This window comes from Trinickia dinghuensis, assembly GCF_003367175.1.
In the GTDB taxonomy this organism is placed as follows: Bacteria; Pseudomonadota; Gammaproteobacteria; order Burkholderiales; family Burkholderiaceae; genus Trinickia; species Trinickia dinghuensis.
In genome coordinates this window covers 518331-633673 of record NZ_QRGA01000001.1, presented here as the reverse complement: position 1 = coordinate 633673, position 115343 = coordinate 518331, and the positions used below count along the sequence as shown (strand labels likewise).

The following is a 115343-nucleotide window of genomic DNA, read 5'->3' as shown; positions in this document are numbered from 1 at the left end:
CGCTCGTGCCGACGGTCGTGATTCCCGTTGCGTTGATGGGCGCGTTCGCGGCGATGCATGTGTTCGGGCTCTCCATCAACGTCTTCACGCTGTTCGGGCTCGTGCTCGCGATCGGCATCCTGGTGGACGATGCGATCGTTGTCGTCGAGAACATCGAGCGCATCATGCGCGACGAAGGGCTTTCGCCGAGAGATGCCACCCGCAAAGCGATGTCGCAGATCGGCGGCGCGATCGTCGGCGTCACGGCCGTACTGACGGCCGTGTTCGTCCCGATGGCGTTCTTCAGCGGCGGCGTGGGCGGCATCTATCGGCAGTTCTCGATCGCGATGATCGCGGCGATTCTCGTGTCGGCCTTCATGGCGCTATCTCTGGCGCCCGCGCTTTGCGCGAATCTGCTCAAGGCTCCCACGGACGACGAGCACCCGGGATCGGGGCTCGCGGGGCGGTTCCTGGCGGGCTTCGAGCATGCTTCTCACGGCTATCGGGGTTTCGTTTCGAGATTGCTTCGGTCTCCTAAGCGGGTATTCGCCGTGCATGTCGCGCTGATCGGCGCGGGGGCGCTGATGTATGCCTCGCTGCCAGGCGGCTTCTTACCCACCGAAGACCAAGGGCAGCTTCAGGTCATGGTGCAGTTGCCGCCCGGCGCGTCGCAGCAGCGCACGTATGCCGTGGTGCGCCAGGTCGAAGACATCCTGCACAAGGAAAGCGCGATCGCGAACGTGACGACCGTGATCGGCTGGAGCTTTGCGGGCAGCGGCCAGAACGTCGGGATGGCGTTCATCGATTTGAAGGATTGGTCGCATCGGAGCATGGGCGCGCTGGCGTTGCGCGACAAGCTCAATGCATCGTTCGGGAAGATTCGCGACGGCGAAGTGATCGCCCAATTGCCGCCCTCGGTACCGGGCCTGGGCCACGCCGAAGGGTTTACGTTCCACCTGGAGAATCGCGGCGGCATGAGCCGGGCGGACTTCAATGCGGCGCGCGAACGCTTACTGGAAATGGCAAAGAAGAGCCCGGTGCTGGCCGACGTGCATTCGGAAACGCTGCCCGATGCGCCGCGCGTCGTTCTCGATATCGATCGCGCGAAAGCGTATGCGATGAACGTGTCGTTCGAGGCGATCCAAGCGACGCTCGGCAGCACGTTCGGTACGTCGTATGTCGACGACTATCCCGCGCCGGGACGCATGCTTCGTGTCCTGGTCGCGGCGGATTCGCCCACGCGTATGACCGATGCGGATCTGCTCGAGCTGTCGGTTCCCAATACGCTCGGCAAGATGGTGCCGTTCTCGGCTTTCGCGTCGTTGAAGTGGTCGCGCGGGCCGATCATGCTTTCCCGCTACAACGGCTATCCGTCGCTCGACGTGACGGGGCGTGCCGCGGACGGCTACAGCTCGGGCGCGGCGATGGCGGAGATGGAACGGCTCGCCGCGCAACTGCCGGAGGGGACGTCGTACGACTGGGCCGATGCCGCGCTCGCCGAAACACAGGCGGCCCGACAGACGCCGTTATTGATCGGTTTGTCTCTGCTCGCGGTGTTCATGGCGCTTGCTGCGCTTTATGAAAGCTGGACGATTCCGCTGTCCGTGCTGATCGTCGTGCCGCTGGGCATGATCGGTTCCGTCGCGGCCATGCTCCTGCGCGGGTTGCCGAACGACATCTACTTCAAGATCGGGCTCGTGACAGTCATCGGTCTCGCCGGTAAGAATGCGATTCTGATCGTGCAGTTCGCGCGCGATGCGCAGGCGCGCGGGGCGGGGCTCGTCGATTCGATCGTCCAGGCGTGTGCGATGCGGTTCCGGCCGATCGTCATGACGTCGGCGGCGTTCTTGCTCGGTGTCGTGCCGCTTGTATTCTCGAGCGGCGGCGGCGCGGAAAGCCGTCATTCGATCGGCACCGGCGTATTCGGCGGCGTGATCGCGGCGACGGTGCTGGGGCTCGTCTTCACGCCGGTGGCGTTCTACGTCGTCATGCGTGCGACTCGGCGGCGCTCGGCACGGGGGGCGAAACCCACGGGCGGTGCGGGAGGCGCGAAGGGCGAGCGCGTGGTCGATCCGGAAACGGAGCCTTCGTGAAAGACGCGATGGGACGGCACCGGAAGACTTACGAGCGCGGCGCGTGGCTCGAGGATGAGCGCACGAGTTCGACCGTGCTTGGACCGAAGATTCGGTCGCTTCGGCAGCGGCTGTCGCTGACGCTCGATGAAGTGGCCACGAGCGCCGGCATTTCGGCGCCGTTTCTGTCGCAGGTTGAGCGCGGGCTTGCTCGCCCTTCGGTGACGACGCTGATGGCGATCGCGCGCGTGCTCGGCGTCAAGATTCAATATCTGCTCGATGCGCCGCGCGAAGAGCGGTACGTCGCGCGCGGCGATCGGTTGACGTTCTTCGGTTTCGCCGATGCCGACAACCGGTTTGCGCGTTTGACGCAAGTGACCGAGGGCGGACGGATGGAGGCGCTGCTCGTGCGAATTCCGGCGGGGCAGAAGCTGGACGAGATCGCGGCGCGTGCGGGGGAGCAGTTCTGGTATGTGCTGTCCGGGACGGTGACGCTAACGCTGGAAGGCAAGACGTATGTTTTTCGCGAAGGGGATTCGGCGCACTACGAATCGACCGATGCGCACCATTGGCATAACACGGGTGACCGCGATGCTTTGCTGATGTGGGTGGGGACGCCGAGTTTGTTGTAGGGCGGCTTTTGCGGCTAAGCGCCGTCGACTTAGATGCCCCGCCGTGCGGAGAGGCTGAGCGTTCTACGACACATTGCAACTACAACGGCGGCAGCGGCGAGCGATCCGATCGTAACAATGGACCAAAGCGTCGCCAGCCGAACACCTTCTGCCAGCATGGCACTGCATAGCAGCGGACCCTCCAGCAAGACATGGGCAAATAGAGCGGCATAGAACACGGGCCAGTTCTTGCCCAGCCCCTCGAAGACACCGCTATAGACTAGGAAACAGCAATTCGCTGCGCTGACCGGGACCATGAACCAAAGATAGGTTTCGGCTGACCCCGCAGAGAAATTGTTGCCCGTGAAAGTATTGACTAGAGGCGCGGCCAGCAGTGCCAGCGCAACGGAGATGAGCCCCGCGATCAAGATGGCCCGTACCGCAAATCCTGGTAGGGCTGATTTGATGATCGCGATTCTGCCTGCGCCGGCGAACTGGCCGACTGTGATCGATACGCCGGCGGCAACGCCAAAGTTCACCATGTAGACGAAACCGAATAGCCGGTTGGCTATGCTAAGCCCGTCGCTGACTGCGGCGGAGTGACGTGCGACGATTGTGACAACTGTGGCTTGTTCGAGATTGGCAATCAGCATAACGCCGCCCACCGGTAGACCGATGAGAATCAGATCCGATATCACCGCCTTGTTGATCCCGGATCCGCAGCTTTGACGGATCGCTGCACCATAGCGTCCGCAGAGCAATGCCAGAAAGGCGGTCGCCAGAACAATAGCCTGCGCGAGAACGGTTGCCCAGGCCGCGCCGGCGATACCCAATGCAGGAAATCCCAGGTAGCCGAAGGTCAACGCCGGCACTAGGCAGAAATTGAGCAGGAAGGCGGCAAGCGACAGGCTGGCACCGAGCGCAGCCTGGCCGCTAATGCGCAATGCCGTCATTATGGTCGAATAAATCGGAACGATGATGAGAGACGGCCAGATCACGCAGGCGTAGCCGGTTGCATAGATCTTGACGGTCACATCCTCGAGCCAGTTAAGGCCATAGCGCACATAGAGAATGAACGTCGCGACAAAAAGCAGTCCGAGGACGAGTTTCAGAATGACAATCAACCAGAAGAGCCGGCCGAACTCCCCCAGCTTCCCACGTCCATCTGCCTGGGACATCATGGCCACGGAGCCCACGCCGACGATTTCATTGAGCGCCATCACCACATAGATGATCGCCGTAATCAGAGAAAGCGCCGTGGCTGCCCCCGTGCCGAGCCTTGCCACCCAGAACGTGTCGACCAGTTGAAACGAATAATCGACCGCATAGCTCAGCACTGAAAATAAGCCGATGTGGGCGGCATCTTGCTGGAAGCGCTCCTTAAGAGGCGTGCCCTGCAGGCTATCAAGTGGCGAGGTGAGGTCCTGCACGCTCATTGGAAGGTTTCGATTGGTGGGGGGCTATCCGTAAGTGCGCAGCCATTCTTATTAAACAAAAACCCATTTCATACCTATCGCCCACGCTAGGTAGATGAAAATCTTGCTCTCATTCCAAGGTTGGTGTCGCGCCGTTTGCCTTGGCGTATGCAGCGCGCGTCAGCAAATTGGCCGAGCGGCCGAGCGGCATGCCGGCGAGCGCGCCCCAGACAGCAAACGAAAGGATTATGAAAGAATAATTCGTGCTCCAGGAGGCGTGCACGGCCAGCGCATAGTGCATCACGACCTCGGCAAAGAACGACAGCAGCAGCGTGACCAGCAGGCTCGGATCGCCGGGCAGCCGGATCTTCAACCCGGTCGGGCTCAAATGGAATTGAATCCGCCAACGGCCGGCTTGTTGCCAGCCGAGCACGGCACCGCACGCGAGCGTGGCAAAAGCGACGGCTTGCGCCGACACATTCGCATCGGGGAACAGGCGATGGAGACTCGTCGCGCCGAGTGCGAGGAAGACAAGCGGGAACACGAGCGTGCGTTCCGGGCGAACCGTGCGTGGGAAGCAGCGTCGAGCACCTAGGTAGACTAGTACGCAGGCCGTCACATAGACGTAGGTCGGAATGTAAGACATGGCGGATCGCTCCTTCGGTTTGTCACGCGACTACAGCAACTGCACGATGCAATGGGGTACGCGAGAGACGTCACGCAGTGTATTGATGTGCTACACGCCGATGCGTGGCATGCGACGAGCGGCATTAGGCGGCGATGCGCGGTGTTGAGCGGCGACGAACGAGCGCATTCGGCGGCCCGTGAGCGCGGCCCCCACGAGATCTCGGGGTGATGGATGCGGACGAGAAAATGCGCTGCGGTGCTTTAATGCGGTAGAGGCGGACCAATTACCGAATGCGCCTATCGTCGGGCGAATTCGGGCGCTATACTCTGTGCCGCAATTCGATTGCCCGATAGCCAGCTTCATCTTTCCTCCGCTGATGAATCGGGGGAAATATAAACAGCCCTCATTCGGAATATGGAAAAGAAAGAGCGTGGCCAACTGCGCCGATTGATACCCATGCGCGGGCCGAACGCACCGTACATGCGCATGGCCTTGGTGCCCCTCTCGCTCGCCGTCGTGCTCGCGTGCGGCGGCTGCGCCGTGGGTCCCGATTTCAAATCTCCCGCCGCGCCGCTCGCGAAAAGCCTCACGCCCGAGCCGCTGCCGGATCAGACCCAAGCCACGCCCGTCGCGGGCGGCGCGGCTCAACGCTTCGATCCTGCCGCACAATTGCCGTCGCAATGGTGGACGGCGTATGGATCGGATCGGCTCGATCGGCTCGTGTCGGAAGCATTCGCCAATAGTCCGACGATCGCTTCGGCGCAAGCGGCATTGCGTGTGGCGCAGGAACAAGTCAACGCACAGCGGGGCTCGCTGTTTCCCTCGGTTAGCGGCACCGCCGGCGTTACGCGACAAAAGCTGAATGGCGCGGAGGAAGGTTTCCCGCAGGCAGGGAGTTTTCTCTTTACGCTGTACAACACGTCGGTGAGCTTGTCATACGATTTCGACGTATTCGGCGGCGTTCGGCGCGGTATCGAGGCGCAAGAAGCGGGGCGCGATGCGCAGCGCGAGGAATTGCAGGCGACCTATCAAACGCTGGCGGCCAATGTCGTGACGACGTCCGTGCTCGAAGCATCGCTGCGCGCGCAGATCGAAGCCACGCGCGAACTAGTCGCATCGGCCCAGCACGAAGTTGATCTTAGCCGGCAAGATTTCGAACTGGGCGGCGCGGCGCGTTCCGACGTTTTATCGGCGGAATCGAACCTGGCATCGGTGCAGGCGACGCTGCCGCCGCTGCGGCAACAGCTTGCCGCAGCGCGCAGTCAGCTCGCGGTCTATCTCGGCCAGGCGCCGAGCGAAATCGACGAAGGGCAATTCGATCTCGCTTCGCTGCAATTACCGGTCGACATTCCCCTGATGGTGCCCTCCGATATCGTGCGTCAGCGTCCCGACATCCGGCGCGCGCAGGACCAGTTGCATCAAGCGAGCGCCCAGATCGGCGTCGCGACGGCGGACATGCTGCCGAAGATCGGCCTGACCGGAAATTTCGGCGATTCCTCGGTGTCGCTGAGTTCGCTTTTCTCGAGCAACGTGTTTTCGCTGGCGGGCAATATCACGCAGCCGTTGTTCCAGGGCGGTGCGTTGAATGCGAAACGCCGCGCGGCCATCGCTTCTTACGATCAAGCACTAGCGCAATACCGGCAGACGGTATTGCTCGCGTTCAAGAACGTCTCCGACTCGCTGCGCGCGCTCGACACCGATGCGCAGACGCTGGCCGCGCAGTACCGCGCGCAGACGGCAGCGGCCGATAGCTTGCATCTGATCGAGCAGCGCTTCGGCCTCGGCGGTGCGGATCACCTCGATTTGCTCGTCGCGCAGCAGCAGTATCAGCGCTCGCGCATTGCTTACGTCCAGGCGCTGGCCGCACGCTATCAAGATACGGCCGCGTTGTTCCTTGCATTGGGCGGCGATTGGAAGGAAATTCATTAGATGACGGATAAATCGGAGTTGTTGCGGCAGTTGCGGATCGAACGCGACGAGCGGCCTGCGCAAACGGCGTCTACGCGGCGCTGGTGGTGGCTCGCGGTGCTGCTCGTCTTGCTGATTCTGCTCGCGGCCGGCGCATTCCTGACGCTGCATAAGGCCTTGCCGGCGGTGCAATCCGCGGTGGCCACGCCGGCGGCGACCGGCCCCGGCGCCGAAAGCGACACATCGATCCTCGATGCGTCGGGTTACGTCGTCGCGCGCCGGCAGGCGACGGTGTCCGCGAAGATCACGGGCAAGCTGGATCAGCTGTTCATCGAGGAGGGCGTTCACGTCAAGGAGGGCGACGTCGTCGCGAAGCTCGACGATACGAACGCGTCGGCCGCACTGGTCCAAGCGAAAGCGGGCGTGACGCAGGCGGAAAGCACGGTGACGCAGGCCAAGGAGGCGGCGGCCGACATCACGCCGATTTACGAGCGCGATCGAAAGCTTGCCGCCGCCGGCGTCATCAGCGCGACCGCGCTCGATCAGAGCAAGGCGAGCTACGATCAGAAGCAGACCGACGTCGCTGTGGCGCAAGGCAATTTGGCCGTGCGCCGCGCGGCGCTCGAGGTCGCGCAGCGCGATTTCGACGATACGATCGTGCGCGCGCCGTTCACTGGCGTCGTGACAAGCAAGAATGCGCAGCCCGGTGAAATCGTGTCGCCGTTGTCGGCCGGCGGCGGCTTTACGCGTAGCGGAATCTGCACGCTCGTCGACATGGATTCGCTCGAGGTCGAGATCGACGTCAGCGAAAACTTCATTAGCCGCGTGCAAGCGGGCGAGCCCGCGACCCTCAAGCTCAACGCGTATCCCGACTGGGCGATTCCCGCGTACGTCATCGCGGTGGTGCCGACGGCCGATCGCAGCAAGGCCACGGTCAAAGTGCGCGTGGGCTTCAAGTCACGCGATCCGCGCATCCTGCCCGAGATGGGCGCGCGCGTTTCGTTCCTGAGCCCTGCGCAAAAGGGGAACGGTCCCGCGCACGCGGGTGGCGTCACGCTGCCTTTGGGCGCCGTACAGGCGGACACCGATGCGGCGACGGGTGTCGTTTATGTGCTGCACGACGATACGGTCGAGCGCCGCGAGGTCAAGCTCGGGGCGCGCGGTACCGACACGCAGACCGTGATCGCTGGGGTATCGCCGGGCGAGCACGTGGCCGTCGGCGATCTGGCGAAGCTTTCCGACGGCGCGCATGTGAAGGTCGTCCAACGCTGAATTTATCAATCTATCAATCTTATCGATCTTATTGAGCTTAACGATCTCATTGACCCGATCGGCAACGCCGGACCTGCTACTTGCCACTTGAAAACGAGATCGAACGAGGAGCAACGCAAATGACTGCCATGGTGTCCCTCAAGAATGTCGTCAAGACGTATACGCGCGGCAAGCAAACGGTGGAAGTGCTGCACCATCTCGATCTGCAAGTGGCCGAGGGCGATTTCGTCGCGCTCATGGGGCCGTCGGGATCGGGCAAGACGACGGTCCTCAATCTGATCGGCGGGATCGATCATCCGACGAGCGGCGAGCTCGTGGTTGCCGGCGAGCGGATCGATCAATTGAAAGGCGGTGCGCTCGCGCGGTGGCGCTCGAACAACGTCGGCTTCGTCTTCCAGTTCTATAACTTGATGCCGATGCTCAGCGCCGAGCGCAACGTCGAGCTCCCGCTCCTGCTGACGTCGCTCGGCAAGAGCGAACGGATGAAGCGTGTGCGTGTGGCGCTGACCATCGTTGGGCTGGACGACCGTGCCAAGCACAAGCCGTCGGAACTGTCGGGCGGCCAGGCGCAGCGTGTGGCGATCGCGCGGGCACTCGTTTCCGATCCGAAGCTGCTCGTTTGCGACGAACCCACGGGCGATCTCGACCGCACCACGGCCGACGATATTCTGCACTTGCTGCAAGTGCTCAATCGCGATTACGGCAAGACGATCGTCATGGTGACGCACGATCAGAAGGCGGCCGATTTCGCGACGCATACGCTGCATCTCGACAAGGGCCGCTTCGTCGAAGAGCGGCAACGGACCGAGGCGTGAGGCGAGGGCCTAGACGATGAAATTCATTCCGCTGATATGGGCGATGCTCTGGCGCAAGAAGGTGCGCACGTCGCTGACGCTGCTGTCCATCCTGATCGCGTTCCTGCTGTTCGGCATGCTGCAGGGCGTGAACTCGGCGTTCAAGGAAACGATCGAACGCTCGAACGTCAATCGTCTCGTGGTCACGAACCGGATCTCGATCACGGAAAGCCTGCCGTACGCCTACATGCAGCAGATCGAGGCGTTGCCGGGCGTCGAGCGGGTATCGCACGAATCGTGGTTCGGGCCGTATTACCAGGACCCAAAGAACTTCGTCGCCGCCTTCCCCGTCGAGCCCGAGCGCGAGTTTCCCGCGCATCCCGAGTATCAAGTCCCGAAAGATCAGTTGGCTGCGCTCGAGAACACGCGTGACGGTGCGATCGTGGGCGCCGATCTGGCGAAGAAATACGGCTGGAAGATCGGCGATCACATCCCGCTGCATTCGACGATCTGGGTGAAGGCGGCCGACGGCAATTCCGATTGGGACTTCACCATCGTCGGGCTCTACCAAGACCCGGCCGACCGCTCGCGTGAAGACGCCATGTTCTTTAACTACAAGTATTTCGACGAAGCGCGAAGCTTCGCGAAGGGTACGGTCGGCTGGTACATCGTCGTGGTCAAGGATCCGTCGCAATCGGCTCAGGTAGCGCAGGAAATCGACCGGCATTTCGCCAACTCGCCCGACGAGACGAAGACGCAAACCGAGAAGGAGTTTCAGCAGTCCTTCATGAAGCAGATCGGTGACATCAATCTGATCGTCACGTACATCCTGTTCGCCGTGTTCTTTGCCTTGCTGTTCGCGGTGGGCAGCACCGTCATGCAAGCCGTGCGCGAGCAGGTACCGGAGCTTGCCGTGCTCAAGACGCTTGGCTTCAGCGACACGCGCATGCTGGTGCTGGTGCTAGTGCAATCGCTGACGCTGTGCGTCGTCGCGGCACTGCTGGGTCTGGGGCTTGCCGATTTGCTGTTCCCGGCGCTGCGTAGCACGCTCGGTGTCGTGACGCTGCCCGCGGCCGTGATCGTCGAGGGCGTGCTGATGTCCGCGCTGCTCGCCGTGGCGACCGGCATCGTTCCGGCTTGGCGTGCCAAGCGGCTCGTCATCGTGGAGGCCCTGCGCTCATGATCAAGCAAATCGTTGCAGTGACGTCGATGAATCTGCGCAGCCTGCCGCAGCGGATCAGCACGGCGTGGGTCATCGTGATCGGCATCGCCGTGACGGTGGCCGTCATGGTGTCGGTGCTCGCGATGGCGACCGGTTTTCAGCACACGCTGAAGGGCACGGCGCGTGCCGATCGGGCGATCGTGCTGCGTGCCGGTTCTCAGGCCGAACTCGAGAGCACGATCGACCGCGCGAACGCGCAGACGATCATGGATGCGCCCGGCGTGCGCAAAGACGCAGCGGGGCGGCCGATCGCGTCGGCCGATGCGGTCGTGATCGTTTCGCTGCCGCAGAAGAAGGACGGTGCCGATGCCAATGTCACGCTGCGCGGCGTCGGCCCGAATGCGATGAAGCTGCGGCCGGAGGAGCATCTGATCGCCGGCCGAATGTTCCGTCCCGCCGTGCGCGAGCTAATTGTCGGGAAGTCGGCCGTCGCTCAGTTCAAGGGGCTCGAGCTTGGCAGCCACATTGCGTTCCGTAACTCCGACTGGACCGTCGTTGGCATTTTCGAAAGCGGCGGCGATGCGCATGAATCGGAATTGCAGGGCGACGTGGAGACCGTGCTGTCGGCCTATCGCCGCAACGGCTTTCAGTCCGTGACGGTGATGCTCGATTCGGCCTCCGCGTTCGACCGATTCAAGGGGGCGTTGACGACCGATCCTACGCTGAAGGTGGGGGTGCAGCGCGAGATCGACTATTACGCGGCGCAATCGCGCAATCTCTCGAAGCTGCTCAATCTGCTGGCTTATTTCGTCGGCGGCATCATGGCGTTGGGGGCGTGTTTCGGCGCGCTGAACACGATGTATACGGCGGTTTCGACGCGCACGCGCGAGATTGCCACGCTGAGGGCGATCGGCTTCAGCGGCGCACCGATTGTCATTTCGGTGCTGGTTGAATCGCTGCTGCTGGCGATTGCCGGAAGCTTGATCGGATCGGCTGCCGCTTGGGTGTTCTTCGACGGCAACACGGTCAACACGCTCGGCGCGGGATTCTCGCAGGTCGTGTTCCATTTGACCGTGACGGCTTCGCTGCTCGTATCGGGCGTTTTCGTCGCCTGCACGATCGGCATGCTCGGCGGGCTGCTGCCGGCGATTCGCGCAGCGCGTTTGCCGATCGCGACGGCGTTGCGGGCGCTTTGAAGTAAGCGTCCGCCGCGGTCATGCGAATCAAGGCGCGATTCGGTTGCATCGGTAGCCGCGTGCGGCGTAGCGTTCATCGCGCTCGGGGGCCGTTCGTCGCGAAAGGCGGCCGCTCGTCGCAGGTTTTGTTTGCGCCCGGCGAGACGGTGTAAAGTCCGCGCATCGTCGGTAACCATTTTCGACGCCGCCGAAACACCAGACAATGCGCAGCGAGTTCAATCCATTCATCGAATCGAACGCCAGGCGGTCGCGGCTCCGCCCCCGCGAAGCTAGCCGTGGCGCGAGGATCGCCGGCGGCCTCATTTCGCTGCTTTGGCTCGTCGCTTTTTGCTGCATCGTCAGCGTCGGCCTGTGGACGGCGCGCCGCAACGAGCCGTTGCTCCACTATCTCGTCGTCGGAAACGGCATCGGCCTGAGCGCATCGGGGCTCGGCTGGCTGTTCGATCGGTTAGGAGGAACTCGGTTCGGCCCGTTGCTGAAGATCCCGTTGATCGCCCCGCTGAGCGTCATCATCGGGGTCGAGATTGCGGCCTATACGGTCGGCGGTGTACCGCACCTGATCGGTCGTTCCAGCGTCGACGTCTGGCTCAGCTATGGTCCGTCGTTCGTTATCGCCGGCATTGCGTGCGCGTTTGCCGTCGCCGCGACCCAGGCGCTGCGCATGCGCGCCTCGCTCGAGACGCAGCGCCGCGAGGCGGCCGAGCTGCGGCAGTCGGAGACGGCGGCGCATCTTGCGCTTCTGCAAGCGCAGATCGAGCCGCATTTTCTGTTCAACACGCTGGCGAACGTACAAAGCTTGATCGAGCGCGATCCGAAGCGGGCCGCGTCGATGCTCGACAGCCTCAATCGCTATTTGCGGGGGAGCTTGAAGCGCACGCGCGAGGTTGCGTCGACGATCAAGGACGAATTGGAACTTGTGGAGGCGTTGCTCAATATCGCGGCGATTCGCCTCGGTGACCGGCTGTCCTATACGATCGACGTGCCCGAGCCGCTCCGTCAACTTACGCTCGCTCCGTTGCTGTTGCAGCCGCTTGTAGAAAACGCGTTGCTGCATGGCATCGAGCCGTCGATCGAGGGTGGGCGGATTCGCATCGTCGGTCGCTTGGAGGGCGATACGTTGACGCTCGAGGTGATTGATACGGGCGTTGGCCTCGGCCAAGGTCCGAAGTTGCACGGCGGCGTGGGGCTTGCGAATGTGCGCGGGCGCCTCGCTTCGTTGTACGGCGAACGTGGGCGCGTGTCCGTCGCGGCGAACGCCGACGCCACGCGGGGCGTGACCGCGAGATTGTCGATTCCGATTCGCTGATATGCCCACCGCCCTTATCGCCGACGACGAGCCGAACCTCTCAGCCGAGCTTGCTTCCCGCTTGACGCGCTTCTGGCCGGAACTGCAGATTGTGGCAATGCCGCGCGACGGTGTGGATGCGCTGGCACAGATCAACGAGAGGCGCCCGGATTTTGCGTTTCTCGACATCCGCATGCCCGGAATCGATGGACTCAAAGTCGCGCAACTCGCCAGCGAAGTGCGAGTGGTGTTTGTGACGGCGTACGACGCCCACGCGGTGGAGGCATTTGAAGCGTCGGCCGTCGATTACTTGCTGAAGCCCGTGACCGACGAGCGTCTATTGCGATGCATCGCGCGCTTGCAGCGGCAGGGCATGTCGGCTACCGACGCGGGGACGGTGGTGTCCGCCTTGCAGCGAGAGGCGGCTCCGATTCGATGGCTGACGGTCGGCATCAAAGATACGACGAAGCTTGTTTCGATCGACGACGTGCTGTTTTTTCAAGCCACCGACAAGTACACAGAAGCCGTGACGTCCGAGCATCGCCATCTGATTCGCACGCCGTTGAAGGAACTGCTGTTGCGTCTCGATGGCGAGCGATTCGCGCAGGTGCACCGCGGCGTGATCGTTTCCTACGCCGCGATCGATCGAATCGAGCGCGACCTGCTGGGTCGCATGCGAATCCATTTGATCGGCCATGACGCGGTGCTGCCCGTCAGCCGCGCCTATGCCGGGTTGTTCAAGCAGATGTGAGCGCGCGGGCAAGCGCGCGCCGGGCCATCACATCGTCCGCAGCGCAAACCGTTTGATCTTGCCCGTCTCCGTGCGCGGCAGCGCGTCGATGAACTGAATCACGCGCGGGTACTTGTACGGTGCGACCGTCTGCTTGACGAACGTCTGCAACTGCGCGACGAGCGCATCGTCGGCCACATATCCGGGTTTCACGACGACGAACGCTTTGACTACCTGCCCGCGCTCGTCATCGGGCGCGCCGATGACGCCGCATTCCGCCACCGCCTCGTGCTGCATCAGCACGCTCTCGACCTCGGGCCCCGAGATGTTGTAGCCGGCTGAGACGATCATGTCATCGGCGCGCGCTTGATAGAAGACGTATCCATCCGCATCGACATAGACGGCATCCCCGGGCAGATTCCATCCGTCGCGCACGAACTTCTTCTGCCGTTCGTCCGCGAGATACTTGCATCCGGTCGGCCCGCGAACCGCGAGCTTGCCGACCGTCCCTGCGGGAACGGGGCGCATTTCATCGTCGACCACCGCGATCACATAACCGGGAATCGCTTTGCCGATGGCGTGAGCGCGAACCTCCTCTCCTGCGGATCCGATGAAGATATGGATCATCTCCGTCCCGCCGATCCCATCGATCATTTCGAGGCCGGTTGTCTTGCGCCAAAGCTCGCGTGTCGAATCGGGCAGCGCCTCGCCCGCGGATACGGTGTTGCGCAGGCTGGCAATGTCGAATTTCGGCACGAGTGTCGCCATCTGACGATAGAACGTCGGCGCGGTGAACATCGTCGTGGCGTGGAAGCGCTCCACCGTGCGCAGCAGCGTTTCAGGCGTCAGCTTTTCGATGAGGACCGTCGATGCACCCACGCGCATCGGGAAGCACAGCAACCCGCCGAGCCCGAACGTGAAGGCGAGCGGCGGTGTGCCGCAGAACACATCGGCGGCAGTCGGCTTGAGAATGTGACGCGGGAATAAATCGCACATCGCGAGTACATCGCGATGGAAATGCATGCAGCCCTTCGGCGCACCTGTCGTGCCGCTCGTGAATGCGACGAGACAGACGTCATCGGCCGCCGTATCGCACGCCGCAAACTGCGCGGGCTTTGCCGAAGCCAGCGATTCGATCGAGCCCGGCGCATCGCTATGAAAAACCCGCACCTCGCTAAGCTCGGAACAGAAGAACTCGCCGTCCTTCTCACGGCACCGGTTCAGCTCGTCGATGAGCCGTGCATCACAAAGGGCCGCGCGTATCTCGGCCTTATCGATGATCTGCTTGAGTTCTTTGGCTCGCAGCAGCGGCATCGTCGGCACGACGACGAGCCCGGCCTTCAAACTCGCGAGGAATGCCGCGGCCATCTGCAACGTATTCGGCCCGCGCAGCAGTACACGGTTTCCGGGGAGGAGGCCCATGTCCTCCACCAGCACGCGCGCCCAGCGATCGACGATCTCGCGCAGCTCGTTATACGTCGTGCCTTGCGGCGCGTCGTCCACCTCCGACCAAATCGCTACGCGCTCGCCATGGCCGGCCGCAATCGTGCCGTCGAGCAGCTCCGTCGCGCAGTTGAAACGCTTGGGGTAGGAGACATCGGGATGATCGAGCAGCAAGACAGGCCATTGATCTTGCGGCGGCAGGTTGTCTCGTGCAAACGTATCGACATGGGCAGACGGTTCCATGGCTCGCTCCGGGTCAGTCTGGAATCACGGCGGTGGCTTCGATTTCTACTTTCGCTCGATCTTCGATGAGCGCGGCGACTTGCACCGCGCTCATGGCGATGTCGTAATCGCCGATCAGTTCGCGGAAGGCTTGGCCGATGTCTCGCCCGGCGGCGAGGTATTCGCGCTTGTCGGTCACGTACCAGGTCATGCGCACGATGTGTTCGGGGCGGGCGCCGGCCTCCCTCAACACCGCGACGATGTTCGCCAGCGCTTGACGCGCTTGGTCGGCGAATGCGTCGGAGCGGAATTGCGCCTCTTCGTCCCAGCCGATCTGGCCGGCAACGAAGATTTGCGTGCCGCGCGCGGCGACACCGTTGGCGTAACCGCGCGGCTTCGGCCAGCCGGCCGGCAAAAGCGGACGTTTCATGATGAGGTGCCTTCCTGTTCGATCGTGGAGGGGGATGCGGTGGCCCGCGAGAGCGCCGCGCGTATATCGTTAGGGATGCTGATCGATCCGCCCGTTTCGAGCGACGTGGTGACGAGCACTTGGGTTGCCGAAAAACGCACGCCGTCGGCGCCGTGCCCTTCGATGCGGATCTTGATCGAGCGGCTGCCGATGTCCAGCACCGAGAGCGCGAGCGAGATCGTTTCGCCCATGCGGCTCGGCCGCGAGAATTCGCATTCGAGCTTGACGATAGGCAAGCCGACGCGGCGGTTGCCGATCATGCCGGCATAGTCGATGCCGAGCGCGTCGTTGAACCAGTCTTCGACGAGCCCATTCGTGAGCGTCAAATACTGTGGGAAGAACACGATTCCGGCCGGATCGCAGTGTGCGAACCGGATGCGCACGGGGCGCTCGAACACAATCGGTGCGTGTGCGTGTGCATGATCGTTCATCGAGTGCCTCCCGATTCGTCTGCGTGACCTTCGGCATGCGCCTTGAGCAGATCGCGCCCGATGATCAACTGCTGCACTTCGGTCGCGCCTTCATAGATACGCAAGGCGCGGATCTCGCGATAAAGCATTTCGACCGGCGTGCCGCTGCAAACGCCTTGACCGCCCCACAGCTGCACCGCGGCATCGATGACGCGCTGCGCGCCTTCGCTCGCATGCCACTTCGCCATGGCGGCTTCGCGCGTGACGCGCTTGCCTTGATCGCGCATCCAGGCGGCGCGATAGACGAGCAGGGCAGCGGAATCGATCGTGAGCGCCATCTCCGCGAGCTTCGCCTGCGTCAGTTGAAAATCCCCGAGCGTCTGCCCGAACATGCGGCGCGACGATGCGCGATCGAGGGCTTCATCGAGCGCATGCCGCGCGAAGCCGAGCGATGCGGCCGCTACCGATGTCCGAAAGATGTCGAGCGTGCGCATTGCGATCTTGAAGCCTTCGCCGGCTACGCCGAGCATCTGCGACTTCGGTACGCGAGCCCCATCGAAGCGCAGACGCGCCAGCGGATGCGGGGCGATGACGTCGATGCGTTCGGCGATCGAGAATCCGGGCGTATCGGCATCGACGACGAATGCGCTGATGCCGCGCGCACCGGGCGCCTCGCCGGTGCGCGCGAAGACGACGTAGAAATCGGCGATGCCGCCGTTGGAGATCCAGGTTTTCTCGCCGTCGAGCACATAGGCGTCGCCGTCTTCGCGTGCCGCGAGCGCCATGGCGGCGACGTCGGACCCTGCCTCGGGCTCCGACAGTGCAAATGCTGCGATGGCTTGCCCGCTTGCGACGCGCGGCAAGTAACGCCGCTTCTGTTCGTCGGTGCCGGCAAGCGAGATGGCACCCGATCCGAGGCCCTGCATCGCCAGCGCGAAATCGGCCAGGCCGGAGTGCGAGGCGAGCGTCTCGCGCAAGAGGCAAACAGCACGCGTGTCGATCGTGTCGCCGTGACCGCCGTATGCCGCACCGCCGACGCCGTAGCGCAGCCAGCCGCCTTCGCCGAGCAAGCGGACGAGCCGGCGGCATTGTTCGTCGACGGCAGCACGCCCCTGTGGGCCCGATACGATCGGCTCGGCGTGTTCGAATGCCGCTTTATTCGCGTCGCACCAGGCATCGAGTTCGCGAGCCAATACGCGATGCCGCTCCTCGAAGAACGGCCAGTCGAGCATGTCGTGCCGTTGAGCGCTGGCCATGTCAGTTCCCCTCGAACACGGGGCGCGTCTTGGCGGCAAACGCGTGATATGCGCGCTCGAAGTCGCGCGTCGCCATGCAGATGGCCTGAGCTTGTGCCTCGGACTCGATCGCCTCGTCGACGCTCATGCTCCATTCTTGATGCAGCATCGTCTTCGTTACGCCGTGCGCGAACGTCGGTCCGGCGGCGATCGTTTTAGCGAGTTCGTCCGCGTCGCCAAGCAAGCTTTCGGGGGCGCACAAGCGATTGTAAAAGCCCCAAGCGAAACCTTCTTCGCCGCTCGCAGCCCGGCCCGTGAACAGCAATTCGGAGGCGCGACCTTGACCGATGATGCGCGGAAGGATCGCGCAAGCGCCCATGTCGCAGCCGGCCAGGCCGACACGCGTGAAGAGAAACGCGAGCTTGCTGCGCGCGGTGGCGAGCCGCATGTCGGAGGCCATCGCGATGATGGCACCGGCACCAGCGCAGACGCCATCGATTGCAGCGACGATCGGCTGCGGGCAATGACGCATCGCTTTGACGAGATCGCCCGTCATGCGCGTGAACATTAGCAATTCAGGCATCGGCAGGCCGACGAGCGGGCCGATGATCTCGTGCACGTCGCCGCCCGAGCAGAAGTTCTCTCCGGCGCCGTGGATGACGACGGCTTTTACGTCCGTCGCGTACGCGAGCTGGCGAAACAAGTCGCGCAACTCCGCATACGAATCGAACGTCAGCGGGTTCTTGCGCTCGGGGCGGTTCAACGTGATGGTGGCCACGCCTTGTTCGAGCCGCCATCCGAAGTGGCGTGCCGAATACGAGGCGAGCGTCGTGCGATTGCCCGCGCGCAGCGCGTCGGCGGTAAATGCAGCGTCCGTCATTGCTTGGTTCTCCTATTCATTTGCATCGCGGCGTGTAGCGTGTCGCCGGCTTTGCACGCTTAGGTTCCTGATCTCTCTTAGCTCTTGATGCTGTCGAGCAGATGTTCCTTGAGCATGCCGAGGCGTTCATGCATTTTCGATTTGTCGTCGATGGGCAGGCCGCCGAACAACTCGACGACCCAACGTTCATGCGCTTGCGCCATCTTGTCGAACAGCGTCCGTCCGGCGGGCGTGAGCTTGACCGTGAACGCACGGCGGTCGTTGGGATCGACGTCGCGCGCGACGAGGCCTTCTTTCTCGAGCTGGTCGGTCAACCCGGTGACATTGCCGCCCGTCACCATGAGCCGGCGCGAGATCTCGCTCATCTTCAGCCCTTCGGGGTGACGTTCGAGCTGCGCCATGAAATCGAAGCGCGGCAGCGTTGTGTCGAACTCGGCGCGCAATCGCCGACGCAGCTCGGTTTGCACGAGGTTTGTCGTCGTCAATAGACGCAGCCATAGGCGCAGGCTCATATGGCTGTCGGCGCCCGTGCTCATTTCGAGGTCGACGACGTTTTCCGCGCGCGGCTCGCGCGGCGCGGCTTTTTTCTTTGCCGAAGCGCGAACGGTATCGCTCACATTACTTCTCCACCGGAAATGGAAATCGACTGGCCCGTGATCGAGCGTGACTCCGGCATCAGGAGCCACAGCACCGTGTGGGCGACCTCATCGGGTTCGATGAAGCGTCGTTGAGGGTTGGAGCGCTGTAGCGCTGCACGTGCATCGTCCGCGGAGCGCCCCGTCTTTGCGATGACTTGGTCGAGCGACTCTTGCAGCAACGGCGTTTCCGTATAGCCGGGGCAGACCGCGTTGACGGTCACGCCCGTCGTTGCGATTTCGAGCGCGAGTGCGCGCGTGAGGCCGATGACGCCATGCTTGGCCGCGCAGTACGCCGTGACATAGGGGTATCCGATTTGCCCGGCCGTGCTGGCGACGTTGACGATGCGGCCGAAGCCGCGCTCGATCATCGCCGGCAGGACGGCTTGCGTGCAGAGGAACGTGCCGGTCAGGTTGACGTCGAGCATCCGCTGCCACAGGCCGAGATCGGTTTTGCCGAACGGCGCGGCTTGCGCTTGGCCCGCGTTGTTGATGAGGACGTCGATGGGGCCAAAAGCTGCGCATGCGGAGGCGAAGGCCTTCTCGACTTCATCGGCTTGCGACACATCCGCCGCTGCGCAATGAATCGCGTCCGATCCGCCGAGTTCCTTGCGCTGGGCGTCGAGCTTGACGGCATCGCGGCCGATGATCGTCACGCGGGCACCGGCGTTCACGAGCACGCGCGCGATGGCCGCGCCGATACCGCTACCGCCGCCGGTGACGACGGCGTGCTTACCGTCGAGCGTGTTCGGCGTGTTCGCATTGGCGCTGGTGTTGGTGCTCATCGTGCCGTCTCCGCCGTATGCACTGCGCGCTCGCGCTCCAGATTGCGTTCGAGTTGGGTCTTACCCGCCATGTATTGCTTCGGCCATGTGACGTCGAAGTAGCCGATCTTCGCCGCTTCGGTCAGCGTCCAAGCCGGATTGGCTAGGTGCGGCCGCGCAACGGCGCACAGATCGGCGCGGCCCGCCGCGATGATGCTGTTGACGTGATCGGCTTCGGAGATGGCGCCGACGGCGATCGTCGAAATGCCGGCCTCGTTGCGAATCCGATCGGCGAACGGCGTTTGAAACATACGGCCGTACACGGGCTTTTCCGCTTTGCTGACCTGGCCCGACGAAACGTCGATCATGTCGGCGCTTGCCGCCTTGAATGCGCGTGCGATTTCCACCGCATCGTCGGGCGTGGTGCCGCCGTCGACCCAATCGTGTGCCGAGATGCGAACTGAGATCGGCTTGCCCTGCGGCCAGACTGCGCGAATGGCTTTGAACACTTCCAGCGGATAGCGCAGGCGGTTTTCAAGGCTGCCGCCGTACTCGTCGGTGCGCTGATTCGTGAGCGGGGAAATGAAGCTCGACAGAAAGTACCCGTGCGCGCAGTGCAGTTCGAGCCAATCGAAGCCGGCTTCGTCCGCCATCTGGGCGGACCGCACGAATTGCGCTTCGATCTCGCGCAGCTCATCGTGCGTGGCTGCACTCGACCATTGACTCACGTCCTTGAGGTACTGCTGGCGTGATGCCGAGACGATTGGCCAATTGCCTTCGGGCAGTGGCTGATCGATGCCTTCCCAGCTCACGCGCGTCGATGCCTTCGCGCCGGCATGACCAAGTTGCATGCCGATCTTCGCGTCGCTCATCGCGTGGACGAAATCGACGACCCGTCGCCAAGCCTGCAGATGCTCATCGGCATACATGCCCGGGCATCCCGGGGTAATGCGCGCTTCCGGCGATACGCAGGTCATTTCCGTCATGACGAGGCCGGCGCCGCCCATTGCACGGGCGCCGAGATGCGTCAGATGATAGTCGCCGACGGTGCCGTCGACGGCCGAGTATTGCGCCATCGGCGAAACGATCACGCGGTTCTTGAGCGTGACGTCGCGTACCGAGAACGGGGTGAACATCGGCGGAATCGAGTGCACGTCTTCTCGCACCCGGTTGGCGCCCGATTTTTCGGCGAGCCATTGTTCGAACGAGCGGACATAGCCCGCATCGCGTTCGCGCAGGTTTTCGTGCGAAATGCGCTGCGAGCGCGTGAGCAGCGAGTAAGCGAACTGCTCGGGCTCGAACGACGCGTAGCGGTCCACGTTTTCGAACCATTCCGTCGAATTGCGCGCGGCGTTCTGAATGCGCAGCACGTCGACGCTGCGCGTTTCGGTGTAATGCGTCAAAGCCGCGCGCAGATCGTTCGGATGTGCGTCGATGCTGTCGGCCAGCGCGATCGAATCTTCGAGCGCGAGCTTGGTGCCCGAGCCGATCGAGAAATGCGCCGTGTGCGCGGCGTCGCCCATCAGCACGATGGGCGTCGTGCCGCCATTCGCGCGCGGCCGGTAATGCACCCATTCTCGATTGACGACGCGCGGAAAGCGAATCCATTGCGCCGAGCCGCGCAAATGCGTGGCGTTCGAGATCAGCGGGTGTCCATCGAGGTACTTGGCGAACAGCCGCTCGCAGAACGCGATGCCGTCCTCCTTGCTCATTTCGTCGAGGCCGGCGGCGCGCCAGACGTGCTCGGGCGTTTCGACGATGAAGGTCGACGTGTCTTGGTCGAAGCGATAGGCGTGCGCTTGAAACCAGCCCCATTCGGTCTTCTCGAAGGCGAACGTGAATGCATCGAAGAGCTTGTGCGTGCCGAGCCAGACGAACCGGCAATCGCGCATGTCGATGTCGGGGCGATAGGTATCGGCATATTTCTGGCGGATGGGGCTGTTGGCGCCGTCGCACGCGATGATGAGATCGGCGTCGTAATCTTCGTCGTTCGTGACGTTCGTTTCGAAGACGAGCTTCACGCCGAGCGATTCGCAGCGCGCTTGAAGGATATTGAGCAGACGTTTGCGGCCGATGCCGCAGAAGCCATGGCCCGACGAGCGGATCGTGCTGCCGCCGAAATGGACGTCGATATCGTCCCAGTGATTGAACGCATCGAGAATCATCTCGGCGCTCGGCGCATCGGCGGCACGCAGGTTCTCCAGCGTTTGATCGGAGAAAACGACGCCCCAGCCGAAGGTGTCGTAGGGACGGTTCCGTTCGATGACGGAGACCTCGTGCGCCGGGTTGCGCAGTTTCATCAATAAGCCGAAGTAGAGGCCGGCGGGCCCACCCCCGATGCAGACGATGCGCATGTTCGCTCCTCGCGTGTCGATGGGGGAAATTTAGGTCTAAATAGTTTAGGTGTCAAGTAAATGTTTGGGCGGGTAGAAGAGCAGATCACCGGCGGCCACTCACCAAATCGGGGATAGAACATGGCACCGCATAAGCCCCGCTTGCCGCGCAAGCTGGACTGGGTGGACTCCTAGGCGGACTTCAGTAGTTACCCTCACATACGAGTCAATAATATACAGGCAGACTGACGATCATATAGACAGGGAGACTGATTACTATGAATCCGACGAAATCTCCGCGCCATGAAGCCCACGCGGTAGCGGACGCTTCGCCGCACGCGACGGATGCTGTATCTGGCGTTATGTTGTACGTCATGCACCCGAAGCTGCTTTTCCGCTTGGTGATCGGCCTCGGTATCGTGCTGGGTGGGATGCTTATTCTTGCATTGCACGGCCCGTCCTTTCCATGAGTTCGATACCTGTCCCGAACCTGATACTGAAGTCAGCAGGACCCTTGTATTCCGTTAAGGAGGTTTGTCGTGCCAAAAGTTAGCGTCCTTGCAACGGGAGATGCCATGCTCACCCAGCGCATCTCTCCGAATCCCGATGCGGATTTCCTCGCGCTCGTCGAGATGCTCCGGAAGACGGACGTGACCATCACCAACGTCGAGATGGTCTTTCCCGGCCGCGGCCGGATGGCCTCGACCACCATGCACGGCATTCCATGCGGCGTCGAGCCCGAGCTGCTTTCCGAGTTCGAATGGCTTGGCATCGACATCTACGGGATGGGGCACAACCACGCGACCGACTACGGCGTCTCGGGCTTGGTCGCCTCGATCGAAGCGCTTGAAGCGCGCGGCTTGACCTACGCCGGGGTTGGACGAACGCTTCAAGAGGCTCGTGCTCCCCGCTATTTCGATGCGCCGGGCTGCCGCGTCGCATATATCGCCGCGGGGTCGAGCAACGCTCGCCTTTGTCTCGCGGCGGATCCGAGCGTTGGCGACGTCGGCCGCCCCGGTACCGCTCCTATTCGTGTACAGAAAACTCACTATATTCGGAAGGAGCGCTTCGACGAACTGCGTGAGATTTTGGCCGAGGCGGGCGTCAATGTGGCGGCGACGGGGACGACGGCTCCCGGCATTCATTTTCCCTATCCGGATAAGAACGTCTATGATGCCCCGCCGGCGGGCGGCTTTGCGGTAGAGGGTGTCAATTTTGCTCCGAGCGACGAATCTTGGGTGCAGACCGACGTCCTCGAGCGCGACGTAAAAGCGCTGATTGCGTCCGTAGCCGAAGCGTCGCGACAGGCGGACCTCGTCTTCGTGGGACTTCACTGCCACGAGGGTATTCAGGGGCGCTGGAATACAGAAGTACCGGCGGAGTTTCTGCAGCCGCTCGCGCATCAACTCATCGATGCGGGCGCGCATGGCGTGTTCGCGCACGGGCCGCATATGCTGCGGGGTGTAGAACTTTATGCCGGCCGGCCCATCTGCTATTCGCTCGGAAATTTCATTTTCAATGTAGAAACGTTTTCGTCGTTCCCGCTCGAAGTGTATGAGCAACAGGGCATGCCATTGACGTCCACGCCGGCGGACCTGTTCGACGTGGTGACCGGCTACAAGAAGCAACCGTTGTTTTGGGAGTCGGTGGTTGCGCGATTCACCTATGAAAACGGCGTCCTGGCCGATAGCGAATTTCATCCGATCACACTCGGTCGCGATGAGCCGCGCAGCCGACGGGGTTGCCCTCAACTAGCGTCGGCAGAGGACGGAGCGCGCATTCTTGCAAGGCTAGACGATCTGTCGAAACCGTTTGGTGCCGGCTTGGATATCGTCCGCGAGGGCGAACGGTATGTCGGAAAAATCAAATCCAGGGGCTAACTCCTGACTTGATGCGGCACCGACGTAGACGCGCTCCGACCTTCGCCTTCTGCAGTGGAAGCGGGATAAGCCAGCTGAAACGGGGTTCCAAAAATGTTCAAAATGACTTTGAACCGAAAACTCGGCTCAATGGTAGCTGTGCTATGGATCGGATTGATCCTAATCGCCGCGGCAGGTGTCCTGCAGTATCGCGCGTCCTTGTTGAAGGACCGCCGCAATCAATTGATCTCGCTCGTTCAACAGGGCGAAAGCGTCATGCAGCGCTACAACACGCTGGCGCAGCAAGGCGTCATGAGTGAGGACGAGGCGAAGAAAAAGGCGCTCGAAGTGCTGTCCTACATGCGCTATGGCCAGGATGGGTATCTCACCGTCAACGACTCCCGCCCCGTCATGCTCATGCATCCGTTTGCGCCAGACTTGGTCGGCAAAGACGAATCGGGCTTTGCGGACCCCACTGGGAAGCATCTGTTCAAGGAACTCGTCAAGGTGGGCAGCGAGAATGGCGGCGGGTTCGTCAATTACGTCTGGTACAAGCCTGGAACCGATCGCAAAACGCCGGTAGAGAAGACTTCATATGCCTTGCGATTCGCACCGTGGGATATGTTCATCGTCACCGGCATGTATATGGACGATGTCAACGCCGAATTCATGAGCGCAATTGTCCGGTGGGCGATCGTTACCGGAGTGCTTGGCTTCATCGCCACGGCCGTGATGTTCGTCGTGCTTCGGAGCGTCCGGCGTGGACTAGGCGGCGAACTCGAGGTGGCGATCGAAACCGCGCACCGCATTTCGCATGGCGATCTCACGGGACACATTACGGTGGTTGGCTACAGCGCCAACAGTCTCATGCACGCACTCGCGAAGATGCAAGCGGGGCTCACGGACGCGGTCGAGCGGATCCGTGCCGGCGCCGAGAACATCAACGTCGGCGCCAATGAAATCGCGGCAGGCAATATGGACCTCTCGCAACGGACGGAGGAGCAAGCTGCGGCACTCGTGGAAACGGCTTCCAGCATGGACCAGATGACGGCCAACGTGAAGCTGAACGCCGATAGCGCGGCGCAAGCCGCGAAGCTGGCCGGGCAAGCGGCCGATGTCGCAACACGCGGCAACAGCGTCGTCGACGACGTCGTCAGAACCATGGGCGAAATCACCTCCAGCTCGCAAAAAATCGGCGACATCATCGGCGTCATCGACGGCATCGCATTTCAGACCAACATTCTCGCGCTCAATGCAGCGGTTGAAGCCGCGCGCGCAGGGGAGCAAGGCCGCGGGTTTGCTGTCGTTGCATCGGAGGTGCGCAGCCTTGCGCAACGCTCCGCGATGGCCGCCAAGGAAATCAAGGCGCTGATCGAATCGTCGACGGGCACCGTCGAGCAAGGGGCGGCGCTCGTCGCCAACGCGGGCGAGACGATGGGCGAAATCGTGCTATCCGTGCGCCGCGTCAGCGAGATCTTGGAGGAGATCAGCCACGCATCGCACGAGCAAAGCACAGGCATCGAACAGATCAACCGCGCTGTCGGCGAGATGGACAAAGTGACGCAGCAAAATGCCGCGCTCGTCGAAGAGGCCGCTGCCGCCGCCCAATCGCTGAGGGAACAGGCTCACGTGCTTCGAGAAGCCATCTCGGGTTTTACGCTGGTGCCCTGAGGCCTGTGCCAACGCGCGCCGATTGCTCCGGCTTTCTCCCGCCCGGGGCGTGCCGGAGTTGACATCGAAAAAATATGCAGGCAGACTGATTATATGATCCGGCGAGCCTGCTTCGGCGGGGCTGCATGATAGTGCGGCCAACCGCCATCCATTGCGCGCTGCCGGCTGTGTCCGCACATCGACAGAGTGAATATGGCAATGAACTTCCAGGAACTGACCGGATTGTGCGAAGCGGCCTGGCATCGCAATATCGCCTTCGTCGCGGCCGATTCGCGCAATTGCTCCGCATCGGATGCGGCCGGCATTGCGTCGATCGATCAGATTTCCGACGGCGGCAACGAGCAACCTGGCGGGTCGCCCGATGGCGCACCCCGTGCACGCGGAAGATGGTTTTCATTTCTCGGTGCGGGTGCAATGGTTGCGGTCGGATACATGGACCCGGGCAACTGGGCTACGGCGCTCGGCAGCGGCGCCAAATACGGCTATCAGTTGCTGAGTGTCGTGCTCGCTGCGAGCGTAATGGGGCTGGTGCTGCAGTGGGTGGCATCGAAGCTCGGCGTCGTGACCGGCCGCGATCTCGCGCAGTTATGCCGCGCGCACTACAGCCGCCGCACTACCATCTTTCTCTGGATCACCTGCGAAATCGCGATCATCGCATGTGATGTAGCGGAGGTCGTCGGCAGTGCCGTCGCTTTGCAACTGTTGCTCGGCGTATCCCTCATCGTCGGCGTGTTGATGTCCGCCGTGGGAACATGTGCAATGCTGGCGCTTCAGAGCCGTGGTCAACGTCCCTTGCAGATCGTCATTTCACTGCTGATATTTTTCGTTGGGCTGTGCTTTGTCGTCGAAATCGCGCTTGCCAACCCATCATGGGGCGGCGTGCTCGCTGGCTTCGCACCGTCGCCGGCACTCTTGCGAGACGCCGGGATGGTCTGGTTTGCCGCCGGCATTCTTGGCGCTACCGTCATGCCGCATAACCTCTATTTGCACTCGGCGCTGGTGAAGGAGCACGCACGAGATGGAGATGACAAGTCCATCTCCGACGCCATGAGGGGCGTCAACATCGATACGTTTGGCTCGCTCAGCGTGGCGTTCACGGTCAACGCAGCGCTTTTGATCGTGGCTGCGGCTGTGTTTCATGCCAGCGGGCATGATGACGTAAGCGATCTTGCGGATGCCCATCGCCTGATTGCGCCGCTCGTCGGCAGTAGGTGGGCAAGCATAGTCTTCGCGGCTGCATTGCTTGCTTGCGGGCTGAACGCAACCGTGACCGGCACGCTAGCCGGGCAGGTGGTGATGGAAGGCTTCCTGAAACTGAAGAGCACACGGTGGATGCGTGCGCTTCTGACGCGTGCGCTCGCCATGGGGCCTGCATTACTTGCGGTCGGGGCGTTTGGCGAACATGGATCAAATCAATTGTTGGTAGCAAGCCAAGTGGTGCTGAGCCTGCAGTTGCCGCTTGCAGTCATTCCGCTCATCCGTTTTTCATCGGATGCCGGCCTCATGCGCCATTTTCGTATCGCGCGCATGCCGCTTGCGCTGGCATGGGTGTGCGCCGCAATGATCGTATTGCTAAACGCTGCGCTGATATGGCAGTTGGCGACGGGCGCTTGAGCCCGGCCGATCGTTCCGACTCGTTGCCAACCATTCTTTCTCGGCTAACTACGGCCACCGTGTGGGTTGCGATAGCAGCCTGAACTGGCATATCGATCTCAAGGGTTATTAGATGAGCAAACTATATCTTCGCGAGCCTTCATTGCTCCGCGAACAATGCTATTTGAATGGGGAATGGCACTCAGCCGATAGCGGTGAAACGTTTCCCGTCGAAAATCCCGCAACAGGCGCGGTCATTGCATATGTGCCGAGGATGGGCGTAACGGAAACGCGGCGAGCTATCGATGCGGCCAACGCCGCCTGGCCGGCTTGGCGCAAACTGACTGCCAAGGCCCGCGGGGGCATCCTGCGCGCCTGGTTCAACCTGATGCTCGAGCATCAAGATGACCTCGCAATGATCCTCACTACGGAACAGGGCAAACCGCTGAACGAAGCGAAGGGCGAGATCCAGTATGCGGCGTCGTTCATTGAGTGGTTTGCCGAGGAGGCGAAGCGTGCGTATGGCGACGTCATCCCGACGGTTGCCAACGATCGGCGCATCCTGGTTGTAAAGGAGCCTATCGGAGTTTGCGCGGCGATCACGCCATGGAACTTCCCAGCCGCGATGATCACTCGGAAGGCCGGGCCGGCGCTTGCGGCAGGTTGTCCGATGATCGTCAAACCCGCGGAATCGACGCCGCTCACGGCTTTGGCGCTTGGGGTGCTGGCCGAGCGCGCGGGTGTGCCCGCGGGCGTCTTTCAGGTCATTACCGGCGCGCCGCAACAGATCGGCGATGAGCTCACGGCGAATCCTATCGTCCGCAAGGTTTCCTTCACCGGCTCGACACGCGTAGGCGCACAGCTTATGGCGCAGTGCGCGCCGACCATTAAAAAGCTGTCGTTGGAATTGGGCGGCAATGCGCCATTCATCGTATTCGACGACGCGGATCTCGATGAAGCGGTAGCCGGCGCAATCGCGTCCAAGTTTCGCAACTCAGGACAAACATGCGTGTGCACGAACCGCTTTTATGCGCACAGCGATGTGTACGAGGCGTTTGTCGGCAAGCTGACGGAGGCGGTGGCGAAGTTGAGGGTGGGATTGGGCACGGAAGAAGGCGTGACGCAAGGGCCGCTCATCAACGAAGGTGCCGTAGCAAAAGTCGAATCTCACATCGCAGATGCTTTGTCGCATGGCGGCCGGATTGTGACTGGCGGTAGGCGGCATGCGCTCGGCCACGGCTTTTTCGAACCCACCGTCATTGCCGATGCGACGCCGGAAATGAAGGTTGCGCGCGAGGAGACGTTTGGTCCTTTGGCCTCCGTGTTCCGCTTTCGGTCGGACGATGAAGTTGTGCATCTCGCTAACAACACGGAGTTTGGACTTGCTGCGTACTTCTACAGCCGCGACATCGGTCGCATCTGGCGCGTTGCGGAAGCGCTCGAGTACGGCATGGTAGGGATCAATACCGGTTTGATTTCCAACGAAGTCGCGCCGTTCGGCGGGGTGAAACAGTCCGGGCTCGGCAGAGAGGGCTCGCACTACGGTCTGGACGAGTATTTGGAGACAAAGTACCTCTGTATGGGTGGCGTGTAGCTTCTCGACGTCGATAGAGGCGCAGAGCCATTCTCTGCTTTACCCGTCTTGTGGTGGTACAGCGACATTGCCTTGGTCCGGTTTGGCCCAAGGCATTTTTTTTGTCGCCGCGCTGCTGGACGTCGCTTCCGCTGTGGTGGATTTTCGTCGTATTTGGCAGGCGACCTGCATTCTTTCATCGTCGTTCAGATTCGCTTAAAACGTATGCTGGGTGGGCTTCCATCGGGATTCTCCTTATTCGGCGATGGCTTGACACGTCAAAAATATACAGGCAGACTGATCATTATGGCGACGACACATCGCCGGGAGGAAACATCATGACGACGACATCATTTTGTCGGGAGGAAACACTATGACGACGGCAACACTTGAGCGGCCGGAAGTTCGGGACAACCAACTCGATCACGTTGACATCAAGGTGATCGATACGGATGTCCACGTTGAACCGCGCTCGTTCGAAGAACTGATCCCTTACTTGGATGCTCCATGGCGTGATGTGCCCAATCTCATCGCCAGCGTGCCGTTCAGCCGCCCGACTTATCGGACGCTGGAGGGTGGCGGCCGCAAGGATGCGTATCCTAAAGTTGGCGACATCGGGTCCGATCCGGACATGGTCGGACAGCAGATGTTCGTCGACGACCCGACCGACTACGCCATCTTGCTGCCCTGGAGTTTTCGAGGCTTCACCGTCGACCCGAAACTCGATACGGCGCTGGCGAAGGCGGTGAATAGTTGGTTGGCCGATACCTGGCTCAGCAAGTACAACGCCGAGAATCGTTATGTGGGATCTATTTCCATTTCGATCGACGATCCGGTGGGAGCCGCAAAGGAAATCGACAAGTGGGGCGAGCACCCCGGTTTCCGCCAGGTGGTGATCGGCCATTACGGCCCCCGCCCCTTCGGTCACCCGATGTACGACCCGATTTGGGAAGCGGCGGCCCGGCACAATCTGCCTATCGCCATGCACTTCCGCGGTGGCGCCACGCAGCCGCTCGGATGGACTTCCACGGGCCCGCTGCAATACTTCGTCGAGTACCACTCCCTCATTGCGCCGATGGCATATGGGGCACACCTGGCCAGCTGGATTTGCAACGGTGTTTTCGACCGGCATCCCAACATGAAGGTGCTGTTCATCGAAGGCGGCTTTCTGTGGTATCAGCCGTTCGTGGATCGACTCGAGCGCCATTGGAAGCAGACCGCGCAGGAACTCGGGCTGAAAAAGACGCCGCATCAGTACGTGCGCGACCACATTCGTTTTGCAACCCAGCCGATCGAAGAGAACACGGATCCGCACAAGATCGCGGCCCTTTACGTGGAAGCGAATGCCGAGGAGCTGGTGATGTTCTCCAGCGATTACCCCCACTACGACTACGATCCACCGAGCAAAGCGCTCCCGCGTTCGCTGGACGCCGAGATCAAGAGACGAATCATGTATGAGAATGCCCGAGTGATCTACGATTTGCCGAAAACGCGTCCGGTAGACCGGTTCGATCTGGCTGGAGGTGCGCGATGATCATCGATTGCGCTATCCACCCCGTCCTGGGCAACGTCGAGTTCAATCGTGCGATCGGCTCGCCATGGAATTTTCTCAAGTTGCCGCCGCTTTTCGGCGAGAAGTACCGCGCTCCGTTCGATCAGATGACGGTAGCGCCCGATGAGGCCACGAGCCCCGCGGCGGTTGCCGAGCATCTTCGTCGCGCGGGCGTCGATTACGCCGTGTTGAGCCCGACGACGCGTGGATACTGGCCGAACCCGCAGCAAGCGGCAGCGGTTGCGCGTGCGGCCAACAACTTGCTCTTCAAGAAGTGGCTGGAAGCTTCCGAGGCGGACGGTCGATTCCTCGGCTCGATCCGTATCGCACTGAACGATACCGATACGGCACTGCGTGAGATCGATCGCTGGGCCGACGATGACCGCTTCGTTCAGATCGTCGTGCCGGCGCGCGCGCTGGCGACCTACGGCGAGCAGCGCTTCTTTCCGATCTGGCGTGCCGCGGCCGAGCGAGGCCTCGTCGTATTCGTCCACGACGACTTCTCCACGCTGATCGAGCCGCCGCCCTCGCAAGTCGGTTTCCCGAGCTTCTTTGCCGAAGACCATGCCTTGCGTCCCATGGCGTCGATCGTGCAGCTGACCAGCTTCATCGTTGCCGGTGTCTTCGAGCGATTGCCGCAGTTGCGTGTGGTGTTCGGTGATCTCAGCGTACACGCGGCGCGTTCACTGGCCATTCGCACGGACAAGGATTGGCAATCCGATCGAGTCGAGGTGCCTTGGGTGAGCGACGACCCGACGACGTACTTGGAACGCCACGTCCGCTTCGTGACGCAGTCCGACGACGAAATCTCGCCGCATAGCACGGCAGCAACCGGAACGATCGGCGGGGATAACGCCTCGCTCGTCGTTTTCGGCAGCCGCTACCCCTATTGGGACGGGGCAAATGCGAAGGACGTGTTCCCGACGTGGTCGGAAAAGGACCGGGCTCGTTGTTTCGCCGATAACGCGGCGCAGTTCTATCCGCGTATCGCCTCGCGAGTTTCGGCCGAGCTGAGCTCGTGACCGGCCAAGACTGAACAGGAAACAGGAGACAGAAAATGAAGTTCGTAGTGGGTGCAGTGGACGATCTTCCGCCCGGCGCGTCGACGATTGTCTATCCGGACAAGGTCAAGAGCGGAATCGGCGTATTCAATGTCAACGGCGAGTTCTACGCATTGAAGAATACCTGCCCGCACATGGGCGGCCCGCTTTGCAAGGGCCACGTGCGAGGCACGTCGGAGGCGGCGTTGCCGGCCGATGGTCTGCCGGAAACGCACTGGGTGCGCGACGGCGAGGTCGTATCGTGTCCTTGGCATCATTGGGAGTTCGAGATCAAGACCGGCCGGACGATCTTCAAGTCCAATCAGAAAGTGCGCAGCTACCCTGTGTCGATCGAATCGCCGGAAGAGTTGGAGCGCCTGAAAGCCGGCGTCGAGACGGTGCCGGTTTCGATCGAAGGCGCCGCGGTTGTGCTCGAAATCTGACAGGCCTGTCGGTTGGTCGGATGCACTTTGGCGGACGGGGTACGTTGCAGGGCAACTTTTGCCCCGTCCGCTCATCAAGGAACGGTTATGTCTGAACGCGACTTCGAACTTGTGATCGCCCGTAAAGATGTGGTGGCGGCGGGAGTCGTTCGCCTTACATTCACGCGCAAGGATGGCGCGGAACTTCCCTCCTGGGAGCCTGGCGCTCATATCGATCTCCGGTTTGCCTCGAAGGGGGCGGAATATGTGCGGCAGTACTCCTTGTGTGGCCAGATTGCGGATCGACGTCAATGGCAAGTGGCAGTGCGGCTTGCACCCGACAGCCGCGGAGGCTCGGCTCATATCCACGAAGCATTGGCGGTGGGGGATACGGTCGATGTCACGGGACCTCGCAACAACTTTCCGCTCGTGACGGCACGTCATTACACGTTCATCGCGGGTGGAATCGGCATTACTCCGATTCTGCCGATGATCGTCGATGTCTGCGCATCGGGCGCGGACTGGAGTTTGTTGTACTGCGGCCGCTCGGCAGACTCGATGCCCTTTGCTGAAGAGGTTCTCGCGCTCGGGGCCGGCAAGGTCTCGCTTCATACGAGCGACACTCGAGGTGAAGCGGATTTGCCCGCTCTGATCGCTCGGATGCATCCCGAAACAGTGCTCTATTGTTGCGGGCCGGAGTCGATGTTGCGCACGATCGATGAGCAGTGCTCGACATGGTCGGAAGACCGGGTTCACGTCGAGCGGTTTTCTCGACGAGAGGATCGCGCGGAGGGCGCCGGCACTGCATTCGAAGTCGAGTTCGCGCGCAGCGGCGTGGTCGTGACGGTACCGGCAGATCGCTCGATCTTGGAGATGGCCGAGGAGAACGGCGTAGACATCGACTCGTCGTGCCAGGAAGGGGTGTGCGGTTCATGTGAAACCAAAGTGCTCTCCGGCATACCCGACCACCGATGCTCGGTGCTCAGTGACAAGGAGCGCGCTGCGGGCCAGACGATGATGGTGTGCGTGTCGAGGTCGTGTTCGGGCCGATTGGTTCTCGATGCATAGCGAAACGAAGTGAGCGTTTAGGACCCCGTATTGATCCAAAAGCGCGCGGCATGTCGGTCGGAAGCGCAGATAGATTGACGAACGGTTGGTGTTCGACATGCATGCGCGAATCGGATAAATCATTGAAAGATTAGGAGTGCTAATGATGAACGAAATGGCATCGAAAACCGGCGAATCGTCCGAAGCCGAAGCCCTGCCGCGCCACCGGCAGATTCTGCAGGAGTCGGGGCCGGCAGTAGGCCGGATTGCTGGAATCAACCACCTTGTCATGTTCACGCACGACATGAACGAAGGGGTGCGGTTCTACCGGGACGTGCTCGGAATGCGTGTGGTGCGAACCCAGCGCTTCGCGACCACCGCCAAGGGCTTGCGTTCCGCCGCACATCATTCTACGGGAGCGGGCGCGCGCGACGAGTTCGACAGCTCCCCGATTGCGGTGGATATCACGGTTCGTCAGGTGTTCTTCGAAATGGGCAACGGAGAACTGTTCTCTCTGTACGAGGCGCCCACCGTGTCTGGGCGTCCCGATGCTCCGGTCAGCTCGGTTCTGTGGCCGTCCGCTAGCAAGCAGCGGTGGAGTCGTCCAGTCCAGCCTCAAAAGCTGGACCATCTCTCTTTCGATGTGCGCTCGCATGCCGACGTCCTGTGGTTCAGGGACCATTTGCTCTCGCAGGGTATTCCGGTATCCGAGGTATCCGAACGGCGCGGGGTGAACAACACGCATCGATTCATTTCCTCCATCTACTTCTCGGATCCCAGCGGCAATCCGCTCGAGATTTCGTCGTTCGATGCTTCCGACGCAGCGTGGCAGTCGTACGACTTCTCGGACTGGTTCATCGACGAGAATCCCGTGTCCGCGCTTCTCGACGGTGCGCCGGACGACGCGCACGCGCTTGCGCCTCATTGGGTCCGGAAATCGGCTGAGTGAGGACGGCCATGAACTTCCAAGAGGTCACCGGCTGGGGCGAAGATACTTGGGAGCACGATGTCACTGGCGTTGCGGTCGATTCGCACGATCGCGTTTATGTCCTGCGACGTGGCGACGATCCCGTCACCGTGCTGAATCCCGACGGAGCGGTGCTAAATCGTTGGGGAAACGGTTACTTCTCCAACCGTCCCCACCTCATTTCGATCGGCGACGACGATACGGTCTACGTAGCCGACGATGGCGGCCACCGAATTTTCGTGTTCGAGCCGACCGGGCGCCTTTTGGAAACGATTGGCAGCGGTATTCCATCCGAGACGGGATGTGAAGCCGGAGCGGCCAGCGCAGAGGCCGCGCTTGATCAAATCCGCGGGGGGCAACCCTTTAATCGCCCTACGAAAGCGGTGCCCTGGCGCGATGGCGAGCTATTCGTCAGTGACGGCTACCGGAATTGCCGCGTTCACCGTTTTTCCGCCGAGCGCCAACTCATGCATTCCTGGGGCGGCCCAGGGGCTGGTCTAGGTTGTTTCGTCATACCGCACAGCGTCACGATTGATGCAGATGGCCGTGTTTTCGTGTGCGACCGCGAGAACGATCGGATACAGATCTTCTCCCGCGATGGCGAGTTGCTCGACGTGTGGAACGACGTGCAACGCCCAACGGATGTAGCATTCGATCGACGCGGGTACGTATACGTAAACGAGCTTCCACGCGGTCCGTTGGACCTGAAGTCGTGGCGGCTCGGACGGGCGGAGCGAGCGTTGCCCGGGCGTGTAACGGTCCGATCGCCGGACAGCACCATTGTTGCTCAAGTGATCTGTCCGGGCGTTGAGTTCCTTGCACCGCATGCGATTGCGGTTGATTCCAAGGGCGCCGTCTACGTGTCCGAAGTACCCGAGTCGTTTGCAAATTACACTGGAAAGCCCCATCGGCCGCATCGATGTTTGTGGAAGTTCGAGCCTCGATAATGGGCGTAGCCGGTTGATCGGCTGATCAATTGAACTGTGTGGCAGCACTTATGTTGGAGGAAGCGACCATGATCAAAGTAGGTGACATAGTGCCGGACGAGCGCCTGTTCGAGTTCGTCGAAGTAGCGACCGAAGGCTGTGCGGTGGGACCGAATGCGTTTTCGGTGCGTGAGCGGCTCGCGAGCAAACGCGTGGTGATTTTTGGATTGCCGGGCGCATTCACACCCACGTGTTCCGGTAAGCACGTTCCTGGCTACGTCGACGCGGCGGCGGAATTGTCGGCAGCCGGCATCGACGAACTCTGGTGCGTTTCCGTCAACGACGCATTCGTCATGAGCGCGTGGGGGCGCGATCTTCGAACGGCCGGCAAAGTGAAGATGATCGCGGACGGCAGCGCGGCGTTTACTCAGGCACTCGGGCTGGACCAGGATTTAACTGCGCGCGGCATGGGAATCCGCTCCCAGCGCTACGCAATGGTGGTCGACGACGGGGTGGTCAAGACATTAAATATCGAAGCGCCGGGCAAGTTCGAAGTCAGCGACGCTCGTAGCATTCTGGCAACGTTGCGTTAGGGAAAGCGGGTTTAGCCGAGGGGAGTTGAAAGGGGCCGCTATCGAGATCCGATGAAGCGGCCGGTTAGATCCCCGCGCCCTAGGCGAATTACTCGCGCGTGTTGATGATTTTCTTAATAAGCGTCAAGCCTTGATGCAGGTCTTCGCGTTCCTTTTCGGTGAGCTGTTCAAGGATCACGGAGGTCAGCCAATCTTCCCGCACCGCAAAAATGTTCTCTAGGGTCTTGATGCCCTTGCGTGTCAGTTGGATGAGCACGGCGCGACGGTCGGTCGGGTGCGGTTTGCGCCCGACCAATCCTGCCTTTTCCAGCGCTTGAACCGTCAGCGACATCGACTGAGGGCGGACACGCTCGGCCGCTGCGAGATCGTTGGTGCTCATCGCGCCTTGCCGCTGGAGGTGACCCAGCACGGTTAGCTGCGACAGCGGGGGGCCCGATTCGACCCGGATAAGCCTAGCCCCGCGTCCTAAGGTCTCGCGAAGGTCGAACGCGAGCTCGGCGACGGAAGCGAGTTCGGCAACGGAATTTCGATCAACGTTCATATGTAAAAAGGCTCTACGTCGTAGGTACGGGCTGCTCTGTCAACGTCGTCAATGTAACACAGGGCGCCTGTATACCGGCGACGGCACGCAAGGTTATCGGTTGCGGAGTGATCGATACGAAAACGGATGCAGCATTTGGGCCTTTCATTTCTGATTCAGTCCTTCGTCAGCCGCCGAAATTCGCGCACTCATGGGAACCCGTTTATGACCGAAAGATCGGTGAATATGGATGCTGATAGTTCCAGCTACTGGCAGCGTAATCTTGCGATTTGCCTTTTGGGTTCGTTTGCGACCGTCTTCGCGATGACTGTGGTTTTGCCGTTCTTGCCGATCTATGTCGAGCAGCTCGGCGTCAAGGGCCACGCGGCGATTGTGCAGTGGTCCGGTATCGCTTATGGCGCCAACTTTCTTGCCGCGGGGCTGATCGCACCGCTCTGGGGCCATCTCGGGGATCGTTTCGGCCGCAAGCCGATGCTGATAAGGGCGAGCTTGGGGATGGCGTTGACTATCCCTCTCATGGGGTTTGCGTCAAATATATGGCAGTTCGTCGGGCTGCGATTCTTGGCGGGGATCGCCGGAGGCTACGCGTCCGGCGCCACCATTTTGATCGCCGTCCAGACCCCTAAGCATCGCGTGGGATGGGCGCTTGGGTTGCTTGCATCCGGAGTGATGGCTGGGAATCTGCTCGGCCCCCTGGCGGGCGGGTCGCTGCCGTCATTGATCGGCATTCGGGCAACATTTTGGGCGGCCGGCGCGATGATCTTCATCGCCTTCGTTGCGACAGCCCTCTTCGTGCGAGAAGTGACGGTCAAAGCGGAAGTCGCATCGGAAGCGCGCAGCGGAGGGTGGTCGCAGGTGCCGCATAAGGGCGTCGTGATGGCCATGCTTGCCACTGGCCTGCTTCTCATGATTGCAAATATGTCGATCGAGCCCATCATCACCGTATATGTCGCGACCCTGGTGAAAGGGCCTTTGGTTCTTCACGCCGGCGGTGCCCGGAATAGCGGCCACGTTACCTTCGTTGCCGGTCTCGTCATGGCCGCAACTGCACTCGGGAGCATTGCCTCCGCGTCTCAGCTCGGTAAGGTGGCTGATCGGGCCGGGCATTCGAAGGTGATCATCTTGGCGCTCATGGCGGCGGGTGTGCTGCTGGTGCCACAGGCTTTCGTGACCAGCGCCTGGCAACTGATCGTGCTGCGCTTCCTCATGGGGCTTGCGCTCGGCGGCCTCCTTCCCTGTATTGCCGCTGTGATCCGGCACAACGTACCGGATCACTTCGTTGGCGCCGCCTTGGGCTATTCGTTGTCCTCGCAATTTGCCGGCCAAGTGACGGGGCCGCTGATCGGCGGCTTCGTCGGCGGCCAGATCGGCTTGAAAGCGGTGTTTTTCGGAACCAGCCTTCTTCTGCTCATCGGTGCAGCGTTCAACTGGAAAGCTGTTGGATTTTCCGCGCGCGACCAGGCATCCCTTCTTTCCACCTAACAGAGGTCTCAATGTCACTGCCGCTTTCTATCGATCCCCATACGTCCGCGCTGCTTCTGATGGATTTCCAAAGTTTCGTTCTCGACAATTTCTTGCCGCCAACCGCGGCGAGCGAGGTGGTCAGCAATGCGTCAAAGCTGCTGGGCGCGGCGCGTAAGGTCGACATGCTGACGATCCACGTCACGGTAGGATTTCGCCCCGGGTACCCCGAGATCAGTCCACGCAACAAGCTGTTTTCCGGGCTGAAGAAAAACGGTATGGCGGCTCTCGGTAGCGAAAGCACAAAGATCGATAGCCGTTTGTCGCCTCTCAACTCCGAGCCGGTCGTCGTCAAGCACCGGATTGGCGCCTTCTCTTGTACCGATCTGGAGCGATTGCTGCGCGCGCGGGGGATCGACACGCTCATCCTTGCGGGCGTGACGACCGCCGGCGTGGTGCTTTCCACGGTGCGGCAGGCTTTCGACCTCGACTACGCCCTGGTCGTTGCCAGTGACGGATGTATGGACCCCGACGAACAAGCTCACGCCTTTGTGATCGAGAGGGTGCTGCCGCAGCACGCGAACGTGTTATCGGCGGATGGCATTGTGAGCGCGGTGCGGCCATAACGAAATTTCGCTCCTAAGAGAAACGTCGATCACATGCTTCTGTGTACATCGCGTACGCGCGACAGGAGGCGTTCTTTCGATCGACACACTGCGGCACTTAAGTACATTCCCTTACATACGCTTCGCACATATGCAGGCAGACTGATCACATGATGTACAGGGAGACTGATCATTTGGAGATGCGGTGATGCACTGCATATACCGCGCCTATTGGCCAGCTATTCTGTCTCTCAGATGAGCTTCGACGGGACCGATGCGTTCCTCGTCAAGCATCGCCGCAGTTCGTGCCGATCGTATCCGCGAATCACACGACCCGTTGACCCTTCGAAGGTTCAGTAGTTGATTACAGATGAGGAGACAATTGAAATGAGCGATCCCGCAGCAACCAATCAAAAGCTCGAGTCCGCGCTCGGTGATCCACCCACAGGCCGAGGTCTATCGCGTGCGGGTCTGATCGCAGCGCTGCCTATACTTGCGATCGTGATGGTCGGCATTGCGGGACATGCGACTTCTTCCCTCAAGCCTCTCATCATTCAAGCCTTTGTGCAGTCCGTTGGCTTCGGCAAGGCGACATCCGGATATCTCCTGACAACCGAGATGATCTCGACGAGCGCGGGGAGCATCCTGGCGACGGCGTTTCCGTTTGCACTGCGTCGGCGCCCGTATTTGTTCTTTGCCCTCGCCATGATGATGCTGGCTAATCTGCTCAGCATCTCGTTCAAGGGCGATCCTGGTGTTTTGCTCTACGGATTGCGCTGCCTATCGGGCTTGGGCGCGGGCTTCGGGCTCGGACGTCTGGGGATTCTGATTGCGCTGTCAGGCCGTCCCGGAAAGACCGCGGCGTTGTACTCAACGAGTACGCAGCTTTACGGGGCCGCTGCTGCGTTCGCCATGCCGTTCATCATTCGACTGTGTGGTTCCAATGCCATCTTCGTTATCCTTGCTGGAACGGTTCCGCTCGCCCTGCTGCTGATCGCATGGGTTCCGGAAAGCAACGAGCGGGTGACGAAGGCGAAGGTGATTTCGTCTGAGAAAGTGCAGGCCCTGGGTCTGGGCGAGAAAGTGGTTCTCGCCATAGCATTCGGAGTGTTTTACCTCGGCGTAGGAACCTTCTTTCCCTTCATCTCGGTCCTCGGCGAGACGTCCGGGATTGGGCATACGCAGATGTCCTCCCTGCTGGGTTGGGGAGCCATTGTTAGTGCGGTGGGATCTGCGTCGGCGGTTTTCTCGGGCGACCGTAAGGCATCAGCGCCAATCATCACCCTGTTTTTTGTTGTGCTTTGCCTCTCGGTCGTAATGCAGATCGTCGCCCCACGATCGCTGTTCATTTTCATGGCTTCCGTCCTGCTCTTTTCCTTGGCGTATTGGGTCATCAATCCGATGATCCTCGGCGTGATGTCAAAACTGGATACGACGGGGCAGATGAACGGCGTTTATTACATTGTGGCTGTTGGCGGCATCTCCCTCGGACCGGCTTTAGCTGGCTGGCTCCTTAGTCACGAGAGCGATCAATTCGCGAGCACCCAGTTCCTTAGAGCAATGAGCGTTTCGCTGCTCGCAGTCGCCTCGGCAGTCCAGATCTACTACGCATACCGCGCACGACGCCTGCCGGACTAAACCCGACGGATGTGCAAGTGCGCCCGCTGATAGAACCGCGGCGGACCATTCAGGCGAAGTACGAGTTCAATTTTTTGTGCCTCCGCTTCGCCTTCAAAAATTTAGTAGTACTAAATATTAATGCCATAGGCTGACGGCATCGATATAAAAACCCCCATAACATTTGGAGACCTTTGCAATGAAGAAGTCGCTTCTCGCTCTGGCAACACTCGGTGCCTTTGCCTGTACCGCGCATGCGCAGAGCAGCGTGACCCTATACGGCGTTATCGACGCGGGCATCGCTTATACGAACAACGTGGGTGCCCAGCACAACTTCTTCACAAGCAGCGGAAACCTTCAGGGTAGCCGCTGGGGTCTGCGTGGGGCGGAAGACCTGGGTGGCGGCCTGAAAGCCATCTTCGTGTTGGAAAACGGCTTCAACGTGTTCAATGGCACGCTGGGCCAAGGTGGTGACGAGTTCGGTCGTCAGGCGTACATGGGATTGTCGACGTCCCGGTTTGGCACCGTCACGTTGGGCCGCCAGTACGATTCGGTAGTTGACTACACGGGGCCGCTCGAAGTCGGTAGCCAATGGGGATCGTATTTCGCCGCTCACCCGGCCGATCTCGACAACATGAACAACACGAACCGCGTGAACAACTCGATCAAGTTCACGAGCGCGAACTACGCCGGGTTCACTTTCGGTGGCTTGTATAGCTTCGGCGGACAGGCGGGGCAGTTTAACCGCAACCAAATCTGGTCCATCGGAGCGGGCTATTCGCGTGGTCCGCTGCAGTTGGGCGCAGGCTTTTTGACCGTCAAAGATCCGAACTACTCGTTCTTTGGCGACAATGCGAGTTCGCGCACGGCGACGACAGCCGAGTCTTCGTCGAACTTCCCGAGTAGCCGTGTGATTTCCGGCTTCGCGTCAGCGCATACGCTGCAGGTGATTTCGCTCGCCGGTGCGTATACGTTCGGCGCAGCTACCATCGGTGCGACCTATAGCAACACGCAGTTCAAGGATGTCGGTTCGGAAGCGGGCACGGACAACAGCCTGAATCCGGTCGGCTACACGGGTGGCTCTGGCAAGTTCCACAATGCCGAAATCAACTTCAAGTATCAGTTGACTCCGGCGCTGCTGCTCGGTGCTGCGTATGACTATACGAAGGGCTACGGTTTGAGCGACGCCAAATATAGCCAAGCCATGCTCGGCGCCGATTACTTTTTGTCGAAGAGTACCGACATCTATGTCGATGGCGTCTACCAGCACGCCAGCGGCAAGGATTCGACCCAGCAAGTCGCAGTCGCGGACATCAATCAATTGTCGCCGTCCTCGACGGCGAACCAGGTCGCGGCGTTGATCGGCATTCGTCACAAGTTCTAAGCGCTGTAACGACACGGTATCCACAGGAAGGTGCCTTCGGGCGCCTTTTTGCATTGACGGAGATGGAGACGTCGCGGCCTCGCCTGCCTTCCTTGTCCGTGTCAAGCATCCGATCCTTTTTGGTCGATTGTGAAAAATGGAGCCATGCAGGCCGCAAAAGATGTGCGCGTTCAGGTCGACTACCGCGCGCCTGAAACATTCGACATGGTGGGAATGAGCAAGCTTGTCGATGGCGCGGTCAACCAGCACCCCGCGGGCATCGTCGTGTCGATCCCCGACCCCGATGCGCTTGGCCCCTCGATCAAGCGAGCAGTGGCTGCGGGCATCTCCGTGATCTCCATCAATGCGGGGATCGATGCTGTTCCTCGTCTTGGCATCTCCGTCCACGTCAGGCAGTCGAAAACGCCGCACGACGGACTTTATTCCGCGGCAGGATCGCGGAACCTTGGTTTCGGCGCGTCATGACGGACTTTGCGTCCGAGCACGCCCTTAGCCGAGAGCCTTTCAATTCAATAAGTTGCAGTCTGTCCCTTAGACGGACTTTATTCTCTCGGATCACGGCTGATCCGCAGGAATAAAGTCCGTCTTGGGGCCAGATCGTAGAGGCGTCGCGATGTTTGCCAGCGGGATGACCGCGGGAGGAACAACGCCAGAGCGCGTTCGAGCCGCTCGATTGTGCCCAGCTGCAGAGCCTCGATGCGGCATCCGTTCTTCAGCACGTTGAACAGAATCTCGATTTCCCAGCGAGCCCGATACCAGTCTATGAGTTCGATGGCCTGCTGCAAACTCGTCGCTTCGCGGTTAGTGAGCAAGCGCCATTCGATCGGCTTGACGCCGGCAGGCGCATCGAATTCACGTGCGACCAGGCACGTGGCCGCAACACTTTGGCCTTTGTCCGCCGGCAACTCGATGCGTCCAGTACGCCCAGCGGCAGGCGCTCAGGGGTCACCGCGTAGGTTGGGTGCAAATACATGCCGCGCTGCGCCTCGTACGACAGCGGTCCAAGCCCCGCCGTGCCGCGGCCGTTGAAATCCAGTTCAGTGGTGTCTTGCAGGCACAGCACCACCGGGTGTGCCGCCATGCGCTGCTGCGTTTGCTGCCAATGCGGCTCCAGAATCGTGGCCCATTCAACGTCTTCGTTATCGAAGAACCGGTACGCCGCTATCGTCTCGCTCCAGCCTCGACAGGCTTGGGGCACGCCCGCCGTCGGCTTGGCCGCCAATCGTTCCATCAATGTTCTCGCTCGCTTGTTCAGGCGCGCGTCGCCAAGATCGAGGTGGGCGAATTCCGTTTCCGTCCAGCAAGTCGTGTCCAGGGCTAAGGCGTTCACGCAAAAAGCGAGAGTAAACGCGTTTCGCCGAAAGCTTACAAGTGCTGCGCTATGTCATTGAAGGTAAACATGTTCTTCCGCGCCCCGGGACCGAGCGCGGCGATGTGGATAAGACGATGAGTTAAGGGGTGACTCACCCGGTACTGGAGCGCAATCAGCGTTACTTGTTCCTATATTGCAAGCAAAACAGCGAGGCACTGTCGGCACGCAGTCAACATATGCGGCTGGCGCCCGATGAGGGTGTGGTTCCGGTGGCTGGTGCGTAACCACCGCATCCCGTCGAACCCGGCGGCCGACTTGGACATGCCCCGTGTGGAAAAGCGCCAATCGAAACACGTGCTCAGTGCTGACGAGGCGGAGCGGATCGAGCAGGCGCGGCCGAATCGGCTGCTCGAGCGAGTGTATGGGCAGAAGGAAGTGGGGGCCATCCCGAAGGATGGCACAGGATAATTATTGCAGATACAATAATTCAAATCGAAATCGAGTTCGATCCTGCCAAGGATGCCGGCAACAGGCGGAAGCACGGCGTTTCACTGGCTGTAGCGGCCGAGTTGAATTGGCGCGCGGCTCAAGTTGAGGCGGACGATCGCTTCGACTATGAGGAGGATCGGTTCATTGGTTATGCGCCGCTCGGTGAGCGGGTGTACTGCGTGGCATTCACGTATCGAGGCGACGCCGTCAGGATCATCAGCTTGCGCAAGGCCAACCGTAGAGAGGTTCAACGCTATGAGCAGCAAACGTAAATTCGTCTATCCGACGGACGAGGAAGATGCGGCGATCCAGCGAGGTATTGCTGCAGATCCGGACACGCGGGAGTTGAGCGACGATGAGTTCAAGCGGCTGCGCCCGTTCGGGGAGGTCATGGCTAAGCGTCGTGCTGGTCGTCCGCCTCTGGCGAGCCCGAAAGAGCAAGTCAGCATCCGCTATGACGCGGATATCTTGGAGGCGTTTCGTGCCACGGGTGATGGCTGGCAAACACGCATCAATGCTGCGCTGAGGGTGTACCTGTCGGAACATCCTTTGCGCAAGGCATCCCGATAGAAAGCGGTGCGGGCCATGCGGCCCGAGGGTGTGACGAAGAGAGTCAGTGCGACCCGTTAGGCACTTGCCCAGTCTAGCCCCGCGGCGCCCAAATGACTGGGCACGATGCTGAAACGGCCGACCGTCCTTGGAGGCGATATTCCGATTGAGATCGTCCGGTGGCGCGATATCGAAGACGTTGCGAAGATGGTGCTATCGGTGTGGGCAGGAAGTCACGAAGCGGCGGGTCGGAAGTCCAACCGCATCGCCGCAGCCACCTCGCGCACGGTCGCGAGAAAGAGGGCGAGCACTGGCGAAGCGTCGTCGGCGCGATACCGGGCATGCATCGAGACATCGGGAGACGGCTCCATGAGCGGCCGGAACGCGACCCCGCCCGTCGCAAGCTGACAAGCGGAAGCCGGCAGCAGCGCAACGCCCAAACATTCGCGTACGAGGCACAGCAGTGTGTGTACCTCGACGACTTCCTGTGCGATGTCCGGTGTGAAGCCGGCTTGAACGCAGCACTCGTGCAAATAGCGCGCGAGTTGCGACTCCTCGCGACCGAACGAAATGAACCGCTCGCCGGCTAGATCGCGCAGCGCGAGCTCCGACCGCGCGGCGAGCGGATGCTCCTGCGCCAAAACCGCGACCGCCGGTTCATGCATCACGACTTCCGTGCCGATCTCGGGATCGTCGTGCATCACGCGAAAGAAGCAGACGTCGAGCCGCTTCTCCTTCAGAGCCTGGATCTGAGCGGCGGGCGTCATTTCATGCAGTGTCCAGCGAACCTGCGGGTGGCGCGCGTTGAAGTCGCGCAGCGCGCGTGGCAGCGGCCCCACCATGGCTGAGCTGATGATGCCGATCGCAAGGTTCCCGGCTTCGCCGCGGCCCGTGCAGCGCGTGAGGTCGATCGCACGTTCGAACTGCGCGAAGATCAGAGGCACCTGCTCCTTCAGTGTTTTCCCTGCCTCCGTGAGTTCGACGCGATGCTGCGAGCGCACGAACAGCGCGGTGCCCATCTCTTCCTCGAGGATGCGGATCTGCTGGCTCAGCGGCGGCTGCGAGATATGCAGCCGCGTAGCCGCTCGGCCGAAGTGCAGTTCATCGGCGAGCACGGCGAAGTAGCGCAGCAGACGCATGTCCATATCGGCAACGTATCAAGAAGGGGTTCAAAAAATATTGTACAGAGCCCATTCGTTTTGTGAGACTGCATCGCAAGCAGCAGTGCACATCAGTGTGACACTCGATGCCGGCGAGGGGGAAGCGCAACGGTGCGCTTGATGAAGGGCCGTCATTGATCGCGTTTCGGGTTCGCCCCGATGGGTTCGTCCCACGGGGCCTTCCCGAGATGCGGTCAGGTGGCGCGATGGGCCTGATCGCGACATGGCACCGGCACAACCGGTGCCTCTCCCCGTGTCGGCCAGAGTGAGCGCGCGAGTGCTCGCTCCGGTCCCATGCAACCTGGTTGCTGAGATCGAGCACATGATCATCGATTTGAGCTGTTATCCGACCAATCTGGTCGACCTCGCGTGGCGCCACGACGGCGAACCGTTTTCCGGCGAGCGTCTGATCGAGATGATGGACGGTCCTTACCTCGTCAACGGCAAGCCGCGCCGCATCGACAAGGCGTTCATCCAGCCCCCGCAGGGCAATACCATCTACACGTGGACCGATGGCGAGCTATCCGGGCGCGAGTCGATCGACGCGTACATGGCGTACACGGTCGAACTGACGAAGCGGTATCCGGACCGTCTGATCGGCTGCTTCGTGTACAACCCACGCTGCGGCCCGGAGGCCGGTGCCGAAGCGATCGAGTTCTATGCAAAGGAACACGGCTTCCGGATGGTGCAGCTACAGGCCAATATGCACGCCTATCGTCCCGATCGCGCGCTCGACTGGCTGCGTCCCGCGCTGCGCAAATGCGCCGAGCTGGGCCTGCTGGTCAAGCTGCACACCGGCGACGGCCCCTACAGCATTCCGACCGAATGGTATCCGCTGATCCGCGAGTTTCCGACGGTCAACTTCATCCTCGCGCATTTCGGCGTGCAAACGGGCGGCGTGTACTGCTTCGAGCCCTTTCAAATGGCGCTCGATGCGCCGAACGTGTACTGCGAATCCGGCTGGTGCCTGCAATCGCGAATCGTCGAGTTCGCGAAGGTGCTGCCGAAACACAAGATTCTGTTCGGCTCCGACACGCCGCCAAACGAGCCGGGCATGTGGTTGCGCCTGCTCGAGGTGCTCTGTCACGAGCCGCCGCAAGGCCTCAACCTCGATGAAGACACGCTCGAAGATTATCTCGGCAACAACGTCGCCAAGATGATCGGCCTCGAGCCGACTGCGCCGCCGCGCAGCGCCGAGGAGGCCCGCACTCATCTGCATCTGTTGTCCGGCGCAGCGGCGAAGCGCGAAGGACTTACCGCCACCGCTGGAGCGCGCCGATGATCATCGATACCCACCTGCATCCGACCAATCTCGTGGACGAAGCTTGGCGTCACACGGGCGAGCCATTCACGGGCGAGCGTCTCATCAAGATGATGGACGGTCCGTACATGATCAACGGCAAGCCGCGCCGCATCGACATGGGGTTCATCCAGCCGCCGCCGGGCAATACCGGTTACCGCGACGGCAACCGCCGCGGCCGAGACGGCATTCGCGACTACATGTCGTACATCGCCGAACTCACGCAAAAGTATCCCGACCGCTTCATCGGCAACTTTACGTATAACCCGCGCTGGGGTCCCGAGAACGGGGCGGCCGAACTCGAATTCCACGTGAAGGAGTACGGCTTCAAGATGCTGAAGCTGCACGCGAACATGCACGGATACCGGCCCGACCGCGCGCTCGACTGGCTGCGGCCCGCGATGAAGAAATGCGCGGAGCTGGGCGTCGTCGTTCTGATCCATACCGGCGACGGTCCTTACACGATTCCGACGATGTTCTACCCGATCATTCGCGAATTCCCGATGGTGAATTTCATCATCGGGCACTTCGGGATCCAGACGGGCGGCAACTATTCGTTCGAGGCGTTCTGGATGGCGATGGACACGCCGAATGTGTACTGCGAATCGGGGTGGTGCTTTCAGTCGCGAATCGTCGAGTTTGCCCGCCAATTGCCGCGCGAGAAGATCGTGTTCGGCACCGATTCGCCGCCGAACGAACCGGGCATGTGGCTGCGCGAACTCGAGGTGCTGTGCTCGCCCGCGCCGCAGGGGATGAATCTCGACGAAGACGGCCTCGAGGACTACATGGGTAACAACATCGCCCGGTTGGTCGGCATCGAGCCCACCAAGCCGCCGAAGGACCTGGCAGAAGCGCAGCAGCGGCTCGTGACCAGCTACGTCTAACGGCCGGAGCGTCGTGCGATGCGCCGGAACCCGGCGCATCGCGCAGCCCCGCTTTTGCATACTCTTCCGGAGCTCACCATGACAAAACCGGTTGCGCTCGTATCGCAGGATGTGCACGCGTTCGTCGACGCATACCGCGGCGCCTATCCCCGGGACGTCGTGACGGTGCGTGAGCCGCTGTCCGCCGATCAGGACGTGACGGCGCTCATCGCGGAACTCGCGGCGCGCGGCCGGCATCCGTTACTCGTCTGCGAGAACGTGGAAGGTCTCGGCGTGCCGCTCGTCACGAATCTATTCGCGTCGCGCGAGCGGATCGGCCGGATGTTCGGGGTGTCGCCGGATGCGCTGTTCGACGCCTATCAGCAGCGTGCCAACGCGCCGCTCGCGCCGCGTATCGCAGCGTGTGGACCGGTGCTCGACTGCATCGCCGAAGGCGACGCGGTCGATCTCTCGCAGTTACCGATGATTCGCCACTTCGAGACGGATCGCGGGCCGTATGTGACGAATGCGGTGATCGTCGCCGAAGATCCGGTGACGGGCATCGCGAACCTCAGCTACCACCGCTCGATGCGCCACGCGCGCAACGCACTCGCGACGAGCCTGCATTCGCGCGGCCACTTGTGGCGAATGCTGCAAATAGCGAAGGCGCGCGGCGATGCGCTGCCGGTCGCGATGGTGATCGGCGCGCATCCGCTCTTCATGCTTGCGGCGTCGGCACGCGTGCCGTTCGGCGTCGATGAGCGGAGCATCGCGGGGGGACTGTTCGGCGCGCCGCTCGAGTTGGTGCGCACCCCGCGCCACGGGATCGGCGTGCCCGCGAGCGCGGAGTTCGTGCTGGAGGGTTCGATCGATTCCGCCGCGTGGGCCGAGGAAGGGCCGTTCGGAGAATTCACCGGCTATTCGTCCGACCGCTCGACCAACAACGTATTTCACGTCGAGACGATGATGCGGCGGCGCGATGCGTGGCTCGTCGATGTCGCGGGCGGCCCGTACGCCGAGCATCTTACACTCGCGCGGCTTCCGCGCGAGGCGGAGATGAACGAGAAGCTGAAGGCACGCTTTCCGGCGGTCAAGGCACTGCATTACCCGAACTCCGGCACGCATTTCCACTGCTACGTGTCGCTCGATCAGAGCCGCGACGGCGAGGCGCGCCAGATCATGCTTGCGCTGCTCGGTTGGGACCCATATCTGAAGAACGTCGTCGCGGTCGACGGCGATATCGACATCACCAGCGACGAACAGGTGCTATGGGCGATCGCGACGCACTTCCAGCCGCATCGCGATCTGTTCGTCGTCGACGGTTTGCCGGGCAGTCCGCTCGATCCGTCCTCGACGGCGCAGGGCACGACTTCCCGCATGGGCATCGACGCGACTCGGGGCGCGTCGTTCGACGGCGTGCGCGCGATAGTGGGCGAGGCCGCGCGAGAACGCGCACGCAGGATCTTGCACGAGGCGGTAGGAGAGCCGCGATGACCGTGCGCATGGGCTTTCCACCGCCGAAAATCGTCGTCGGCATCAGCGGCGCGTCGGGTTTCGTCTATGGCGTGCGGCTGTTGCAACTCCTGCGGCAACTGAACGTAGAGACACACCTGACCGTGTCGCGCGGCGCGTTGGTGACGATGGCGCACGAGACAGAGCACCGGCTTGCCGACGTCGCCGCGCTCGCGGATCGCGTGTACCGCTGTGACGACATGGCCGCGCAAATTTCGAGCGGCTCGTGCCGCACGCTGGGCATGATCGTCGCGCCGTGCTCGATGAAGACGCTCGCGGAGATCGCGACGGGCGTGACGTCCACATTGATCTCGCGTGCCGCGGACGTGACGCTAAAGGAACGCCGGCCGCTGGTGCTGCTCGCTCGGGAGACGCCTTTGACACTCACGCACTTGCGCAACATGACCGCGGTGACGGAAATGGGCGCGATCGTCGCGCCGCCGGTGCCCGCGTTCTATGCGCGGCCCGCTACGCTCGACGCCATGATCGACCACACGCTCGGCCGCGTGCTCGACCTGTTCGGCCTAGACGCCGGCACGGCGACACGCTGGGGCGCAACCTTCGCAAACACAGGAGACAGACAATGAACCGGATCCACGAAACCCACCGCGACATCGACAAGATTCCCGTCACGGTGCTGACTGGGTTCCTCGGCGCGGGCAAGACCACGCTGTTGAACTACATCCTGCGCGAAAAACACGGTCGCAAGATCGCGGTGATCGAAAACGAGTTCGGTGAAATCGGCATCGACGGCGGTCTGGTGCTGGAATCGACCGAGGAGATCTACGAGATGACGAACGGCTGCATCTGCTGCGTCGGCGCGGTGCGCGAGGATCTCGTGCGGATCGTGCGCACGCTGCTCGACCGGCCCGACCGGCTCGATCACATCATCGTCGAAACGAGCGGTCTCGCCGATCCCTATCCGGTCGCGCAGACTTTTTTCATCGACGATCCGATCGCGCAACGCGTGACGCTCGACGCGGTCGTGACCATGGTGGATGCGAAGCATGTCGGCCAGCATCTCGACGACGTCGTGCTGGATGGCCGGGATAACCAGGCGGTCGATCAATTGGTCTGCGCCGATCGGGTGGTGATCAACAAGGTCGATCTCGTGACACCCGAGCAGATCGGCGCGCTGACGGACCGGATCCGCGAATTGAACGCCACCGCGCAGATCGTCACGTCGAGCTATGCACGCATCGATCTCGATCGCATTCTCGGGGTGGGCGCGTCGGAGTTTTCGCAGCAACTGGTTGAGTCGGACGCGTCGTATCAGGACGCGCAAGCCGCGAGCGCGCACGACCATCACGACCACCACGAACACGGCCACGACGACCATCAGCACGACGACAGCGTGACCTCGGTCGGCATCGAGATGGAGGCGGACATGGACCTCGGTGCGCTGCAGACTTGGCTCGCCGAACTGCGCGCCGAGGACCAGAGCTCGCTGTTTCGGCTGAAAGGCATTCTCGCCGTGCGGGGGCAGTCGCATCGCTATGTGTTGCAAGGCGTCCACGACGTGATCGAATTGCGCGCGGCGCAGCCATGGGGCAGCGAGCCGCGCACGAGCCGCATCGTCTTCATCGGCCGTGGGCTCGATCGGGCCGCGCTCACCGCGCGCTTTCACACGTGCGTCGCGGCGTGCTTTGCCGCGGGCGCCGTCGCTTGAGTCGCATCGCCTGATCCACCTTATCCCGCCGCGGCCGCGCAACCGCGTAACTGCGCAACCGTAGCCGTACGCTCGAACGATCGCACGATATCCAGGAGACATTCGATGAACACCGCAAGGCATCCCGTCGACCAGGTATTACCGAAGCGGCAGATGATCACGCTCGGCTTGCAGCACATGCTTGTCGCCTATATCGGCGCGATCGCGGTTCCACTGATCGTCGCGTCGGCGCTGAAGCTTTCGCCGGCCGACACGACTATCCTGATCAGCACGGCGCTGTTCTGTTCCGGTGTGTCGACGATGCTTCAGACCGCCGGCGTCTGGCGCTTCGGTGTTCGTCTTCCGATCCTGCAGGGCGTGGCGTTCAGCAGCGTCGGGCCGGTGATCGCGATCGGCACGAGTCCGGGCGTGGGCTTTCGGGGCGTCTGCGGTGCGGTGATAGCGGCCGGTGTATTTACGCTTTTCGCCGCACCGCTCGTCGGCCGTTTGCGGCGGTTCTTCCCGCCGGTCGTCACGGGTTGCATCGTGACGGTCATCGGCCTGCAACTGTTTCCCGTTGCTTACGAGTGGGCGGGTGGCGGCCGCGGGAGCGCACAGTTCGGCGCGTTGCCTTTTTTATCGGTGACGCTGCTCGTCGCGCTCGTCATTCTAGCGATCAACCGCTTCGGCACGCCGTTCGTGCGCAATCTCGCGGTGTTGATCGGCCTCGTCGTCGGCAGCGTGGTGGCGTGCCTGCTCGGGATGGGCAACTTCACGAATGTGAGCCACGCACCGTGGCTGACCGTGCCGTATCCGTTTCACTTCGGCATGCCGGTGTTCTCCTTCGTGCCGATCCTCACCATGATCGTCGTCATGGTCGTGCAGATGGTCGAGTCGATGGGCCTGTTCGTCGCCATCGGCGGCATCGTCGAGAAAGACATCAGCGAGGAAGACGTCATCCGCGGGCTGCGCGCGAACGGGCTAGCCAGCGCGATCGCGGGCATGTTCGCGGCATTTCCGTTCATCGCGTTCATGGAGAACGTCGGCCTCGTGATCCTGACGGGCGTACGCAGCCGCTGGGTCGTGGCGATCAGCGGCCTGCTGATGTGCGTCGTCGCGCTGGTGCCGAAGATCGGAGCGGTCGTCGCGTCGACGCCGGCCGCGGCGCTCGGCGGGGCGGGCATTGCGATGTTCGGCGTCGTGGTCGCGGCGGGTGTGCAGACGCTCGCGAAGGTGGACTTCGAGAATAACCGCTACAACGTGCTGATCGTCGGCTTCACCATGGCAACCGCGCTGATCCCGGTGATGGCACCCCAGGTCTTTAAGCAAATGCCCGAGTGGACCCAGCCATTCCTGCAAAGCGGCGTGGTGCTTGCGTGCCTCGTGTCGGTGGTGTTGAACGCGCTGTTGAACGGCGCGCATGAGGACATCGCGGTCGACACGCATCGGATGGTCCGCGAATGATAAACGCGGCTTCGACTATTACGCCTCGGAGGCATGCAATCGTGAAAGCACAATCAGAAGCGCTGCTGATCCGCGATCCGGTCGCGGTGATGAGCGGGATGCGCGGCGACGCGGCACGGCTCGGCAAGGTCGACGTCCGCATCCGCGATGGCCGCATCGATCAAATCGGAGCGGCGCTCGAGCCGCGCGAAGGCGAGCGGGTAATCGACGCGCGCTCGTGCGTCGTCTACCCGGGGTGGGTCAATACGCACCACCATCTGTTTCAGAACCTGCTCAAGGCAGTCCCTGCCGGCATCAACGCCGATCTGCAGACGTGGCTGGCCGAAGTGCCCTATCCGCGGCTTGCGCGCTTTACGCCGGACATGCTTCGGGCCGCGGCGCGGCTCGGGTTCGCGGAGTTGCTGCTGTCGGGCGTGACCACGTGCGCGGACCACCACTATCTGTATCACGCGAACGGCACGACGGAAACCGGCGATCTCCTGTTCGACGAGGCGGCGGCGTTCGGGATGCGCTTCGTGCTGTGCCGGGGCGGCGCACTGCAGGCGGCGGACGATCATCCGGGATTTTCGAAAGTCGCGCTAAAACCGGAAACGCTCGATCAGATGCTCGGCGATATCGAGCGCCTAAAGGCGCGTTATCACGAACCCGCTCCCGACGCGATGAGACGCGTCGTCGTCGCGCCGACGACACCGACGTTTTCGTTGCCGCCCGAGTTGCTGCCGGAAGTCGCACGTGCGGCGCGCGGCATGGGACTGCGGCTACATACGCACCTTTCGGAGACGACGCATTACGTGGATTTTTGCCGCGAGCGCTTCGGCAAACTGCCTCTCGAATTCGTCGCGGCTCACGAGTGGCTGGGACCCGACGTCTGGTTCGCGCACCTCGTGCATATGACGCCGGAGGAGATCGAGCTGCTCGCGGCGAGCGGCAGCGGATGCTCGCATTGTCCGGTCAGCAACGCTCGCTTGGGCAGCGGGATTGCACCGGCACCGCGCATGGCCGCGGCCGGTGTACCGATGTCGCTCGGGGTGGACGGAGTGGCATCGAACGAGTCGGGCAGTATGACCCACGAGGCGCATTTTGCGTGGCTCGTGCACCGGGCGGCAGGCGGCGCGGCGGCGACGACGGTCGAGGAGACCATCCATTGGGGCACCGCGGGCGGTGCCCGCGTGCTCGGGCTCGATGCGGTCGGCACGCTCGAAGTGGGCAAGGCCGCGGATCTGGTGCTGTACGACACGAACGATGTGCGCTTCGGCGGCTTTCACGACCTTGCGATTGCGCCGGTCGCGGCCGGGGAGCCGACGCGAGTGCGCTACAGCATCATCGGCGGGCGCGTGGCGGTGGAGGAAGGCGAAATCCCAGGGGTGGATCGCGATGCGTTGCTGCGCGAGGCGCGTGTCCTCGTCGGGCGGCTGATCGGGTGAAGCGGGTGTGCGCAGGCGCCCATTCGTTTGATGGCGCCTGCGGCCCTATGCGCGGTTCTATCCGCTGATCGCGCCCAGCACGCTCATGACTTGCTCGGCAAACAGCAGGCTCGCGAGCCCACGCCCCTGTTTTTCGCGGCGAACGAGGGAGAGGGCGTTCCTGCCGAACGCACGGTCGCGAATCTGCCGGTACGTCAGAACCTCCTGACGGTACTCGTCCGCGATGTCGTACTTGCTGAGAAAAGCGATGGCCTCGGTGGCCGACGCGAGGCGCTTCATCGTCTCGATGGAATTGGTTCGAAACGCCGGCTCCACGTCGAGCCCCGCTTCCGCGAAGGTGTCGGCGACGATGCCGTGGATCAGCATGGAGCGATCGGCGAAGATCAGCGGATACGTGGTGCAATGCATGAGCGGGATGGATTCCATGCGTGCCAGCGCATGGTGCGGCGCGATCACCGCACCCAGGCTCGTGTCCATTTCCCAGAGAATTTCCAGTTGCGGCGACGGCGGCAGATTAAATCCCAGCCCGAGATCCGCTTCACCACCCATCAACGCGTCAAGGATTTCGTGCACCGACATCGCGCGGATGGAAACCTTGATGTGCGGATGCTGCGCGCAGAAATTCGCCGCCGCGGTGGATGCGATGCCACTCGCAAGTCCCGTGACGGTGGAGATGATGACCTCACCCTTTTGCAGCGCCTTCAGATTGCGGATCTCGGCTTCCGCCTGCCGGTATTCCGACATCGTCCGGCGCACATGAGCGAGCAGGATCTCGCCCGCCTGCGTTAGCCGCAGCCCGCGTGGCAGGCGTTCGAACAGCGGTTCGCCGATCTCCTCTTCCAGCAACAGCAAATGCTTGTTGATCGCCGATGGCGCGACATGCAACTTCTCGCCCGCCGCGCGAATGGAACCGCAACGTGCAACTTCGTCGATATAGCGAAGCAGTCTTGAATGGAGCATGGATGCCCGCCTCCCCGGGGCGATCCATCGTACTCGAAAAGTGCACGCTCCGTGCGAAAAACACTGCTTTTTAGAAACGCTCAATTCCGTTTTCATTACGTCAGTCGCGCTCGCTGGCGATCGGACTGTTAGCGGTCCGATCGAAACGCCATCGACCGGCTGTGCCGCAACGTTCGCGTCGCGCGATGCTGCCGCAGAGGCTCATCCGTTACGCGAAAAAGCGTGCCCCATCTATTCGACGAAAGCGAGAACAGTCATGTACCAGGAAGTTAGCGAGAGAAATGTCACGACGGTCGGTCAACGCGACCAGGTTCAGGTCAACTACGACCAGGTAAAAGCCATTTTCGACATTCTCAACGGCAAGAAGGAAGCGGATCTTCTTTTGAAGAACCTGCACATCCTCGACGTCCACAGTGAAACGGTCTATCACGGATCGCTCCTCGTCTACGACAAGCGCATCGTCGCATTGAATCCCGATGAAACGGCCATCAAGGTGCGTCAGGTATTCGACGGAGAGGGCCTGTACGCGATTCCGGGTTTGATCGACGCGCACGTCCATTTCGACGCGCAACTCGCACACCCGGCGGCTTTCGGCGAGGCGATCGTCCCGTGCGGCACGACGACCATATTTTCCGAATGCTTGGACTTCGTGAGCGCGGCCGGTCCCGAAGCCGTGCAGGCCACCGAGCAACTGTTCGCGCAGCGCGAGCGGCTGCCCTATCGGGTGTTCGCGTTTGCGCCGGGTAAGAAGACGTCCGTCGAGATGACCGACGCGCTGCTGAAGATGGATCCGATCATCGGCTTGGGCGAACTGGCGCATCTGACCTACAGCGTCGGCAATGACGACGATTTCCGCAAGTCCGCGCTAGGTCGCGCGAAGGGCGGCTTCATGAACACCCACTGGGGCGTCACGACGCTGTCGGACATGATGCTGAACTACATGCCCGCGATCGGCGCGTTCGCGAATCACGATGTCTGGAAGGAAGAAGACATCGAGAAGAGCGTTCGCTATGGCCTGCAAACGCAGGTCAAGTTCGGCGTGGGAAGCAGCGAAGTGATCAAGATCATGCTGCGCGCGATCGTCAAACGCAAATGGCCCGCCGAGAACTTCCAACTCTGCGCGGACAATATCTCGGTCGACCGATTGCTGACCAAAGGCCACATGGACTGGATCGTGTCGCTGTGCGCCGAAATGGGCATCGATCCAATCAAAGCGATCAAGATGGCGACGCTATACACGGCGCGCGCGTTCCGAATGGACAACCGGATCGGCTCGCTCACGCCGGGACGCTTCGCCGATATCGTGCTGACCGACAGTCTGTCGAAGATCAATCCGCGCTTCGTGTTCAAAGACGGCGAGCTTGTCGCGCAAGATCGCAAGTTGCTGAAGCAGGCCGACATCGACTACTCGGGCATGGTGAAGCAGCCGGTGCGGGGACTGGACGATCTGAGTCCCGAGCAACTCGATCTCGTGCCGCTTGAGGTATCGCCCGACGGCAAAGAGGCCAAGGTTTATCTGTTCGACGTCTACGGGCGCGGCCATGAGAAGTTTTTCCAAGAGGTCTGGGTGCCGCTGCGCGACGGCAAGGTCGTGCCCGAATTCGCGGGAAGCCGCTTGAACCGGATCTCGGTCGTGCAGCGCTATGCGAACGGTGCGCGCCATGTCGTCAACGGGCTGTTCAAAGGGGTTAGCGTGGATCGCGGTGCGGTGGCGACCTTCTGGCCGGCGCCTAAAGCCTACTTCGTCGCGGTCGGTCAGGACAGCGACGAGATGTGCCACTGCCTGAAGCAGGTGGACAGCTACGTTGGCGGCTGCGTCGTGACCGAGAACAAGGAGGTGAAGGCGGTGCTGCCGCTCGACATCTACGGCGTCATGGCCAACATGAGCCTGACCGACCTGCTCGCCGCGACCCGTGACATCGACGCCGCGCTGGAAGCGTTGGGCAACCGCAACGAAGGCGAGCCGGTGGTCAACAAGCTGCTGACCTTGTTCATTTCGCTCGACCGCTTCGGTTTCATGGCCTGATCGAGCCTTGTAAGGATCGGAGAACCGGCGAGCGATGTCTGGCTCGCCGGGATGGAACGGACGGAGACACTCCGGTGCAAGCCGGATTTCCCAATAGTGAGCGGTGCCTCATCATGCAAGAGGCGGCCGCCTACATAAAGAAGCGCGACGACCTGGAGACAGCAATGGCGCACCACGCAAGGGAAGCGGAAGTCATCGACACCGGCAGCCTGACACGGCGCTGGATCACCTACATCATCGGCATCGATATTCTGACGCTGGGTATCAGCCTCGCCATTCGCGCGGGCATCGGCATTTCGCCGCAAAGCAGCCTGACTCGGACGATGACGCTCGTGTATCGGCCACTGAGTCAAGGCACGTATAACTTCATGCTCGAGCTGTTCATGTTGTTCCTCACGTTTCTGATTCTGAGGAAGGATTTCAAGCTCAAGCAGTTGGCGTCGCTGATCCCGGCGTTCGTGCTCGCGTCGTGCTTGGACCTGAATCTGATGCTGACGCGGCCGATCGTGGTGGATGAATACTGGCACAAGCTGTCTCTGCTGGCGTGCGCGGATGCATTGCTCGCGTTCGGCCTCTTTTTGATGATCCGCGCCAATCTCGTGCTGATGCCGATCGATATGTTCGTCAACACGCTGTTCAACCGCACGGGCTGGAAGTGGGGAAACATCAAGACGGCTTTCGACTGCACCCTCTTGGTGGTTAGTGCAACCATCGGCTGCTTGTTCCTCGGCAAACCGGAATTCATCCGCGAAGGCACCTTCATGAATGCCATCCTCGTGGGGCAGTACATCAAGCTGTACTTCTATCTGTTCGAGAGACTCAAGGTCGTCACGACCCGGTACACCCGAAGATCGCTCGAGCATCGGCCCAACTAGCGCCGGCTCATCTCGTCCCGTTTTTCCGCGCTCCACGTCAGGTGTCAGGCCGCTATGCCTGACACCTCCGATGCCGTGCGTGTCTCCGTGCGATGCGGCTAGGCCCGATCGCTCGCTGAGCACGCGCGCGTGATTCGACCGATTCAATTGAACAAACATCATGCTGATAAAAGAGATTGGTAGCGTAATAGTTAACCGCCTTTGCCGCTTCGCCGTGACGATCGGAATGGCGTCAATGATGATCCCCGCTCATGCGCAATCGAGTGTCCAGTTATATGGCATCGTGGATGCATGGGCCGGTTATCTGCGTGTACCCGGTGGCACCGGCGCCGCTCAAATGGGCGGCGGCGGTTTGTCCACCTCGTTCTGGGGCATCGGTGGGCACGAAGATTTGGGAGGAGGTTACCGAACCCTGTTTGCCGTGGAAGGCTTTTTCCGGCCACAGAATGGCCAGTACGGCTCGTTCAACGGGGACTCGTTTTTCTCGCGCAATGCTTACGTCGGTGTCGAATCCCGGCATGGCACGCTGACGCTTGGGCAGCAGAGTAGTCTGCTCTATCTGCAGTCGGCGCAGTTCAATCCTTTCTACGCGTCGTTCACTTTTTCTCCGACGATTAACCAGCTTTACGCTGGGCTCGGCACCTACCCGAGCTATCGTACCGCTCAAGGCATTCCAGGCGGGACATCGTGGAGCAACGCGGTTCAGTATGCGACGAGCGATATCGACGGTCTCGTGGGTCGCGTCATGTATGCGTTCGGTAACCGGGCCGGTGACGACGGGGCAAAAAAGCTTTCAGCGCAAGGAACGTTCACGCGAGGGGCGCTGGCTGTCGGGGCGACGTGGCAGTACTTGAATTTCAGTTCCTCGCCTGGCGATTTCGGCAATCTTGTCCCCGGGCTGCGTAGCCAGAGCGCGGCACAGTTAGGGGTGTCCTACGACGCTCAGGTCGTCAAACTGTTTGGTGAGTACACCTATGTCGATAACCAGGTGTCCGCCAGCAGCTATCACGTGAATATGCTGCAGGGCGGCGCGGCAATACCGCTGGGGTTGGGGCGAGTGCTGGTGTCCTACGCGTTTTCGCGGGACAACAGTCCGTTGAACCAGACGCGTCGAACCGCTTCGGTGAGCTACGACTATGCGCTCTCGAAGCGTACGGACGTTTACGCGGGCTATCTGTACGATCGCTTTTCAGGACTCTCGACAGGCAGCACTGCGGGTGTGGGTATCCGTACGCGATTCTGATGCGTGGCTAAGGCCGTCCGACCTCGCGCTCAGTCGGACATTCGAAAGCCGGCTTCGCTCGGCTAAACGGACCGGCGCGTGCCGGCCCGGCCGGCCCGGCCTATCAGGACGCGTGCGCCGACGTCAGATTGAGTGCCAACGCTTGCGCCACTTCGATGCCGTCGATGGCTGCCGAATAGATACCGCCCGCATACCCGGCGCCTTCGCCGGCCGGATACAGACCTTCGACGTTCACGCTCTGGTAATTGTCTTTGCGTCGAACCCGGATCGGTGACGAGGTGCGCGTCTCCACGCCGGTGAGCACGGCATCGTGCATCGCGAAGCCTGCAATCTTCCTGTCGATCTGCGGTAGCGCTTCACGGATCGCTTCGATCACGTAGTCAGGGAGCGCAGTGCTGAGATCGGTCGGGCGCACGCCCGGCTTGTACGAGGGCACCACGGAGCCAAGCGACGTTGACGGCCGGCCGGCGATGAAATCCCCGACCAGTTGACCCGGTGCGTGGTAATCGCCGCCGCCGAGTTCGAATGCGCGCTCTTCCCATTTGCGCTGGAATGCAATACCCGCCAGCGGGCCGCCGGGATAGTCTTCCGGAGTGATGCCGACGACGATGCCCGCATTCGCATTGCGCTCGGCTCGGGAATACTGGCTCATGCCGTTGGTGACCACACGGCCCGGCTCGGAGGTCGCCGCGACCACCGTCCCTCCAGGGCACATGCAAAAGCTGTAGACTGCCCGGCCATTGCTGCAGTGGTGGACCACCTTGTAGTCGGCCGCACCGAGCTGTTTGTGGCCCGCAAACTTGCCGAAACGGCTGCGATCGATCAGCCCTTGCGGATGTTCGATGCGAAAGCCCAGCGAAAACGGCTTGGCTTCAATATAGACACCGCGATCGTGCAGCATCTGGAAGGTGTCGCGCGCACTGTGGCCCACGGCCAGCACGACATGGTCGCACCGCAGCGTTTCCCCGTTCGAGAGCTTCAGCGACCGCACCTTGCCCTGATCGATTTCGATGTCGTCAACCCGCGTTTCGAAGCGCACTTCACCGCCCAGTTCGTGGATGGTGGCGCGCATTTTTTCCACCATGCTGACGAGGCGGAACGTGCCGATGTGCGGCCGGCTCAGATACAGGATATCGTCCGGTGCGCCCGCCTTGACGAATTCGTCCAACACCTTTCGGCCATAGTGGTTGGGATCCTTGATCTGGCTGTATAGCTTGCCGTCGGAAAACGTCCCGGCCCCGCCTTCGCCGAACTGCACGTTGGATTCAGCGTTGAGCACGCCCTTGCGCCACAGGCCGAAGGTATCCTTGGTGCGCTCGCGCACGGCTTTGCCACGTTCGAGGATGATGGGCCGGAACCCCATCTGCGCGAGAAGAAGTCCTGCGAACAGGCCGCACGGCCCCATGCCGATCACAACCGGGCGCAGGGAAGCACTGTGCTCGGGGGCCTTCGCCACAAATCGGTAGGCCATGTCGGGCGTCAAGCCGCAATGCGGGTGGCCGGCGAGTCGCGTACGCGCGGCCGCTTCGTCCTTGACTTCGACATCGACGATATAGGTCAGCTTGATGTCGGAACGCTTGCGTGCATCGTGCGCGCGGCGGAACACCGTGTAACGGAGGAGCCCGTCTGCCGCCACGCCCAGATCTGCGAGGCGTGCGCGAATCGCGGCTTCGAGATCGCTTTCGGCATGGTCGAGGGGGAGTTTGACTTCACTTAGACGTAACATGAGTATCGCAATGCGGTCGGTCACCACGGTATTGTGGCGGTGTCGAGACTGGCAGGGGCCGGCATGCTGGTGGCGGCGTTGTTCGCCACTCAGGCGTGTCGGGTGCAAACCTGCCGGGTTCGTGAGTGTGGGTCGATGGGACGTCGTTCTCGGCTTTGATCAGCGCTCGTGAAAGGGGCTCAACTTGCCGGAGAGACTTGGATGCATCAGTTTGCGAATCGCCTTGCTTTCGATCTGACGGATCCGCTCGCGGGTGACGTTGAACTGCTTGCCGACCTCATCAAGCGTGTGATCGGAGGTCGTATCGAGCCCGAAACGCAACCGCAGGACCTTGGCCTCGCGCGGTGACAACCCGTCGAGCGCCTCATCGATCGCGGCGCGCATGTTTGCGTGGATCGCGGCGTCTGCCGGTGAACTCGCGGAGACATCCTCAATCATGTCGCCGAGTGTCGCGTCGGCATCGTCGCCCACAGGGCTCTCGAGCGACACAGGTTGCCTCGCGATCCTGAGGATGCCGCGCACTTTTTCCTCGGACATCTCCATACGCTCCGCGAGTACGGCGGGATGCGCTTCCTGTCCCGTCTTTTGCAGGAGTTCGCGCGAGATCCGGTTCAGCTTGTTGATTGCCTCGATCATGTGCACCGGCACACGAATGGTCCGCGCCTGATCGGCGCACGCACGCGTGACAGCCTGCCGGACCCACCAGGTGGCGTACGTCGAAAACTTCCATCCGCGCCGGTATTCGAACTTGTCCACCGCCTTCATCAGGCCGATGTTGCCTTCCTGAATCAGGTCCAGGAACTGCATGCCGCGGTTCACGTATTTCTTGGCAATGGAAATGACAAGACGAAGATTCGCTTCGATCATCTCTCGCTTAGCCTGCCGCATTTTCGACTCCGCGGCACTCATCGTGCGGTTGATTTCCTTGAGCTGCTGCAGCGGCAGCGCGGCCCTGGTTTCGATGTCGGCGAGTTTCTGCTGCCCGGCCTGAATGGCCGGCAGATGCCGCTCGAGCGCCGCACCACCCCCACGCAGAGTCGCGGCCATGCGGCGGGTCCATCCAAGGTCGGTCTCGTGGCCCCGGAACGACTCGATAAACGACTCGCGTGGCATGCCGCAACGGTCGACGGCGATCTCCAGGATGCTGCGTTCGATCGCACGAACCTCCGTAATTTGTTCGTGCACGCTGGCACAAAGACGATCGATAGCTCGGGCCGTAAAGCGGATCGGCGCCAGTTCGCGCTGGATCTTCGAGCGCACTCGCGCAACGACCGCGGAACGCGCCTTGCCGGTTACAGGCCTATCAGGCAACTGCTCGAACAGCGCACGCACGCGCGCGAAAACGGCGAGACTGTCGCTCGTGAGTTGTTTGAGGTGCGCTGCGTTCGCTTTCTCCGGATCCGCTTCGTCCATTTCAATGTCGTCACGGTCCGGGTCATCGACGGCGGCGTCTGCTTCCGCTTCCGCATCATCTCCTTCAGACTCCGCCGTCATTTCACTTTCGTTCACGTTGTTGCTGATGCCGGCGACTAGTTCGTCGATACGCAGTTCGCTCGCAACGATGCGGTCCACATCGGCAAGAATTGTGGACACGACCGACGGACACACGGCGATCGCCTGAATCATGTCGTGCAGGCCGCCCTCGATGCGTTTCGCAATCTCGATTTCGTCGGTGCGAGTAAGCAGTTCGCGGGCACCCATTTCACGCATATACATCCGGACCGGATCAGTAGTGCGGCCGAACTCGGAATCGACCGTTGACAGGGTGGCTTCCGCTTCCTCGTCCGCCTGATCGTCCGATGCCACTGGAGGCGCTGCGTCGTTCAGCAGGAGCGTCACGGCGTCCGGCGCCTGCTCGTACACGGCCACGCCCATGTCGCCGAACGTGCTGACGATGGTCTCCATCGCCGCGGTTTCCGTAAAATTGTCGAACAGGTGATCGTGGATGTCTGCGTGAGTGACATAGCCTCGCTCGCGTCCAAGTGCGATCAACCCGCGCATCTGCTGTTGACGCTCCTCGTCCCTCCGCGCCAGCGATGCGATGTCCAGTGGCGTTGCGGCGGCCTTGGTTTTTCCTTTTGACACGCGGCGACCGGCTTTGGGCGTAACTGCGATTGCGTGGGATGCTGAATCGTCGCGAACTGGATTTGCCAATACATTCTCCTCGACAGGTTGGCCGACGATCGTTGCGAGCAATTACAGCAGGTCAATCTGCCAGCAGGAGTGCGAACGGGATTGTGGATTGACGCGCGGGCAGTCGAGGCCAGGGTGCCTCTTGCGGAGTCAGGTGTATGCAGACTACACCACTATGAATGGTACCGTACGATCGTGTGAGACGCAATATGCGGTGGGTACGGCTTTGTCAAGCTGGCGCGGAAGCGGGCAAAAACACAATCATCTTTGCTCGCAGCGAAAGGCGTACCCACTGCTGCACGGGTCAGGACTGAAGATATCGTCGAAGTTGTCGTGCGCGCGATTATCGAATCCGCGGCCGTTCACCGCCTGCACCTTGCGGTCATTTCAGCCGCCGCTCAGAACCAAGCAGCGGGCCTTCGAACGTAGGTCGTACGAATTAGCCGTTCCACGACTCAACGTTGAGGACGATGCGGGCGACCGGATTGTTGTCGGCGGTCTTCGGAAAGAACTTGATCTGGGCAAACGTTGCTAGACCACAGGCGACTACCACCAGTGTTGTAGACGCCGCGATGCGGTTGATGTATTTCATAGTTACCTCTATTTGACGATGACGAAGCTGGTAGGAGGGCCGATCACGTTCAACAGCAAGTTAGGCCGCAACCCGGTAAAACCGGGCACGGCCCCAAATAGCGCTTGCCGATCGGAATTGGACTGCGAGGAAAGGACCGCCCCGTGATTTGATGGGCTCAATGATAAATTTTTTGCAGGTAGACCGGACGCGACATGCGGTCGCCAATGAACGCTTAATTGTTCGAAGCAGTGTTGCGGTTGGCATTTCAACGGCGGGTCAACGTCCGGAAGCCGCCGCTGAGATCGTGGTGGATCCGAGGGCTCGAAGAGCAGGGAGGAATGTCCATGTTTCGTACACTCGTGATTGGCGCGCTAGGCGCCATGGTTGCCTTGTTCTCGACTACGGCATTCGCGCAAGGTACTGCGGCGGACGCTAAGGCCATGCTTGAAAAGACGGTTGCGGCCATCAAAGCCGATAAGGCCCAGACGCTCGACGAAATCAACAAGGGCGAGAACGGCTTCCTGGTTGGCGACCTCTATCCGTTCTGCTTCAATCTCAGCGACGGACGCCTCGTCGCGGTCGGCAATCCTAACGTTAAGGGGTTGCTCGGCAAGGATGCGAGGACATTTAAGGATCCTACGGGCGACGTGTATGGCCCAAGGCTCTATGACGCGGCCAAAGAGGGCCAAGTCAATGAGGTCAGCTACATGTCTCCCAAGGCCGGCGCTGACAAGGCGTGGGTGCCGAAGGCGAGCTTCGTTACCGCGGTCGCCGGCCTGGGATGCGGCGTCGGCTACTACAAGTAGTCCGACCACAACCGTCATATGGGCGTCGAACTCCGACGCCCTCACAATGCTATTTTCTCGGATGACGGGTCAGTTCTCTCACGCTTTCTACCGGAGTCGCGTGATGCAAAAATCCTGTCCCGAGCCGCAGGCCGTAGTGAACCCCGTCACTGCGAGCGCTATCTTCATCGTCGCCACGATCAATCCCGGTGGGGAGCACGCATCCACCATACGTAACTGGTGCGGTGACGTCGCCGCACTTGCACGCTCCGTTGGCCAGCGTGTGCCCTCCGCCGAGCTTTCGTGCGTCTGCGGGTTCGGAGCGCACGCATGGGAAGCGCTGTTCGGCGATCCACGGCGGGCGACGGCGGCGAGGAACTCAAGATTTTGCGCGACAACATGCCGTTCGGATGCGTGCGCGAAAAGGAGTTCGGCACGTATTTCATCGGTTATGCGCGCGCGCAGCGATCGAACAGATGCTTGAAAACATGTTCGTCGGGCGACCGCCCTGCAACTACGATCGCCTGCTGGACTTTAGCCGGGCGGTGACCGGCGGTCTTTTCTTCATCCCTTCGGCCGACATGCTCGAGGCACTCGTCGCCTCTGGCGCGCAGGCCGCGTTCTCGCCCGAGGCGACTGAAACGGATGCCGATATATCCGAGGCCGGTACACAGAACACGGGCTCGCGCAAGGATAAACCCCGGCATTCGTAACCTGCATCGCGAACGCGCGACGATATCGCGCGAGCAGTGTAGCCGTTGCAACCAGTCAGGTCGAAGGTTCTTTCCCACCGGCGATAGCGGCAAAGCCCTCGCGCAGCAAGGCTTCCTGCTTCTCGAACAGCGCTGGATTATTTTTTCTGAGCTTTTCGAGATTGATGAGTTTCCACCTTATGGCCGGCAGTTCGCGCAGGTGCGTGTAGGGCATCAGGGACCAATCGGGTTCGGCACGAACCAGGGAAATCAGGAACTGACGGTGTCGCTCGGTTAGAGCAGCTGGCAGATCCCGATGCAGGCGTTCCTGCGTCGCTTCGAGTACATCGAGGCTCACGGCCTCGATCGTCATCCCTACGAAGTCACTCTCGTAGGCGCCCGCCATCGAATGCTTATGGTTAAACAACACTTCGTGAATCGGCCGATTGTGCCCAGAGAGGTAAGCCACGAAGGCATCCACGATATCCGCACGCAGACCAAACACCGAGAACATCTGCGTCACGTCGAACAGATCACGTGGGTGTTGGCGGTCCAGCGCCGCTACGAGCTTGCTCCCGTAGAGTTCAGCTTCGTGGAGGGTGGGCACGATGATACGGGTGTTGAACAGTTCCTCCGCGGATTTCACGAGAGGGCGCGAGACCGGTTCCAGCAGCGTGCCCCTGAACACGTAGTTGACTTCCACTTTGACCGAGGTTTCGCCGGAGATTACGGCGAGTTTCACTTCATCGCCCTTGGCCTTACCGGAAGTTGTGGCCGCCGAAAACTTCGTGGGGTCCCTCGGCCTCAATGCGTGCTCTGGCTCGTTCGATCTCTTTGCTGATCGCGGCGATCGCTTCGTCACGGGTAAGTTTCGGGTCCGTCACCACGACGTCGATGTCGACAGAGAGGCGAGGCATCTCCTGCAAGAACAGGTTCAATGCGGTTCCACCTTTCATCGCGAACAGAGGGGTGTCGAAAATGATCGGTGCGATGCCCAGCATCAGCCGGACGGTGTCGACGTAGATCTCGTTCATTCTGGTTTGAGCGTTATCCGGCCGTTTTTTGTCTGATTCGACCATCTTTTCCCGGCGCCGAGGCGGTCTACATGCGTTTGAATGCCCCGAGCCCACGAAAAATCGGCCTCAAGTCCGAGGTCACGCACGAGCCTGACAACCTTCACTCGGTGGCAGTGGCTCAAAAACTCATCCAGCACGTCGGCGCGCAGGTTGCGCAGGCCCACCATCAGGTTGCTCGCTTCCTCAAGCGACTGTCCTTTGCCAATGTCGCTGGCGAGTTCCAGGATGGCTCGCTCGGGCACTGACACTTTGACCTCTGGGTCGCCAGCAAGGAGCGGCTTTAGGCCTTTCTCGTATGGCAGATCGTCGTCGAACAGCGCAGTGGTCTGAAATGAGTAGCTCAGGTGCTGGTCCACCCAGGAGGGGATGCGATACGGTTTCTGGCCCCAAAGCACAACCTTTTCGCGAAACGCGATGTTATGACGGACGCCTTGCCAGGAAAGGGCTGTTTTTCCCCCAACGTGAAGACCGGCGATGCGCCGAGTCAAGTGCGCGATCGAACCGTCCCTTGTCGGCGTGTCCCCGGTCAAAAGGTAGACGCCCTGCGAGAGGCGTTGCAGCCACCCGGATTTGACCATGTGCGCCGCGAGTGCAGCGCTGACCCCCATGCCTCTGAGCATGTCGGAGTCGATAGGATGCCCACGTCGACTCTCCTGCATGAGCCGCTGGACCGTCTTGTTGCTCATCGACTCCTTCCGGTTGCGTTATCTGATTGCAGTATATACCGAGAAAATTTGATTATTTGCAATTTTTAAACGTATTCCGAGATCGAGAAATCGGCATGATCTCGTTGCCCTCGCGTTGTTCGCATGCCAAGGCCACCATCGAAATTTGAATTATTGCAAATAAATAACGCTATTCGATGAGAACATCCAACCTCTCCAACGAGTCGTCATGCGTGATTGGGTGGATTGATCGCTTCGCGCGGCTTGCATCAGGCCAGGGGGCGAAGCCGGATCCGGTTTTCGGCTGCGCCATAGTGAACTGGCGCGCGGAATTGGACGAGTGGTCCGAGAGTCGGCGCGCGAAGTCATCGCGCGGATGCTTCGCGATGCCGCCGAGGCGGCTAAGCGTTTGTCTCAGGCGGCCGTTAGCGTAAAGTAGCCCGTTTCGAGCACAGAGGTGTCGACTACCGCGGTGATGACGGCATTAGGGTCTGTCGTTCGAACTGCCTCCGTCGTGATGCCGTTGATCACAGCGTAGACGGAATAGTTGTCGTCGATCGTCAGCGCTTGGGTCATGAACGAGTTCGGCACAACGACGCTCTGCAGCGAAACGCCGTTCTTTAAGATCGTGAAGGTCACGGGGCCGATAGTGGTCTTCTGGAATATCATCTGGTCGGCGCGAGGACTGGGCTCGAGCTGCATCTGGAATTCGTACGTGCCTTCTTTGACGTTCTGCTTGATCTGAGCCAAGAACTCCATTGAGCCCGACACTGTGGCCGGTGCGGTGGAATACGTGTTGCCGTCGATAATCGTGGTTGCTATCACCGAAAAGGCATCGTCCGACGGCATGGAAAGCTCCGCTTGTGGCGCGATGCCTGGCAGACGAGCCATGACCAGTTGGCCTTTTTTTGCGACGAACTGGGCGATGTACGGAGTTTGGTTACGAAAATTCAGTGCGCTCATTTGTAAGTTCTCGTAGCGGAAAATTCTGGTTGAACTTCATTGTCGACAGCGAACAGATTCCATTTCGGACGGCACGTGCCGACCGGAACGAACATTCGGAACGAAGGGTTGCGTTTATGTGTTTGGCATAAACACAGCGCATGATAGGTGAACCGCATCTAAAAGTCGCGACGTTACGAACAAGTGAATTGGCAACGACGCCGCGTCCGCAAGTCATTAACAATGATTCCGGCGGCGATTTTGAGGTATCGAGCACCAGTGGCCCGAAGGAATTGTCGATAATTACTTTCTATTCGCCGCTTGGCTGCTTGCGAAAGAGTGTCGTGGCGACGAGTTAGACGTGCGACAGGCTCGCAAGCTAGCCTGTAGTATTCATCGTGAAGATGCGCTGGATTCTCGACGATCTAGTCATTCTCCGCCCCACATGCGCACCTAGCAACTCCGCCAACACCAGCGCGCAGAGCGTAGTCAAGGCCGGCCCACCGAGCCGCTGCAGGATGTTGAGCGTCGTGGTGGCCATGGGCAGATTGCGCTGCTCGGCCGCCGAAGCGTCCCGTCAAAAATCCGAGCGACGGAAATGCGACCATCATTCCCAGACCGAGCGGATCGAGTTGATCGCGTTGCGTCGCGCTCAAAACAGACCTTCGCGACGCACACGGCCGAAATGAACCGATGTGAAAGCACCCATGACCAGCACGCCGACGAGCAGCGCCGCGCTATCCACGTTCACGCCGGGCGTGAACGGATGGTAGGCCAGCAGCGCCAGACCGATCAATGCGTTCAGCAGGCCCCACAGAAAATTGACCAGCGGCGACGAGGGCCCCTTGCCACGCGGTGTCGAGAAGGGAGACGGGAACATCTCTCCGCGCAGACCCGCGGTGAGGTGCGGCATTGCGTTGCACAGGAAGGCACCTGCGAAAAAGATCGCAACGAAGCTCATGGTTCGTCCTTTCAAAGCGGGAGACGCAGGAAAGACTAGGGAAGGGTGGAATCACCGAGCCGCTTGATGAGTGGAATAGCCGCGGCAAGCGTCGCGACGTCCTTCGGATCGAACTGTTCGAGCTTTGCCAGCAGCCATTCGCGTTTGGCCGCCGTGCGCCGCTTGCGTTCGTCCAGCCCTTTGCGCGTGATCGCGAACAGGATCTGGCGGCCGTCCGTGGGATGCGGTTCGCGCTCCACGCATGCCTCTTCTTCGAGGCCGGCGAGGATGGTTTTCATCGACTGCGGCTTCATCAATTCGGCGCGCGCCAGATCCGCGGTGGTCATCGGGCCTTCACGTTCCAGCCGCGCGAGCACGCTGGACTGCGACATGTTCAGGTCGCCGGGATTGGCGCTGCGCAGCCGACGCAAAAGCTGGCCGACAACCAGCGTTAGATCGGAGACGACGCATTCCAGCGGGGGAGTGGATTCACGGGAGCGGGCCATGTGTGGAGCATAAATTAAGACAGTTAGACTTGCAAGTTTAACTGTCTTAATTGTGGGCGCGAACTCGGCCGCAAACCTCCGGCCTGTTGCGGGGACTCGCGTGACTCATCCCCGCGGATCAGCGCTAGCGTTTGCCGCGGCCACCGGCGGGTTTGCCAGCCGGCATACGTGAACCCGCGGCCGGCTTGCTGGCCGGTTTGCTGCGTGGCTTTTGCGCGCTGAATGGACTACCGCTGGAGAAGCTCGCACCCTTACCCGCGGTCACAGCGCCCGGCGCTGCAGGCTTGCGTTTGTTCTCGCCACTTTGCGGGTGCGGCTTTTTGCCGAGCACCGGCATGGCGGCGGGCGCAGCTTGCGGCACTTTGGGCTTCTTGGGCTTTTTGGGTTTCTTGATGATCTGGCCCGTCGCGCTGGTTTGCGGCACGCGGTGGTCGGGTTCGAAGCCCGGCTCTTCTTCACGGGGCAGCGTTTGCCGGATCAGCGCTTCAATCGCGGCCAGTTGCGGCGCTTCATCGGCACACACGAGGGACACCGCCACGCCGCTGGCGCCCGCGCGGCCGGTACGGCCAATACGGTGCACATAGTCTTGCGCCACGATCGGCAGGTCAACGTTGATCACCAGCGGCAGGTCGTCGATATCCAGCCCGCGCGCAGCGACGTCGGTGGCTACCAGCATATTGACTTCGCCGCTCTTGAAGCGCTCCAGCGCGCGAAGGCGCGCGGGTTGCGGCTTGTCGCCGTGGATGGTGTCGATCGCATAGCCCGCTTCGTCCAGCAAGGCTGCCAGATAATCCACGCCATTGCGGGTTTTGACGAACACCAGCGCGTGCTCCCAGCGGTTTTGAGCCACAAGGTGCATGAAGAGGTCCGGCTTGTTCTTTTTATCCACCGGCACCACCCACTGCTTGATGTTGCTGGCGGTGGCATTGGGCGGGCTGACGCTGATGTTGACCGGGCTGCGCAAAATGCTCGCCGCCATCGCGCGGATATCGTCGGTAAATGTGGCGGAGAACAGCAGGGTCTGGCGCCGAGCCGGCAAGGCAGCAAAGACGGCGTTGAGCTCGCGCGCAAAGCCGAGATCCAGCATGCGGTCGGCTTCATCCAGCACCAGCGTTTGAATTTGATCGAACTGCACTGCGTTCTGGCGATTGAGATCGAGCAAACGGCCCGGCGTGGCAACGAGCACATCGACCCCCTTGCGCAACTTCATCATCTGCGGGTTGATGCTCACACCGCCGTAGGCGGCCAGAAATCGTAAGTCGAGGCCTTTGCCGTATTCGATAAAGCTTTGCAGTACTTGTTCAGCCAGCTCACGTGTGGGCACCAGCACCAGCACACGCGCGCGGTTGCTGGAGACGGCCGGGCCGTGTTGCACTAGCCGCTGCAACAGCGGGAGCGCAAAACCCGCCGTTTTGCCGGTGCCGGTCTGTGCCGCGGCCATGACGTCCTTGCCACTGAGCACAGCGGGAATCGCCTTGACCTGCACCGGCGTAGGGGTCCGGTAATTGAGGTCCTGCACATTACGCAGCAAGGGATCGATCAGGCCGAGCGAGGCAAAAGACATTGGCGTATTCCGGGCTAAAACCGCAATTCTAGCGGTTCGGGTTGCGTCCTCTGCCTCCCGGATGGAAGGCGACGATCACAGATCGCCGCGCACTTCACCGGTTCCCAGGACGCTCCGCCGCCGGTTGACCTCCGCCCAAAGCTCATCACTGTCGTCAGCGCGTAGCACAATCACCCAGTCGAGTTGATCGTCGGTCACGCCGAAGTAGTCGAGGATTTCCCTGCGAACGGCATCGATGAACTGCGCGTATTCCGGGGTTGCTTGGGCCTGCGCATGCAACGCGTCGTATTCCGCGTCGTCCGCGCCGCCGCCGTACTCGTCGATGTAGCGCGAGATCCACTGGTCCCGTTCGTGATCGTAGTCGGCCTCGGCGCGCATCGCCTGCGCAGCCGTGTCGAAATCCAGTTGGGCAAACTCGGCGATCGCCGCCGTTGTCGCCTCGTCGAATGTGGTCGTCATTTCATATCTCATGTTGGCCGTGGCATATCATCGCACGGGCCATCGACAGGCGGGTGCCGCGAATCCGGACAGCGCAGCGTGCGTCTGTCCGGCGAAGTAGAAGCGTGTGCGCTAACCGAAGTTGACCTGCAAAGACGATTTCAACTGCTCAAACGTCGTAATCTTCCCGGCCAGTGCGCTGGCGGCAACGGTATACGGGCTCGCAAGCCACACGTTCCCCGGTCCCGAGCGGCCTGGGAAATTCCGGTTGATCGCGCTGATCGTTACTTCGTCGGCGGACGTGGACTGCCCCGGACCGCAGTTCGCGCATGCCCCGCAACCCGGCATGATGAGCGTGGCGCCGACACGCTCGAATACGTCCAGATAGCCGAGCGAATCACAGTAGCCGCGGACATCCATCGTGCCGAATTGCAGAAACAAACGCGTGCTCGGCGCAACAGTCAGCCCTCGCTCGGCGCCCCAGCGCAAGACTTCGAAATAGCAGTCGAAGTCCTCACGCTTCCCGGCCGTGCACGAACCGCCGTATGCGATGTCGATGGCCACATCGTCGACGAGATTCGAAACCGCCACTCCGTTGCCCGGATCGCCCGGACGCGCGAGCATCGGCTCGATCTTGGCCGCGTCCAGGCGAATCACGTTGCGGTAGGTGGCGTCGGCGTCGCTCTTCATCCAATGTTCGATGGTGAAGTCGATGTCTCGACGCTCTTTCAGGAACGCCACCGTCTGAGCATCCGGTTCCACGATGCCGGTGAAGCCGCCAAGCTCGGCCACCATGTTCGTCAGTGTCGCGCGTTCGTCGATCGACATTGCACGAACGGCCGGCCCGCCATATTCGAACACCATGCCGATCGCCCCGCCGGAGTGGATTTCGTCCATCTGCAAGAGGTGCAGCACGATGTCTTTCGCCATCACGCCCGGCCGCAGCGCCCCGTTGATTTCCACGCGCAGCGTGTCCGGAATCTTGCAGCGGATATGGCCGGTCAGCCAACTGTTCGCCATATCTGTTGCGCCCGCGCCGAATGCGAGACATCCGAGCGCGCCCGAATGCGTCGTATGCGAATCCGTGCCGACCACGACTTCACCCGGAAGCGCATAGCGCTCGGCCATCAAAGCGTGGCAGATTCCTTCGGAGCCAAGTTCGTTGTCCAGCGTGCCGTGAGCGCGTACCGGATAGTCGCGCACGAACGACGTGTGCGCATCCTGAAGGTTTCTCACACCCGGCAATAAACCATTGCGCACGTGAGGGGCGCTTTGCGATGCCAGCACGAGATGGTCTTGGAACGCGACGATGTGCTCGGGGTCAGTGAGCTGGGCCGGCTTACCCACCGCTCGATGCATGAGATGCGCGCTCATGCCCGTAAAGTAATCGTGACTGAAACGCCAGTCGGCGGCGAGAAAAACGCCGTCGCCGTGCGTTGCACCCCGGAAGTCGGGATGGATGTGGCGCTCGATGATCTTTTCAACGAGCGTTTTCCCCGTGCCGGATGCTTGCCCTTTCTGCGTGTTCGGAACGGGCCACTGTCTTGCCTTGCTGTAGGCGAGGAGTCCGCCGCAACGGATAATCTCCTGAGTGAGCGCATCTCGACCGTCGAGGAATTCTTCGATCGATATCTCCTCTCCCGCGATAAGTCGGTCCAGCACGGAAAAATCGGTTGTCGTGAGAATGCCGATGTTGTCGCAATTTTGCCGATAGATGCGCTCGAAGCTCTCCGCGACGATCAGGTGGATGCCGGCCGACAACTCGGCGAGCGGACTGGATTCGCGCGACGACCCTTTGCCGTAGCGTTTGCCTGCGACGGTAATCTGGAAATTGCCGCGCGCAATCTCATCTTGCTTGATAGGGACTTCCGAACCGGACTGAAACCCGACGTAGGGATAGCGGCCGAGGCGTTCGTCGTAGCAGAGCATGACGGTCACGGGCGTGATTTCGTCTGTTGACACGTTGTCGCGCAACGGACCGGCGCTTTCGCGCGTAAAGTTGTTGCCGGCGAGTTGAGCGCTTATGACGGCAGGATCATCGGACAAGTACAGCACGCGACCGGTGAGGCGAATCGTATCGTTCATGGGAATCCTCCATCCCAAGACTTTACGGCAGGCAGTGCCGCTGCCCCATGCCCGTTGATCAAAGCTAGCATGCTCCGCCGAGAGCGGTCGGCTCGCGGCGATACCCCGAACACACATCAGTCGCGTATTAGCAGGCCGCCTGCCACCCATTTCACGAACATCGCGCTCGGATCGGCCGACACGCTCGCGTGCGTGGTTGAAGTGACGTCCGCACTTGCGGGAGTCAGCGCAGACTCCAGCGCGTCGCCAAGCGTCGCTCCACGGGAGAGCGTATCGAGCGCCGCCCATTCGGAGGCGCCGATTTCGCGCAGGGTCGCACGCCAGTCGGCGCGATAGACCAATACCCGCGCGGGTTCGGCGATCGACGGAGGAAACGCATGGTTCGATGGCTCGCGATGCGCGAGGACGATGGCGCCGACGCGCCATGCGCACGCATGCAGCGCTACCGCGGGATGTAGGCGCAGGACCCATCCACCCACGCTGGACGGATCGGCCTTTGCGATGTCGGCGACGGTTAGCGGTTGGGCATCGGCGGCGCCGTGCGCCTGGTGCAGCGACCATTCGACGCGGGCGACGTCGGCAAAGTACGGGTAGCGTTGCGCCCCGGGATAGGTCGATACGAACTCGGGCAGCTGTGCGCCGAAGCCGCTCAGATCACCGTCGCACGACGCATGCGCAGTGCCGTACGAATGCGCGAGCGCACGAAAAAATGCCTCGCCCACGAGCGCGTGGAGCACGGGATAAACGAGCGTAAGCGAGCGCTCGTGATGGTGCCGCAGCGCTTCGCCGTATCGAGCGAAACGGTGCAACGTCGAGGCATCGTCTCTCAGCCACGGCGCGAGGTGCGCGAGGACGACGTCTCGAGCGCCCATCTGCGCGCCGAATCGGGCCTGCAGTTCGCCAAGCTCTTCAAGCGTCACGGAGCACGTCCATGCAGATGCGTCGCGCGTGCTTCGCCTCATCGACAAGCGTTGCGAGCGGCGGCAGATCGGTATCCCATTCGATCAACGTCGGCACGGGACCGAAACGGCGCAGCGCGTCGGCGTATAGGGCCCAGACCGGTTCGGCGACGGGCGCGCCGTGATGGTCGACGACGATATCCCCGTCTTCCCGATGCCCGCCCAAATGCAATTCATGCACTTGTCCAGGCGCGAAGGCTTCAAGGGCGCTACGCGCGTCTTCGCCGTGATTGCGTTCGTTGACGTATAGGTTGTTGATGTCGAGCAGCACGCCGCAGCCGGTGCGCTCGACCACCTGCGCGAGAAACGCTGCTTCGCTGAGCGTATCGCCGCAAAACCTGAGATAGCTCGAGATGTTTTCAAGCAGGATCGGCCGCTTCAGTTCGTCTTGAACCTGGTGGACGCGCTCGCAGACGTGGGCGAGCGATGCCTCGTTGAGCGGAAGCGGCAGCAGGTCGTTCAGAACCGCCTGAGACGTCGCCCCCCAGCAGAGATGCTCGGAGACGAACATCGGCTCGATCCGCTGGGCAAGCCCTGCAATTCGTTTGACGTGCGCAATGGAAAAGCCATGGACGGACGCGATCCCGAGCCCAACGCCGTGCAGCGCCACAGGGTAGTGGGCACGCAGCGTCCGCAGGACGTGCAGATCCCAGCCGCCGTCGGCGAAGTAGTTCTCGGTATGCACCTCCAGCCAGTCGACGGCCGGCCGCTCATCGAGCATCTCGCGGTAATGCGCACTGCGAAGGCCAATGCCGATGAGCGGAGACGGGTTCACGGCGATCCTTAATGGCGCTTCGAGTGCCGGAACGCGCTAGCGTGAGGTTTGCGCTTTCAGCGAAGTGCGCGCAGCCCCAGAGACGAACCATGCATTGCAGAGCGCACTGGCAACCAGCAACAGCGCGGTCATGAGAAATACGTAGCGCATTCCCACGTGTCCGCCTATGACGCCGCCGAACAAGGGCCCCAACACTTGGCCCGCATACTGCGACGAAGTCGAATACCCGAGCGCTCGGCCGACCGCGCCGTCGGGGACATTGTGGCGGATCACCGCGGTCACGCACGGGAGTATCCCGCCGAGCGCGAGGCCCATCAAAAACCGAAGGCCGATCAATTGCCACACGTGCGTGACGAACGCCTGGGGGATCAGCAATAGTCCCGCTACGCCAAGGGACGCGACGATCACGTTGAGCCGGCCGATCCGATCGGCGATCTTCCCCAAGGTCGAAGACGACACGATGCTGCCGAGCGCCGCCGCCGACATCGCCAAACCGGCAAACCACGTCACGCTCTTCACCGATCCGAGCAGCTGCTGCACGTAGACGGTGATGATCGGCTCGATCGACATATTCGCGATCATCAGCAGTGCCGCCGTCACGAACATCGCAAGCACGAGCTTGCGTTCGCCGATACCTACGGTACCGGCGCCGTGCTGCGCGTTACCTCGCTTGCCCTTGCCGTCCGGTGCTTGGCGTGGCGCTTCGTGAATCAACGTCGTGGTGGCAATGAAATTGAGCAGGATGAACCCACTGGCGGCAAAAAAGGTCATGCGCATGCCGAGCCATTGCGGCAGCACCCCTCCGAGGAGCGGGCCAAGAAGATTGCCCGCCATGATGCCCGAAGAGAGCACGCCGAGCGCCCACGCCGACCGGTCCTTGGGCGTTTGGGCCGCGACGATCACGTAGGATCCGGACGTATAGCCGCCCGCGAGCCCGACGAACAAACGCAGCGCAACCAGTTCCCAGACGTTCTGCGACAGACCGATCAGCGACATCGCGACAACCATGCCGAGACTGGCGCGAATCAAGTTCACTTTACATCCGTATCGATCGGCCAATCGACCCCAAAGCGGCGCGACCAGCGCAGCGGAGAGGAACGTTGCACCGTAGGCGATACCGGACCACTGCACGATCGCGGCATGGTTCGTGACGCCCAATTGCTCGATATACAGCGGCAGGAAAGGCAGCAACAGCGTCATCGCGACGATATTGATGAACGAGCCGAAAAAGCACACCGCGAGATTGCGTTGCCAAGGGGTAGCAATATCTGAAGAACCTGTGTTCACTTGTTAAGCTCTCGATAGGCCGTTTAGGCTATTGCGCCGGATATGGGTTGGGTCCTTGGCTCGCGGCAAGCACCGGGACCCGTCCGCCTGGGTATGCGTTACCGTATCACACGGTCGCCACGGGCGTGACCGGTGAAGCGACCGCGCCGGTCAGCCGCAGCGGCGGTGCTGTGAGCAGGAAGCGGTGACGCTTGTGTTCCCGAAGCCAGCGCGCAAGCGAGGTCAAATACCACAGCTCGCCCAGGTGGATGCCGAGCTTGAACAAGCAGAGCTCGTGCAGAGGCAGCAGCGGATAATGCGCGGCGCCGAGCTTGTCGGCCGGGTAGGCTTCAACGGCATGATTGTCCGCCGCGATCGCGGCGATGTGCGTCTCGTCGATCCACTTCAGCAGTGCTTCGTCGCGCCCGTCCAGGTCCACGCACGAGTGCTCGAGTTGTTCGACGTCGGGGTTGCCGTTCATATCGATGAGCATCTGCCCGAACCCCGTGTGAAACAGCACGATGTCTCCGCGCTCGACGACGACGCCGTCGGCTTCCATCACCTCTCTCAGTTGCCGAAAGTTTATCCGGCGCTTTTCGCGGCCGAAATGCGCTTCGAGATCGATGAGCACGCCGCGGCCCTGGACGCCCTTGGCGGCCATGTGCTCGATGCCGAGCGCACGCGCGGGCGCGGGTGGCAGGCGCCCCTGTTCATCGGGCTCGCGCACGATGGGGCCGAACATATCGGCTTCGGCGGCAAAGCCGTTATAGAAGCAGCTCTGCCGCTGACCGTCGCCGTGCAGGTCGAACAGGCTGCCCACTTGTGAAAGACCGTCCCACTGGGTCGAATACTGGGTGTAGAGCGTGACGCTGTGATCGCACAGGACATCCGTGAAATACGGTTCGTCCTGACGCAGTTCGTAACTGATGTTCGATTTGTTGTTGCGCAGCACCGGCAGCAACGTCGGCGGACGACGGCGCGGGTTCCACTTGCTGCCGCCCGGCAGGTCGAGCGGCAAGCTCAGGCAGAACGATTTCCCTTCCCGCACCTCGGCAATTCCCTCGAGCACCTTCTCCGGCGTCAGCAGGTTGAGCCTGCCTAGCTGGTCGTCCGGCCCGAAATCGCCCCAGTTCGAACCGGCGGGACGTTGTTTGTATCGCATACGAAGGCTCCGTTGAATCCCCAAAAAGGACACGCAGTCGAATGACGAGCGCGCTGCCACGCGTGTTGGTCGCATCGTAGTGCAACGCCAGGTAGGCAGAGCCGACGAATGCACAAGCCAGCCTTAACGAAATGAGATGCCGATCTCGATCTTTGTGCGGCTTTATGCCCGCGTTCTCGAATAGGAAACGAGCATTGAAATATTACGGATTGACCCCGCATTTTTCAAAAAATTATATTGATATCGAGCAGGATGAAATTGATTCGAGATTCGATGCCGAATCTCCGCAACGACTTTGTCCTTGTCTCGCATTCTCTGCTCTTGCGGTGAATGCGATACCTCACGTAGACACAGCCGAGGTGAGGCCGCACGCGTTCTCGACACTTTAGCGCCGGGGCGGGTTACATGCGTCCCTGAAATCGATACGGTCAAAATAGGTACGCTCACATGCCCGCTGACAATTTTTCCCTTCTTTCGCTCGTCCTAGAGTCCTGCAAGCCCCGTACGTCGCACGGCACCTCCTCGGCGAGCCGCTCCGCCAGGGCGCTCCCGTATGTGCTCGACATCGAGCAACGCCAGCACGTGCTCGACCAGTGCATCCGTTTGGCGAGGGACGCTCGCGGTCAGAACGAGGAACGCCTGGATTATTTGCATCGCATCCTCGCGGCCATTTACGACTATCGCTTTTCGGTGCCGGGTATCGAATTGGTCGACGCGGACTTGGGGCCGCTGTTCACCGATATCGCCAGTTTGCTGGAACCCGTGATGTTCGATCTCGAACTCGAGCAGATCGAAGCCGATGCCGACGTACTGGATGACCTGCCTGTCGAGGGCGAAGCATTCCTCGATTGGCTAAAGCGGACACTATCCGAACATCCTGCCGGCACGCATCCGTTTTACCGAACTTTTTTGCGCGAGGAGGCCGATGTCGAAAGCGTAAAGGTGTTTCTCGCGCAGGAAACGACGCTTGATCCCCGTTTCGACGACATCCTGGCGCTAATGCAGGTAGGCACCCGTGGTGCCGAGAAAATGGAAATTGCAAAGAACTACTTCGACGAGATGGGCTGTGGCGATGAGTTGGGTGTCCACACCTACCTTTTCGGAAAGGCGCTCGATGCGGTGGGAATCGATGACGAGTATCTGAAGCGCACGTTGCTTCCGGCATCGCGGGTTTCGGGCAATCTGTCCGCGTGCCTCGTAGTGAATCAACGACATCATTACAAAGCGCTCGGGTATTACGGCGTATCGGAATATCTCGCACCGCGTCGCTTCAAGGACTTAGTGGCCGGCTGGCGTCGACTCGGCCTGCCGGAGGAGGGGCTTGCCTACCATGACTTGCACATCCGAATCGACGCGGTGCACGGCAAGGCCTGGTTCGACAACGTGATTCGTCCGTTGGTCGACCACGACCCGCGTGTCGTGAAGGAAATCGCTGTCGGCGCGCTCATTCGCCTCAATTCATCGGAACGCTATCTCGCGTCGCTTCATCAACTGTTGGCCCGACGTCAAGGGGATGCATACCCCGATGCCGCGCATGCTTGACCGCTCGATCACGCTCCAGCCGCACCCTTCACATCCAAGGAGACAAAAATGAATACTCCCCAAAGCGTTTTCGACTACTACCAGAAGAAACTGTCATGTGATGGCCACATCGGAGCGTCCATCTACGAGATCTGGGAAAAGGGCGGCAGTTATCTGGATTCCGTCACGCCGTCCACCTATTGCCTGGACTATCGAAACGCGATGGTCGAGCGTCTCATGGATGCGATCGGTTCGGACACCACCAAGCGCGTCCTAAGCCTAGGGTGCGGCAATGCGTTCGTCGAAGCCGAGCTTGTCCAACGCGGCATCGATGTTTTCGCGATCGACATCAATCGAGAGGCTGTCGAGCTCGCGCTTGCCAAGCAGGTGCCCGCGGCGGAGGTCGATTTTTTCGATCTCCAGCTTGCGGACGGTCGTCCGTACGACCTGATTTATGCCGACGGCTTCTTTGGCCATCTCTACAACATGCTGGACGGCTGCAAGCATGTGCTGCTCAAAGCGCGCGCGCTGCTGTCGCCCACGGGACAAATCGTCATTTCGAATGACGGTCCCAGCGATGACTCGCCCGTGCAAGCGCACAAGAGCGTCCCCGATTTCTTTTATCTCTCGACACAATTCCTCAAACAAGAAGGCGAAGCTTGCGGATTCGTCGCGAACGAATTGATCAACTATGGCTATTCGCGGCCGCTGTCGGGGCCTCGTACCCGCTCGATCGCGACGCTCTCCGTCGCACGCACGGTGTAACGCCGCCCAACGCCTTGTTTGGCCATTTCAGCTTGCGGCAACCGCTCGCTAGGAGGACTTCGCCTTGCCCGCCACGACTTCGTTCGAACAACGTCTGCTCCCCCAGTTGGACATGCTGGCGGGGCAATACGGCACGCCCTTCCACATCTACGACGAGCAAGGGATACGAGACACCTGCATGCGCTTCAACAAGGCGTTTGAAGGCGCGGCGTTTCGCCAGTACTTCGCCGTCAAGGCGCTGCCGAACCCTTGGATTTTGAAAATCCTTCATGAATGCGGGTTCGGCTTCGACTGCGCGTCCGTGCCCGAGTTGAAATTGGCGTCCTGGGTGGGCGCACGCGGGAAGGACCTATTCTTCACGTCGAACAACACGAACGCCAGTGAATTTACCGCGGCGCAAAGGCTAGGCAGCATCGTCAACCTCGACGACGAATGCTATCTCTCGAGTTTGGATGCCTTCCCCGATCTCGCGTGCTTCCGCGCGAGCATTCCCGATGCGGCTCGTGAATGCGACTTCATGGGCCGATTTCGAGAATCGAAATTCGGCGTGCCGGAGCATCGCCTGGAAAGCGCTTACGCTGCGGCACGCCGGCGCGGGTCGCAGCGTTTCGGCATCCACGCCATGCTTTGCTCGAACGAAATCAGCGCGGATCGCGCGATCTCGGCGGTCAGGCGAATTCTATCGAGGGCGGCGGAGATCGCGTCTGCCGTCGGTCTGAGTTTCGAGTTCGTCAATATCGGCGGCGGCATCGGTATTCCCTATCGGCCGGACGACCCCTCTTTCGATTTGGAGAAATTCGCGTCGGGCGTCATCGCTTTACGAGACACATTTTTCCCGAACCACAGCACCCAACCCGCGATCTACACCGAATGTGGCCGCTACATCACTGGCCCGCATGGTGTGCTGGTGACGCGCGTCATCAATCGGATGAGCAAATGGAAGGAAATCGCCGGGGTGGATGCATCGATGAGCGCACTCATGCGGCCGGCGCTCTACGCCAATGCGTATCACCACATCACGCTGCCTTTCGTGCGTAACCGCACTACCGGGCCGGTCGACGTGGTCGGATCGCTGTGCGAAAACAACGACAAGTTCGCCGTCGATCGCAATCTACCCGATCCGAAACCCGGCGATCTCATGATCGTTCACGACACCGGGGCGCACGGCGCATCGATGGGCTTCAACTACAACGGCCGCCTGCGACCGAAGGAATTGCTGCTCAAAAGTGATGGCAATGTCATGGAAATTCGGCGCGCGGAAGAATGCGAGCGCGATTTCTTCTCGACGATTGCTCCGTTGCCCAGATGCGAGGCGGCGTTCGTCTAATGCCGTATCCGCCCGGCTCCCTCTGCTCCCGACGGGCTCCTACGGCACCGCTACATTCCGCGGATCGGTACCATGAATCCTGACATCGAACACCTTCATACGTACCCGTTCGAAAAACTGCGGCGATTATTGAGCGAGGTCAGCCCGGCGTCGTTGCAGCACGTCGACATGTCGATGGGCGAGCCGACTCACGCTACGCCGTTAGCCATACAGCAAGCCTATGCCGACGGCGTTCGCGAACTGGCGAAGTATCCGCCCACCGGCGGGGCTGCCGTGTTGCGCAGGAGCATCGCGCGCTGGCTCCAACGGCGATACGCGCTGCGCGGCATTTGCGAGGACCGTCATGTCCTTCCGGTCAACGGCACTCGCGAAGCGCTGTTTTCCTTTGCTCAAGCGGTGATCGACAGCACGCGCGGCTACCGTCCGATCGTGCAGATGCCCAACCCGTTCTACCAGATTTACGAAGGCGCGGCATTGCTTGCCAAGGCGACGCCGTACTTTCTGAATCTGTGCCCTGAGCGCTCGTACTCGATCGACTGGGCGGAGATAGCGCAAGAGGTCTGGGCACGCACGCAACTCGTCTTTATCTGCTCGCCCGGCAATCCGACCGGAAACGTGCTGTCGCTCTCGCAATGGCGTAGCTTGTTCGACCTCGCCGACCGTTACGGATTCGTCATTGCCGCGGACGAGTGCTATTCGGAAATTTACTTCGACGAAACCCGGCCCAGTCTCGGGGCATTGCAGGCTGCCGAGCTATTGGATCGAGCCGACTATCGCCAGCTTGTCGTATTCAACAGCTTGTCAAAACGCTCCAACGTTCCGGGACTGCGCTCCGGCTTCGTGGCAGGCGATGCGGAAATCCTGAAAAAATTCCTGCTATACCGGACGTACCATGGGTCGGCAATGAGTGGCGCTGTCAGCGTCGCGAGTGTCGCGGCCTGGGATGACGAATCGCATGTCGCGGAAAATCGCTATCTCTACCGGCAAAAATTGGCCGCGGTTCTTCCCATATTGAACGAAGCGCTCGAAGTGCCCGCACCGCAAGCATCGTTTTTTCTATGGGTAAAGACACCCATCGACGATATCGCGTTCGCCAAGCGCTTGTACCAAGAGCAGCACGTCACGGTTCTGCCGGGCAACTATCTCGCGCGCAACGCTCACGGCATCAATCCGGGAGAAAACTACGTACGCGCCGCATTGGTCGCACCGATCGATCAATGCGTGGAGGGTGCTCGGAGAATGTCGCGATTCATTCGAAGCTTATAGGTTACTCATGCAAGAAACCCGAAAAATCATTGAGTCTGCATTCGAGCACCGTAGCGAGATTTCACCCCAGCTGGCCGATCCCGAGCTCAAGACTGCCGTCGATCGCGTACTCGCCGCACTCGATGCGGGCCGCCTGCGCGCCGCGGAAAAATTCGATGGCCAATGGGTCACGCACGAGTGGGTGAAAAAGGCCATCCTGCTGTCATTTCGCCTTGATGCGAACGTTGCCATGAACGCAGGCTGTATGCAGTATTTCGACAAAATCGAAAGCAAGTTCGCACACTACACGGCAACCGATTTTGCCGCCGGCGGATTTCGGGTCGTGCCGCCGGCCGTGGCGCGTCGGGGCAGCTTCATAGGACGCAATGTCGTGCTCATGCCTTCGTTCGTCAACATCGGCGGTTACGTGGGCGACGGCACCATGGTGGATACGTGGGCGACGGTAGGATCGTGTGCGCAGATCGGCAAGAACGTTCACTTATCCGGCGGGGTAGGCATCGGCGGTGTGCTCGAACCTTTGCAAGATAGTCCGACCATCGTCGAGGACAACTGCTTTATCGGTGCGCGCTCGGAAATCGTCGAGGGCGTGATCGTAGAAGAGAATTCGGTGATCTCGATGGGCGTCTACATCGGCAAAAGCACAAAGATTTTCGACCGGGAAACGGGCGCCGTCACGTATGGCCGCGTGCCGGCCGGTTCGGTCGTCGTCGCCGGGAGCCTTCCGTCGGACGACGGTAGATACAACCTCAATTGCGCCGTCATCGTCAAGAAAGTCGACGAAAGAACACGCAGTAAAGTCGCGATCAACGAACTCGTCAGGGCCTGAGACCGGACTCATCGGCTTGCGCCGGTGAGTCCGAGCTGCCGGCCATCGGGTACGGTAGGACTGCATCGACGCCGGTCGACAACCCGACGCCGATGCGTGCCGCATCACGCGTGAGCACGACCTGCGAGCGCTCGTTTTCGGAATTCGAGCGCCCCCAGTCCGTTCAGCCCAACGTTGTCGAGTTGGACTTCATCGATCACAACCATTGTCGGCGTTGCGGTCTCGCCCAACGTCTCGTGCAAGATTCTTGTTACGCTGGCGATGAGCACGCTCTTCTGCGCCCGCGAGACGTCTTCATCCGTGATTGTTATCAGCACCATCGGCATCGCTGCTCTCCTTGAGTCCAAGCTTTTACCTTGTCAGGACGGGGGGCGTCGTTTCCCGCACCACGCGAAATCCGACGACATCCGCGCGTAAGCTCTCCGGTACGGCGGCGCGACTTGCCGACCGAACGAAGCTTGGTACGTTCGCCCACGACGCGCCCCGTATCGTTCTGCGATCGCAACTGGCTTCGTCCCACGCCCGGCCATCGGCGGGTGCGCCCTGGTAATCGCCATGCCAGCAGTCGGCCGTCCACTGCCAAACGTTGCCCAGCACGTCGAGAAGGCCAAACGGGTTCGCGGGGAAGCTGCCGACAGGAGACGTATAGACCCACTTATCGGCCCCGGCGGCAAAGCCGCCGCAACGCGTTTGCTGAGGGCATTCGTCAGGGCCGTAATTGGCGTAGTCGCGACGTATGTCATCGCCCCACCAGCGAGCGGTGGTCGTGCCGGCACGTGCCGCGTACTCCCATTCGGCCTCGCTCGGCAGCCGATAGGGCCGATGCGATTTTTTTGTAAGCCAAGCCAAATACGCCTTCGCGTCGCTCCAACTGACGTTGACGACGGGAAGATTTCCGCGTCCCCATCCTTCATCCGACGGCCGATACCCGTTGCAGCCGCCATCCCGCACACAGGCGTCCCACTCATCGAACGTTACGTCCGAGCGGCTAATGGCGAACGGAGCGGCTATCTCGACGAGGTGCTGCGTTTCGTTCCCGAAGCGGCCGGCCTCGTCTGTTGGCGAGCCCATCACGAATTGTGCCGCGGGCAGCGGAATCATTTCCGGACAGTCGTGGCAGTCGCTAAACGATTTTCCGGCTGCATCCGCGAGCGCCGAGCTTGCATGCGCTTGTGGCGCTTGTGGCGCTTGTGGCGCTTGCGGCGTTTGCGGCGTTTGCGGTGCTTTTGGCGTTTGCGTCGATAGATACGCGGCGACATTGACGATATCGGCATCGGTCAACGAGGCTGCCGCCGTGTTCATCAGCGCGTTTTCGCGGGTGCGTGCGCGAAACTTCCGCAACTGCTCCGTAACATAGGACGCATACTGTCCCGCTATCCGCGGATAGGCCGGAGAATCGGAGTTCCCGTCCGCGCCGTGGCAAGCGGCACATGCCGGCACGGCACGCGACGCGTCTCCATGGGTATAGAGGGCGGCACCCGCAACCTGATCGGCTTTCGGCGATGGGGCCACGGCGGCGGAGGAGGACGAACAGGCGAGCGGCGCACGCTGCACCGTGCCTCCCAGCTGCGTGCAAGTGCCTTGCGGCACCATTGTCCACTCGGTTGGGTCGTGATCGGTGCGCGATAGCCCCGAGCACAAGTGGAAGCAGGTGCTGTTCGCACATTCGTTGTGGCCGGCTTTTGCCACGCCATAGCAAACTTCCTTGGCCGCGGTGTCCGCCGCATGGGCATCGACCGAGACCATTGCCGCACACACGGCAGCGAATGCGGCGTGGACGAGGGCTTGTCGTCCGCCGTTCGAGGGAATACTCATGCCCAAGCCCCCTCGAAGGCGATCCGTTGTTCCGCGACTGCAGCCAGAGGAAAGCGCGAATCATAGTCCGCCGCAGACGAAGCTGCGCATGCGTTCCGCGCGACTTGACTCAAGTAATCGAACAGTGCCGATACCGCGCGCGACTGTGGTCTTTCAGCGGAGACGACAATCTGAAGTTGACGGTCAGTCCAAGCATCGTCGAGTTCGATGGCCACTAACCCGAGCGGTTCGCCGATTGCGCGAAAAGCTCCGTGGGGTAACAGGCCCACACCAACGCGAGCCAGCACCGTCCTGCACAGGGCGTCGAAACCTCGCACGTGCGCGCGTACTTTAAGCGTTTTGCCATACTCGGCCGCTACTCTCTGCGCTTGCACACTGATCCAGTCGCCGCCTTGCAAGTCGACGTAGTCTGCATCCAATGTGTCGGCGAGCGACGTCCGTCGACCGTGCTGGGCGAGCGGGTGGTCGGCTCGCGTAACCAGCACGATGCGGTCCCGCCAATACGGACGCGTATCGACGAGCAGTTCCCCCATCTTTTCCGACATGGGTGCGCAGATACCCAAATCGGCCGTGCCGCCCTGCACGGAGAGCAGAACGTCGCTGCTCGACAGCTCTAGCAGGTCGATGCCGATGGACGAATGCGCGTGCAGAAAGCCTTGAAAGTCTTCCGGCAAGAACTGAGCGATTGCGGAAGGGTTCGCCGCCACCCGCACGCGCATCGATTCTCCGCGAAGTTCGAGGCCGATGCTTTGCGCATTGCACAACATTTGCTGTGCATGGCGGCGGACGGTTTCGCCCGCGTGAGTGAGTTTCATGCCCTTGTTTTCGCGAACAAACAGCTGAACCCCAATCGCTCGCTCGAGTTCCTGTAGCCGCTTACTGGCCGCCGATACCGCAATTGCCTCACGACGAGCACCACCCGAAAGCGTCCCCTCCTGATGAATGGACAACAGCAGTTGTAGTGTCGTTAGATCCAGACATTTGATCAGATTCCTGATTTGCATGGCCCTCTCTCCTCTCTTTTATTGTTCAACTGCTCGGTCGTGCTGCCTGATGCCGGATGCGGTCTGTCTCCTTCTTTGCGTCGTTTCTCTCTATGCGGTGGCGTCTCCTTCCAATTGAATGAACTAAAAAGTCTCCGATAACCAGGGGTACCGTTCTAGCTGCCGTGCTTCGAAGCGTCGGATGTCGTCGGCGCGCTGCAGCGTTAGGGCAACGTCGTCGTATCCGTTGAGAAGACAGTGCTTGCGAAACGGATCGACATCGAACCGATAGACGATCGTGCTATCCATGTTCGAAACCGTCTGCTGCTCGAGATCGACCGAAAGCTCGAGCGTGCGGCAAGCGCGTGCCTGCTCGAATAATTGATCGATTTCTTCAGGGGCAAGCACAATCGGCAAGACGCCATTCTTGAAACTGTTGTGAAAGAAAATATCGGCGAAGCTAGGTGCGATGAATACCCGGAAGCCGTACTGCTCGAGTGCCCACAGGGCATGTTCCCGCGACGACCCGCAGCCGAAGTTCGCGCGTGCCAGAAGAATCGAGGCGCCGCTCAGCTCGGGGCGGTTGAGCACGAAGTCAGGATTGAGCGGCCTCTTTGAGCAGTCCTGCCCCGGCTCCCCATGATCGAGATAGCGCCATTCGTCGAACAGGTTCTCGCCGAAGCCTGTCCGGCGAATCGATTTCAAGAACTGCTTAGGGATAATTGCGTCGGTATCGACGTTTGCGCGGTCGAGCGGAACGACGAGCCCGTCGTGTCGAGTCAAAGGTTTCATGTTGGTTTGCAGGTTAGGTCGCGATTTCGAATCCTCGGACTCGAGATCAAGGCAGATCGCGGATATCGACGAAGTGCCCGGCAATAGCCGCCGCAGCCGCCATCGCAGGGCTCACGAGATGAGTGCGTCCACCGGCGCCTTGGCGCCCTTCGAAGTTCCGATTCGAAGTCGAAGCGCAACGCTCGCCCGGTTTCAGCCGGTCCTCGTTCATGGCCATGCACATCGAGCACCCCGGTTCGCGCCATTCAAAACCCGCGTCCAGGAATGCCTTGTCGATTCCCTCACGCTCTGCCTGCGCTTTGACCAAGCCGGAGCCGGGCACGACCATCGCCAGCTTGATGTTGGAGGCGAGCCGCTTCCCGCGGACCACAGCCGCCGCCGAGCGCAAGTCTTCGATACGCGAGTTGGTGCAGGAGCCGATGAATACCTTGTCGATCGCGATGTCTGTGATACGGGTTGCGGGGGCCAGGCCCATGTAGTCGAGCGCTTTCTGAATGCCGTCGCGGCGAATCGGATCGAGCTCCGCGTTGGGATCGGGCACACGACCGTCGACCGGAACCACCATCTCCGGCGACGTACCCCACGTCACCTGGGGCAGAACGTGCGCCGCGTCGAGGGTGACGACGAGGTCGAATTCGGCACCCTCATCGGAATGGAGCGTTCGCCAATATTCGACGGCGCGGTCCCACTCATCGCCGCTCGGCGCCAGCGGACGGCCACGAACGTATTCGAGCGTGGTGTCGTCGAATGCGACCATGCCGGCGCGCGCGCCCGCCTCGATCGCCATATTGCAAATCGTCATGCGCCCTTCCATGGACAGGGCGCGAATGGCCGAGCCCGCATATTCGATCGCGCACCCGGTAGCGCCCGCCGTCCCGATTTTGCCGATGATTGCGAGCACGAGATCTTTCGCCGTCACGCCTGGCAGCAGTTCGCCGTCGACCTTGACAAGCATCGACTTCATCTTTCGCGTGAGGAGCGTCTGGGTGACGAGGACGTGCTCGACTTCCGACGTGCCGATCCCGTACGCAAGGCTCGCCAGCGCGCCGTGCGTGGACGTATGCGAGTCGCCGCACACGAGCGTCATGCCAGGCAAGCTGATTCCCTGCTCCGGCCCAATGACGTGTTCGATACCTTGGCGCTTGTCGGCCATGTCGAAATAGGTGAAGCCGAAGGCCTTCGCGTTGTCGCCAAGCGTCGCCACTTGGATGCGCGAAATCGGATCGTCGATGCGCCCGCCAGTGCGATCCGTTGTCGGAACATTGTGGTCGGCAACGGCAAAATTCGCGGCAGCGCGCCAGGGTTTTCTTCCGGCGAGCTTCACTGCTTCGAACGCCTGCGGGCTCGAGACCTCATTGATGAGATGTCGATCGATGTAGAGCAGTGTGGTGCCGTCCGCTTGAGTCGCGACGACGTGCGCGTCCCAAAGCTTGTCGTAAAGGGTTTTTGGCATGGTTCGCAAGTTCGAAAATACGTTCTTGCGATCATAAAGGCCAGCGATTCACGCGAAGCGTGACAAGTTGCGATGACTGAAATGCTAAAACGAGAGCGTTCGCGCGCTGCGTGCGCGGAAATGGTGCGCGGTCGCTTGCTATTGAACTAGGACGTTCAGGGCTTATTGGTTAGGAAATTCACGAGTGCGGCTGCCGGTGCGGTCAACCGCTCGCGATCCCGGCAAACGATGACCAGCGAGCGGGCCGACCATGGCTCGGCAATCGGAATCAGGCGAATATTCAGTGTGTTCAGGTAGAGCTCGCCGATTTGCTGCGGCACGACAGTGACGCCGAGTTGTACGTGCACCATGCGGCAAAGCGCATCGAGGCTGCGCACGCGAATCTTTACGTTCAAATCCTTGCCGATCGCCTGAGCCTGCTGGCAGAGCAGCGACATTAGCGCGGCATCGCCGCCAAATCCGACGAACTGCTCGTCGACGAAATCGGCCAGCCGAACCGTTGTCGCCGTGCCGAGACGATGGGCCGCAGGCACGACCAGCACCAGCCGGTCAGTTCGATAGGGCAGCGGTTCGAGGCCCTCGACGGCGGGTATTTCGTTGCAGATGCCGAAGTCGATGCCGCCTTCGCGGACGCTGCGCAAAACGTTGGTGCTCGTTCGTTCTTCGACTTCGATGTCGACATCGGGAAAGACACGCCTGAATCCGGCGATGTCTTCGGGCAGGAACTGAACGACGGCCGACAGACTGGCGGCGACATTGACAACGCCTTTTGCGCCGGTCACATACTGCGATAGCTCCGCTTCCATGCCTTCTATATTGGCAATAACCGCCTGCGCATGACGGAGCACCGTTGCGCCGACAGGGGTCACTGAGATACCGCGCGATTCGCGCACGATGATGGGCAACCCGATCAGCGCCTCGATTTCAGAAATTCGTCGACTCACCGCAGATGACGTAATGCATTCACGTTCCGCGGCGCGCGCAATATTCCGTTCCTGGCAAACGGCGACGAAAAGCCGTAGCGACGTCAGGTCAAGCTTTCTGAGAAGTTGGTTCATGACATTGTGCCCTGTCGAGGACGCACGGCACGCGCCGCACGGGCAAATGATATCTCAATGTTCCGACGGCCCCATGCCGTCGAGGGATAAACCTCGATTGCGCCGATTATTAACGGCGCTTCCGCCCGCTGCATTTGTAGCATATACCGGGGCTCTAGCGGGCGGGCGTGCTGCCCATCCGCGTTCGCCGATCGGAAACGATCGTTGAAATATCGCGACTTGTCCCGTTCATTTATCCCCCTCTATATTAGTTTTCAAATACGCGGACACCCGTTCGAAGTTGCACCGTTCAACGTTCGCTTCACTTTTTCCTTATAGCGTCACGATCTCATCCTCGTATGCACCAGACCTTGTCGCAAGTGAGCGGCGCAACCACCGCCGTTCCGCCGCTTCCGGACACCTTCTCCTCAAGCGGATGTACGACGCCGCAAAGAGGGATTGTCGAAGCGGCGCGGCGCGACATCGCCCGAGTGGGCGCCGCCTCGCAGTTGGTCCGCGTAGCGCGCGAAGCATTTCGCCGGCGCGATGTGGATTTTCTTTGCTTTGGAGAGAGCGATCATCCTGCGCCGCAGAGCGCAGTCGCCGCGCTCAAGCAAGCGCTGGACGATGGCGAGACTCGATACCCGGACATTCGCGGTTTGCCTGCATTGCGCGAGGCGCTCGCGGATTATCTCACCGCGCTGCATCGTCGGCCTGTCTCGGAGACGCGCATCGCCGTTACTGCCTCCGGCATGGCCGCGCTCAATGTCGCGTTCTCGGCCTTGCTGCGTCCCAATGATGCGGTGGTCGTGATATCGCCTTCGTGGCCGAATCCGGTCAATCTCGCGACGTTGCGCGGCGCCAAGATTCGCGAAGTCGTGCTTACGTACGGCGAGTCGGGTTTTGCACTCGACATGGACCTGCTTGATCAGGCTCTCGCGGGCGCGCGCGTGCTGTTTCTCAATTCGCCGAATAACCCGACAGGATGGTGTGCGCGGGATGCGGAGCTAACCGCGATTCTCGAGCTTTGCCGCAAGCACGGGGCATGGATCGTCGCTGACGATGTTTATTCTCGGCTGGTGTACGACGGCCGCGAAGCGGCGCCGTCCATGCTCGATCATGCGCAGTCCGGCGACAAGCTGATCGTCTGCAATAGCTTCAGCAAAGCGTGGGCGATGACAGGCTTTCGAGTCGGCTGGCTCGTTATGCCCGACGGCTTGCGCGACGAAATCGGCGAGCACGTCGAGCTGACGCATTCCGCTGTCGCGCCGTTTTCACAGCGCGCCGCGCTCGCAGCGCTCGCCGATTGCGAGTTCATTCCAAAGTTTCGTGCCTACTGCGCAGCAGGCCGCTCGATCGTCGAAGACGCGCTCTCCGGCATACGGGGCCTGCGATACCGTTCGCCCGATGCCTCGTTCTACGCGTTTGCTCATCTTGACGGCATCGAAGACAGCGAAGCGCTAGCGATGCGGCTCGTACGCGACCATCAGGTGGCGATCGCGCCGGGCAGCGCATTTGGAGCCGGGGGAGAAGGCTTCATCCGTCTGTGTTTCGCACAGAGTCCGACGCGTTTGCACCGAGCGATGGCCCGCCTGCAACAGAGCTTAGGTGAAACGTCGCTGCGCTGAACGGCACGTACCGAGATTCGAACCCTCGAGTCTTCTACCGGCGCTCGCGTGTGCCGTGCGTGACGGCACGAGGATCGGAAGCAGGCTAGACGAATCGATTGACATCAACCCGTGGAGGAAACATGCCGTACGTGAACATCAAGATTACCGAGGAAGCAGTGACGAACGAGCAGAAGAACAAGCTCATTGCCGGCGTCACATCGTTGCTCCAGGAAACCTTGGGCAAGAACCCCAAAACGACGATGGTCATCATCGACGAGATCAACATCGACAACTGGGGGCTTGCCGGCCTATCGGTACGAGATTATCGGGAAGTGTTGGCGAAACAGCCCGCGTAAGCCGGCGCAACAAGCAGCAGCGAAGCAGGTGATCGGCTAGTGCGTCGCTCGAAACGCGCGGGTTGGCCGGAAGTGATTGAATTCTTACTGGAGGAATCAACGGTGATTACGGTCTGGGGTAGAGAGCGTGGCGTGTGCGTGAAAAAGGTCCTGTGGTGCCTCGAAGAGCTGAAGCTCGACTTCGAGCGAATCGATGCGGGCAAGCAGTACGGCGTGATCGACACGCTGGATTACCTGAAGATGAATCGTAATGGGTTGGTACCGACTCTGAAGGATGGGGACTTCGTCCTTTGGGAATCGAACGCCATCATGCGGTATCTCGCGTTGCAGTATGGCGCCCCGACCTTTTACCCCCAAGGCGCGAAAGAGCACGCCGACGTCAATCGCTGGCTCGACTGGTCGATGGGCGCGCTGTGGGGGGATATTTCCACCGCGTTCATTCAGCTGATTCGTACGCCTGAGCCGCAGAGAAATCTAGCCGCGGTCGAAGCCGCCAGCAAAAATCTCGCAAAGAACTGGACGATCGCGGACGAGTATCTCGAGGGGAAGGCCTATATCACCGGCGATCACTTTACGATTGCCGATGTTGCGTTGGGTGTGTTGGCTCAGACATGGGTATTTCTCAATTTGAAGGACCGGCCGCACTTGCCCAACTTCGATGCCTGGTACAAGCGGATCGAGGTGAGGGACGGCTTCAAGCGCTACGCGGAGCTCCCGCCCGAGCCGGTGACCCCGAAAAAGCAAGCCGCTTGAATTGGCGGGTTGCCTTGAGCGCCTCCTCGAGAGGGGGCGCGTTTTCGGTGAACTCCGCCCCGTTGGGTTGGACAGTTTCGGAAGCCGGAGATGACTGGGCTGGGTTCTCTTCTTCATAGGGCTCGGCCCTTTTCGTGCGGGCGGATACGATGGGCCGCCTCGGCTTCAACGCTCCTGCATGACACGCAGCGGAATACGCACTTCGATCGACGTCCCGCATCCCGGCGCCGACTGAATGCTGACCTCGCCCGCGACGAGATAGGCCCGCTCGCGAAGGCCCGAGAGTCCGAACGAATTCAGCTTGCGCGGCGTCGAAAGGTCAAACCCGACGCCGTTGTCGTGCACGATCAACAAGACGTGATCGTCGTTGCGCGTCAAGCTCAGCGTTGCCTGGGTGGCGTGTGCGTGCCGCCCAATGTTGGTCAGCGATTCCTGCATGATGCGAAACACCGCAGTCGCTTGCGGCTCCTCGAGATCGAGGTCCGGGGGCTCGACGATCAACTCGCATTCGATGCCGTGGCGCTGTTGGAAGTTCTGCGCGAGCCATTCCGCCGCGGCACCGAGGCCGAGATCATCTAGCACCAGCGGCCGAAGGTCCGCCGCAATGCGGCGGGTGGCGACGACCGCTTCGTCGAGCAGCATATGCACGGGCTCGAGTTCGGCTTTCAACGCCTTTCTTTCAGAAACCAATTCAAGCTCGAGTCGAGATGTTGCCAGCGTCTGGCAAAGTTCATCGTGCAATTCGCGCGCGATCCGTCGATTTTCTTGCTCGCGCGCGGAGGTCCCGATCGACGCCAATTCACGCAGCTCCTCGCGTGAGTGCTCGAGCGCTGCTTCAGCGCGCTTGCGCTCGAGCACTTCATTGAGCAAGTCGCGGTTTGCCGCCGTGAGTGCGGCCGTACGCGCAGCCACACGGTGCTCGAGCAGCGCGTTCGCTTCGTTCAATTGCACCGTCTGCGACTCGACGCGTTGCCGCTCGATGCGTTCGCTCTCGAGTGCCTGTACGACGCGCGCGTAAAGGTTGATGTTCTCGAGCGTCAATATGACGAGTACGAAGCTTGCCGCGCATAGGCTATAGATGCGGCCGACATAGAAACCAAGATCGAAGCGGCTATGGTTGAGCACGCCCGCGAATGTGATATCGAAAAGCCACGCGCACATGACGACCATGAGCCACAGGTCGAGCACGGAGTGAGGCCGCCGCAGGAGGAGCGTCACGACCGCAAGCAGGCTCAGGGACCAGATGAGCGTCAGCACGATGGCGTGCGCCACCGTGTAGCGCGGTGCGAGCGGTGGCCCAGACAACTGCGGCGGCAGCAATGCATAGCCGCTTGTGGCCAGTATCGCGAACGCGATAGCGACGAGTGCGGCAAAGGCAATGGCGGCCAAAATCGCTCGCGTGCAAGTGCTCTCGGGCTGTGTTCGCGTCGCCGCGTCATCACGCTTCAACCACGCATAGGCAATGACGATCAGCGGAAAACTGCCATGCCAAAACACGTAGAGCCACGCCGTGCTTTGACTGCGTGCCCCTAACCAGCCGGTATCGGAGAAGACGCCTGGAAACGTGAGTAAGTGTGCCGTCGCCGTGAAGGCGGTCAGCAAATATCCCGTCGCCAAGACAAGCAGTGCTTTCGACCGCAAAATGCGGTACTGGCCAAGCAAGAGTGCCGCCGTGAGCGAATCGCATACGACGACCGCGGATTCGTAGACCGGAATAAAGGCCCAAACCCTGGCTAGCTGAACTTTCGCGAATGGAACGGCCGCAATGAAGGCGACCGCTGTAATCAGAACGACAGCAATCGCGAGTCGCCGCTCGCGGCGCCCGGGCGGCAAGGTCGAGAGGAACACCCGTGAATCGGTCGTCAACTCGTTCAAGCTCGCCCCCGTGCTCGCTCACGCGTTGATTTAGGATCTGCGCGGATATCTTACTACCAAAAAACAGATCCTACGCGTGCGTATTAGGCGGAGTTGTCTGTCTCTTTGGCTGCAGTGGCCGGAACGTATGGGTCCGATTGCGGTGCTGAATTCACAATTGGCGCTGTCAGCGTTGCGTATGCTTGGTTGTAATGGTCGTCCTCGTTGCCGGTGTTTGCGGACGCATTCAATTTAGCCCGTTCGAGATAGTTGAATGCCGTATGTCGTCGCGCACGGTTGTCGGTCCTGCGTGGCGCGCGTGCTTTCGTCCCACTGCGCGACTTTCTGAAAACTAGGCGATTTTTCATAAGGCCGATTCTCTGGGGGAATAGATCGTTGAATGATGTCGGCTTTGTAAAGTTGCCCTGTCCTCCTGCGTCTAATATCCTTCATCATCGGTTTTCGGGCGGCGAGAGCCGATCCGATTCGTGCATCGGCCGCGATGTCGAACGAGTACGCATGAGACGGCGGAGGCAGGCGTGGCCTGCCGGTCATCCGTGCATCTACACGAGGAGGCATAGGCATGACGACGAACCAGTCGCCCAAGGGGCATGCGATCCTGTCCGGTGCCGACAGCGACAGTTACCGTTCGTTGCGTCGGCGGCCCATGTCACGCGAGGAACGGTTCAAGCTCGGCCGGAGCCTGCGTCAGCAGGTTTCCCGCGATTCGATGGGCGACTGGAAGGCACCCGCGAGTCGGCCGGATCCGGTGCAGCAGATCAAGCGTTCGCATGAGGGCAGGTTGGACTGGCTGATTCCGATCCGCGTCGGGCGCATGGTGGCTTCGCCCTATGGATTCCTGCGCGGCACCGCCGTCGTCATGGCCGAGGACGTTGCTCATCTTCCTGCGACAGGCATCACTCCTGTGATCTGTGGCGATGCCCACCTTGGCAATTTTGGTTTCTACGCGTCTCCGGAGCGAGACCTCGTCATCGATCTGAACGACTTCGACGAGGCCCATCCCGGTGCCTGGGAATGGGATCTGCGCCGGCTGGTGGCCAGCATCTGGGTAGCTGGACGGCACACCGGCGCTAGCGAAGCCCAATGCCATGCTTCGGTGGCGTCCTGCGTTGCCGCTTACCGTCGAGAGGTGCGTTACCTCGCCAACGAGCCGCTGCTGTCACGTTCCTACGAGCGGATCGATGTCGATCGACTGCACGAGACGACGGGCGACACCGCACTGCGTGGCGAGATCGCACGCGCGGCTAAACGCGCACGGTCCCGCACCAGCGATCGCGCCCTGCCGCGCTTCACCACGGAGCGCGGCGGGCGTCGGTGCATCGTGGAAGAGCCGCCGCTGATTACTCACGTATCGGAGGCCGAGGCGGAGCGCATTGCCGTCGCGCTCGACGAGTATCTGGGCACGTTGGCGTCGCATTGGCGTCGCGCGCTGGGCGGTTACACGCTGGTCGACGTCGCCCATAAAGTGGTCGGAGTCGGCAGCGTTGGCCTGCGTGCCTATGTCGCATTGCTAGAGGGCAGCAGCGCCGACGATGTCGTGTTCCTGCAGCTCAAACAGGCCCGGCGCTCGGTGCTGGCCCGGTTCATTCACGGCGACTCGGCCTGGCACGCCCATCAGGGACAGCGGGTGGTGGAGTACCAACAAGCCCTGCAAACGGTCAGCGATCCGCTGCTCGGATGGACCACCGTCGACGGCCTGCAGTACTACGTCCGGCAGTTCCGCAACATGAAGGGCACCATTGCATTGGATGCGCTGGATGCAGCGGCGCTGTCCGACTACGCCGGGATCGTCGGCCATCTGCTCGGGAAAGGGCATGCCCGTACGAGCGGCGCATCCATGATCGCGGGATATGTTGGGTCTTCGGACAAGCTCGATAAGGCGATGTGCCGGTTCGCCCAAGCCTATGCGGATCAAACCGAAGCGGATCACGAGACGCTGGTCAAGGCGGTGGCTCGCGGCGTCCTTCCCGTCGAGCATGGGGAGCAGGGAGCGGGCAAAACCGCATTTCGGCCGTAGCGGTTCGCGCCGCGGATGGTCGCGCTGTTCAAGGAGGGACTAGCCGATGTCCATCACGGCTTTGCCGGACTGGCGGCGTTCCTCGAGCGCCGCATGCGCTTCCTCGACGTTGTCCAGCGTGTATCGTCCGTTGATCTCGACATGTAGCGCGCCCTGAGCGATGGCGGCGAACACGTCGTCGGCGCGGCGCTGAACCGTCGCCGCATCGGCGAGATGATCGGCGAGGCGCGGGCGCGTCAAAAACAGCGAGCCGGCTTCGCCGAGTTCGTAGGGATCGAGGTCGCGCATCGGGCCCGTTACTGAGCCGTAGTTGACGACCAGCCCGCGCACCCGCGTTGCGCGAAAGCTGTCACGCAAGGTGGTCTTGCCGACCGCATCGAACACCACGTCCACGCCTCGGCCGTCGGTCAGTTCGCGGATGCGATCCGCGAAGCCGCCGTTCTCGTAGAGCAGCACGTGATCGGCGCCGCGCGTGCGCGCGATCGCGGCCTTCTCGGCCGTGCTGGTCGTCGCGAACACTTCGACGCCGCGCCGCTTCGCCAGTTGCACCAGCAACTGGCCGATACCGCCCGACGCCGCATGCACGAGGCACGTCATGCCGGGTTCGAGCTTCGCGACGTCGTCGAGCAGATAGTGCGCTGTCGAGCCCTGAAAGATCGATGCGGCAGCGACGTCATAGCCGATGTCGTCCGGTATGCGCGCAAGCCGGGCCGCGGGCACGATCGCATAGTCGGCGTAGGCGCCCCAAACGATGCACCACGCGACCCGATCGCCCGTGCGCACCGACGTCACGCCGGCGCCCACCTCCACGACCTCACCCGCGCCTTCCATGCCGAGCGTGCACGGAATCCGTACGGGATAGGTGCGCGATTCGCGATACTTGCCCTGCCGCGTGTGCACATCCATGAAGTTGATGCCTGCCGCGACGACGCGCACCAGCACTTCTCCGTTTCCCGGCCTCGGCACCTCGATATCGACGCGGCGCAGCACTTCGGGGCCACCGTATTCATGAATTTGGATGGCTCGCATGAGTATGTTTCCTCTTCTTCGATGATTCGATGATGTTCCAGCATGATGCGCGTGTTAGTGCGCAGCGTCGACGAGACGGTCGATCTTCAACCTTCTAGATTCGTCCGCGGGACACGAGCAAGGCTGCAGCAGAAGTGAAAGTCCAGTTCGAGGCCGAAGCGAGTGTGAGTCGGATAAAAAAACGCCAACTCCGAAGGGTTGGCGTTTTGCTTGGAGCACTACCGGAAATATCAGAACTGATTCATCGTGTTGTCTTTACCCGCCGCCTTCAGGGCCGCTTCGCCGCTGAAATACTCCTTGTGGTCGTCGCCGATGTCCGAGCCGGACATGTTCTGGTGCTTGACGCAGGCGATGCCCTGACGAATTTCCTTGCGCTGCACGCCGGCCACATAGCCCAGCATGCCTTGATCGCCGAAGTATTCCTTGGCGAGGTTGTCGGTCGACAGTGCAGCCGTATGGTAGGTCGGCAGCGTGATCAGGTGATGGAAGATCCCTGCTTCGCGCGACGCGTCGGCCTGGAACGTGCGGATCTTTTCGTCGGCTGCTGCTGCCAGTTCGGTCTGATCGTACTCCACGCTCATCAACTGGGCGCGGTCGTAGGCCGACACATCCTTACCCGCGGCCTTCATCGCGTCGTACGCCTGCTGGCGGAAGTTCAGGGTCCAGTTGAACGACGGGCTGTTGTTGTACACGAGCTTCGCATTCGGGATGACCTTGCGAATCTCGTTGACCATGCCGCCGATCTGGGCGATATGCGGCTTTTCGGTTTCGATCCACAGCAGGTCGGCACCGTTTTGCAGGGCGGTGACGCAATCCAATACGCAGCGTGCTTCGCCCGTGCCGGCGCGGAACTGGAACAGGTTGCTCGGCAGGCGCTTGGGACGCAGCAGCTTGCCGTCGCGCTTGATGACGACGTCGCCGTTACCGAGTGCATCGGCCGACAATTCCTCGCAATCGAGGAACGAATTGTATTGGTCGCCCAAGTCGCCCGGCGTGTTGGTCACGGCGATCTGCTTGGTCAGGCCGGCGCCCAGCGAGTCGGTACGGGCCACGATGATGCCGTCGTCCACGCCCAGTTCCAGGAAGGCGTAGCGGATCGCGCGGATCTTGGCGAGGAAGTCCTCATGCGGCACCGTGACCTTGCCGTCCTGGTGGCCGCACTGCTTCTCGTCGGACACCTGGTTTTCGATCTGAATGCAGCATGCGCCTGCTTCGATGAACTGCTTGGCCAGCAGGTAGGTGGCTTCCGCGTTGCCGAAGCCCGCGTCGATATCGGCGATGATGGGCACCACGTGCGTGACGTGGTTGTCGATTTTTTCCTGGATGGCGGCCTTGGCCGGGCCTTCCGCTGCGTCCAACTGGCGGAACAGGCCACCCAGTTCACGGGCGTCGGCTTGGCGCAGGAACGTGTACAGCTCGCGGATCAGCGCACTGACGGACGTCTTTTCGTGCATCGACTGGTCGGGCAGCGGGCCGAACTCGGAGCGCAGCGCAGCCACCATCCAGCCGGACAGGTAAAGGTAGCGACGTTCGGTGCTGTTGAAGTGCTTCTTGATGGAGATCATCTTCTGCTGGCCGATGAAGCCGTGCCAGCAACCCAGCGATTGGGTGTACTTGGCCGGATCGGCATCGTAGGCAGCCATGTCCGCGCGCATGATCTTGGCGGTGTACTTGGCGATGTCCAGACCCGTCTTGAACTTGTTCTGCGCGCGCATGCGTGCGGCGGATTCGGGGTTGATGGCGTTCCAAGCGCTGCCTTGTTTTTCCTTCAAACCGGCAACTGCTTTGATGTCGTCTTGATACTGGGTCATGTCTATCTCCTAAGAGCCAAGCGCATTGAATGAACGGTTCAGCGTGCCGCTGCGGATGTCGAAGCAAACTGCATGACTGAATAGTAGCGCTGCTTGGCGCGTTTTCGGAGATGTCTTATATAAGACATAAGACTTTATTTTTTGTTATATTTCAATGAGATAGGTACAAATTTTTGCGATGCAAAATACGGTTTCAAGCGACGAAAACGTGGCGCCGCGAAAACTCGATCTGCGTTCCGTAATGTGAAATGCACTTTCGGCTGTTGGAGGCCGGGGCAAGCGGGATGGTTTGAGTAACGGTGGGGGGAGTAGGGGTCAACAGCACCAGATGTTGTGCTGTAAAAGAAAAGGCCCTGCGTCGAGCAGGGCCTTCAACAACTGGGGGCTTGAGCCGTTTAGATCGTGCCGACCTCGTCAGACCGGAGGCGGTGGAATTTCCATATCGAGCACGATCGAGCTGACCGACTTGCCGTGTGCATCGAGAGCGAGGGACCGCGTGACCCCGCCTCCAAGTGCATTTCCAAGCACCAAATTGAATGCGGCGAGACGCGGCAAATCGTAACGGACGACTTCTCCTAATACGAAGTCGGCGAGCCATGCTTTCACGCGCTCGGTGGTCAAATGTCTGCGCAGGTGCTCATAGTGCTTCGGATCGCGGCAAATCACCGAGACGTTCAATGTGTTGCCCTTGTCGCCCGTGCGCGAGTGCGCGAGTTCACGTAGCTTCATTTCAAGCCTCCACGAAGGTGAACGCGGGAGCCACTGCATCGCGCGGCAGCAACACCGATTGCACTGCGAGAATCTCGCGTATCAATTTGGTGACGCCACCGCCTCCCGATGGCCCATTCGTGTACAGCGTCTCGACCTCGTTGCCTATCCGCTGCGCCTCCTCGGCGTTTGCAGTACGTCCAGCTACGCGCAGCCGGACCTCCATCGGCTCGACGCGTGCGGCAGCCCCTGTATCGCCGTATAGCGAATCGACGCCGATCAGATCGAAGCGCAACTCGCTGGCCGCCACGTTCGTGAGCGAGAGCCGCTCACGCACTATCTCGAGCGCGAGACGCGCACGGCTTACGGCGCCGGGCCCGCCATACGAGATCAGTCCTTCGCCGATGAAGCCGTCCGCATATCCCACCGAGACCTTCAGCGTGTCCGTCCGCGCACTGCCACGGCCTCCCGTTACGCGCACGCGATCCGGCGCCTCTTCGGTCACTTCGACTTGCGTGAAGTCGGCCACGACGTCCGGCTGCAGATAGCGGCTCGGGTCGTGGATTTCGTAAATCAATTGTTCCTTGCACGTGGCGGCAGATACATGTCCACCCGCGTGCGGTACTTTCGTGATGACCACCGATCCGTCGGCCGAGACTTCGCCGATCGGAAAACCGAGCCGTGCGAGGTTCGGCACGTCCTTGTAGCCGGGATCCACGAAATAGCCGCCGGTAACCTGGCCGGCGCATTCGAGCAAATGACCGACGACAGTTGCCTGTCCCAAGGTGTCCCAGTCTTCCATGCGCCAGCCGAACTCGTGAATGAGCGGGGCAGTGAAAAGCGAAGGATCGGCGACACGCCCGGTGAGCACGATATCGGCGCCGGCCGCTAATGCTTTGACGATCGCTGCCGAGCCGAGGTAGGCATTCGCCGAAACGATCTTGTCGCGGTACGCCGTGACCTCATCGCCCGATTCCTCGAAGCGGAATTCGCCTTTTAAAACGAGCTCGAGCACGTCGTCGCCGCTGACGGCCGCGATCTTCAATCCGCTTAGACCGAGCGACTGCGCGATCTGCGCCGTCTTACGCGCTGCCGCGTGCGGGTTGGCCGCACCCATGTTCGAGATGATCCGGACACTGTTGCGTACGGCAATGGGCAGCACGGCGCGCATGCGTGCTTCAAGCAGGGGATCGTAGCCAAGTTGCGGATCCTTGCGCTTCGCCTGCTGAGCGATCGCGATGGTCCGCTCCGCGAGACATTCGAATACCAGATAGTCAAGTGCGCCATGTTCCGCCAGTTCGACGGCCGGCTCGATGCGGTCGCCGGAGTAGCCTGCCCCTGCGCCGATCCGCACGTGCCGCGTTTGCGACTGGCCGCCTAGACGGTCCGTTTGGTTCTCTGTCATTGAAATGCTCAAATAGAAAAGATACCGAGCACGACGCATGCGATCGTCATGACGATCGACGCCCCGAACAGCAGCGGGAAGGTGAACTTCTGATGCTCGGCAAGATCGATGCCGCACAGGCCGACAACGAGAAACGTCGCGGGTGTCAGCGGACTGACGGGAAAGCCGGTTGTCATCTGGCCGAGCAGCGCTGCCTGACCGATATCGACGGCGGGTACGCCGAGCTGACCTGCCACTGCGGCAATGACGGGCAGCACGCCGAAATAGAACGAATCGGGATCGAACAACAAGCTCAGCGGCATCGACAGGACGCCCAGCGCGACCGGAATGTGGCTCGCCATCGACGGCGGAACGAATCCCACGGCCGCCTGCGCCATCGCCTTCAGCATGCCGCTGCCCTGCATGATCCCCGTGAACACGCCGGCCGCCAGCAGAATGCCTGCCATCATCAGCGCGGCGCGGGCATGTGCGTCGATGCGTTGCCTTTGCATGTCGACGTTGGGATAGTTCACCAGCAGTGCGATGCACAGCCCGACCATGAACATGATCGCCGGCGGAATCTTCTCGCCCATCACGACCATCGTGCCGAGGACGACCAACGTGAGTACGATGTTGAACCAGAAGTTGCGCGGTCTGCGCAGTGCCTGCTCCTCCGGTGTCAACTCACGCTTCGGCACGGCGATTTCACCCGTTTGCGTGACTACCCCGAGACGCTTCTCTTCGCGTCGCCCGAGCCAATAGGCCGCACCGAACACGAACACGAGCCCGATGATCTGTACGGGGATGAGCGGATCGAAGAGTGCGGAAACGGGCAGATGCAGCGACGCCGATGCGCGAATCATCGGTCCGGTCCACGGTAGGAAGTTGATGCCCGCCGCCATCGACGCGGCGGCGGCCAGCACGCGCTTGTCCATGTGCAGGCGCTCATAGAGCGGCAGCATGGCCGGGATGGTGACGAGAAAGCAGACGGCGCCCGACCCGTCCAAGTGGATCAGCAAAGCAAGCAGCGTCGTACCCATCACGATGCGCGTGGGCCGCGTGCCGACCGTGCGCAGAATGCGGTCGATGATCGGGTCAAGGGTGCCTGCATCGGTGATCACGCCGAAGTACAGAATCGCGAACACGAACATGCCCACTACCGGCGCGAGGCTCTTCAAGCCGTCGACCACGAACTTGCTCGTGTGCAAGCCGAAGCCGCCGATCAGCGAGGCCGCGATCGGCACGACGATAAGTGCCACGAGCGGCGACATCCGCTTCGAAAGGATGGCGCCGAGCAATACGGCGATCGTCAGAAGCCCCAGTAACGGCAGCATGGCCATGTCTCCAATCTTGTCTTTTGAGGCCTTTGAGCGTAAGTTCGGCGTGTCAATTACACAATTGAAATAATGTGATCGCAGCAATCAATAATCGTTATGGATCTGAACCTTCGTGAAATCCGCGCGTTCGTCACCGTGGCGGACGCGGGCAACTTCACACGCGCCGCGGCGCAACTGCATTTGTCGCAGCCGGCGTTGACCGTGCAAATTAGGCGTCTCGAGGAAAACGTCGGCGCGCGCCTGTTCGATCGAAATAGCCGCAGCGTGGCCCTCACGCAGACAGGCCGCGAACTATTGCCGCTCCTGCGCCGCTCGCTCGACGATATGGAAAGAGTGCTGCGCGACGCGCGCGCGCTAGGCGAAGGCGTGAGCGGCACCGTCCGGCTTGCTTGTCTGCCGACGTTCGCGGCTAGCGTGCTGCCCGATCTGATTCGCACGTTCCGCGAGCACGTGCCGCGCGCGGGCTTCCAGATTCGCGATGCGGTCGCGAGCACCGTCGTCGAACTCGTGCGAAACGAGGAGGCCGATATCGGGGTGACCGGCGGCGATGTGATCGATGCATCGCTCGAGGTGCTCCACAGTGGATCGGATCGGCTAGTGGTCGTATGCCCGAAAACCCATCCGCTTGCCCGCAAGAAGCGCATCGCGGTGGTGGACCTGGCTCGCTCGCCGCTCGTGCTGACCGCGTCCGGCACCAGCGTGCGGACGGTCGTGGACACGGCGCTCGCCGCCGCCGGATGCACGCTGGAGGTGGCGTGCGAGCCGACCTACATGATGACGGCCGTCGCGATGGTGCGCGGTGGCCTCGGCGTCACGATCCTGCCGGCCACCGCGCGCGAGGTGCTTGCGGAGCCCGACCTCGTTGCTCGTCCTATCGACGATCCCGCTTTCGTGCGGGCCACGGCACTCGTGAAAAAGCGCGGCCGTACGCTGCCACGTATTACCGAGGCGTTCATCGAATTGTTCTTGAGGCGGGCGTAGCAATCTCTGAGCGCGCATGGCGCGCGGCAGTGGTGACGGGCAATGCCACGCGCACGCTAGTGCGCCATTGGCGCATGCTCTGCGAGGCCTCGGCGATCGATGAATGATCCGGCCGGAGTGTGAAGGACCTAGTGGATAATGTTCAACATAGTGAACGTTAAGCGAGTTTTCCCGCATAACGTACTAAATATGGAACATTAGTTGTGCTGCCGCACGGTTGCTTCGCAACGACGGTGGCCGCTTGACGCCGGCCTGTGAGCGGAGGTGCGCCGGCTTATTTGAGCCTCTCGCGCCGATACTGAACCGGCGAGATTCCACGCGTCATCTTGAACGCGCGGCTGAAGGAAAACTCCGACTGGTATCCAACGCGCGATGCGATATCGCGAAGCCGCAGATCCGTCTGCTCGAGCAGTTGAGCGGCAATCCCCATGCGCCAGCGCGTCAGATAGCTGTGCGGCGGTTCACCGACCGAATGGCTGAAGTGGCGGGCGAACGCAGCGCGGGACAAACCCGCTTCCTTGGCCAATTCGTCGAGCGTCCATGGGCGCTCGGGTGCTTCATGCATGCGCGCGAGAACCCGAGTCATGTGCGGCGAGCGCAGCGCCGAGAACCAATCGTTCGCCGTAGATTGAGCGCTCGCCCAATCACGGATGAAGTAGACGAACAGCGACGAGATCAGGTTCCGAACCACGATCTGATTCCCGAAGTTCGGCGTCTCTACTTCATCCCGGAGCATGCGAAGCGTGTCGCTTAGCGGAGAGCATCCGGGGGCCATTCCGGCGCGCAGAGAGACCGCCGGTGGCAGCGCGCGCAAAGCGGGCAGCGCGAGGTGCCGATCCACGTCGAACTGGCCGCAAATCAGCGTGGTGGCCTTTGGGCCTTGATCGACGACACCGTCGCGCATGGCCAGGAACGCTTCCAGCGGCATGGCCTTGCCACGCCGAGAACGCGCCATTTCATGCGCGCCGCCGCGCGGCAATAGGATCATGTCGCCAGCCTGCAATTCGATGGTTTCGGTCTCGGGTTGGCGTACGAAAGCGCGTCCTTCGGCCACGAAGTGAAACACCACGGCATCGCGAGGCTGCACTTCGAATCCCCAGGGACCCGCCACACGCGTGCGCACCAGCACCAGGCCGTCCGCACGGACCGCTTTCAACCAACCGTTCAAGGCATTCATGAACTGATCCTAGCAGGATGAGACGATTTGCCATGTTTTAGCGCAGTTCGGGTATGGATCATCTTCGACAGAACGTATTCAATGAGATGGTACAAAACCCAAAGGCGAAAATCATGAACCGGGATCACGTCCTGCATGTAATCAACACGATCTACGAGAAGGTATTCAACGAGGGCCGGGCGGATTTGTATCCGGCCTTCGTGAGCGGACCGTACATTCAGCACAATCCGCTGTTCCCGAACGGGCTCGACGGCATCTTGGGCTACATCAAGCAGGCCGGGCGTATTCCCTGCGAGGTCAAACGCGTTGCGATAGATGGCGATCTCGCATTTGTGCATGTACGCTACCTGGAATGGGCCGGTCAAGAGACCGCGGGGGTCGACATCTTCCGTTTCGATGCCGACGGCAAGGTCGTGGAGCATTGGGACGTGCTACAGCCGGTCCCGGCTGCTTCCCAGAATGCCAACACGATGTTCTAGGCCCCCGCGAATGTCGCGCGGATCGAACGACGATTGACCACGCCCATTTACGCTCGAACGAAGGAGAGTCGACGATGAGTGCATTGCTCGAACAGGCAGTCGAGGCGCACGGAGGGATTGCGAATTGGAGGAAGCGTCGCGCCGTTTCCGCCCGGCTCGATATCGGCGGTGCCATATGGCAAGTGAAGGGGCAGCCGATATGTTCCGAGGCATAGAGCTGGAAGCGGACTTGAGGACGCAACGCCTCGTGATGACATCGCATTCCGGCGGCTGGCAAAGCCAGTTCATGCCGGATCGGGTGCGGATCGAATCGCTAAAGGGAGATTGGACCGAAGAGCGCCAGGCGCCACGGACATCGTATGCGGACCATACCCAGCAGACCCAATGGGACCGCCTGCACGCGTTGTACTTTTGCAGTTACGCGCTCTGGAGCTACCTGACCATTCCTTTTCTCTACACCTACCCAGGCTTCCACACGGAAGTGCTGCCCGAATGGGAAGAAAGCGGAGAGGTGTGGCAACGGCTAAAGGTGACGTTTCCGGACTCGATCGCGAGCCATAGCCGGGAGCAGGTCTCCTATTTCGGTGAGGATGGCTTGCTGCGCCGCCACGATTACACGGTGGACGTGCTGGGCGGCGCGCCGGGTGGCTCGAATGGTCAGACGAGAACATGCGCCTGGAACTAAGCGCCGCGATCTCTGCCGAGATAGGCGGCAACCGCCCCTGTCAAAGCGATGCTGCCCAATTCCTCCGGCGACGCAAGGCGCGCGACGACGATCTCGCGATTGTCGAGCATCAATTCCGGCAGGCTGTCGAGGTGCAACTCAAAGAAGTGCACCCGGTCTACTCGCCCGTCCCAAACACCGCTGACACTGCCTTTGGGAAGCAATGGATGCGGCGGGAGACCGATCTCCTCCTTCATTTCGCGCTGCGCCGCTGCATCAGGCGTCTCTCCGGGCTCGATACTCCCGCCGGGAAGGCCCCACCCGGAGCGGTACGATGGCTTGAGCAGCAACAACGCCTGCCCGACGTAGATGGCTACTAGCGCGCCCTCATGGTGAGGCCGCCGAATATGCCACCAGACGCGAGCCAGCCGAAATCCGACGCGAAGCCCTACGCGCCAGACAGCGTCGATAAGCCTAGCCGCTCGCGCTCGCTCAAGACTCGGCATGCGGTCTCTCCTTTCGGTTCGTCATTCGAGGATGTTCCGGTTCGCCGTTGCCATCCGCGGCTGACTAATGTTTCAGAAATCGCAGATAGAAGGCCAAGAACACCAGGACGATGCCGACGTTCGCCATCAGCCGTTCCCAGAATCGGTGTTTGAAGAACAGCACATCCACAGCGACGATCACGACTACCAACGCCGCGACGAACAACACGTGCGATGTGCTTCTTGTCATTTCGATCACCCGTTCAAATAGGCGGAGGCCGAAGCGGCGGCTGCCTTCAGCGTGGGAATATGTGCGCTCATCAGCCGGTCGGGCCACAGCCGAGGAAGACTCGACGTGTGCGGCAACGTGTGTTGTCCCAAGTCGCTCGGCAATCGAAACGGGACGCGCTGTAATACGGGTTTCATTCCAGGGCGTTTATCTAACGCGATCTTGCAATTTATCCGGTTTGTCAGGCCGCTACAAGATAGACATCCTTCTCGCCCTGCGGGAGCATCGCGTCTCGCGAGCGGGTGTGTCGGCTGCGCCGACAACCGGTCGCTGTCTCACCATCACATGGATGGTTCGCCGAATGAACACAGTCTCGCAGGCCCCGTTGATTCTGATAACCGGTGGAGGCCGTGGCGTAGGCGCGGCGACTGCGCGGCTTGCCGCCGCACAGGGCTACGACGTCGCGATCAGTTTCGTCTCCAACGAGTCAGCCGCGCTCGCGGTGGCGGCGGACGTGGAAGCTGCCGGGCGCCGAGGCTTCCTTCATCACCGGCACGTTCCTCGATGTCACGGGAGGCAAGTGATAGCGATTGAACCTAATGGTTTTCCAAACGGAGGGCGCATATACTCCGGCCCAGATCGTGATGAAAGCAATACAAGTTGCTTTCTATGTCTTTATGCGATCAATACAAATTCCTTTCGATTGGCGATTTGCTAGGAAATTGAATCATAAAATTTTAATAGTGCATGAATTCGGGGAAAAGCAATTGAAGAAGCTTCTGGTATTGTCCGGTCTTTTGTTGGCGTCTGCGTTGGCTCATGCGGATTGCCAAATCGGAACCTCTTTTTATACGCCGCAAACTAAGGCTGCGGTGATGAGTCATGGATGGGTTTTTAAAAATGCCGGGGTCGTGTGCGATAAGTTGCATCAGGCCGGAGCCAAGATATCGGTTATGGGCATGGCAAGCCCCGTTGCCGGTAGAACGGTTGCGTGGGCTGTCTTGACCGTCGAGGACAGGGCTACCGGGATCGTCGTTGAAGATTTTTCCTCCGCTGAAATCGAGGTAAGCAAGGGTGTCGACGCGGATGGGGGCACGGAATTGCTTTCTTCCACCATCAACGCGGCAGCCAATCGCTGGGTCGAGCTTGATTCCGCCCTGCAAGCCTTGGATCAAAAGCGAAAGCAGCTCGGGATCGCGCAGGCACATTAAGCGCCGTCATGAGTTTCGGTCGGCGTGAAGCGTCACGGCGATTTCATTGGTTGAGCGTGGGGATGAATGTCGTCATGACATCGTCCCGATCGCTCGTCTGTATGTTGAGGAGGAGTGATGGCTGGCCCGCGTAAAGCTCGAAAGTTGCGTGTGTTTTTTGCGTCGATCTTTGATTTCGTCACGATCTTTTGGATAGCAGGATACGTGATCTCCGGCTTGATGGGGGGACGCACCGATGGTGGGTTCTCGCTGAAAGGGACGTCGGCTCTTATCCTTTTCGCCGTGGTCATCGTATATTTTGTCGTATGCCACAAGTTTTTCCGTGGGGCCATTTGGCGGCACATCTTCCGCGTTCCGCTCGAAAGAGAGGCGGCATGATCGGTTGAACGCGGCCGGTCGTAAGCGGTTCGGAGCGGCCGGTCGCTATAGCTTCAATAGACGTTTTGTCGATGGTAGCGAGCGGCCTGCGGCATTTATAGGTCGCGTCCTGATTCGACGTCCCCGCGGATCCATCGATCACGTAATGCGGAAAACGCTCGAAACGCGTTTGCGGACCCGGACTCCCCAGTCGACGCTCCAGCCTCGTGAATGGGCATCAACCCCATCGGCGCGATCGTTGCGGCCGAGGTATACGGCCTCAAGGTGCCGGTTGTCTGTCTCGAGTCTTCGGCCTTCGATGAAGTTGCGTCAGCCTCAGCGGCGATTCTCATCGAGGCCGATGAAGAAAACGGCGAGGCACGCGTTCGATTCGATCGCAGCTAGGCGAGCGGATCGGCAGGGGGCGCGTCGGCCTCGCTCTGGCGTCGAACCCGTTGAAAAATAAGCCCTTGGGGCTCCGGACATTCGGCGATCGGCGCCCACGCAATGGCGCGCGCTTCTTCCTCGTCGAGCCCGAACGCCTGCAATAGCGCATACATCGATTGTTCCGCGTAATCCTCTGGCGCCTCGCCGGAAAGCAGCGTTTCGATGCCATAGACGATCGAGCCGAGCGCAACGTCGCGCGCCACCGTCAGGTGACCCACTCGGAACCGGCCCGATTCGATCGCCGTTTGCAGGTCGCGCGTCAGGTATTCGTCCAGAAGACGGCCCCGGGAGCCGCGCCGCGTGCCGACGCGCGTGATGAACGCGCCCCAGAGCGGATAGCGCTTCGCCATCCCCATATACAGCCGCGAGCCGACCACCACACGGTGAGCAGGATCGTCCACTTGCTGAACCAGGGGATCGATCACGGCCAAGACTTCATCGCTCGTCTCGCCCGCAACGGCCGACAGCAACTCCCCCGTGGTCCTGAAATAGTTATAGAAGGTGCCCCGCGCGACCCCGGCGGCGGCGATGAAGTCGTCGATCATGGGGGCATCGGGGCCCTTTTCGGCAAACACGGCCAGCGCGCTTTCGAGCAGGCGGTTGCGGGTCTTTTCGCGGCGCAAGGCGCCGACGCGGCTCTGGTAGTTCTCTGGCTGATCTTTCATCTCGTTCAATCGTGCGGTGCCCATTTCAATCGCAACGTGCGCTACCGCCACGTGCGGGTTTGCCCTATCTCCCTTCTAGTTGACGATTTTATCAAATCGACTAGAATTCAGAATTGACAAATATGTCAAATCTGCTCGAGAGCGTTCGGGCCTGTTTGTTAACGGCAAGGGAGATGCAATGCGGCTGGTCAGTTTCGAATGGTATGGCAAGGCGACGCTTGGCGTGCGCGACGGAGCGCACGTGCGTGTCATCGGCCGAGAATCGCTGGAGGCTTTGCTGGCCCGCGGCGTCGATCTCGCCGAATACGTCAACGCTCAAGCCGCGCAGGAGCGTCTTTTGGCGAGCGACTTGAAGTTGTTGCCGCCGCTGCAGCGCCCTCCGAAAATCATCTGCGTCGGACTGAACTTCGCGGACCACACGTCCGAAAGCAAATACGAGCAGCCCGACTACCCGACGTTGTTTTTCCGTGTCGCGACGAGCCTCGTCGCGCATGAGCAACCGATGATTCGTCCGCGCGTCGCGGATTCGGAGGGGCTCGACTACGAGGGCGAGATCGCGGTGGTCATCGGCAAGGGCGGTCGTCACATCAGCAAGGCCGACGCGCTATCGCACGTAGCGGGTTATTCGATTTTCAACGATGGGTCCGTGCGCGAATACCAGTTCAAGACGCCGCAATGGACGGTCGGAAAAAACTTCGACGGCACGGGCGCGTTCGGTCCGGACTTGGTGACGGCCGACGAGCTTCCGCCCGGCGTAAAGGGCTTGCGGCTCGAAACCCGGCTCAACGGAGAAGTCGTCCAATCGGCGAGCACGGACGAAATGGTGTTCGACGTGCAGAGCCTCATCAGCATCATCAGTGAAGCGATCACGCTCGAAGCGGCGGATGTCATCGTCTCCGGCACGCCTTCGGGTATCGGGTGGGCGCGCAGCCCGAAGCTTTTGATGAAAGCCGGCGATGTGTGCGAAGTCAGCGTCGAGAAGATCGGCACGCTGAGGAACGTCATCGCGGACGAGGCCGCCGGCTGATCGAAACGATAACCGCGGGCCGGATTCACGACTGGCCCGCCGACATATGGATGGAGACGATGATGTTTAACTCGGCAACCGCTTCAGCGGGCGCGAGTGTTCATTCGATCGATCACTTTGCGCTCAACGTCCCCTCGATCGCCGATGCGGAGAAATTCTTTCGTGCGTTTGGATTAGACGTTTCGCGGGCGGGTGCGAACGCACAAGAGCTGGAGCTCGCGGCAGGCGACGGTCACCGCTGGGCCCGCATTCTGCCGTCCTCGACGAAGTGTCTCGCGTGGTTGAGCTTCAATTGCTTCGAAGCGGATTTCGGCGCGTTGCGCGAGCAAATCGCCAGCGCCGGCGGCGCGATTCAAAGCGGGCCGGTACCCGATCCCGAAGGGTTTTGGTTTTCCGATCCGGACGGCAATCTCATTCAGGTCAAAATCGGCCCGAAGACCAGCCCGTCTTCCAAGCGTCAATCCGTGGTGACCGGCGGCGCGGCGGACGAGCGCGGCTCGCACACGCGGGCGGAATCGAAAACGGTGCGACCGCGTCGTTTGTCGCACGTGCTGCTCTTTACGCCCGATGTGCCTCGCGCCCTAGACTTTTACTGCAAGGCGTTGGGCCTGCGTCTGTCCGACCGGTCGAGGGACATCATTGCATTCACGCATGCGCCTCATGGCAGCGATCACCATCTGGTTGCCTTCGCGAAAAGCGCCGCGCGCGGCTGGCACCATTCGGCGTGGGACGTAGACGACGTCAACAAGGTCGGCGAGGGCGCGTCGCAGATGTCCGCGGCCGGCTACACGAAAGGATGGGGCACGGGCCGTCACGTACTCGGCTCGAACTATTTTCACTACGTCGAGGATCCTTGGGGTTCCTTCTGCGAATACTCCGCGGACATCGATTTCGTGTCGCCCGGTCATCCGTGGCCGGCGGGCGATTTCGCACCGGAAGATTCTTTGTATCTCTGGGGGCCGCCCGTTCCCGGAAATTTCATTCATAACACCGAAGCGCCAACCGAAGCCGCGGATATGACGCCGCGACGCTGATCCCTTTCCTTACCCGTTACGCACTGGATGGCTGCCGTTTCGCGGCGCCAGGGCGCAACTCGCACTTTCGCAGGCGGACTCAAATGAGAGACCAGACTATTTTCGATGTCGTCGTCATCGGCTACGGCCCCGTCGGGCAATCGCTGTCCATTTTGCTGGGAGAGCGCGGCTACGACGTCGCCGTGTTCGAGCGCTGGCCCTCGTTGTATCCGCTGCCGCGCGCCGTATTCCACGACCACGAGATTCGCCGAGTCTTCCACGCGATGGGAATCGGCGGGGAGGTCGCCGCGATTTCGCAGCCCTCGGCGCGCTATCAGTGGTTCAACGCCGACTGGAAGACGCTCGTCGAAATCGACTGGTCGGCCGAGTCGATCAGCGATGGCCCGGTCGGTTACTTGTTCAATCAGCCTTCGCTCGAAGCCCTGTTGGACCGGAAAGCCAAGTCGCTGGGCAGCGTTTCCGTCAATCAGGGCTGGGAAGCGATTCAGTTGCGCGAGCTTCCCGACTATTGCGAGGTCACGCTCAAACGTAGCGAAATGGAGAACGGCGTGTGGGTTTCGTCCGGCGAGACACGCACGGTACGCGCCCGCTATGTCGTCGGTGCCGATGGCGCCAATAGCTTCGTGCGCAAGGCGATGGGGATCGCATTCGAGGATCTTGGCTTCCAGGAAGATTGGCTCGTCATCGACCTGAAACCGCACGAGGGCGTGAAGCTCGATGTGCCCGATATCGGCCAGTGGTGCAACCCGGCGCGTCCTACGACCATGGTGCCGGGTGGACCCGGCTATCGCCGTTGGGAATTCATGCGCCTGCCGCACGAAACGCGGGAGGAAATGCAAAAGCCCGAGAAAGTATGGGAGCTGCTGTCCAAGTGGGTCACCCCCGACCAGGCGACGCTCGTGCGCTATGCGCTGTACACGTTCCGCTCCCTGCTCGCTGAAAAATGGCGCGAAGGACGGGTATTGCTCGCCGGCGACGCCGCGCATCAGATGCCGCCGTTCATGGGTCAAGGCATGTGCTCGGGGCTGCGTGACGTATGGAATCTCATTTGGCGCTTCGATCTGATCTTCAAGGGCATCGCCTCGCCGGATCTGCTCGACGGCTATACGCCCGAGCGGCGTCCTCAAGTTCGCGCCGTGATCGATGCGTCGATTGCAATGGGGAAAGTTGTCTGCACCTCGAACGCCGAGGAAGCGGCCCGGCGCGATCAGGCGTACCTGTCGGGCAGCGTGCCGCCGCTGCCGCCGTTCCCGGGATTGACCGACGGCCTGATCGAAACCGCTCAGAACTCGGCGAGCGGGGGAATCGGCGGTTTGCTCAGCGTTCATGGGCAGATCGAGAACGACGGCGAGGTCATGCGCTACGACGATGCGATCCCCAACGGTTTCCACGTGATCGCGCTCGATGCCGATCCCGAGCGATATCTCGATGCTTCTTCCCGCGCGCTGCTTGCGCGGATTGGGGCGCAAACGGTTGGCGTGACGTGCGACGAGAGCCAAGCCGTTGCCGGCCGCGTTCTGCTCGATGCGAGCGGGAAATACCGAGCCTTCATGGCGGAGCACGGAGCGGCTGCGATGATCGTGCGCCCCGATTACTACGTGTTCGGCGCGGTCGGGGCGCTGACCGATTTGCCGAGACTCGTCCATGCGCTCGCGTCGCGGCTTGCGCTCGCCGAAGAGACCGATGGCGGCGCGGCACATGTGCAGAGGGTGGAAGCCCGAGCCTAACCGCGGCCCGGCAGAGTCGGCGGCCGGGCAGGCCCCGGCCGCCGACTACTGGCGTAGCGTTTCCGCGACGAGCGCCCGGAACCATCGATGACCCGCGTCGTTGTGGTACCGGGCATGCCAAAACTGTTGCACGGTGACGTCTTCCAGCGGCAATGGCAACGGAAAGACATCGACCGCGGCGAGCCGAGAAAAGAGGGCGGCCAGCTCTTCCGGAACGATTGCGATGTAGTCGGAATTGGCGACGAGGCCGGGCACCGCGAGGATGTATGGCACGTCCACGCCGACCTTGAGTTTCTTTCCATGCCGCCTCAATTCCTTCTCGAGCAATCGATTGGTCAGCGCCAACGTGGACGACACGACGTGCCGGCTTTCCATGAAGCGTTCAGGCGACATCTTGACGGTCTTGCGCGCTTTGCCGCCCCGAATGATTCCCACAAGCGGCCGCGTAAACAGCGACTGCTGATGGAGATTTTCTCCTAGCCGTCCTAGATAGCCTATGGCGAGGTCGACGTCGCCGTCCTGTAGCGCCGAGGCCAGCTCCATCGACGGGACCTGAAGCGGCCGCAGCGTTGCATTAGGCGCCGCCTTGTGAAGCGCGGCAAGCAGCTTCGGCAGCAGGACGATCACACCCATATCGCTGAGGCACACGGTGAACGTTCGGGTCGTGGTCGCGGCCTCGAAAGACTTTACCTGCCAGATCTCCTGCCTGGCGATGGCGAGCGCGCGGTGCGTGCCTTCGATGACCTTCTCCCCGACCGGCGTCGGGGCCATGACCGAACCCGCCCGCACGAACAGATCGTCCTGGAACGTCTCGCGCAAACGTCCGAGCGCATGGCTGACCGCGGGTTGCGTCAGGCCAAGGCGATCGGCCGCGCGCGACACGCTGCGTTCGGCATCGAGCGCTTCGATGACATACAAGGCGTTCAAATCCGGTTGTTCCATGTCATGAATTCCATTCATATTGCGTATGAAAATCATTGTATAGACTTATACCGGGACGGGGTATAACTTCGCACACATGAAATTTTCCGCGTTCATCCGGATGGCTTCTCGACGGGGCGCCGGGACGGTTTGCGGCGACCGATCGTCGAGTGAAAACGGTGCGGGAGCCGGTTTTTGTTATGGAGGGACCCAGGGTCCCCAGAAGGAATCTTTTTATGTCGATGCAGGTGGAAGATCGTATTCAAATTGCCGATCTCATCACGGGCTGGATCCATCGGGATCTGGGCGAATGGGACAAGCTTCGAGATTTGTTTCATCCGGACGGGGAGATCGAGGTCACGTGGTTCGAGGGGCGGTTTGCCGATTTCGTCGATGGCTCCATGCGTATGGGCGCGTCGTCTCTCAAGACGAAGCACCTGATCGGCACACCCGTCGTCACATGCCGAGAAGACAAGGCGCTCGTCGAAACCAACGCCGTCATCGTCGGCGATAACGCGGATCTGGGGCTGGGCTGCATGGTGCATAACCGGTTTTTCGACAAGATCGAGCGCCGCGATGGCGTCTGGAAGCTCGTCAAGCGGCAGAGCATTTACGACATGGGGTCGTTCACGTTTCCCGCAGGGCTCGTGGATATCGAGCATGGTGTCGCGGCGAAGTACCCATCGGAGTACGCGGCGCTGGGATACGTGCTCGAGAAGAGCGGTTTTCCGGTGAAGCGCGTGTTCGCGACGCGCGGCAGCGAGCTTGAGAAGGAAATGAAAGCAGAGGCGCTTCGGTGGCTCGACGCATGAGTCGATTCGTACCGAGCATCAAAGTTCGGCTGCGCATCGCATTCGGTGTGCCGGCGTTGCTGACGCTCGCCGCAGCTTCGGTCTTCATGTTGCGGTTCAATCAGGGTGCGGACGCCAATACGGCATATTTTCGCTGGTTCGTTCCCCCGCTCCTGCTGAGCAGCGTAGCGATCTTGATCTACAGCTATTTTCGTCTCGCGAGCATCGTTGCCGACGGACTCGGTCGTCAGAGTCGCGGCTTCCAGTATCTGTCGGAATCGCTCGATCTCACCAAACGCTCCGCGGCGCGCCGCATGGATGAGTTCGGCCGAGGGGCGGTCTGGTTCGATCGATTCATGGACCGACTCGAGCATACCGTGGTGACCGTGCGCGATTCGATGGAGCATGTCGGTACGGCTGCACGCGAGATCGCAGCTGGAAATAGCGATTTGTCGTCGCGCACCGAAATGCAGGCCGCGTCGCTCGAGCAGACGTCGGCGCAGATGGCCGAGTTGACGGAGATCGTGCGCCGCAACAGCGACAATGCTCGTCAGGCAAGCGGCCTCGCGGAGAGCGCCGCGTCGATCGCCGAGGCCGGCAATGAAGCGGTGCAAGGCATGGTGCGCACGATCGAGAAGATCAGCGGGGAATCGAGCACGATCTCCGAGATCACCGGCATCATCGACGGGATCGCGTTTCAGACGAATATCCTTGCACTGAATGCGGCGGTCGAAGCCGCCCGCGCGGGCGAACTCGGGCGCGGCTTCGCCGTGGTCGCGAGCGAGGTCCGCAGTCTTGCTCAGCGCTCGTCGGCGGCCGCGAAGGACATCAAGGCATTGATCGAGCAGTCGAGCGCCACGGTGCGGCAAGGCGCATCGCAAGTCGCCGACGCCGGAGAAACGATCGATCGGGTCAAGCAATCGATCGCGCGGGTCGCGGCGATCGTGAGCGAGATTGCTCATGCTTCCCAACGGCAGAGCCAAGGCATCGAGCAGGTTGCGTGCGCCGTCACTCAGATGGACGAAGTCACGCAGCAGAACGCCGCGCTGGTCGAGCAGGCTGCGGCGGCGGCCCACTCGCTCGACGCGCAAGTGGAAAGGGTGCGCAGCACCTGCTCCGAGTTCAAGGTCAAAGGACGCTCGGAATAACCGGACGTTCGACGGCGACGCAACGCTTCTCTTTCTCTCTCTCCCACACGTACTGCTGCGCGATGCGTTCGATCGCAAGATCGAATGCATCGCGCAGCTATCGCTGCATCCAGCGCAAGCCTCCCTTCGCGTAAGCAAATAAACGTAAAGACCGTTGCCGGAGCGTCATCGGGAGTTTCCCCAGGACGTGCGGCGCCGTGAGGCGCGTCGCGCGTGCCGATGTTCGGCCAATGACACGCCGCGGCCCTTACCCATAGCCGGATCCGCAAAAGGCGTCGCCGCCGGGCATGGAATGAATGCACCGAATTCATTATCGATATGAATCGTATTGCATGGATTTATAGACGCCCGCGCCATATCTTCGGTGCACAGCAGCTCCACGGTACGACCACCGCCACTCGCTGCGTAGAACGACCCACCTCATAACAAGCATCGGAGACATTCATGCATGCAGATGCGAAGGCGCACGTCGCCGCGCGCGCCCAGCCCAATCGGCTCGCGGCAATCCAGATCGTCACACTTGTGCTTTGCTTCCTCGTCGTGGCGGCCGACGGTTTCGACGTCGCGTGCGTCAGCTACGTCGCGCCGCTCTTGAAGAAGGTGTGGTCGCTGACGCCGGCGGCGTTGGGGCCCATTTTTGCCGCCGGTCTTTTCGGTCTCACGGTCGGCAGCTTCGTATTCGGCCCGCTTGCGGACCGGATCGGCCGCAAGCGCGTGATCGTCCTGTCGCTGGCGCTGTTCGGCATCGGCAGTCTCGCTTGCACAGCGGCGCCGTCGCTGGGATGGCTGATCGCGCTGCGCTTTTTGACCGGCGCGGGACTCGGCGGTGCGATGCCGAATGCCATCACGCTGTCGTCGGAATTCGCTCCGCCGCGTAACCGTTCTCTGCTCGTGACATTGATGTTTTGCGGCTTCACGCTCGGCCTTGCCTTCGGCGGCGCGGTGGCATCGGTGTTGATTCCGTTGTTCGGCTGGCAGGGCGTCTTTGCGTTCGGCGGCCTGTTTCCGCTCGTGCTGGTGCCGTGCATTTGGCTTTGGCTGCCCGAATCGCTGCGCTTCATGGCCGGCAAGCCGCGTTACGCAGATGAGGCCCAGCGGGTCACGAAGCGTCTTGGCGACGCGGCGCACGAACTCTTGCACGACGGCCGGTCCGAGGCGGGGAGCGTCCCGGCAGCGCAGCGCGAGCGTGTGGTCGCGATGCTGTTCAGCGCGAAGTATCGCGCCGGCACGGTGCTGCTTTGGCTTGCGTTCTTCTGCACGCTCTGGGTCTGGTACCAAATCAGTAGTTGGCTGCCGCTCATCGTGACCGGCGCCGGCATCGACCCCGTCCACGCCGCGCGGGTGGGCGCCATGATGCCCCTCGGCGGCACGATCGGTTCGCTGGTCAACGCCCGGCTGATGGACCGCCTCAACCCGTTTCTCGTGCTCGCCGGTTCTTACGCGATTGCCGCGGCTGCCGTCGCTGCGATCGGCATGTCGATCCACATGCCGTCGCTGATTTATTGGTCGGTTTTCGTCGCCGGATATGGACTGTCCGGTGCACAGACCGCGGCAAACGTGCTGGTGGCCGGCTTCTATGCCACTGCGGCTCGCGCAACCGGCGTCAGTTGGGCATTGGGTGTCGGCCGTATCGGTTCGATCTTCGGTTCGATGACGGGCGGCGCCGTTCTCGCGCTGTTCGGCGCCGTCCAACCCGCATTCATCGCATTCGCGGTGCCGGTAGTGATCGCCGGCGCGGCGATGGTCGTCGCCGGCTTTATCTATCCGCGTGGAAATAGCGATGCGCGCGTTTCGGCGGCTCGCTAATCACCTAATCGTTCATCCATAAAAATGAAGGGGAATGGAGACATGAAGTTTCGTTTGTTGACGTTGGCCGGTGTTGCCGCCGGCATGCATCTGGGCGTTGCATCGGCGCAAAGCAGCGTTAC

The 115343-nt window shown here is 61.2% G+C and carries 105 protein-coding genes and 5 pseudogenes (2 of these 110 cut by a window edge); 64 read left to right on the top strand and 46 right to left on the bottom strand.

Going from position 1 to position 115343, the window contains the following annotated elements; all coding sequences use genetic code 11:
• Together DWV00_RS02815 and DWV00_RS02810 are read left to right on the top strand one after the other, a co-directional pair.
• Positions 1-2072 carry the 3' portion of a multidrug efflux RND transporter permease subunit gene (locus DWV00_RS02815; protein ID WP_115532249.1) on the top strand. It extends 1093 nt beyond the left edge of the window, so only the last 2072 of its 3165 coding nucleotides appear in the window; its start codon lies beyond the left edge, outside the window; the stop codon is at positions 2070-2072.
• A gap of 8 nt (positions 2073-2080) precedes the next feature.
• A complete protein-coding gene (locus DWV00_RS02810; protein ID WP_115531973.1) occupies positions 2081-2683 on the top strand; it encodes a helix-turn-helix domain-containing protein in 603 nt (200 codons plus the stop codon).
• Between the two features lie 29 nt (positions 2684-2712).
• On the opposite strand, the gene DWV00_RS02805 is transcribed toward DWV00_RS02810, so the two are convergent.
• Positions 2713-4098, bottom strand: coding sequence for an MATE family efflux transporter (locus DWV00_RS02805; protein ID WP_115531972.1), 1386 nt, complete (start codon positions 4096-4098; stop codon positions 2713-2715).
• Positions 4099-4207: 109 nt separating this feature from the next.
• Entirely contained in the window at positions 4208-4723 is a 516-nt protein-coding gene (locus DWV00_RS02800; RefSeq protein ID WP_115531971.1) for a hypothetical protein, read from the bottom strand.
• Positions 4724-5185: 462 nt separating this feature from the next.
• On the opposite strand from DWV00_RS02800, the gene DWV00_RS02795 reads away from it, so the two are divergent.
• From DWV00_RS02795 to DWV00_RS02765, 7 genes are all read left to right on the top strand, one after another.
• Positions 5186-6634, top strand: a complete 1449-nt coding sequence (locus DWV00_RS02795; RefSeq protein WP_115532248.1) for an efflux transporter outer membrane subunit — start codon at positions 5186-5188, stop codon at positions 6632-6634.
• A complete protein-coding gene (locus tag DWV00_RS02790; protein WP_115531970.1) occupies positions 6635-7885 on the top strand; it encodes an efflux RND transporter periplasmic adaptor subunit in 1251 nt (416 codons plus the stop codon).
• A gap of 119 nt (positions 7886-8004) precedes the next feature.
• Positions 8005-8700, top strand: coding sequence for an ABC transporter ATP-binding protein (locus DWV00_RS02785; protein ID WP_115531969.1), 696 nt, complete (start codon positions 8005-8007; stop codon positions 8698-8700).
• 16 nt (positions 8701-8716) lie between these two features.
• On the top strand, positions 8717-9862 hold the full coding sequence (locus DWV00_RS02780; RefSeq protein ID WP_115531968.1) for an ABC transporter permease: 1146 nt from the start codon (positions 8717-8719) through the stop codon (positions 9860-9862).
• Positions 9859-11037 carry an ABC transporter permease gene (locus DWV00_RS02775; protein ID WP_115531967.1) on the top strand — a complete coding sequence of 393 codons (1179 nt, stop codon included), beginning with the start codon at positions 9859-9861 and terminating at the stop codon, positions 11035-11037. The genes DWV00_RS02780 and DWV00_RS02775 overlap by 4 nt, the downstream gene beginning before the upstream one ends.
• A 202-nt stretch (positions 11038-11239) precedes the next feature.
• Positions 11240-12343 (top strand): sensor histidine kinase, encoded by a 1104-nt coding sequence (locus DWV00_RS02770; RefSeq protein ID WP_115531966.1) that lies wholly within the window; start codon positions 11240-11242, stop codon positions 12341-12343.
• Position 12344: 1 nt separating this feature from the next.
• Positions 12345-13073, top strand: a complete 729-nt coding sequence (locus tag DWV00_RS02765; protein ID WP_115531965.1) for a LytR/AlgR family response regulator transcription factor — start codon at positions 12345-12347, stop codon at positions 13071-13073.
• Positions 13074-13100: 27 nt separating this feature from the next.
• Here DWV00_RS02765 and DWV00_RS02760 read toward each other — a convergent pair whose 3' ends face one another.
• From DWV00_RS02760 to DWV00_RS02725, 8 genes are all read right to left on the bottom strand, one after another.
• A complete protein-coding gene (locus DWV00_RS02760) occupies positions 13101-14738 on the bottom strand; it encodes an AMP-binding protein (RefSeq protein WP_115531964.1) in 1638 nt (545 codons plus the stop codon).
• Positions 14739-14751: 13 nt separating this feature from the next.
• On the bottom strand, positions 14752-15147 hold the full coding sequence (locus tag DWV00_RS02755) for a RidA family protein (RefSeq protein ID WP_115531963.1): 396 nt from the start codon (positions 15145-15147) through the stop codon (positions 14752-14754).
• Positions 15144-15617, bottom strand: coding sequence for an acyl-CoA thioesterase (locus DWV00_RS02750; protein WP_115531962.1), 474 nt, complete (start codon positions 15615-15617; stop codon positions 15144-15146). The genes DWV00_RS02755 and DWV00_RS02750 overlap by 4 nt, the downstream gene beginning before the upstream one ends.
• Positions 15614-16852 carry an acyl-CoA dehydrogenase family protein gene (locus DWV00_RS02745; RefSeq protein ID WP_115531961.1) on the bottom strand — a complete coding sequence of 413 codons (1239 nt, stop codon included), beginning with the start codon at positions 16850-16852 and terminating at the stop codon, positions 15614-15616. Before DWV00_RS02745 ends, DWV00_RS02750 begins: the two co-directional genes overlap by 4 nt.
• Before the next feature lies 1 nt (position 16853).
• Positions 16854-17711 carry an enoyl-CoA hydratase family protein gene (locus DWV00_RS02740; RefSeq protein WP_115531960.1) on the bottom strand — a complete coding sequence of 286 codons (858 nt, stop codon included), beginning with the start codon at positions 17709-17711 and terminating at the stop codon, positions 16854-16856.
• Between the two features lie 77 nt (positions 17712-17788).
• Entirely contained in the window at positions 17789-18328 is a 540-nt protein-coding gene (locus tag DWV00_RS02735; RefSeq protein ID WP_245964687.1) for a MarR family winged helix-turn-helix transcriptional regulator, read from the bottom strand.
• Positions 18325-19131 carry an SDR family NAD(P)-dependent oxidoreductase gene (locus DWV00_RS02730; RefSeq protein WP_115531959.1) on the bottom strand — a complete coding sequence of 269 codons (807 nt, stop codon included), beginning with the start codon at positions 19129-19131 and terminating at the stop codon, positions 18325-18327. Before DWV00_RS02730 ends, DWV00_RS02735 begins: the two co-directional genes overlap by 4 nt.
• Positions 19128-21464 (bottom strand): bifunctional salicylyl-CoA 5-hydroxylase/oxidoreductase, encoded by a 2337-nt coding sequence (locus DWV00_RS02725; RefSeq protein WP_115531958.1) that lies wholly within the window; start codon positions 21462-21464, stop codon positions 19128-19130. The genes DWV00_RS02730 and DWV00_RS02725 overlap by 4 nt, the downstream gene beginning before the upstream one ends.
• A 257-nt stretch (positions 21465-21721) precedes the next feature.
• Here DWV00_RS02725 and DWV00_RS33585 point away from each other — a divergent pair, with 257 nt between their 5' ends.
• From DWV00_RS33585 to DWV00_RS02670, 12 genes are all read left to right on the top strand, one after another.
• On the top strand, positions 21722-21913 hold the full coding sequence (locus DWV00_RS33585) for a hypothetical protein (RefSeq protein ID WP_147297821.1): 192 nt from the start codon (positions 21722-21724) through the stop codon (positions 21911-21913).
• Positions 21914-21982: 69 nt separating this feature from the next.
• On the top strand, positions 21983-23323 hold the full coding sequence (locus DWV00_RS02720) for a CapA family protein (RefSeq protein WP_115531957.1): 1341 nt from the start codon (positions 21983-21985) through the stop codon (positions 23321-23323).
• A gap of 93 nt (positions 23324-23416) precedes the next feature.
• Positions 23417-24973, top strand: coding sequence for a methyl-accepting chemotaxis protein (locus DWV00_RS02715; protein ID WP_181885329.1), 1557 nt, complete (start codon positions 23417-23419; stop codon positions 24971-24973).
• Between the two features lie 312 nt (positions 24974-25285).
• Complete coding sequence (locus tag DWV00_RS02710; protein WP_245964720.1) at positions 25286-26587, top strand: Nramp family divalent metal transporter; 1302 nt, start codon at positions 25286-25288, stop codon at positions 26585-26587.
• Positions 26588-26699: 112 nt separating this feature from the next.
• Entirely contained in the window at positions 26700-28160 is a 1461-nt protein-coding gene (locus DWV00_RS02705) for an NAD-dependent succinate-semialdehyde dehydrogenase (protein ID WP_115531955.1), read from the top strand.
• A 352-nt stretch (positions 28161-28512) separates the two neighbouring features.
• The gene (locus DWV00_RS02700) at positions 28513-29673 is read left to right on the top strand and encodes an amidohydrolase family protein (RefSeq protein WP_115531954.1); all 1161 of its coding nucleotides are present in this window, start codon (positions 28513-28515) and stop codon (positions 29671-29673) included.
• Positions 29670-30713 (top strand): amidohydrolase family protein, encoded by a 1044-nt coding sequence (locus DWV00_RS02695; RefSeq protein ID WP_115531953.1) that lies wholly within the window; start codon positions 29670-29672, stop codon positions 30711-30713. Before DWV00_RS02700 ends, DWV00_RS02695 begins: the two co-directional genes overlap by 4 nt.
• Positions 30714-30748: 35 nt before the next feature.
• A complete protein-coding gene (locus DWV00_RS02690; protein ID WP_115531952.1) occupies positions 30749-31174 on the top strand; it encodes a Rieske (2Fe-2S) protein in 426 nt (141 codons plus the stop codon).
• 27 nt (positions 31175-31201) lie between these two features.
• Entirely contained in the window at positions 31202-32221 is a 1020-nt protein-coding gene (locus DWV00_RS02685; RefSeq protein ID WP_245964685.1) for a PDR/VanB family oxidoreductase, read from the top strand.
• 142 nt (positions 32222-32363) lie between these two features.
• Positions 32364-33149, top strand: coding sequence for a VOC family protein (locus tag DWV00_RS02680; RefSeq protein ID WP_245964684.1), 786 nt, complete (start codon positions 32364-32366; stop codon positions 33147-33149).
• A gap of 8 nt (positions 33150-33157) precedes the next feature.
• A complete protein-coding gene (locus tag DWV00_RS02675) occupies positions 33158-34114 on the top strand; it encodes an NHL repeat-containing protein (RefSeq protein WP_115531950.1) in 957 nt (318 codons plus the stop codon).
• Positions 34115-34182: 68 nt separating this feature from the next.
• Positions 34183-34686 carry a peroxiredoxin gene (locus tag DWV00_RS02670; protein ID WP_115532244.1) on the top strand — a complete coding sequence of 168 codons (504 nt, stop codon included), beginning with the start codon at positions 34183-34185 and terminating at the stop codon, positions 34684-34686.
• Between the two features lie 88 nt (positions 34687-34774).
• On the opposite strand, the gene DWV00_RS02665 is transcribed toward DWV00_RS02670, so the two are convergent.
• Positions 34775-35227: a MarR family winged helix-turn-helix transcriptional regulator gene (locus DWV00_RS02665; protein WP_115531949.1), complete on the bottom strand. Its 453-nt coding sequence runs from the start codon at positions 35225-35227 to the stop codon at positions 34775-34777.
• A gap of 225 nt (positions 35228-35452) precedes the next feature.
• Here DWV00_RS02665 and DWV00_RS02660 point away from each other — a divergent pair, with 225 nt between their 5' ends.
• The 5 genes and pseudogenes from DWV00_RS02660 to DWV00_RS02640 form a co-directional block, all read left to right on the top strand.
• Positions 35453-36709 carry an MFS transporter gene (locus DWV00_RS02660; protein WP_115532243.1) on the top strand — a complete coding sequence of 419 codons (1257 nt, stop codon included), beginning with the start codon at positions 35453-35455 and terminating at the stop codon, positions 36707-36709.
• Positions 36710-36720: 11 nt separating this feature from the next.
• Entirely contained in the window at positions 36721-37314 is a 594-nt protein-coding gene (locus DWV00_RS02655; RefSeq protein WP_115531948.1) for a cysteine hydrolase family protein, read from the top strand.
• A gap of 366 nt (positions 37315-37680) precedes the next feature.
• A complete protein-coding gene (locus DWV00_RS02650) occupies positions 37681-38931 on the top strand; it encodes an MFS transporter (protein ID WP_115532242.1) in 1251 nt (416 codons plus the stop codon).
• 178 nt (positions 38932-39109) lie between these two features.
• Positions 39110-40294 carry a porin gene (locus DWV00_RS02645; RefSeq protein ID WP_115531947.1) on the top strand — a complete coding sequence of 395 codons (1185 nt, stop codon included), beginning with the start codon at positions 39110-39112 and terminating at the stop codon, positions 40292-40294.
• 114 nt (positions 40295-40408) lie between these two features.
• Positions 40409-40759, top strand: a pseudogene (locus tag DWV00_RS02640) (substrate-binding domain-containing protein); the annotation flags it as partial.
• 173 nt (positions 40760-40932) lie between these two features.
• On the opposite strand, the pseudogene DWV00_RS02635 reads toward DWV00_RS02640, so the two are convergent.
• Positions 40933-41609 (bottom strand): annotated as a pseudogene (locus DWV00_RS02635) (IS4/Tn5 family transposase DNA-binding protein); the annotation flags it as partial.
• 312 nt (positions 41610-41921) lie between these two features.
• Here DWV00_RS02635 and DWV00_RS33895 point away from each other — a divergent pair.
• Genes DWV00_RS33895 through DWV00_RS02620 form a run of 3 tightly spaced genes read left to right on the top strand, consistent with a single transcriptional unit; the run spans position 41922 to position 42665 of the window.
• Entirely contained in the window at positions 41922-42074 is a 153-nt protein-coding gene (locus DWV00_RS33895) for a hypothetical protein (protein ID WP_181885328.1), read from the top strand.
• Positions 42071-42367, top strand: coding sequence for a BrnT family toxin (locus tag DWV00_RS02625; RefSeq protein ID WP_342766963.1), 297 nt, complete (start codon positions 42071-42073; stop codon positions 42365-42367). Before DWV00_RS33895 ends, DWV00_RS02625 begins: the two co-directional genes overlap by 4 nt.
• Positions 42351-42665, top strand: coding sequence for a BrnA antitoxin family protein (locus tag DWV00_RS02620; RefSeq protein ID WP_115531943.1), 315 nt, complete (start codon positions 42351-42353; stop codon positions 42663-42665). The genes DWV00_RS02625 and DWV00_RS02620 overlap by 17 nt, the downstream gene beginning before the upstream one ends.
• Before the next feature lie 212 nt (positions 42666-42877).
• Here DWV00_RS02620 and DWV00_RS02615 read toward each other — a convergent pair whose 3' ends face one another.
• Positions 42878-43789 (bottom strand): LysR substrate-binding domain-containing protein, encoded by a 912-nt coding sequence (locus DWV00_RS02615; protein ID WP_115531942.1) that lies wholly within the window; start codon positions 43787-43789, stop codon positions 42878-42880.
• Between the two features lie 337 nt (positions 43790-44126).
• Between DWV00_RS02615 and DWV00_RS02610 the strand changes: the two genes are divergently transcribed.
• From DWV00_RS02610 to DWV00_RS02580, 7 genes are all read left to right on the top strand, one after another.
• Positions 44127-45086, top strand: a complete 960-nt coding sequence (locus DWV00_RS02610; protein WP_115531941.1) for an amidohydrolase family protein — start codon at positions 44127-44129, stop codon at positions 45084-45086.
• Entirely contained in the window at positions 45083-45988 is a 906-nt protein-coding gene (locus DWV00_RS02605; protein ID WP_115531940.1) for an amidohydrolase family protein, read from the top strand. Before DWV00_RS02610 ends, DWV00_RS02605 begins: the two co-directional genes overlap by 4 nt.
• 78 nt (positions 45989-46066) lie before the next feature.
• On the top strand, positions 46067-47461 hold the full coding sequence (locus tag DWV00_RS02600; protein ID WP_115531939.1) for a UbiD family decarboxylase: 1395 nt from the start codon (positions 46067-46069) through the stop codon (positions 47459-47461).
• Positions 47458-48066: a UbiX family flavin prenyltransferase gene (locus DWV00_RS02595; RefSeq protein WP_220274646.1), complete on the top strand. Its 609-nt coding sequence runs from the start codon at positions 47458-47460 to the stop codon at positions 48064-48066. Before DWV00_RS02600 ends, DWV00_RS02595 begins: the two co-directional genes overlap by 4 nt.
• A complete protein-coding gene (locus DWV00_RS02590; protein WP_115531938.1) occupies positions 48063-49148 on the top strand; it encodes a CobW family GTP-binding protein in 1086 nt (361 codons plus the stop codon). Before DWV00_RS02595 ends, DWV00_RS02590 begins: the two co-directional genes overlap by 4 nt.
• Positions 49149-49253: 105 nt before the next feature.
• Complete coding sequence (locus DWV00_RS02585) at positions 49254-50591, top strand: nucleobase:cation symporter-2 family protein (RefSeq protein WP_115531937.1); 1338 nt, start codon at positions 49254-49256, stop codon at positions 50589-50591.
• Positions 50588-52015, top strand: a complete 1428-nt coding sequence (locus DWV00_RS02580; RefSeq protein WP_220274645.1) for an amidohydrolase family protein — start codon at positions 50588-50590, stop codon at positions 52013-52015. Before DWV00_RS02585 ends, DWV00_RS02580 begins: the two co-directional genes overlap by 4 nt.
• 57 nt (positions 52016-52072) lie before the next feature.
• Here the strand turns inward: DWV00_RS02580 and DWV00_RS02575 are convergent, their stop codons facing one another.
• Positions 52073-53071, bottom strand: a complete 999-nt coding sequence (locus DWV00_RS02575; RefSeq protein ID WP_245964682.1) for a LysR family transcriptional regulator — start codon at positions 53069-53071, stop codon at positions 52073-52075.
• Positions 53072-53231: 160 nt separating this feature from the next.
• Between DWV00_RS02575 and DWV00_RS02570 the strand changes: the two genes are divergently transcribed.
• The 3 genes from DWV00_RS02570 to DWV00_RS02560 all read left to right on the top strand — a co-directional run bounded on the left by DWV00_RS02570 (position 53232) and on the right by DWV00_RS02560 (position 57119).
• Positions 53232-55001 (top strand): adenine deaminase C-terminal domain-containing protein, encoded by a 1770-nt coding sequence (locus tag DWV00_RS02570; protein WP_115531934.1) that lies wholly within the window; start codon positions 53232-53234, stop codon positions 54999-55001.
• A gap of 164 nt (positions 55002-55165) precedes the next feature.
• The gene (locus tag DWV00_RS02565) at positions 55166-55876 is read left to right on the top strand and encodes a YczE/YyaS/YitT family protein (protein WP_115532240.1); all 711 of its coding nucleotides are present in this window, start codon (positions 55166-55168) and stop codon (positions 55874-55876) included.
• Positions 55877-56036: 160 nt separating this feature from the next.
• Positions 56037-57119 (top strand): porin, encoded by a 1083-nt coding sequence (locus DWV00_RS02560; protein ID WP_115531933.1) that lies wholly within the window; start codon positions 56037-56039, stop codon positions 57117-57119.
• A gap of 103 nt (positions 57120-57222) precedes the next feature.
• Here the strand turns inward: DWV00_RS02560 and DWV00_RS02555 are convergent, their stop codons facing one another.
• The 3 genes from DWV00_RS02555 to DWV00_RS33890 form a co-directional block, all read right to left on the bottom strand.
• The gene (locus tag DWV00_RS02555; RefSeq protein WP_115531932.1) at positions 57223-58845 is read right to left on the bottom strand and encodes an NAD(P)/FAD-dependent oxidoreductase; all 1623 of its coding nucleotides are present in this window, start codon (positions 58843-58845) and stop codon (positions 57223-57225) included.
• Positions 58846-59004: 159 nt separating this feature from the next.
• Entirely contained in the window at positions 59005-60999 is a 1995-nt protein-coding gene (gene rpoD, locus DWV00_RS02550) for an RNA polymerase sigma factor RpoD (RefSeq protein ID WP_115532239.1), read from the bottom strand.
• A gap of 418 nt (positions 61000-61417) precedes the next feature.
• Positions 61418-61570, bottom strand: coding sequence for a hypothetical protein (locus DWV00_RS33890; protein ID WP_181885327.1), 153 nt, complete (start codon positions 61568-61570; stop codon positions 61418-61420).
• Positions 61571-61788: 218 nt separating this feature from the next.
• Here DWV00_RS33890 and DWV00_RS02545 point away from each other — a divergent pair, with 218 nt between their 5' ends.
• Positions 61789-62358, top strand: coding sequence for a cache domain-containing protein (locus DWV00_RS02545; RefSeq protein ID WP_220274644.1), 570 nt, complete (start codon positions 61789-61791; stop codon positions 62356-62358).
• Between the two features lie 103 nt (positions 62359-62461).
• A pseudogene (locus tag DWV00_RS02540) lies at positions 62462-63050 on the top strand (Dyp-type peroxidase).
• Positions 63051-63105: 55 nt separating this feature from the next.
• Here the strand turns inward: DWV00_RS02540 and DWV00_RS02535 are convergent.
• The 12 genes and pseudogenes from DWV00_RS02535 to DWV00_RS02475 form a co-directional block, all read right to left on the bottom strand.
• A pseudogene (locus DWV00_RS02535) lies at positions 63106-64063 on the bottom strand (nucleotidyl transferase AbiEii/AbiGii toxin family protein).
• On the bottom strand, positions 64060-64791 hold the full coding sequence (locus DWV00_RS02530; RefSeq protein ID WP_115531931.1) for a type IV toxin-antitoxin system AbiEi family antitoxin domain-containing protein: 732 nt from the start codon (positions 64789-64791) through the stop codon (positions 64060-64062). The pseudogene DWV00_RS02535 and the gene DWV00_RS02530 overlap by 4 nt, the downstream one beginning before the upstream one ends.
• A gap of 393 nt (positions 64792-65184) precedes the next feature.
• Positions 65185-65733 (bottom strand): hypothetical protein, encoded by a 549-nt coding sequence (locus tag DWV00_RS02525; protein WP_115531930.1) that lies wholly within the window; start codon positions 65731-65733, stop codon positions 65185-65187.
• Positions 65734-66364: 631 nt separating this feature from the next.
• Entirely contained in the window at positions 66365-66673 is a 309-nt protein-coding gene (locus DWV00_RS02515; RefSeq protein WP_115531929.1) for a hypothetical protein, read from the bottom strand.
• 35 nt (positions 66674-66708) lie between these two features.
• Entirely contained in the window at positions 66709-67158 is a 450-nt protein-coding gene (locus DWV00_RS02510; RefSeq protein WP_115531928.1) for a MarR family winged helix-turn-helix transcriptional regulator, read from the bottom strand.
• Positions 67159-67282: 124 nt separating this feature from the next.
• A complete protein-coding gene (locus DWV00_RS02505; RefSeq protein ID WP_115531927.1) occupies positions 67283-68722 on the bottom strand; it encodes a DEAD/DEAH box helicase in 1440 nt (479 codons plus the stop codon).
• A gap of 75 nt (positions 68723-68797) precedes the next feature.
• Positions 68798-69181 (bottom strand): ATP-dependent protease, encoded by a 384-nt coding sequence (locus DWV00_RS02500; RefSeq protein ID WP_115531926.1) that lies wholly within the window; start codon positions 69179-69181, stop codon positions 68798-68800.
• Between the two features lie 111 nt (positions 69182-69292).
• On the bottom strand, positions 69293-71245 hold the full coding sequence (locus DWV00_RS02495) for an aconitase family protein (RefSeq protein ID WP_115531925.1): 1953 nt from the start codon (positions 71243-71245) through the stop codon (positions 69293-69295).
• 116 nt (positions 71246-71361) lie between these two features.
• On the bottom strand, positions 71362-72165 hold the full coding sequence (locus tag DWV00_RS02490; RefSeq protein ID WP_181885326.1) for an HvfC/BufC N-terminal domain-containing protein: 804 nt from the start codon (positions 72163-72165) through the stop codon (positions 71362-71364).
• Entirely contained in the window at positions 72155-72979 is an 825-nt protein-coding gene (bufB, locus tag DWV00_RS02485; RefSeq protein ID WP_115531923.1) for an MNIO family bufferin maturase, read from the bottom strand. The genes DWV00_RS02490 and bufB overlap by 11 nt, the downstream gene beginning before the upstream one ends.
• A gap of 36 nt (positions 72980-73015) precedes the next feature.
• Complete coding sequence (locus DWV00_RS02480) at positions 73016-74266, bottom strand: MFS transporter (protein WP_281272604.1); 1251 nt, start codon at positions 74264-74266, stop codon at positions 73016-73018.
• Between the two features lie 106 nt (positions 74267-74372).
• A complete protein-coding gene (locus DWV00_RS02475) occupies positions 74373-75407 on the bottom strand; it encodes a cyclase family protein (RefSeq protein ID WP_115531922.1) in 1035 nt (344 codons plus the stop codon).
• 555 nt (positions 75408-75962) lie between these two features.
• Between DWV00_RS02475 and DWV00_RS02470 the strand changes: the two genes are divergently transcribed.
• The 5 genes from DWV00_RS02470 to dapD all read left to right on the top strand — a co-directional run bounded on the left by DWV00_RS02470 (position 75963) and on the right by dapD (position 81112).
• Positions 75963-76949: an iron-containing redox enzyme family protein gene (locus tag DWV00_RS02470; RefSeq protein ID WP_181885325.1), complete on the top strand. Its 987-nt coding sequence runs from the start codon at positions 75963-75965 to the stop codon at positions 76947-76949.
• A 48-nt stretch (positions 76950-76997) separates the two neighbouring features.
• Positions 76998-77693: a class I SAM-dependent methyltransferase gene (locus tag DWV00_RS02465; protein ID WP_115531920.1), complete on the top strand. Its 696-nt coding sequence runs from the start codon at positions 76998-77000 to the stop codon at positions 77691-77693.
• Between the two features lie 64 nt (positions 77694-77757).
• Positions 77758-79020 carry a diaminopimelate decarboxylase gene (locus tag DWV00_RS02460; RefSeq protein WP_115531919.1) on the top strand — a complete coding sequence of 421 codons (1263 nt, stop codon included), beginning with the start codon at positions 77758-77760 and terminating at the stop codon, positions 79018-79020.
• A gap of 72 nt (positions 79021-79092) precedes the next feature.
• Positions 79093-80286, top strand: a complete 1194-nt coding sequence (dapC, locus tag DWV00_RS02455; RefSeq protein ID WP_115531918.1) for a succinyldiaminopimelate transaminase — start codon at positions 79093-79095, stop codon at positions 80284-80286.
• A 7-nt stretch (positions 80287-80293) separates the two neighbouring features.
• Complete coding sequence (gene dapD / locus DWV00_RS02450; protein WP_115531917.1) at positions 80294-81112, top strand: 2,3,4,5-tetrahydropyridine-2,6-dicarboxylate N-succinyltransferase; 819 nt, start codon at positions 80294-80296, stop codon at positions 81110-81112.
• Between the two features lie 104 nt (positions 81113-81216).
• On the opposite strand, the gene DWV00_RS02445 is transcribed toward dapD, so the two are convergent.
• The 6 genes from DWV00_RS02445 to DWV00_RS02420 form a co-directional block, all read right to left on the bottom strand.
• Entirely contained in the window at positions 81217-81438 is a 222-nt protein-coding gene (locus DWV00_RS02445; protein ID WP_115531916.1) for a tautomerase family protein, read from the bottom strand.
• 25 nt (positions 81439-81463) lie between these two features.
• On the bottom strand, positions 81464-82927 hold the full coding sequence (gene bufA1 / locus DWV00_RS02440; protein ID WP_115531915.1) for a BufA1 family periplasmic bufferin-type metallophore: 1464 nt from the start codon (positions 82925-82927) through the stop codon (positions 81464-81466).
• Positions 82924-83931 (bottom strand): LysR substrate-binding domain-containing protein, encoded by a 1008-nt coding sequence (locus DWV00_RS02435; protein WP_115531914.1) that lies wholly within the window; start codon positions 83929-83931, stop codon positions 82924-82926. The genes bufA1 and DWV00_RS02435 overlap by 4 nt, the downstream gene beginning before the upstream one ends.
• A 123-nt stretch (positions 83932-84054) precedes the next feature.
• Complete coding sequence (gene leuD, locus DWV00_RS02430) at positions 84055-84702, bottom strand: 3-isopropylmalate dehydratase small subunit (protein WP_115531913.1); 648 nt, start codon at positions 84700-84702, stop codon at positions 84055-84057.
• A gap of 46 nt (positions 84703-84748) precedes the next feature.
• Positions 84749-86155 carry a 3-isopropylmalate dehydratase large subunit gene (gene leuC / locus DWV00_RS02425; RefSeq protein WP_115531912.1) on the bottom strand — a complete coding sequence of 469 codons (1407 nt, stop codon included), beginning with the start codon at positions 86153-86155 and terminating at the stop codon, positions 84749-84751.
• Positions 86156-86310: 155 nt separating this feature from the next.
• On the bottom strand, positions 86311-87213 hold the full coding sequence (locus tag DWV00_RS02420) for a LysR family transcriptional regulator (protein WP_115531911.1): 903 nt from the start codon (positions 87211-87213) through the stop codon (positions 86311-86313).
• Between the two features lie 338 nt (positions 87214-87551).
• Here DWV00_RS02420 and DWV00_RS02415 point away from each other — a divergent pair, with 338 nt between their 5' ends.
• The 3 genes from DWV00_RS02415 to DWV00_RS02405 all read left to right on the top strand — a co-directional run bounded on the left by DWV00_RS02415 (position 87552) and on the right by DWV00_RS02405 (position 89911).
• Positions 87552-88820 carry a pyridoxal phosphate-dependent aminotransferase gene (locus DWV00_RS02415; RefSeq protein ID WP_115531910.1) on the top strand — a complete coding sequence of 423 codons (1269 nt, stop codon included), beginning with the start codon at positions 87552-87554 and terminating at the stop codon, positions 88818-88820.
• Positions 88821-88942: 122 nt separating this feature from the next.
• Positions 88943-89158 (top strand): 2-hydroxymuconate tautomerase family protein, encoded by a 216-nt coding sequence (locus tag DWV00_RS02410; RefSeq protein WP_115531909.1) that lies wholly within the window; start codon positions 88943-88945, stop codon positions 89156-89158.
• 39 nt (positions 89159-89197) lie between these two features.
• The gene (locus DWV00_RS02405; RefSeq protein WP_115531908.1) at positions 89198-89911 is read left to right on the top strand and encodes a glutathione S-transferase family protein; all 714 of its coding nucleotides are present in this window, start codon (positions 89198-89200) and stop codon (positions 89909-89911) included.
• Between the two features lie 165 nt (positions 89912-90076).
• Here DWV00_RS02405 and DWV00_RS02400 read toward each other — a convergent pair whose 3' ends face one another.
• A complete protein-coding gene (locus DWV00_RS02400) occupies positions 90077-91786 on the bottom strand; it encodes a sensor histidine kinase (RefSeq protein ID WP_115531907.1) in 1710 nt (569 codons plus the stop codon).
• Positions 91787-92348: 562 nt separating this feature from the next.
• Between DWV00_RS02400 and DWV00_RS02395 the strand changes: the two genes are divergently transcribed.
• A complete protein-coding gene (locus DWV00_RS02395) occupies positions 92349-93803 on the top strand; it encodes a DUF2252 domain-containing protein (RefSeq protein ID WP_115531906.1) in 1455 nt (484 codons plus the stop codon).
• Positions 93804-93842: 39 nt separating this feature from the next.
• Here DWV00_RS02395 and DWV00_RS02390 read toward each other — a convergent pair whose 3' ends face one another.
• From DWV00_RS02390 to DWV00_RS02370, 5 genes are all read right to left on the bottom strand, one after another.
• Positions 93843-94832 carry a quinone oxidoreductase family protein gene (locus tag DWV00_RS02390; RefSeq protein ID WP_115531905.1) on the bottom strand — a complete coding sequence of 330 codons (990 nt, stop codon included), beginning with the start codon at positions 94830-94832 and terminating at the stop codon, positions 93843-93845.
• Positions 94833-95062: 230 nt separating this feature from the next.
• Positions 95063-96643, bottom strand: coding sequence for an isocitrate lyase (locus tag DWV00_RS02385; RefSeq protein WP_115531904.1), 1581 nt, complete (start codon positions 96641-96643; stop codon positions 95063-95065).
• A gap of 414 nt (positions 96644-97057) precedes the next feature.
• Positions 97058-97372: an AtuA-related protein gene (locus tag DWV00_RS02380; RefSeq protein WP_115531903.1), complete on the bottom strand. Its 315-nt coding sequence runs from the start codon at positions 97370-97372 to the stop codon at positions 97058-97060.
• Between the two features lies 1 nt (position 97373).
• On the bottom strand, positions 97374-98756 hold the full coding sequence (locus DWV00_RS02375; protein ID WP_115531902.1) for an acyclic terpene utilization AtuA family protein: 1383 nt from the start codon (positions 98754-98756) through the stop codon (positions 97374-97376).
• 8 nt (positions 98757-98764) lie between these two features.
• A complete protein-coding gene (locus DWV00_RS02370) occupies positions 98765-100069 on the bottom strand; it encodes a CitMHS family transporter (RefSeq protein ID WP_115532236.1) in 1305 nt (434 codons plus the stop codon).
• 99 nt (positions 100070-100168) lie between these two features.
• On the opposite strand from DWV00_RS02370, the gene DWV00_RS02365 reads away from it, so the two are divergent.
• On the top strand, positions 100169-101053 hold the full coding sequence (locus tag DWV00_RS02365) for a LysR family transcriptional regulator (protein ID WP_115531901.1): 885 nt from the start codon (positions 100169-100171) through the stop codon (positions 101051-101053).
• Positions 101054-101327: 274 nt separating this feature from the next.
• Here the strand turns inward: DWV00_RS02365 and DWV00_RS02360 are convergent, their stop codons facing one another.
• Positions 101328-102230, bottom strand: coding sequence for a cupin domain-containing protein (locus DWV00_RS02360; protein ID WP_115531900.1), 903 nt, complete (start codon positions 102228-102230; stop codon positions 101328-101330).
• A gap of 113 nt (positions 102231-102343) precedes the next feature.
• On the opposite strand from DWV00_RS02360, the gene DWV00_RS02355 reads away from it, so the two are divergent.
• Together DWV00_RS02355 and DWV00_RS02350 are read left to right on the top strand one after the other, a co-directional pair.
• Entirely contained in the window at positions 102344-102709 is a 366-nt protein-coding gene (locus DWV00_RS02355) for a nuclear transport factor 2 family protein (RefSeq protein WP_115532235.1), read from the top strand.
• A 229-nt stretch (positions 102710-102938) separates the two neighbouring features.
• On the top strand, positions 102939-103394 hold the full coding sequence (locus tag DWV00_RS02350) for a hypothetical protein (RefSeq protein ID WP_147297819.1): 456 nt from the start codon (positions 102939-102941) through the stop codon (positions 103392-103394).
• On the opposite strand, the gene DWV00_RS02345 is transcribed toward DWV00_RS02350, so the two are convergent.
• Together DWV00_RS02345 and DWV00_RS33885 are read right to left on the bottom strand one after the other, a co-directional pair.
• On the bottom strand, positions 103391-103879 hold the full coding sequence (locus tag DWV00_RS02345) for an NUDIX domain-containing protein (RefSeq protein WP_115531898.1): 489 nt from the start codon (positions 103877-103879) through the stop codon (positions 103391-103393). The two genes, DWV00_RS02350 and DWV00_RS02345, sit on opposite strands and share 4 nt — an antisense overlap.
• Before the next feature lie 64 nt (positions 103880-103943).
• Entirely contained in the window at positions 103944-104108 is a 165-nt protein-coding gene (locus DWV00_RS33885; protein ID WP_181885324.1) for a hypothetical protein, read from the bottom strand.
• A gap of 340 nt (positions 104109-104448) precedes the next feature.
• Here DWV00_RS33885 and DWV00_RS34450 point away from each other — a divergent pair.
• From DWV00_RS34450 to DWV00_RS33880, 4 genes and pseudogenes are all read left to right on the top strand, one after another.
• Positions 104449-104622, top strand: a pseudogene (locus DWV00_RS34450) (SDR family NAD(P)-dependent oxidoreductase); the annotation flags it as partial.
• Positions 104623-104686: 64 nt separating this feature from the next.
• Complete coding sequence (locus DWV00_RS02330; protein ID WP_181885354.1) at positions 104687-105298, top strand: hypothetical protein; 612 nt, start codon at positions 104687-104689, stop codon at positions 105296-105298.
• 117 nt (positions 105299-105415) lie between these two features.
• Positions 105416-105676, top strand: coding sequence for a hypothetical protein (locus tag DWV00_RS02325; RefSeq protein WP_115531896.1), 261 nt, complete (start codon positions 105416-105418; stop codon positions 105674-105676).
• 210 nt (positions 105677-105886) lie between these two features.
• Positions 105887-106060, top strand: coding sequence for a hypothetical protein (locus DWV00_RS33880; protein WP_181885322.1), 174 nt, complete (start codon positions 105887-105889; stop codon positions 106058-106060).
• On the opposite strand, the gene DWV00_RS02320 is transcribed toward DWV00_RS33880, so the two are convergent.
• Positions 106057-106767 carry a TetR/AcrR family transcriptional regulator gene (locus DWV00_RS02320; RefSeq protein WP_115532234.1) on the bottom strand — a complete coding sequence of 237 codons (711 nt, stop codon included), beginning with the start codon at positions 106765-106767 and terminating at the stop codon, positions 106057-106059. The genes DWV00_RS33880 and DWV00_RS02320 overlap by 4 nt on opposite strands.
• 178 nt (positions 106768-106945) lie before the next feature.
• On the opposite strand from DWV00_RS02320, the gene DWV00_RS02315 reads away from it, so the two are divergent.
• The 3 genes from DWV00_RS02315 to mhpA all read left to right on the top strand — a co-directional run bounded on the left by DWV00_RS02315 (position 106946) and on the right by mhpA (position 110555).
• Positions 106946-107794: a fumarylacetoacetate hydrolase family protein gene (locus DWV00_RS02315; protein ID WP_115531895.1), complete on the top strand. Its 849-nt coding sequence runs from the start codon at positions 106946-106948 to the stop codon at positions 107792-107794.
• A gap of 59 nt (positions 107795-107853) precedes the next feature.
• The gene (locus DWV00_RS02310) at positions 107854-108828 is read left to right on the top strand and encodes a VOC family protein (RefSeq protein ID WP_115532233.1); all 975 of its coding nucleotides are present in this window, start codon (positions 107854-107856) and stop codon (positions 108826-108828) included.
• An 83-nt stretch (positions 108829-108911) separates the two neighbouring features.
• Positions 108912-110555, top strand: a complete 1644-nt coding sequence (gene mhpA, locus DWV00_RS02305; RefSeq protein ID WP_115531894.1) for a bifunctional 3-(3-hydroxy-phenyl)propionate/3-hydroxycinnamic acid hydroxylase MhpA — start codon at positions 108912-108914, stop codon at positions 110553-110555.
• 45 nt (positions 110556-110600) lie between these two features.
• Here the strand turns inward: mhpA and DWV00_RS02300 are convergent, their stop codons facing one another.
• Positions 110601-111497: a LysR family transcriptional regulator gene (locus DWV00_RS02300; protein ID WP_115531893.1), complete on the bottom strand. Its 897-nt coding sequence runs from the start codon at positions 111495-111497 to the stop codon at positions 110601-110603.
• Between the two features lie 215 nt (positions 111498-111712).
• Between DWV00_RS02300 and DWV00_RS02295 the strand changes: the two genes are divergently transcribed.
• From DWV00_RS02295 to DWV00_RS02280, 4 genes are all read left to right on the top strand, one after another.
• A complete protein-coding gene (locus DWV00_RS02295) occupies positions 111713-112288 on the top strand; it encodes a nuclear transport factor 2 family protein (protein WP_115531892.1) in 576 nt (191 codons plus the stop codon).
• Entirely contained in the window at positions 112285-113415 is a 1131-nt protein-coding gene (locus DWV00_RS02290) for a methyl-accepting chemotaxis protein (RefSeq protein ID WP_115531891.1), read from the top strand. Before DWV00_RS02295 ends, DWV00_RS02290 begins: the two co-directional genes overlap by 4 nt.
• Positions 113416-113859: 444 nt before the next feature.
• On the top strand, positions 113860-115221 hold the full coding sequence (locus tag DWV00_RS02285; RefSeq protein ID WP_115531890.1) for an MFS transporter: 1362 nt from the start codon (positions 113860-113862) through the stop codon (positions 115219-115221).
• 42 nt (positions 115222-115263) lie between these two features.
• A protein-coding gene (locus DWV00_RS02280) for a porin (RefSeq protein WP_115531889.1) crosses the window boundary here: on the top strand, positions 115264-115343 show its beginning. Its footprint extends 1063 nt past the window's final position; 80 of the gene's 1143 nt are visible here — the first part of the coding sequence; it begins with the start codon at positions 115264-115266; its stop codon lies off the right edge, out of view.

Bases quoted from the DNA above. Each gene is read 5' to 3' on its own strand.
- DWV00_RS02695 (WP_115531953.1), top strand. From the start codon at position 29,670: ATGATCATCGATTGCGCTATCCACCCCGTCCTGGGCAACGTCGAGTTC.
- DWV00_RS02530 (WP_115531931.1), bottom strand. From the start codon at position 64,791: ATGAGCAACAAGACGGTCCAGCGGCTCATGCAGGAGAGTCGACGTGGG.
- DWV00_RS02800 (WP_115531971.1), bottom strand. From the start codon at position 4,723: ATGTCTTACATTCCGACCTACGTCTATGTGACGGCCTGCGTACTAGTC.
- DWV00_RS02750 (WP_115531962.1), bottom strand. From the start codon at position 15,617: ATGAACGATCATGCACACGCACACGCACCGATTGTGTTCGAGCGCCCC.
- DWV00_RS02620 (WP_115531943.1), top strand. From the start codon at position 42,351: ATGAGCAGCAAACGTAAATTCGTCTATCCGACGGACGAGGAAGATGCG.
- DWV00_RS02810 (WP_115531973.1), top strand. From the start codon at position 2,081: ATGGGACGGCACCGGAAGACTTACGAGCGCGGCGCGTGGCTCGAGGAT.
- mhpA (WP_115531894.1), top strand. From the start codon at position 108,912: ATGAGAGACCAGACTATTTTCGATGTCGTCGTCATCGGCTACGGCCCC.
- DWV00_RS02595 (WP_220274646.1), top strand. From the start codon at position 47,458: ATGACCGTGCGCATGGGCTTTCCACCGCCGAAAATCGTCGTCGGCATC.
- DWV00_RS02580 (WP_220274645.1), top strand. From the start codon at position 50,588: ATGATAAACGCGGCTTCGACTATTACGCCTCGGAGGCATGCAATCGTG.
- DWV00_RS02320 (WP_115532234.1), bottom strand. From the start codon at position 106,767: ATGAAAGATCAGCCAGAGAACTACCAGAGCCGCGTCGGCGCCTTGCGC.
- DWV00_RS02395 (WP_115531906.1), top strand. From the start codon at position 92,349: ATGACGACGAACCAGTCGCCCAAGGGGCATGCGATCCTGTCCGGTGCC.
- DWV00_RS02740 (WP_115531960.1), bottom strand. From the start codon at position 17,711: ATGACGGACGCTGCATTTACCGCCGACGCGCTGCGCGCGGGCAATCGC.
- DWV00_RS02525 (WP_115531930.1), bottom strand. From the start codon at position 65,733: ATGAGCGCACTGAATTTTCGTAACCAAACTCCGTACATCGCCCAGTTC.
- DWV00_RS02465 (WP_115531920.1), top strand. From the start codon at position 76,998: ATGAATACTCCCCAAAGCGTTTTCGACTACTACCAGAAGAAACTGTCA.
- DWV00_RS02680 (WP_245964684.1), top strand. From the start codon at position 32,364: ATGATGAACGAAATGGCATCGAAAACCGGCGAATCGTCCGAAGCCGAA.
- DWV00_RS02590 (WP_115531938.1), top strand. From the start codon at position 48,063: ATGAACCGGATCCACGAAACCCACCGCGACATCGACAAGATTCCCGTC.
- DWV00_RS02435 (WP_115531914.1), bottom strand. From the start codon at position 83,931: ATGCAAATCAGGAATCTGATCAAATGTCTGGATCTAACGACACTACAA.
- DWV00_RS02360 (WP_115531900.1), bottom strand. From the start codon at position 102,230: ATGAATGCCTTGAACGGTTGGTTGAAAGCGGTCCGTGCGGACGGCCTG.
- DWV00_RS33585 (WP_147297821.1), top strand. From the start codon at position 21,722: ATGAATCCGACGAAATCTCCGCGCCATGAAGCCCACGCGGTAGCGGAC.
- DWV00_RS02760 (WP_115531964.1), bottom strand. From the start codon at position 14,738: ATGGAACCGTCTGCCCATGTCGATACGTTTGCACGAGACAACCTGCCG.
- DWV00_RS02665 (WP_115531949.1), bottom strand. From the start codon at position 35,227: ATGAACGTTGATCGAAATTCCGTTGCCGAACTCGCTTCCGTCGCCGAG.
- DWV00_RS02515 (WP_115531929.1), bottom strand. From the start codon at position 66,673: ATGAGCTTCGTTGCGATCTTTTTCGCAGGTGCCTTCCTGTGCAACGCA.
- DWV00_RS02650 (WP_115532242.1), top strand. From the start codon at position 37,681: ATGAGCGATCCCGCAGCAACCAATCAAAAGCTCGAGTCCGCGCTCGGT.
- DWV00_RS33890 (WP_181885327.1), bottom strand. From the start codon at position 61,570: ATGAAATACATCAACCGCATCGCGGCGTCTACAACACTGGTGGTAGTC.
- DWV00_RS02790 (WP_115531970.1), top strand. From the start codon at position 6,635: ATGACGGATAAATCGGAGTTGTTGCGGCAGTTGCGGATCGAACGCGAC.
- DWV00_RS02785 (WP_115531969.1), top strand. From the start codon at position 8,005: ATGACTGCCATGGTGTCCCTCAAGAATGTCGTCAAGACGTATACGCGC.
- DWV00_RS02310 (WP_115532233.1), top strand. From the start codon at position 107,854: ATGATGTTTAACTCGGCAACCGCTTCAGCGGGCGCGAGTGTTCATTCG.
- DWV00_RS02380 (WP_115531903.1), bottom strand. From the start codon at position 97,372: ATGAAGCTACGTGAACTCGCGCACTCGCGCACGGGCGACAAGGGCAAC.
- DWV00_RS33885 (WP_181885324.1), bottom strand. From the start codon at position 104,108: ATGACAAGAAGCACATCGCACGTGTTGTTCGTCGCGGCGTTGGTAGTC.
- leuC (WP_115531912.1), bottom strand. From the start codon at position 86,155: ATGCCAAAAACCCTTTACGACAAGCTTTGGGACGCGCACGTCGTCGCG.
- DWV00_RS02295 (WP_115531892.1), top strand. From the start codon at position 111,713: ATGTCGATGCAGGTGGAAGATCGTATTCAAATTGCCGATCTCATCACG.
- DWV00_RS02375 (WP_115531902.1), bottom strand. From the start codon at position 98,756: ATGACAGAGAACCAAACGGACCGTCTAGGCGGCCAGTCGCAAACGCGG.
- DWV00_RS02495 (WP_115531925.1), bottom strand. From the start codon at position 71,245: ATGAACGATACGATTCGCCTCACCGGTCGCGTGCTGTACTTGTCCGAT.
- DWV00_RS02585 (WP_115531937.1), top strand. From the start codon at position 49,254: ATGAACACCGCAAGGCATCCCGTCGACCAGGTATTACCGAAGCGGCAG.
- DWV00_RS02775 (WP_115531967.1), top strand. From the start codon at position 9,859: ATGATCAAGCAAATCGTTGCAGTGACGTCGATGAATCTGCGCAGCCTG.
- dapC (WP_115531918.1), top strand. From the start codon at position 79,093: ATGAATCCTGACATCGAACACCTTCATACGTACCCGTTCGAAAAACTG.
- DWV00_RS02605 (WP_115531940.1), top strand. From the start codon at position 45,083: ATGATCATCGATACCCACCTGCATCCGACCAATCTCGTGGACGAAGCT.
- DWV00_RS02655 (WP_115531948.1), top strand. From the start codon at position 36,721: ATGTCACTGCCGCTTTCTATCGATCCCCATACGTCCGCGCTGCTTCTG.
- DWV00_RS02390 (WP_115531905.1), bottom strand. From the start codon at position 94,832: ATGCGAGCCATCCAAATTCATGAATACGGTGGCCCCGAAGTGCTGCGC.
- DWV00_RS02730 (WP_115531959.1), bottom strand. From the start codon at position 19,131: ATGAGCACCAACACCAGCGCCAATGCGAACACGCCGAACACGCTCGAC.
- DWV00_RS02330 (WP_181885354.1), top strand. From the start codon at position 104,687: ATGGTTTTCCAAACGGAGGGCGCATATACTCCGGCCCAGATCGTGATG.
- DWV00_RS02445 (WP_115531916.1), bottom strand. From the start codon at position 81,438: ATGCCGATGGTGCTGATAACAATCACGGATGAAGACGTCTCGCGGGCG.
- DWV00_RS02805 (WP_115531972.1), bottom strand. From the start codon at position 4,098: ATGAGCGTGCAGGACCTCACCTCGCCACTTGATAGCCTGCAGGGCACG.
- DWV00_RS02615 (WP_115531942.1), bottom strand. From the start codon at position 43,789: ATGGACATGCGTCTGCTGCGCTACTTCGCCGTGCTCGCCGATGAACTG.
- DWV00_RS02300 (WP_115531893.1), bottom strand. From the start codon at position 111,497: ATGGAACAACCGGATTTGAACGCCTTGTATGTCATCGAAGCGCTCGAT.
- DWV00_RS02565 (WP_115532240.1), top strand. From the start codon at position 55,166: ATGGCGCACCACGCAAGGGAAGCGGAAGTCATCGACACCGGCAGCCTG.
- DWV00_RS02420 (WP_115531911.1), bottom strand. From the start codon at position 87,213: ATGAACCAACTTCTCAGAAAGCTTGACCTGACGTCGCTACGGCTTTTC.
- DWV00_RS02745 (WP_115531961.1), bottom strand. From the start codon at position 16,852: ATGGCCAGCGCTCAACGGCACGACATGCTCGACTGGCCGTTCTTCGAG.
- bufA1 (WP_115531915.1), bottom strand. From the start codon at position 82,927: ATGAGTATTCCCTCGAACGGCGGACGACAAGCCCTCGTCCACGCCGCA.
- DWV00_RS02700 (WP_115531954.1), top strand. From the start codon at position 28,513: ATGACGACGGCAACACTTGAGCGGCCGGAAGTTCGGGACAACCAACTC.
- DWV00_RS02355 (WP_115532235.1), top strand. From the start codon at position 102,344: ATGAACCGGGATCACGTCCTGCATGTAATCAACACGATCTACGAGAAG.
- DWV00_RS02765 (WP_115531965.1), top strand. From the start codon at position 12,345: ATGCCCACCGCCCTTATCGCCGACGACGAGCCGAACCTCTCAGCCGAG.
- DWV00_RS02570 (WP_115531934.1), top strand. From the start codon at position 53,232: ATGTACCAGGAAGTTAGCGAGAGAAATGTCACGACGGTCGGTCAACGC.
- DWV00_RS02475 (WP_115531922.1), bottom strand. From the start codon at position 75,407: ATGCGATACAAACAACGTCCCGCCGGTTCGAACTGGGGCGATTTCGGG.
- DWV00_RS02315 (WP_115531895.1), top strand. From the start codon at position 106,946: ATGCGGCTGGTCAGTTTCGAATGGTATGGCAAGGCGACGCTTGGCGTG.
- DWV00_RS02600 (WP_115531939.1), top strand. From the start codon at position 46,067: ATGACAAAACCGGTTGCGCTCGTATCGCAGGATGTGCACGCGTTCGTC.
- DWV00_RS02780 (WP_115531968.1), top strand. From the start codon at position 8,717: ATGAAATTCATTCCGCTGATATGGGCGATGCTCTGGCGCAAGAAGGTG.
- DWV00_RS02715 (WP_181885329.1), top strand. From the start codon at position 23,417: ATGTTCAAAATGACTTTGAACCGAAAACTCGGCTCAATGGTAGCTGTG.
- leuD (WP_115531913.1), bottom strand. From the start codon at position 84,702: ATGAAACCTTTGACTCGACACGACGGGCTCGTCGTTCCGCTCGACCGC.
- DWV00_RS02675 (WP_115531950.1), top strand. From the start codon at position 33,158: ATGAACTTCCAAGAGGTCACCGGCTGGGGCGAAGATACTTGGGAGCAC.
- DWV00_RS02725 (WP_115531958.1), bottom strand. From the start codon at position 21,464: ATGCGCATCGTCTGCATCGGGGGTGGGCCCGCCGGCCTCTACTTCGGC.
- DWV00_RS02755 (WP_115531963.1), bottom strand. From the start codon at position 15,147: ATGAAACGTCCGCTTTTGCCGGCCGGCTGGCCGAAGCCGCGCGGTTAC.
- DWV00_RS02560 (WP_115531933.1), top strand. From the start codon at position 56,037: ATGCTGATAAAAGAGATTGGTAGCGTAATAGTTAACCGCCTTTGCCGC.
- DWV00_RS02365 (WP_115531901.1), top strand. From the start codon at position 100,169: ATGGATCTGAACCTTCGTGAAATCCGCGCGTTCGTCACCGTGGCGGAC.
- DWV00_RS02705 (WP_115531955.1), top strand. From the start codon at position 26,700: ATGAGCAAACTATATCTTCGCGAGCCTTCATTGCTCCGCGAACAATGC.
- dapD (WP_115531917.1), top strand. From the start codon at position 80,294: ATGCAAGAAACCCGAAAAATCATTGAGTCTGCATTCGAGCACCGTAGC.
- DWV00_RS02500 (WP_115531926.1), bottom strand. From the start codon at position 69,181: ATGACGACCACATTCGACGAGGCGACAACGGCGGCGATCGCCGAGTTT.
- DWV00_RS02410 (WP_115531909.1), top strand. From the start codon at position 88,943: ATGCCGTACGTGAACATCAAGATTACCGAGGAAGCAGTGACGAACGAG.
- DWV00_RS02505 (WP_115531927.1), bottom strand. From the start codon at position 68,722: ATGTCTTTTGCCTCGCTCGGCCTGATCGATCCCTTGCTGCGTAATGTG.
- DWV00_RS02325 (WP_115531896.1), top strand. From the start codon at position 105,416: ATGGCTGGCCCGCGTAAAGCTCGAAAGTTGCGTGTGTTTTTTGCGTCG.
- DWV00_RS02645 (WP_115531947.1), top strand. From the start codon at position 39,110: ATGAAGAAGTCGCTTCTCGCTCTGGCAACACTCGGTGCCTTTGCCTGT.
- DWV00_RS02610 (WP_115531941.1), top strand. From the start codon at position 44,127: ATGATCATCGATTTGAGCTGTTATCCGACCAATCTGGTCGACCTCGCG.
- DWV00_RS02370 (WP_115532236.1), bottom strand. From the start codon at position 100,069: ATGCTGCCGTTACTGGGGCTTCTGACGATCGCCGTATTGCTCGGCGCC.
- DWV00_RS02510 (WP_115531928.1), bottom strand. From the start codon at position 67,158: ATGGCCCGCTCCCGTGAATCCACTCCCCCGCTGGAATGCGTCGTCTCC.
- DWV00_RS02770 (WP_115531966.1), top strand. From the start codon at position 11,240: ATGCGCAGCGAGTTCAATCCATTCATCGAATCGAACGCCAGGCGGTCG.
- DWV00_RS02385 (WP_115531904.1), bottom strand. From the start codon at position 96,643: ATGACCCAGTATCAAGACGACATCAAAGCAGTTGCCGGTTTGAAGGAA.
- DWV00_RS02795 (WP_115532248.1), top strand. From the start codon at position 5,186: ATGCGCATGGCCTTGGTGCCCCTCTCGCTCGCCGTCGTGCTCGCGTGC.
- DWV00_RS02285 (WP_115531890.1), top strand. From the start codon at position 113,860: ATGCATGCAGATGCGAAGGCGCACGTCGCCGCGCGCGCCCAGCCCAAT.
- DWV00_RS02345 (WP_115531898.1), bottom strand. From the start codon at position 103,879: ATGCCGAGTCTTGAGCGAGCGCGAGCGGCTAGGCTTATCGACGCTGTC.
- DWV00_RS02670 (WP_115532244.1), top strand. From the start codon at position 34,183: ATGATCAAAGTAGGTGACATAGTGCCGGACGAGCGCCTGTTCGAGTTC.
- DWV00_RS02660 (WP_115532243.1), top strand. From the start codon at position 35,453: ATGGATGCTGATAGTTCCAGCTACTGGCAGCGTAATCTTGCGATTTGC.
- DWV00_RS02415 (WP_115531910.1), top strand. From the start codon at position 87,552: ATGCACCAGACCTTGTCGCAAGTGAGCGGCGCAACCACCGCCGTTCCG.
- DWV00_RS02290 (WP_115531891.1), top strand. From the start codon at position 112,285: ATGAGTCGATTCGTACCGAGCATCAAAGTTCGGCTGCGCATCGCATTC.
- DWV00_RS02575 (WP_245964682.1), bottom strand. From the start codon at position 53,071: ATGAAAACGGAATTGAGCGTTTCTAAAAAGCAGTGTTTTTCGCACGGA.
- DWV00_RS02555 (WP_115531932.1), bottom strand. From the start codon at position 58,845: ATGTTACGTCTAAGTGAAGTCAAACTCCCCCTCGACCATGCCGAAAGC.
- DWV00_RS02690 (WP_115531952.1), top strand. From the start codon at position 30,749: ATGAAGTTCGTAGTGGGTGCAGTGGACGATCTTCCGCCCGGCGCGTCG.
- DWV00_RS33880 (WP_181885322.1), top strand. From the start codon at position 105,887: ATGGGCATCAACCCCATCGGCGCGATCGTTGCGGCCGAGGTATACGGC.